Raw genomic sequence first — 115,343 nt, 5'->3', positions numbered from 1 at the left:
TTAGTGAATGCAAAAAATAAGACCCCTATATACATGTTGAACCCAGTGGTGACACAAAATACACTTATGCATAAGGAATATTGTCGCTTTTCATATAATACTATCCTAAGGGAGTTGTTTTAATGGAAAAAAAATATAGATATGTAACGCGAGCTGTTTTGGCTTCTGTTGCAGCTGTACCTGCTTTTGTTGTATCCAATGCGCAAGCTGATACAATTGGATGGAATACCAACCGTTATAGTTACACGGTTTATAGTCCAAGCTACTCTAACTGGGGCACTAGCTATAACCTTGGCCGTGTCTTGAATAACCTTGGTTTGAACTATGGTTACAATTATGGTTGGAATAACTATGGCTATAACAACTGGAACAATAACTATGGTTATGACTACGGTTATAACTATGGTTATAACAACTGGAATAACTACAACGGCTACAACAATTTAGCCAATGATGAAAACTATGTTTATTGGAACGGGAACCACTACTACCGTATGAACGATGGAACTTACCGTATCTACCGCGATGGTCAGTGGAAACCTCTAACAAACCGCAACAATAATAGTAATAACTTAGAGAATGATCCTCATTACCGTTATGAAAATGGTTACCATTACTACGTTTTAGATAACGGTGACTACTACTATTACAAAGATGGCAAATGGGTCTTTGTCAAGGATTCAACTCCGGAAGCACCGACTCCAGATCCAACTCCAACTCCGGAGCCAACGCCAACACCAGAAGAACCAAATCCAACTGATAAACCAGATCAACCGGTAACACCATCACAGCCTTCTGATCTTGATAACATTGATAGTTTGGTCTTCCCAGAGAACCCACCATTTGTAGGAGCTGATGGAGAGTTTAATCCTTTTGAACCAAGTCCAGAAAATCCAAGTGAACCAACACCAGAGGAACCTGTTCAACCTGAGGTACCAGGAAACGAAGGTTTGGTAACAACAGATGAGCCAAGTGAAAACCAAATCCCTCCATATGTGGAAACACCAGCAGAAGGTTTGGAACATCTCCCATGGGCTCCAAATGGACGTGCACCTAAGTTGGTCTACCCTCCAGGTAAGCCAGGTTCTGAAGCATTACGCCGAGATAAGAACTACTACTTTGACGGTTCTACCCACTATTACTACATTCCATCTGATACAGAAGCAACTGGTTATTCTGCTTATTGGAAATGGATTGATGGTAAATGGAAGCTTCAAGGAATGACAGATCCTAACGATCCTGTCATCGATCCAAAATTCCACGAAGATGCAAAAGATGACGAGTATGCATACAGCGATCGCGACTCAAGTGTGAAACTTTACTCTACAAACGTGGTAGAAACAGCTCAAGCTGGTAAAGCTCTTCCATTCAAGAACGTAGAAGAATTCAAGAACTATGTCATCGAAAAGATGCATCCTACTTTCATTGACAATGCTGGATGGGATGCTAAAGTAGAATGGGAAATCGAAGACCCAGAACTCTTTGAGAAATCAAAGGAAAACCCATGGGCGAAAGACTATGTCTTGATCGCTAACTTGAAGAGTGGCGTAGATGATAAAAACTACAAAGACGTTGAATTTGGTTATGTGAAATTCGTTTACCGCGTTCAAGCGACAGACGACACAAACTATGTCTACTTAGAAAAAGCCAAAGAAGCCTTTGCGAAAATCAATCAATTGAGAAAAGCACAAGGCATGAAAGAATTGACTTGGTCTGATGATGTCTACAATTCACTTAGCTTGCCAAAAGCTAACCAAATTTCACGCCAATATGATAGCACAGGCTTCGTAGCTCGTCGTGAAGAAGATGCAGCAACAGTTGCAAATAAATGGTACAACAGTGGTTTACGTGAATTGCTGCTAGATCCAAATGCGACAGAAGGTGCTGTAGCAGCAGTCGTAAATGGAGACGGTAACTATTACTGGGCTTACAATTATAAATAATCGATTGATCCAGATCATGTCCTATTCAAACTGAATAAGGAAGGGACTAAAAGAGGAGCTTATCCAACGGATAGCTCCTTTTTTTATGCACAAATCTTGGAGGGGCAGTAGTAATGCTATGGCAAGACGGAAAAGGAGGGGGACAAACTGCCCTGTGGATGATAGACTTGGTTAGTGATAGAGAAAAAATTACAATATGAACTTGACAAAAAAATAGAAAAAGAGTATTATTAACTGGTTAAACAACCGATTAAATAACCGGTTAAGAAAACAGAAAGAAGGATTCTATGAAATTTTGGAAAAAAATGGAAGGTCTAGGGCTCTTCCTGAGTCTTCTTTTCCTTCTAACAGCTTGTGGCTCCAAGGGTAATCCGACTCCTACTAGTTCGAAACAGGGGCTCAAGATTGTGACCAGTTTTTATCCTATCTATGCTCTGGTTAAAGAAATTTCTGGTGATCAGAACCAAGTGTGGATGGTCCAGTCAGGAGCGGGCATCCATGACTACGAACCTTCTGCCAAGGAGGTGGCCCAGATATATGATGCGGATGTCTTCGTCTACCATTCCCAAACCTTGGAATCCTGGGCGGGGCGGCTAGATCCGAATCTGCAAGGATCCAAGCTTCAGGTCATCGAAGCGAGTCAAGGGATGACCTTGGATAAGGTGACTGGTCTAGAAAACCTCAGTGAGGAAGAAGGAGAAGGGGCTCAGAGTTTGTATGATCCTCATAGCTGGGTGGATCCCCTTAAAATAGCAGAAGAGGGTCGCCTACTAGCCCAAAAGCTAGGAGAGATAGACCCAAATCATCGGAGCCTCTATGAGGCCAATGCCAAGAAACTAGAAAAACGCTGCCAAGATTTGGTTAGCAACTACCAGCCTCTCTTTGAGAAAGTTAAGCAAAAGACCTTTGTGACTCAACACACTGCCTTCTCTTATCTAGCCAAGCGCTTTGGCTTGAAGCAGTTGGGGATTGCAGGAATTTCTCCTGAGCAAGAACCGACGGCTCGCCAACTAGCTGAAATCCAGCAGTTCGTGAAGGACTATCAGGTGAAAACCATTTTCGTCGAGAAGCACACTTCCTCCAAGGTGGCGGATAGTATCGCTCGGGCAACGGGAGCGCGTGTCAAGGTTTTGGATCCTCTAGAAGCAGATCCTCAGAATAACAAAGATTTACTAGAAAATTTAGAAGAAAATTTGGCTGTCTTAGCCAAGGAATTAAAGGAGTAAGAAGCAAGAATGAAGAAAAAAGGAACCATTGCGATTGTCTCAGCATTAGGACTTGGGTTCTGTGCCTATGCCCTTCGTCAACCAGCACCTGTTAAAGAAGAAAAGAAGAATCAGGTTCAATACTTACAGGGAGATAAAACTAAGAAAGCCTCAAGGGCCAGTAAGAAAGAAGAAACTATTGATTCGGTTAATTCCAAGGAAAATACGCAGGCAGAACAGATCGTTGTCAAAATTACGGATGATGGTTTTGTGACCTCCCACGGGGATCACTTCCACTATTACAATGGGAAGGTCCCTTATGATGCTATTTTTAGTGAGGAGCTCATTTTACGAGACCCGTCTTATCAGCTTCAAGAAGCAGATATCGTCACCCGTGTCAAGGATGGCTATGTGATTAAACGAGCTGGGAAATACTACCTTTATCTGACAGATGCCCGCCATACAGTTAATGTGCGCTCGATTGAAGAAATTGCCGAGCAGAAAAAAGGAGGGATCGTCAAGGAGCAAGGAGAGGAAGGTTTGGGAGCGACTGGCTCCTCTCGCAAACTTACTAAACTGCGAGATTTTAGCCAACCAAGTCAAGCCTTGAAGGAAGGCAAGACTCTTGAAAGTCTCACCTCAGGAACTCGTCCTAGCAAAGGTGGCTACCAGACAGATGATGGCTATGTCTTTAGTCCTGGGGATGTGATTTCAGATACAGGTGATGGCTTTATTGTTCCACACGGAGGCCATTATCATTACATTCCAAAGAGTGCCCTATCAGCTGGAGAGTTGGCGGCTGCTCTGTCCGTCTTACATGGTCAGTCTAGGAAAAATGAAGAAAAAGTCCTAGCAACAGGCTCAACAGAAGATAAGAGAGGTGGCCAAGCTTCACAGGGACAGGCCACTCCATCCCTTGAAAAGGAAACTCCAAATCCATTCTCCCCTAGTCCTCTGACTCCAATTCCTACAGGTCCGACTACCGGGTCAACAGAGGGGCATCAGACCTCAAGCCTTGCCAGACTTCTTGCAGAGTTGCAAAAGACACCTCTGACTTCTCGTCATGTGGAGTCGGATGGTTCAGTCTTTGACCCAAGTAAGATTAGCAAATGGACAGACCAAGGGGTAGTCTATCCTCACGGAGATCATTTCCACTTTATCCCTTATCAGGAACTTTCGCCTCTAGAGCGCGAGCTAGCGCGGCACTATCAATTTCTCCGTGCCCAAGGAGGCAGTGCTGCAACTGAAGAGACACCAAATCTTCCTTCGATTCCAGAGCCAGAGGGCCATGCGCACGATCACGATCATGAGGGTGAGCATCACCATCACCATAAGCAGGAAGAGGAGCACGATCATGGCTTTCATGCGGATCAAGTCATCAGCAAGGATGATGAGGGCTATATGGTCGCTCACGGGGACCATGCCCATTATTTCTACAAGAAGAATCTCTCTTCTCAAGAAATTGCTGCAGCAGAGGCTGTTCTGGCTGGTAAGCAACAAGAAGACAAAGGAAAACCACTGACAGACGACGTGACCACTTACTCTCGTGATGCTTCTGATGAAGAAAAGATTCAGTACATTAGCCAAACCTACGGAGTTCCTCGAGAAGCAATCAAGATTTCGAACGGCTTCTTTGTCTTTAACAATCCAGACCAAGAATACGATCCGACCCATATCCATCCTTATGCCGTTCGGAAGGAACATGTCCGGATTCCGCTTGAAACGGGCAATCCGGAACTAGATTTCATTAACGAGCTCTATACGACTGCCCTTCGTTCAGGAATTTCTCCTTATAGCTTACAGATTGAGAATGGTCAGTTCGTCATCCCACACGGAGACCACAACCACTACATCAAGGTTCGCTCGGCTGGCCTAGCCGCTTACTTAGCCCACCGCCTACCTACCATCCAATCTCCTTATCAAAAAGGAGACTTGGACCAGAAGGTTGTAGAGGCCAAGGTCAACCAACTCTTAGCTGAAAGTCGCACTCTTTATGCTTCCGATCCTCTGCAACAAAGACGGATTGAGTTGATTTTGGGGCACTTCTTGGAGAATGTCAAGAGCTTCCCAAGCAACTCGACAGCAGGTTATCTGGCTAGTCTCGACCAAGTTGATCAACAGTATATCCATGCTACCCAAGCGGTTAAGCCAATAGAAGAAACGGTCTTGGATCGTCGTTACCAAGAGTTGCTAGAGCAGGTTCGTTTGTTGGATACAGAGGCCTTCCAGCTTAAGAAGGAAGAACTGGTGGCTCAACTACAAGAAGCTTATGCAACTAAGAATGGTCAGTTGCTAGAGGGGCAAGGGCAATTGCTACAGGCTATTCAGGAGATGCAAGATCGAACTGGGGTGACTTCAGTGGACTACCTCAAGTATTTCTACCAAAGCTTGAGTGATGCGCGTTTGACACCAGAATTACGCACTCGAGCTGCAGATCTGGCTTTGAAACTTTATCGTGCTCAAGCCTTTGAAGAAGCCTGGGATTCAAAAACCCACTTTATGGAACTTTACCAAACCAAGCAAGCCATTGATCAGCTCTTTTCTCAAGAGCATGCTCCAATCTACCCGATTGAAAGGACTGTTTTGGATCAAAAAGGAGGTGAAGCCCCTTCTTATAACTTAGCTGTTTACGAGTTTCTTAAAGGGGTCTATGGGGAGCTGGATAAGGCGACAGAAGCTCATCAAGAGGCCAACATGCTAACAGCTCTCTTGAACCAAATCGAGAGCCTCTTACCTCAGGTGGAAGAAGGTCAGCGAACAGGATTTGAAGAGCATTTGGCTCAGCTACGCCAAGAAGAGGAAACAGGCAAGGCTCTATTCAGCGGTCAAACCCTACTTCGGCAAGTGGGGGAAGCCATTGAGAAGCAAAAGCAAAAGAAAACAGACACCCCTCAGATTGATGATCTTGCTCTTTACCAACAGCTCTACAACCAGTTGATGGCCCTGCACAAGCAATTGCTTGAAAAAGGAGCGAGTGATGCAAGTTTTGAGCGCTTGGAAGCTCTATTTGATCAACTAGCTAATCCTAAGAGTGACAAGACAGCCTTGCTTCAGGCCATACTAGCCTTTCAAGCAGAGTTAGCCTCTCCATCAGCAAGTGCCACAGTGGAGGGCTCCTCAGCACCTCTTGCTAGCGAGACGCTAGCTTCTGATTCGGCTACTGCATCCGTTACGCAAGCAAGCAATCCAAAAGAAGAAACCAGTTCGGAAGAACTTCCGACGGTAACTGGGGAGAAAGAGAATGCTCCAGCAAGTCCTGTAGAAGGAGAGACTCAGGAATAAATCACACTGTAAGAAAAAACACCGAATCGTATGGATTCGGTGTTTTTATCGGTCATTTCCATTTTTTTCTTGGGCCAGAATTTCTTCAAATCCTTGGGATAAGGCTTCGACCTGGATGGGCTCTAGAGTAAAGGGATGAACCAAGGTGAGGCGGTGGGCATGGAGCATGAGACGGGATCCTCTTTCTGGGTTGTAGAGAGGATCTCCCATGATGGGATGCCCATGATGAGAGAGATGGACACGGATTTGATGCGTCCGGCCAGTCTGGAGTTGGCACTTGACCAAACTCGTTCGTTTGAAGACCTTTAAAATCGTCACGTGGGTTTCCGCATAGAGTCCTTTTTTAGGATCGACGATGCGCTTACGACGATCATGACGATCACGACCTAGCTTATCTTTATAAACCACCTGTTTCTGGGGGAGCTTCCCTTGGATGAGGGCCCAGTATTCTCGCTTGATTTTCCGATCCTCTAGCAAACGGTTGAGGATGGGGAGGACAAAGGGATTCTTGGCAAAAAGAAGGGCTCCACTGGTCTCCTTGTCCAAACGATGAACGACATAACAGGTCCCCCCCACGTAACTAGAGACGTGATTCAGAAGGGCGACTTCGTCTGGTTGATTGGCGTGGGTTTTCATCCCTTCTAGCTTATTGACGATGATCAGGTGCTCATCCTCGTAGAGGACCTCAACCAGACTAGGGTCACCAGCTAGGAGAGACTTTTCTTCATAGTCTTCAGGGTCAAAGGTCAGGGTGAGGTCATCTCCTGCCTGAAGAGTGCACTGCCAGTGGACTGCTTGACCATTGACTTGGACGTTTTTTTTGGTCCGCAAAAAATGGCGAATTTTTCGTGGGATGAGGAAATAGTCTTCTAGAGCTTCCTTGACCGTCATAGTTGGAAAGGCTTTTGGGATGGTAATCGTGTATTGCATAGTGCTATTGTATCAGAAAGCTAGGGGAAAGAAAAGACGAGACCAATCTTGCTCGGCAGAAGAGAAACATCCTCAGATTAGCTAAGAATTGGAACTTGGCAGAAGCTTAAAGAAATCTAAAAGAGAAGCTACCTTCGGAGGTCTTTCTTGTCTAGTCGTGGGGAAGGTGATAAAATAAAGATTATGAACAAATTAAAAGAATTGATGGAGGGAATGATTCGTCATTTCCAACGAGACAAAAAACCAACCAAGATTGCAGAGGAGGTGGAGTTGCCGACGGATGGTGAGGAGTTAGCTCCGACCTATAGCCGTTCAGACAAGAAACACAAGAAACCTCTGTCTCAGCATCCTTTTAGACGCTTTTGGCGTAAGTACCACTTGACCAAGATCTTCTTGCTCATTGGCTTGATTTTCAGTTTGGTGACAGGAGGCTATCTCTTTTATCTTGCCAAGACGACCAATGTGGCAGATTTGCAAAATGCCCTCAAGGCGACCACCATTATTTACGATAAGGATGGGAACCAGGCCGGGAGTCTGACAGGTCAAAAGGGAACTTATGTTGAGCTAGATGCCATTAGTGAAAATCTGCAAAATGCAGTGATTGCGACAGAAGACCGGACCTTCTACAAGAACAGTGGGATCAACTACGGCCGTTTCTTTCTAGCTATCCTGACAGCGGGGCGCTCTGGAGGAGGATCAACCATTACTCAGCAGCTAGCTAAGAATGCTTACCTCTCTCAAGACCAGACCATTGAGCGTAAGGCTAAAGAGTTTTTCCTGGCTCTCGAGATCAATAAAAAGTACAGCAAGAAAGAAATTCTGACCATGTATCTCAACAATGCCTACTTCGGCAATGGGGTTTGGGGGATTGAAGATGCTTCTAAGAAATATTTCGGAGTGTCGGCTAGTCAATTGACTCTCGATCAATCAGCGGTTCTTGCAGGGATGCTTAAGGGACCAGAGATTTATAATCCCCTTTATTCTGTCGAAAATGCGACCAACCGTCGGAACACTGTTTTGCAGAATATGGTGGCTGCTGGCTATATCGATCAGGCCACAGCAGACCAATCTGCTACGGTAGATATTCACGGTCAGCTCATCGATGCCTATGAAGGCAAGTCAGAAGATTATCGCTATCCTTCTTATTTCGATGCGGTGATTAATGAAGCCGTCAATCGGTATGGCCTGACGGAAGAAGACATTATTAAAAATGGCTATCGGATCTATACAGAAATGGATCAGAATTACCAGGCCAGCATGCAGGTCATCTATGACAATGTGGATCTCTTCCCCCTTGCAGAGGATGGCACCCGGGCAGAATCCGGTAGTGTGGCCTTGGATCCAAAGACAGGAGGAGTTCGTGCTATTGTCGGTCGTGTCGGAAGCGACCAAGGAGTCGGCTTTAGAAGCTACAACTACGCGACCCAGTCTGCAAGAAGTCCTGGTTCAACCATTAAACCGCTTGTGGTCTACAGTCCAGCAGTTGCCAAGGGTTGGTCGACCAACATGGAATTGGATAACACTACAACCACCTATGGAAATTACACCGTAAACAACTATGGGGGAATTCAAACTAGTCCAACGGTTCCGATGTATCAGGCCCTGGCGGAATCCCTTAACCTACCGGCAGTTGCCACAGCTAATGAATTAGGTCTTGACACAGTCTTTGATTATGGGAAGAAGTTTGGACTTAATATGGACAAGGTTCATCGTTCTCTTGGTGTGGCTCTCGGATCTGGTGTTGCGACCAATCCTCTGGAGATGGCCCAAGCTTATGGGGCTTTTGCTAATGATGGAGTCATGAACGATGCCCACCTCATTACCAAAATTGAAAATGCGAGTGGCCAGGTCGTCAAGAGTCATAGTCAGAAATCTACCCGGGTCCTCAGCACCTCTGTTAATCGAAAAATGACCAATATGATGCTAGGAACGTTCTCCAACGGGACAGGGGTCAACGCAGCTCCTTATGGCTATACCATGGCTGGGAAGACAGGGACAACAGAGACCGACTTCAACCCAGATTTATCTGGGGACCAGTGGGTAATCGGTTATACTCCAGATGTAGTCCTCAGCCAGTGGCTAGGTTTCCCTAAAACAGATGAGACCCATTACCTGACGGGGACCAGTGCGGAAACGGCCTCGATCATCTTCCGCAATGTCGCCAACAGCGTCCTGCCTTATACGGAAGGAACCAGCTTTGACGACGAGAAGAACTCCTACGCGGAAAATGGGATTGCGCCAGTCGGCCAAGAAACAGAAACTGACGCTCAGACAGATGACAAAGGCTTCTTTGATCAGGTAAAAGAGCAAGCTTCCAATATGGTAGACCAAGCCAAGAAGGCCATCGATGAAGCAGACCTTCCTGGTAAGGCCAAGAATGCTTGGGATACCTTTAAAGGTTGGTTTGGCTATTAAAAGGAAAGTCCTTCAATATGAAAGCTACCAAAAAGCCTTCAGAGTATATCTGAAGGCTTTTTGACTAGAGTGTTAGAGGTTTGCATCAGAAACACTAAAGGTATCACCGTGCTCAAAGTCTCCGTACTGGTATCCTCGCTTGAACCAGCGCATGCGTTGCTCGGAGCTTCCATGGGTGAAACTATCTGGGACAGAGTAACCATAGGCCTGCTCTTGGAGAGTATCGTCCCCTACTGCATGGGCAGCATTGAGAGCTTCTTCGATGTCACCTGTATCCATGAGACCTTGCTCCTCGATATAGCGGGCCCAAACACCAGCATAGTAGTCTGCTTGAAGCTCCAAGCGAACATTCAGGGCGTTTTTCTGTGTTTCAGATTTCCCCTGGGTGGCCCGTTGGTAACTTTGAAGGGTTCCTAATTCGTTTTGGATATGGTGGCCGACCTCATGTGCGATAACATAGGCCATGGCAAAGTCACCGCTGGCCTTGTATTTAGTGGTGAGCTCTTTGTAGAAGCTAATATCCAGATAAATTTTTTGATCGCTAGGGCAGTAGAAAGGACCTGCTGCTGCTTGCCCCACTCCACAGCCTGTTCGCGTTTGACCGGTGTAGAAGACCAAGGTCGGTTTATGATAGGTTCGACCTTCTTTTTGGAAAGCTTGGCTCCAAAAGTCTTCTGTCGTCCCCAAGACTTGGCTGACGAACTTGGTGTCTTGGTCGCTAACTTTGGTTTGCTCTTGGCGCGTGACTTGGCTGGAGTTGTAGTTCTGAGTGGCTTGCTCCGGATTAAAGATGCCACTCAGGCCAGCTCCCCCACTCAAAAGAACCAACAGTAAAATCATAATGATCTTGCTCTTGAAACTTCCTGGAGAGAGGAGGATTTGGAGGATACCCCCTCCTATATTGCCACTCGAGCGTCCAGATGAGTAAGCGCTCCCGCTCTGTCCGCGCCGGTCTTCAATATTTTTACTTTCTTTCAGATGATCGCTTTTCATAATTTCTCCTTTATCTACTATATTGTATCAAATCATGGGGAAAAGCCAAATAAAATGCGTCTCTATAAAGCAGAAGTTCTTGTCAAAAAAGTGAAAACTTGCTATAATGGTGTGAATGGAGGCGTTATGGCATTAAAAAAAGCAAGTCTAGCGTGTACGGTTTGTGGGTCACGCAACTACTCAATCAAGTTGAGTGCGACGCCAAAACCAAAACGTCTAGAAGTTAACAAGTTTTGTAAACATTGTAGTAAATATACAATTCATAAAGAAACCAGATAGGAGATTGTTGTGAAATTTATCAGAGATATTTTTGTCTTACTTAAGAACACGACTTGGCCTACTCGCAAAGAAAGATGGAAAAACTTTATCTCCGTGATTGAGTATACTGCTTTCTTCGTAGTCTTGATTTATTTCTTCGACCGCGTAGTAGCGAAAGGTATTTTACAAATTATTGATTTGTTCTAAGAAGCAAGAAAAATCGCGTCCCAAGAGGATGCTTTTTTTCTTACTGGAACAGAAAAAAACAAAGAAATTACTTTGCTTTCTCTAGTTTTATGTTATAATGGACCTAGGAAAACGAGAGCCGCTAGGCTTTTTTTAGTATCGTGATGAAGCGATGACTTCTATCAGATCAGAAAGGAAACTCAAATGGATAGTTTTGATAAAGGCTGGTTTGTCTTGCAGACTTACTCAGGCTATGAAAATAAAGTGAAGGAAAATCTTCTTCAACGGGCACAGACCTACAACATGTTGGAAAATATCTTGCGGGTAGAAATCCCTACTCAAACTGTACAAGTTGAAAAGAACGGAAAAACAAAAGAAATCGAAGAAAACCGCTTCCCTGGTTATGTCTTGGTTGAGATGGTCATGACAGATGAAGCTTGGTTTGTCGTTCGGAATACGCCAAACGTAACGGGCTTTGTTGGCTCTCACGGGAACCGTTCAAAACCGACTCCTCTCTTGGAAGATGAGATTCGCAATATCTTGATTTCTATGGGACAAACTGTACAAGACTTCAACATTGATGTCAAGGTAGGAGATACCGTTCGGATTATCGATGGAGCCTTTACTGACTACACTGGTAAGATCACTGAAATTGACAATAACAAGGTGAAAATGATTATTTCCATGTTCGGAAATGATACAGTTGCTGAAGTTAACCTCAACCAAATTGCTGAATTATAAGATAAAACTCTGGTTAAGATGAATCGTCTTAACCAGAGTTTTTATAGTAGCCTTCAATTGCTACTTCAAAAAACAAAAAAGCCCTATTTCTAGGGCTTTACGATATAAAGGAATAAACCAATATAAAGTTTTATCATCAAGGCGGTAGACGGATTTGAACCGACGATCAAGCTTTTGCAGAGCCGTGCCTTACCACTTGGCTATACCGCCATAACATATACTATTTTAACCTAAAAATCAGATTTGGTCAAGAAAAAGTTTTTCACAAACTTTACAAAAAGAGACAAGAATAAATAAGGAAAGTCCTTGTTGACAGGCTCAACATTTTTAAGGTAAAGGGGCTGAAAATATGATGATCATTAGTTGATTCATGATGGAGAAAGAGTGTGACTGAAAAAGTTTGCGAGCAGAGGAGTTTCATCGAAACGAGGACCTAGATTTTCTCTTTGCAAGTAGTGAGCAAGGAGGATTTGATTAGCCAGGAAAATCTCTCAAATGACTTGCAAAAAGCTTCTAAATCTGCTATACTTATAAAGTTGCGTAAAGCAATAAATACTCATCCTGGATCCATTGTGGCACCGTTGCCCTTGTGGTCGTGTTGCAAGCTGACGTCTGGGAGAGGAGAAAAAAACAAAAAGGAGAATTTACTCATGGCAGTAATTTCAATGAAACAACTTCTTGAGGCTGGTGTACACTTTGGTCACCAAACTCGTCGCTGGAACCCTAAGATGGCTAAGTACATCTTCACTGAGCGTAACGGAATCCACGTGATCGACTTGCAACAAACTGTAAAATACGCTGATCAAGCTTATGACTTCATGCGTGATGCTGCTGCAAACGATGCAGTTGTATTGTTTGTTGGTACTAAGAAACAAGCTGCTGAAGCTGTTGCTGAAGAAGCTGTTCGTTCTGGTCAATACTTCATCAACCACCGTTGGTTGGGTGGTACCCTTACTAACTGGGGAACAATCCAAAAACGTATCGCTCGTTTGAAAGAAATTAAACGTATGGAAGAAGAAGGAATCTTCGACGTTCTTCCTAAGAAAGAAGTTGCACTTCTTAACAAACAACGCGCTCGTCTTGAAAAATTCTTGGGCGGTATCGAAGATATGCCTCGTATCCCAGACGTAATGTACGTTGTTGACCCACATAAAGAGCAAATCGCTGTTAAAGAAGCGAAGAAATTGGGAATCCCAGTTGTAGCGATGGTCGACACAAATACTGATCCAGACGATATCGATGTTATCATTCCAGCTAACGATGATGCAATCCGCGCTGTTAAATTGATCACTGCGAAAATGGCTGACGCAATTATCGAAGGTCGTCAAGGTGAAGACGCAGTTGCAGCAGTTGAAGCTGAATTAGCAGCAACTGAAACTCAAGCAGATTCAATCGAAGAAATCGTTGAAGTTGTAGAAGGCGACAACGCTTAATTCATAATCGTAATTACCTAGGAGGGCGGGGCTTAGCCCGGCTCTCCTATTTTTAAAAAAATATAGGAGAATCAAAATGGCAGAAATTACAGCTAAACTTGTTAAAGAGTTGCGTGAAAAATCTGGTGCTGGTGTCATGGACGCTAAGAAAGCATTGGTTGAAGTTGATGGTGACATCGAAAAAGCGATCGAATTGCTTCGTGAAAAAGGGATGGCAAAAGCAGCTAAGAAAGCTGACCGTGTTGCCGCTGAAGGCTTGACTGGTGTTTATGTTGATGGAAACGTTGCAGCAGTAGTTGAAGTGAACGCTGAGACAGACTTCGTTGCGAAAAACGCTCAATTCGTTGAATTGGTAAACGAAACTGCGAAAGTGATTGCTCAAGGGAAACCAGCTAACAATGAAGAAGCTCTTGCTTTGACAATGCCTTCAGGTGAAACTCTTGAAGCAGCATACGTATCTGCAACAGCTACAATCGGAGAAAAAATCTCATTCCGTCGTTTTGCTTTGCTTGAAAAAACAGATGCACAACACTTCGGTGCATACCAACACAACGGTGGACGTATCGGTGTTATCTCTGTTGTCGAAGGTGGAGACGAAGCACTTGCTAAACAAATTTCAATGCACATCGCTGCAATGAAACCAACCGTTCTTTCTTACAAAGAATTGGATGAGCAATTCGTGAAAGATGAGTTGGCACAATTGAACCACGTGATCGACCAAGACAACGAAAGCCGTGCAATGGTTGGTAAACCAGCTCTTCCACACTTGAAGTATGGTTCTAAAGCTCAATTGACTGACGAAGTGGTCGCTCAAGCTGAAGAAGATATCAAAGCTGAATTGGCAGCTGAAGGTAAACCAGAAAAAATCTGGGATAAAATCATCCCAGGTAAAATGGATCGCTTCTTCTTGGACAACACGAAAGTTGACCAAGCTTACACACTTCTTGCACAAGTCTACATCATGGACGACAGCAAGACAGTGGAAGCTTACCTTGAATCAGTAAATGCTTCAGTTGTTGAATTTGTTCGCTTTGAAGTTGGTGAAGGTATTGAAAAAGCTTCAAATGATTTTGAAGCAGAAGTTGCAGCTACAATGGCAGCAGCTCTTAATAACTAAGATAGGCTACAAAAAGAGGTTTCAACACAGAAACCTCTTTTATGCAAGATGAAAAGGACTGAAACAACTGTTTCAGTCCTTTTGTGCTTAATGAGCGAAGGTATCCAGTCCAAGTAAAAGAGAAAGAATCCCCATGATAAGACCTGCTAGAATAACCCCTAACATAACTGCTAGAACACTGCGTTTGAAATCCCAATCTAGGATGGAAGCGGCGAGGGTTCCTGTCCAGGCTCCTGTTCCTGGGAGAGGAATCCCAACAAAGAGAAGAAGGGCCCAAAAGATTCCTTTATCTCCTGCAGCTTTTTCTAATTTTTGACCGCCCTTATGGCCCTTATTCAAACACCAGGTGAAGAAGGAACCGATGATAGGTTTATCTGCTCCCCAGGCGAGAATATGACGAGCAAAAAAGAAGATAAGAGGAATCGGAAGCATATTGCCGATAACCCCAATCGTGAGCGCCTGCCAGAGGGGAATTCCTCTTGAAATAGCAAAGGGAACAGCTCCACGGAGTTCCACGAGAGGAACCATAGAGATTAAAAATGTAAGAATGTATTTCATTAGATTTCCTTTTTAATTGATCCTTTCCATTCTACTCTATCTTCGTTAAATTCACAACCATTCAGACTAAAAATTCTGCAAATCTAAAACAGAAGCAGTAACTTCCGGCTAGTTTGTGAAAAAAGCAAGAGGAATTTTAGTGCTCTTCAAGTTTTCAGAAAATAATTTGGAAATTTACCAAAATCTATTAAATAGTTAAGCTTCATCCAAATTTTGTATTTTTCGGTAAAAAAGGACGATTTTCTTTGCTCTACAAATTATAGTTCTTTTTAATCAAACTAAAGACACTCGGATTCTTCTCTTGTTTAAGTAAGATTATTTGGTATAGTTATTAGGTGAGATTCTCTACTGTTTACCCAGTATTGAAAGCGCTTACGTTATCACATGATCCCAAGAGGAGGTTATTTATGGGAAAGTCATTTTTTGAAAAGCGCAGTGTGTTTAGTATTCGCAAGTTAGCGGTTGGAGCTTGCTCCGTGTTAATCGGTGTTTCCTTCTTTGGTGCTCCGTCTGTCTTAGCTCAGGAGGATGGAAAAGCTCTAGCAGAAGAGGAGGTGACACCATCTAGTGAACAACCGCTTGTGACAGAAGGCGCAGTTGAAAGAACTACTATAGAGGCTCCAGCTGTCATTACTCCTGAAAAGAAAGAGGAAGTGCAAGTAGTGCCAGCAGGAGAAAAACAAACTCTTGCTGAGCAGAGTGGTAGGGATCGTGCAGCGGAAGCTGCTCAAGTGAGCTCTCAAGAACAAAGCAAGGGAGCAGAGGATATGGTGCAAGATCGCGAACGAGATTTTAATAAAGATTGGTATTTTAAACTCAATGCAGGCTCTGGTGCGGAAGGGAGAAATGTCGATGTCAAGGATTGGAAGAAACTGGATCTTCCCCATGACTGGTCTATTTTCTTTAACTTTGACCACAACTCACCTGCTCAAAACGAAGGAGGCCAACTCAACGGTGGAGATGCATGGTATCGTAAAACCTTCCGTCTAGAGGATCAGGACTTAGATAAAAAAGTACGCCTCGACTTTGGTGGAGTCTATATGGATTCCAAGGTTTATGTCAACGGTCAATTTGTTGGACACTATCCAAATGGTTACAATGCTTTTTCTTATGATATCACTCCTTATTTGAATACAGACGGTAGTGAAAATAGTATTGCAGTTCATGTAGTCAACCAACAACCAAGTAGTCGTTGGTATTCAGGTAGTGGAATCTATCGGGATGTGAAACTAACAGTCACAGATAAGGTCCATCTGGCTAAGTATGGTACTACTATCACTAGTCCAAAATTAGAAGAACAAAAGAATGGGGCTGTCGATACCCTCGTTAAGAGTCGCATTGTCAATCAAGACGATCAAGCCCATGAGATCTATGCGGAGTACGAAATCCTAGACCAAAATGGTCAAGCCGTTAGTCAAAAGGTCCGTAGTGAAGCTCAATCTGTCTTAGCTGGTCAAGAAGTCCACCTATCTCATACTCTTCAAGTGGAAAAACCGACCCTCTGGGATGTGAAGACCAATAACCCAGCCCTCTATACTTTGTATACTCGTGTTTATCGAGATGCACAATTAGTGGATGTTCAAAAAGAACGCTTTGGCTACCGTTATATGAACTGGACACCAGAAGGAGGTTTCTTCCTGAATGGTGTGGCTACGAAATTCCACGGGGTATCCCTTCATCATGACCATGGGGCCCTTGGAGCTGAAGAAAATTATAAGGCGGAGTACCGTCGTCTGAAACAAATGAAGGACATGGGAGTCAATTCTATTCGGACGACCCACAACCCAGCAAGTGAGCAAACCTTGCAAATCGCAGCGGAACTGGGCTTGATGGTTCAAGAAGAAGCTTTTGATACCTGGTATGGCGGTAAAAAGCAATACGACTATGGTCGTTTCTTTGAGCAAGATGCCACTCACCCAGAAGCTCGGAAAGGGGATAAGTGGTCAGATTATGATCTGCGAACCATGGTGGAACGCGGCAAGAACAATCCAGCCATTGTTATGTGGTCAATCGGAAATGAAGTCGGCGAGGCAGATGGTTCAGACAAATCTGTTGCAACTGTTCGTCGTTTGGTCAAGACAATTAAGGAAGTCGATGCGACCCGCTATGTCACCATGGGAGCAGATAAGTTCCGTTTTGGCGATGGAACAGGTGGCCATGAAAAGGTAGCAAATGAGTTAGATGCTGTTGGTTTTAACTATTCAGAAGCCAACTATGAGAGCTTGCGTGCTAAGCATCCAACATGGCTCATCTATGGTTCAGAGACGTCCTCTGCAACACGGACACGGGGATCTTACTATCACCCTGAAAGAGAATGGGTGGGTAGCAACCAAGAAGACCGTCATTATGAGCAGTCAGACTACGGAAATGATCGAGTAGGTTGGGGAAGAACAGCCACGGATTCTTGGACTTTTGATCGCGATCATGCTGGCTATGCAGGGCAATTTATCTGGACCGGTACCGATTACATTGGCGAGCCAACTCCATGGCATAACCAAAACTCAACCCCTGTAAAAAGCTCTTACTTTGGTATCGTCGATACAGCAGGAATTCCAAAGAACGATTATTACCTCTACCAAAGCCAGTGGTTGTCAGCTGACAAACATCCGATGGCCCATCTCTTGCCACACTGGAACTGGGAAAATGAAGAACTGGCTAAGAATGTCATGGATGAAGAAGGTCGGATCCCAGTCCGCGTTTTCTCCAATGCCCACAGCGTGGAATTGGTTGTCAATGGAGAATCAAGAGGAGTTCAAACCTTTACCAAGAAGACAACAGCTGATGGTCGAACCTATCAAGAAGGGGCAAGTCCAGACCAACTCTATTTGGAATGGTTGGTGCCTTACGTGCCTGGTAAAGTAGAAGCGATTGCTCGGAATGAAGCTGGTGAGCAAATTGCTTACGATAAGATCGAAACAGCTGGGAAGCCAGCAGGGGTTCGTCTGGTCAAAGAAGAACATGCCATTGCAGCAGATGGAAAAGACCTGACCTACATTACCTACGAGGTGGTCGATGATCAGGGGCGTGTCGTGCCAACAGCTAACAATTTGGTACACTTCCACCTTCATGGACAAGGTCAAATCGTCGGAGTAGATAATGGAGAACAAGCTAGTCGCGAACGTTATAAAGCCCAGGAAGATGGGTCATGGCAACGTCGGGCCTTTAACGGCAAAGGGGTTGTCATTGTCAAGTCAACTGAGCAAGCAGGCTCCTTTACCCTATTTGCAGACTCCGATCGTTTGGATTCTGATCAAGTGAGCCTCTTTACTGGTAAAAAAGACCAAGCAGAACGCTCTGTTTTGGGAGTTGAACCGGTTCGAACTCAGGCTTACTTGGGAGAAAGTCCTATGCTTCCAAGCCGTGTATCTGTAGTGTATAGCGATGGCCAAGCCCAAGAGGAAGCCGTTGAATGGGAAGCGGCAGACTATAGTCGTGCTGGCCAAGTCCGTGTGAAAGGCCATGTCCAAGGACAAACCGTTGAAGCCCTTGTCAATGTGATTGGAGTCGATCGAGTCCTTCCTGTCATCAAACAAATCCCTCAGGGAGCGGATCTATCCACTGTGGACAAATCCGTTCAATTGGTCTTCACAGATGGCCAAACTGCCAGCTATGAAGTCGACCAATGGACCTTAGAAGCAGGCCAAGAAGCTGATCTAGAGACTCCAGGAGCCCGCTTGAAAGCAACCGGTCAGTTAGGAAATGGAGAGATTGTTGAAGCAACTCTTGTTGTCGCAGGTAGTGAAGCTTCAAAAGTGAAAAAACCAAAAGTTCATCTGGATGGCCAAGAACTTCCTAAATTTGGTAGTGGCAACCGGACTATCTTCCGTCCACTTCCCTATGGTCAGGAGCCGGGTCTGGTAACTGCGACAGCTGAAAATGGCGAAGTAACAGTGATTCAAGCCAATCGTGAAAATGGCTTGAAGGCTCAGATTTTTGTGACGGCTAAAGATACTGGAGCTGTGCAGACCTATGCTGTTCAATTCCAAGAAGAAAGTCCAAAAGTTCAAAAAGTAGAATTGCGCTTGCCAGAAGGCCAGGACTTCAAGGAAGATCAAACACTTCCTTTGGAAGTCGTAGCTCATTACCAAGACGGTAGCAAGGCTTATCTAAAAGCAGATCAAATTGATATTGCGACAGCCTCTGGTAGCCAAGGGAAGGCTGTAGTAACAAAAAATGGTCTTGAGCTGAGAGAGCCAGGTGCAGTCCGCCTTGAAGCTCACTATCAAGGACAAACAGGGCATGTAGACTTTACGATTGCTCCAAACCAAGAAGAAAAATCAGTCGTAAAAGTTCGTCCAGTACGTGTGAGCACAGATCGAGCTGTATTGCCAACTCTTCCAGAAACAGCTTTAGTGGAATATGACAAGGGATTCCCTAAAGAAAAACCAGTGACTTGGGAGCCAGTGTCAGCGGATCAAGTGGGTCGTTACCATACCTTTACCGTCAAAGGCCACATTGAAGGAATCGACCAAAAAGCTGAGGCAAAAGTAACTGTAGAAGGCATTATTGCAGTGGAAGAGGTGAGCGTGACGACGCCTGTCGGAGAGCGGCCAGCGCTTCCAGAAAGTGTTCGTGCGTATCACTCTAACGGGAAGTCCTTCGCAGCAAAAGTCGTTTGGGATCAAGTTAATCCACAACAATTTGCCCAAGAAGGGGAATTTGTTCTAGCTGGGAAAGTGGAAGGAACAGACCTGCCAACTCGTTTGCATGTTCGTGTTTCTCAAGATACCGTTCAAGGTGCAAATGTAGCAGAACAATGGACAGGTTCTGTCTTACCATTAGCCTTTGCAAGTGATTCCAATGATGCAGACCCGGTTGCTAAGGTCAATGATAAAGTGATTTCCTTTACAGATGCTCCTGCCAACCGTTGGACCAACTGGGGTCGCAACAATGCCGAAGATTCAGTCGGAATCTTGTTTGGGGATTCTGGTATCTTGACCAAGCGTGCTGTGGATAATCTCCACGTTGGTTTCCATGAAGACCATGGAGTCGGTGCTCCTAGTGAGTATGTGATTGAATACTATGTGGGTGAGCAAATCCCAGCAGTACCAAGCAATCCAAATCGCGTCAAAGACGAAACAGACCATCCATTTAACAACCCAGCTAACTGGAAAGAAGTGAGCCACTTAACCGTTGAAGAACCTGTAACAGCTGGAAAGATGAATCATTTTGCCTTTGACAAGGTAGACACTTACGCAGTTCGGATTCGTATGAAGACTCCAGAAGACAAGCGTGGAAGCTCTATTTCAGAAATGCAAATTTTTGCTAAGAAAGTAGCAGCAGAATCCAAGAGTCAATTAACCATTCGTGTCAATAACCAAGTCTTACCAGGTATCAATCCAAGTGTGACTGATTATTATATCGATGGGCGTGGTCCACAAGTGGATGCAAGCGCTAGTCAACACGGCCTCGCAACAGTGGTTCCAAGCGTCCACGAAGGTGAGCCAATCCGCGTCATCCACAAAGCAGAAGATGGCACCATCTTACAAGAATACCGCCTCCATCTCACAAGCGATGCAGAAAAACTGAAACAATCTGCTCCAGTAGCAGTGGAAGCAGGTAGCCGTTTTGTGAAGGTTGGTCAAAATCTAGTTTTACCATCTACCGTAGGCGTCTACTTCAAAGGGGCTACAGGCTATGAACGCAAGGAACTGACGGTGAACTGGCAAGCTGTACCAGCAGATGCTCTTTCTCATGAAGGGACCTTTACCTTACAAGGCAAAGTCATTGGCTATGATCTCACCGCTCAATTAACGGTTCGAGTTTCAGAGAAAACAGGGGAAAATCTATCTGTGAATCCGAACTATAATGGAGAGGATACCAGAGCATTTGCCAGTGAAACCAACGATCTCGATCCAAATCAAATCGACTATATCGATTACATCAATGATGGTGGCTACAACGAGTACTATCGTTGGACCAACTGGAAGAGAGAACCAGATCAAACAGAAGTGTTTGCCGGTCTCATCTTTAAGAAAAATGGTCAAGTAACAGAGCGCTTAGTCAATAAAGTAGCAGTCGACTTCTTTGCAGATCAGGAAACAGGTCTGCCAACCAAGACGGTTCTTGAACGCTACATTGGACCAGACTTTGATGTTCCGGATGATTATGGCAATCTAAAAAACCTTCCAGATCATCCATTTAACCAAGCCTCTAACTGGGAAGAAATTCCTTACAGCTTGGATTATGACTTTGAACCTGGTTATATCTCCAACCTTAGCTTCAATGAAACCAGAACCAAAGCCATCCGCTTAAGAATGGTTCGAAATGAGAATCTAAAAGGGATTGGAATTATTGAACTGAGTGCCTATGCACCAACGGAAGAAGCTAATGCAACGACAGATGTCTCTATCCAAGTAAATGGCAAAGACTTGGAAGGGTTCAACCCAGATGTGACGGATTATCATCTAGAGTATGAGGGAGAACGTCCAATAGTTTCAGCACAAGGTAAGAATGGGGCAGCTGTTACAGTTGTTGATGCTAAAGGTTCTGATACACCTGCTCTTGTCAAGGTTGTATCAGAAGATGGCAAGCTCGAAAAAGTATATCAAATCTCACTCATAGCAAAAGCACCAACAGGAACAGCTATTCCTGAAGATGGTGTGAAGAATCTGGTTCATACCAAACCAGAGTTGGTGATTGAGCCAGAAGAGAAGGACTTTGAGCGCCTAGAACGTCCAAATGCGGATCTTCAGAAGGGTGAGAAACGTGTGGTTCAAGAAGGTCAAAAAGGCCGCAAATTGCGCTTGGTGGAAGTCTCTCAAGAAAATGGTGTGGAAAGCCGGAAGGAACTGGATGCCTTTGTCGAGGTGGAACCAGTAGCAGAGATCACAGAAGTCGGCACCAAGGAAGTTCCAACGGAAAATCCAAGTGACAAGCCAACGCCACAGCCAGAACCACAGCCACAGCCGCAACCACTTCCGAACCCAGAAGTTCCTCATGCGCCAGTTTCAGAAAGACCAGTGCAGGCAGCTACTCCTAAGCCATCTCTTGAGGTTAAAGGGGTGCATCATGAAGAGACAAATGCAGCAGGGAAGGAAGTCGAGAAAACAGCTCAAACACCAGCAGTTTCAGCTGCTCCAGTTTCCGAAGGGACTTTACCGAATACGGGAACAGAAGAAAGCGTCGCAAGCCTCGTTGCAGGTCTCCTAGCAGCAGGACTTGCCGGTGCTATGCTGGATGATAAGAAAAAAAGAGCCGATAAGGCCAAGTAAAAAGCTGGACAAGCCAGCAACTATACGGTGAAAAGTTCACAGGTAAAAAAATGAGGATGGGGAAAGTCTCCACCCTCTTTACCTGATGACATAAAGGAATGGAATATGGGAAAAAGATTATTTGATAAGAGAAATCGATTTGGTATTCGCAAGCTCTCAGTAGGCGTCTGCTCCGTAGTGGTAGCGACTTGTTTTTTAGGAGTCACTACCAGTTATGCAGAGGAACAAGCTGAGAGGAGTGAGACTCGTGAAGAACGAGTCGAAACGAGCGATGCAGGGGATCAAGGAGAAGAACGGAAATCGGAAAATAGCGAACATCTAACAGAATCTGCTACAAGAGAAACGAATACCATTACTTCTGTTGAACCCGTTGCTGCTCAAGAATATAGTCGTTTTATAAGACGAGGAGAGTCTCTGAATTTGCCGACGACGGTTCCTGTCTATTCTCCTAAGGGAGACCAGTTTGAAGTAAAAGAGGCGGCAACGGAGTGGGAGCCAGTCAGTGAAACAGATCTGAAAGTAGCTAAAGAATTGGTTGTTAAAGGTAAGGTGGTGGGGACCCCGCATACAACGACTATGAAGGTTCGAATTTCAGATAAAAAAGCTGAAAACCTCTCACTGAATGAAGAGTACGATGAGCAAGGGAATCGTTCTTTTGCAACGGAAAGCAATGATATCACATCGAATCCAAAGGATTATGTTGATTACATCAATGATGGCTATACTGATGAGCGCTATAGATGGACGAACTGGAGTTCAAATCCGGAAGGTAAGGAAGTTTCAGTTGGAGTCATTTACCAAAAAGATGGGAACATTCTTGAAAAGACATCGGATCATGCCAAGGTCCAATTCTTTGCTGATAAGGAGACGGGAACTCCGTCTAAATTGGTTTTAGAAAAATATATTGGACCGGATTTTACGATTCCAGAATACTATTCGAATCTTCGCTACACACCGGAGCATCCTCTTTATAAGGCTGAAAATTGGGAAAAAGTTGACTATAGACTCACTTCACCTATAGTATCTGGTGCAAAAGCGATCCTCGAATATGAACCAACGTCTGCAAAGGCTATGCGTTTCCGAATGGAAAGACAGGATGATAAGAAAGGAATTGGCATTGTCGAATTAGGTTTTTATTCTCCTGAAGAAAATGCGGATAAGGATATTGAAGCAGACATTTCGGTAGGTGGTAGCCCTCTCAACAATTTCCGAATGGCGCAGCAAGACTACACTATTTCTTACAAGGATTCGTTGCCAAAGGTGACAGCTCAAGCAAAAGGACGAGCAGCAGTGACGGTGGTTCAGGCAGATGATCCACGCTTGCCTGCACTGGTGAGAGTGACTGCAGAGGATGGAAGTTTGACGCGAGAATACCGTCTTCATTTTACAAAAGATGCAGTTCCAGATGATCCAGCACCGATTGAGCGTGATGACGTGGCGCGTAGACCTTTCGTAAAAGATGAGCTTCTTGTCTATAAGGACAAGGAAACAATCCATGCAGAGGATAAAAAAGTTGATCTGAGCGCGGATCTTGAAGTGGCGAAGCAATTAAGCGAAGCAACTATTCATATCGAATATAAGGCAGATTCCCAAGCTCCAAATTTCTATAATCTATTTTCAGTATCATCGGCTAGTCATAACAATGAATATTTCACAATTGCAGTGAACAATGGTGTCCCTATTGTCGAGGGCCGAGATAGCAATGGTCATCAGTTCTACGATTCCTTTAACGAAGCGCCATTGTCTGTGAAGAAGGGTGAATGGAATTCTATTACCGTAACAGTAAAACGTCCGGATAATAACAGTCCAGAAGGAGAAATTGCCTTATATGTGAACGGTATGCTTTCTAAAGTAAGTTCTAAATCAGGTCGTTTCTTACTCGATCAGCCAGATGTGACCAATATGCAAATTGGTGCTACTCGTCGAGGATCTGAAGAGGTCTGGGGTAGTCCGCTTGAGGTTCGGAATTTAACCATTTATAACCGTCCATTTACAGCAGAAGAAGTAGCAAAACGTTCCCAACTATTCCTGCGCCAACCACTTCCAGATAAAATGCCGGAGGGCGGAGTCTTGACAGATAAGGTGGATGTCTTTACAGGAGGTAAGGATGGGCAAACCAATCCAGATGGGATTGCTAGCTATCGTATTCCTGCTTTGTTGAAGACTGACAGAGGAACCTTGATTGCTGGAGCTGATGAACGTCGATTGCACCACTATGATTGGGGTGATATCGGTATGGTTGTCAGACGAAGTGAGGACAATGGACAAACATGGGGCGATCGGATTACAGTTACGAATTTGCGAGACAATCCAAAAGCGGACGATCCAACGATTGGTTCACCAGTCAATATCGATATGGTCTTGGTGCAAGATCCGGAGACTAAACGAATTTTTTCAGTCTATGATATGTTTCCAGAGGGCAAAGGTATCTTTGGAATGTCTTCTGAGAGAGAAGTAGCTTATAAGGAAATCGATGGCAAGACCTATCAAATCCTCTATCGCGAAGGAGAAGAGGGAGCCTATACGATTCGTGAAAATGGCCTTGTCTATACACCAGATGGGCAGGCAACGAATTACCGAGTTGTTGTAGATCCTGTTAAACCATCCTATAGCGATAAAGGTGACCTTTATCAAGGTGAGCAGTTGCTAGGAAATATCTACTTTACAAGCAATAAAACTTCTCCATTTAGAATTGCTAAAGACAGCTACCTATGGATGTCTTACAGTGATGATGATGGGAAAACTTGGTCTGCACCACAAGATATTACTCCAATGGTCAAAGCTGACTGGATGAAATTCTTAGGTGTGGGACCTGGAGTGGGAATTACCCTCCAGAATGGACCTCATAAAGGTCGGATTGTCGTCCCTGTCTATACGACAAACAGAACCAACCACCTCAACGGTTCTCAATCATCTCGCATCATCTATTCAGATGACCATGGTAAGACTTGGCAGATGGGTGGCGGTGTCAATGACAACCGGACCCTTTATGATGGTAGAGTGATTGATTCCAGCACTATGAGTGACTACTATGCTCAAAATACAGAGTCCTCAGTCGTACAACTCAATAATGGCCAGTTGAAACTCTTTATGCGAGGTTTAACCGGCGACTTACAAGTAGCAACAAGTCATGATGGTGGGCTAACATGGGATAACCATGTAGACCGCTATGATGTGCCAGATGTCTATGTCCAGATGGCAGCCACTCATACTGTCCAGGATGGCAAAGAGTATATCCTTCTAGCCAATGCCAACGGTCCTGGTAGGAAGAATGGCTACATTCGCGTAGCTCGTGTCGAAGAAGATGGTCAGTTGACCTGGCTTCACCATTACTTGATCCAAGACGGAGAGTATGCCTACAATTCTCTTCAACAAATCGGACCGGATGAGTTTGGGCTCTTGTACGAACACTATGATTCTGGAGGAAATCCTTACACTCTTTCCTTTAAGAAATTCAACTGGACCTTCTTAACCGGAGCTCACCATGATACAAAAGTTCTTGCTACAAAGGTGGAAGAAACGGAAGAAGGACTGTTGGCAGTAAGCTTCAACCACGAAGTCTTGGTAACAGAGCCAACGACTCTTACCCTTTCAAATGGAAATAGCCTTTCCTTTGTAACGCAAAAAGACGCTCATACCCTCCTCTTTAAGGCTGGTAGAAATGATGCGGGTGCAAGCGTGATAGGACTTGGTTCAGGATCAATAGCCAGTCTGCATGGTCTTCCAGTAGAGGTGACTTCCCTCACATTACCAGGAAGTCCGCTTCCTACAGGCTCGGCCATTCCTGAAGAAGGGGTTAAGAATCTGGTTCATACCAAACCAGAGTTGGTGATTGAGCCAGAAGAGATGGACTTTGAACGCCTAGAACGTCCAAATGCGGATCTTCCAAAAGGTGAGAAACGTGTGGTTCAAGAAGGTCAAAAAGGCCGCAAATTGCGCTTGGTGGAAGTCTCTCAAGAAAATGGTGTGGAAAGCCGGAAGGAAGTCGATGCTTTTGTCGAGGTGGAACCAGTAGCAGAGATCACAGAAGTCGGCACCAAGGAAGTTCCAACGGAAAATCCAAGTGACAAGCCAACGCCACAGCCAGAACCACAGCCACAGCCGCAACCACTTCCGAACCCAGAACATCCTCATGCCTCAGAAAGACCAGAGCAGGTAGCGACTCCTAAGCCATCTCTTGAGGTTAAAGGGGTGCATCATGAAGAGACAAATGTAGCAGGTAAAGAAGTCGAGAAAGAGGCTCAAACTCCAGTGGTTTCAGTAACTTCAGTTTCCGAAGGTAGATTACCAAATACGGGAACGGAAGAAAGCGTCGCAAGCCTTGTAGCAGGTCTCCTAGTGGCAGGCCTTGCCAGTGCTGTGCTGGATGATAAGAAAAAAAGAGCCGATAAGGCCAAGTAAAAAAACTGGATAAACAAGTAAACATACGGTGAAAAGTTCACAGGTAACAGAAAGAGGATGGGGAGAGTCTCCACCCTCTTTACCTGATGACATAAAGGAATGGAATATGGGAAAAAGATTATTTGATAAGAGAAATCGATTTGGTATTCGTAAACTCTCAGTAGGCGTCTGCTCGGTAGTCGTAGCGACTTGTTTTTTAGGAGCTACTACCAGTTACGCAGAGGAACAAGCTGAGAATAGTGAACCGCGTGAAGAACGTGTCGAAACGAGCGATGCAGGGGATCAAGGAAAGGAGGAGAAAACTGTGAACGAGCACCAAGAAGAATCAGAACAGTCCTCATCAGCTACTAGTGAGAAAGAAAATCGCGCAGTTAGCCAAGGGACAGAAGCAAGCCAACCAGCCACTTCTCTAGATGAGGAGCCTGAGATTGCGGATTATGGACCACTTCCAAGCAAGGCTCAGATGCAATACCACCGCGAAGAACTAGCAGCTTTCATCCACTTTGGGATGAATACTTACTACGATCGTGAGTGGGGAGATGGGCAAGAAGACCCTTATTATTTCTATCCAGAGCATCTGGATACCGATCAGTGGATCAAAACCCTGAAAGACGCGGGCTTCAAACGAACCATCATGGTCGTCAAGCACCACGATGGCTTCCTCTTGTACCCATCCAAATACACCGACCATACCATTGCTAAAAGCGGTTGGAAGGAAGGGAAAGGCGATATCCTAGCCGAGGTTTCTGCTTCTGCCAGCAAGTATGACATGGATATGGGGGTCTACCTCTCCCCTTGGGATGCTCACAGCCCGCTCTACCATGTGGATACAGAGGACCAATACAACGAATACTATCTCAACCAGCTCAAAGAAATTCTTGAAAATCCAAAATATGGAAACAAGGGCAAGTTCGTGGAAGTCTGGATGGATGGAGCGCGTGGCGATGGGGCTCAAAAAGTCACCTATACCTTTGATAAGTGGTTTGATGCCATTCGTAAGGCCCAAGGAGATATTGCCATCTTCTCAGCTGAGCCAACCAATGTTCGTTGGATCGGAAATGAAAAGGGGATTGCCGGAGATCCAGTTTGGCATAAGGTCAATCCAGATAAGATTCGCAACAATCCATCCAACAGTTACCTCAATCACGGGGATCCGGAAGGGAAGCAATACTCAGTGGGAGAAGCCGATGTTTCTATTCGCTCCGGCTGGTTCTACCATGACAATCAAGAGCCTAAGTCTTTACGCGAATTGATGGACATTTACTTCAAATCGGTCGGCCGTGGAACCCCGCTTTTGCTCAATATTCCACCGAATCAAGATGGGAAATTTGCGGATGCCGATGTAGCCCGTTTGAAAGAATTCCGCCAGACCTTGGATCAACTCTACAGCGTGGACTATGCGGCGGGCGCTTTGGTAGAAGCTGACTCGACACGGCGCAATTCTCATTACTCAGCCAGCCATTTGACGGATGGAGATGAGAAGACCAGTTGGGCACCTGCTGATGATGCCAAGACCGGATCTTTTGTCCTCGATCTTGGAAAAGAGCAACATTTTGATGTGGTAGAGCTCAAAGAAACCATCGAGAAAGGCCAACGGATTTCCGGTTTCACCATCGATGTAGCGGTGAATGGGCAATGGGTTCCTTTTGGGGCTGGGTCAACCGTTGGATACCGCCGTTTGATCAAAGGGCAACCAGTTGATAGTCGCTACCTCCGGGTGTCCATCACCGATGCCCAAGCCACTCCAATCTTGAACGGCGTCTCTGTCTATAAGACGCCAGCTAGCATTGAAGAAACGGATGGCTATCCGCTTGGTTTGGCCTATCATTCTGACCGGACTGCTGACCGTGCCAATAGCCAATGGAATGAAGAGGGAGAAGGCGTTCGAGGCACCTCTATGTGGACCAAGGAAAAGGGAGCTTCTGCAACCTACCATTTTGAAGGGACCAAAGCCTATGTCGTCGCAACTGTCGACCCTGGTCATGGGGAAATGGATGTCTATGTCGATGGCCAAAAACTAGCGACGGTTAATACCCAAAGTCCAACCCGCAAACGCAGCCAAAAGGTTTATGAAACACCGGATTTGAAAGCAGGAGCCCATACTTTGACCTTGGTCAATAGCAAGGGAGATGCGATCGCAACGGAAGGGATTTATGCCCTCAATAACCAAGAAAAGGGTCTCTTTGAGTTTGCTCAGCCAACCCTAGCCGTTAAGAAAGGCGACCCAGCGCAAGTCGTCGTCAAGAGAAAAGGCGGTTCTAAAGGAAGCGCTAGTCTTAAATTAATCACAGAACCAGGAACAGGGGTTCATGGCAAGGTTTATAAAGATACCAATGTCACTCTCGAGTTTGCAGATGGAGAGACAGAAAAAACAGTCCAAGTCCCAACCCTTGATTTCGCAGGCAAGGCGACAGATGTCTATGACTTTAAGGTCAAATTGTTGCATCCGGATCAAGGAAGTCTGGTCGGCTTTATTCCAGAGCTGACAGTCCAAGTGATGAACGAGGACCTGCTTCCAGAAAATCGCAAAGAAGTGGATGACCAAGATCCAAAACTGCACTACAGCCAAGGCTGGCATCATGAGACAGATAATCAAAACTTCTCAAATGGAACAGAATCCTGGTCTAGCTTTAACCAAGTGACCGATGAGGAAGGCAAGAAACACATTGATGTGACCATCACCTTTAAGGGAACTGGTGTGGAGGTTCGAGGAGTGGTTGATCCAAGCCATGGTCTCTACAGCGTCACCCTAGACGGAAAAGAAATCGCCTTTGAAGAAGGGCGTGGTCATGATTATGAGATTGAAGGCGATCATTACTTCAGTGGCTATGGAGACCAACGCAAGCTCGATCAGAGTTTGGTCAATCTGCAAGGTCTAGCAAAAGGATACCACCAGCTACGCTTGCACCTAGATCCAGCCCTCAATGATCCTCAGTCATCTAGAGCCATCCAGGTAGACCGGTTTGTCCTATCAGGAAAAGATAGTCAGTTGCTCAGTCAAGAAGAGTTACAACAGATTATCAAAGAAGGAGTAGAAAAGATCAAGGCTACTTCTCTCGATCGCTTGAAAGCAGACCTCAAACCGACTATTCAACATCAATTGACTCAGTTGACTCAGTTGTTGAATCAAGAGCAACCAGATTTGGTTGCTGCAGCGAATCAAGTGGAAGCCCTTGAAACCATCTTAGAAAATGTTCAAAATTATGAACCATTAACACAAACACGTCCAGACGAAGGTGTTCGGGACTTGATTCTTGAAAAGCCAGAGCTTCTCATAGAAGCAGAGGAGATTCCATTCAATCTTCAAACGCGTGAGAACAAGGACTTAGCTAAGGGGGAAAGCCGGATCCTTCAAGCAGGGCAAGTAGGTCGTAAATTGAAGTTGATCGAGGTTCGACAAGAAGAAGGCAAAGAAATTCGGACAGAAGTCGATGCCTTTGTCGAAGTGGAAGCCCAGGACCAAATTACAGAAGTCGGAACAGGTGAGGTAGAAGAAAGACCTGTGACACCTGATCTGCCGACTTCAATAATCCCTGCAACTTCAAGCAAAGACTTGCAAGTGCAGGCCCCTCTTTCGCCAATAGAAGATAAAAAAGAGAAAGAAACTCCGGTTCTTCTGAAAGAGACGACTCCGGAAACAACTCCTGCTTTGACTGCCGAGCATCCAGTAGAAGAAGAGGGTGAAAGTCCTTCTCTACAAGCGGAAGGTAAACTGCCTCAAACTGGTACAAAAGAAAGTGGCATGATTGCGTGGCTAGGAGTTCTTAGTTTAGGTCTCTTAGGCGGAAGAGTGAAATTCGCTCGTCGGAAAGAGTAGTTGATTCTTCTCACAAGAGGTTGGGATATCCCAGCCTCTTTTTTGAGGCTTTTTCCCTCTTTCATTGACAATCCTCGTCTTCTCTAACAGTTCAATAGTGTAATTGCTTTATTTACCGTCATAAAAATTGTATAATAGTCAAATAAGGTCAATCTTGAGAAAATAGGTTTGTCGTCCGACTTTTCCAAGTCAAGACATCAACAGAAAGGTATTGGAGTACCAATTACAATCATCGAAAAGGGAAGGGAGAGTTATGGGAAATAAAAATACATCTGATAGTATTGAAGCCTATATCAAGGCCTTGCTATCGCAAGCAGGAATTGCAGAGATCAAGCGAAGTGAATTAGCTGATGTTTTCAAAGTTGTCCCAAGTCAAATTAATTATGTCATTAAGACCCGCTTTACTGAAAGTCGAGGCTATATTGTAGAGAGTAAACGAGGTGGCGGGGGCTATATCCGCATTGGAAAGGTTCAATTTTCAGACCAACATCAAATGCTGAAAGAACTTCGTGACAGTATTGGAGAGCACATTAGTCAGACGATTTTTTGGGATCTGTTGCAAATGCTCTATGAACAAAAACTCTTAACTCAAAGAGAGATTGAACTTCTTTTTGTGACGGCAACAGATGAAGTTCTAGGAATGGAAGCTGATCGCATTCGATCTAGCATCGTCCAAAAGATCATCCAACAAGTTGATAGAAAGGGACTATAATTTTCTGATGAACTATTCAAAAGCCCTATTAGAAAGTATTGAAGCTGCACAAGTCTTAGCAGGCCATTTTACAGGCCAGACACTCGATACTTGGCATATCTTAGTCGCTTTGGGCAATAATCCATACAGTGTAGCTGGTTCCGTCTTAAGCGACTATCCACTACAAATTGATGAGTTTCAAGATGCAGCGGAACATATTACAGGGCAACTGTATCAAGAAGAGGGGCGCTATGATGTCTTCCCTTTTTCTTTCCGTGTCGAAGAAATCATGAATCGTGCGCAAGAGATTGCTCAAGCAGTCCATGCCAAAAGTCTTGGAACGGAGCATGTCCTCTTGGCGCTCTTACTAGAGCGGGGAACCTTGGCTTCTCAAGTATTGGAGTATGTTGGCTTCCGCTATGATGATCAGGAAGAGGGCATTAAAATCGTCGAGCTTCGTAAGAGCTTGGAACAACGAGCAGGTTGGGACAAGGAAGCTGTGAAAGCTATCCGTTCGCTCTATCGTGCCCAGCAACCAAATCGTCAAACCATGGGAAATATGATGGGCATGCCAGCCTCTACCAGCGGTGGTTTGGAAGACTACACCCGAGATCTGACAGAAATGGCTCGCAATGGCAGTTTGGAACCGGTGATTGGCCGGGGTCAAGAAATCTCGCGGATGATTCAGATTTTGAGCCGCAAAACGAAAAACAACCCAGTCCTTGTCGGTGATGCCGGTGTCGGAAAGACCGCTCTAGCCTTGGGCTTGGCCCAACGGATTGCCAGCGGCGATGTTCCAACGGAACTAGCTAAAATGCGGGTCCTAGAATTGGACTTGATGAATGTTGTCGCAGGGACGCGGTTCCGTGGAGATTTTGAAGAGCGGATGAACAACATCATCAATGATATCGAAGAAGATGGTCATGTCATTCTCTTTATTGATGAGCTCCATACCATTATGGGGTCTGGCTCTGGGATTGACTCTACCTTGGATGCGGCCAATATCTTGAAGCCGGCCTTAGCTCGCGGAACTCTACGGACCGTAGGAGCCACTACGCAAGAAGAATACCAAAAACACATTGAAAAAGACGCTGCTCTTTCACGCCGCTTTGCTAAGGTCTTGATTGAGCAACCCTCTGTTACAGATAGCATCGCGATTTTGCAAGGGCTCAAGAAGACCTATGAGCGTCACCACCGCGTCCATATTACGGATGCAGCTATTGAGACAGCTGTTGTCTTTGCCAATCGTTATTTGACCAGTCGCCTCTTGCCTGATTCGGCCATTGACCTCTTGGATGAGGCGGCAGCAACCGTGCAAAACAAGGGGCCTCAAGCGGGGCTTCAGTCCGATTTGACAGCTGCTGATCAAGCCTTGCTCAAGGGGCAGTGGAAAAAAGTTGCTCAGTTGCTAAAAGAAGACGCTAGTCCGAAAGGCTACCAGCTAGAAGTCAAGGAAGAGGATATCCTGAAGACGCTCAGTCAATTGTCAGGCATTCCTGTGGAGAAACTAACCCAAACAGCGGCTAAGAAATACCTTGAATTGGAAGCAGAACTTCATAAGCGCGTGATTGGTCAGGATCAGGCTGTCTCAAGTATCAGCCGAGCGATTCGCCGCAATCAGTCGGGAATCCGGTCTCACAAACGGCCAATTGGTTCCTTCCTCTTTCTCGGTCCGACTGGGGTCGGGAAAACCGAGCTAGCCAAGGCCCTTGCAGAGGTCCTCTTTGATGATGAGTCTGCTTTGATCCGCTTTGATATGAGTGAATACATGGAGAAATTTGCGGCCAGTCGTCTCAACGGAGCTCCTCCAGGCTATGTCGGTTATGAAGAAGGGGGCGAGTTGACGGAAAAAGTCCGCAACAAACCTTACTCAGTCCTCTTGTTTGATGAGGTGGAAAAAGCCCATCCGGATATCTTTAACGTTCTCTTGCAAGTTCTGGATGATGGGGTCTTAACTGATAGCAAGGGACGCAAGGTAGATTTCTCCAATACGATTATTATCATGACCTCAAACTTGGGAGCTACCGCTTTACGAGATGATAAGACAGTTGGTTTTGGAGCCAAGGATATTCGCTTTGACCAAGCCAATATGGAAAAACGCATCTTCGAAGAATTGAAGAAGACCTATCGCCCAGAGTTTATCAACCGGATTGATGAGAAGGTTGTCTTCCATAGCTTGACCAGTGACCAAATGCATGAGATTGTCAAGATTATGGTGAAACCGCTGGTTCAATCTCTAGCAGAGAAGGGCATTGCTCTGAAATTTCAAGCGTCTGCCCTTAAATGGTTGGCAACTCACGGATATGATCCAGAGATGGGAGCACGTCCTTTGCGCCGGATCATCCAGACCCAAGTGGAAGACCATTTGGCAGAGATCCTCTTGAGAGGAGAAGTGGCTGAAGGGCAAACCCTCAAGGTAGGTGTCAAGTCTGGTCAGCTTAACTTCACGATTGACTAGGAGGATATGCAGTGCCTCTCAAACGCTTGACCCGAATCACCCTCTTAGCAGCCCTCTGTGTGGTGCTGAGACAAGCCTTTGCCTTCTTGCCCAATGTCCAACCCATTAGTGCCATTTTCTTTTTACTGGTGCTATTTGAAGACTGGCAATTTGCCTGTTTGGCGATGGCGGTCACCATGTTTACCTCGGCTTTTCTCTTGGGGATGAGCCCAGTGGTGCTCGCTCAGATACTGGCCTTTAGCCTCCTCTTGACTCTTTGGCGGGGACTTTACCGCCACTTGTCTTTGCAAGTCCAGACTCTAGTGGTCGGCATTTTATCCTTTCTTTACGGGATAGTGATTGACAGTCTTTATGCTGTCCTCTATCATATGCCCTGGTGGACCTATGCCCTGGTGAATGGCTTTAGCTTTAACCTGGCCCATGCCTTTTCCACCGCCTGTTTTTACCCTCTACTTTATGTAGTATTTAGGAGATTGTATCATGAAAAAAACACTTTATAGCTTGTTTGCTGTCCTAACGGCTCTTGTATTGGTCAGTTGCGGACAAAGCACACCATCGACCACGGAAAACTCAGCTTCTAGCTCACAAGTAGCTAAAGAAAAACAAATTACCATTACGGTCAGTATCGCCCCTGAAGGTCAAGAAGCTCAAAGCAAGACCTTAAAGGTTGCAGAAAAATCTAACCTGATGGAAGTCCTGAAAGCTAACTACAAAATTGAGGAGAAGAGTGGACTCATCACCTCGATCGATGGCGTAGCCCAGGATGAAAGCAAGGGGCTCTATTGGATGTACAAGATCAATGGAGAGATGGCACCAAAAGGGGCAGCAGAAACGACTGTCCAAGATGGAGATACCATCGAATTTTATCAAGAAGTCTATCAATAAGAAAAAGAGTGAATGATTGGAGGACTCTCCAGGAGTTCACTCTTTTTTTGAAACTAGTTTCTATTTTGGGAGATGGATAGAAAATTCACTTGACTTACTCATAGATTATTGTTACAATTATATTACAAAATGTAACAAATATTACAAACACGAGGTGTGATCATGAAAACGAAAGGAATCCTCTTTAGTCTATCAACCCTTGCTTTAACCGCTGCTCTTTTATTAAGCGCCTGTGGATCAGAAAAGAAAAAGGAAACCAGTCCATCTTCAACTAGTAAAATTGAGCAAGTGAAACAAAGCTCTACGAGTAAAAAAGAAGAGAAAAAGGCTACAGGCAAAACCACACAAAGCCAACAAAGCGCAGAAGTGGCAAAAACTCCTGCCATCGCTTCGAGTGAAACACAAGCGAGCCAAGAGACTCCGTCAACTCCGGTGACACCAAGAGTTCCAGAAGTCAGTCAAGGCCTGGCCCCAACTCCTTCCAAAGAAACACATCCAGCAGTGACCCCAGCACCTGAAAAACCAAAACTACCTAGCTTGGAGGAAGGTCGCACGACTGCAAAAGAGCAAGCCTCTAAGACAGAGAACCCACGCTATAAAGGTGTATTAACTTATGCCTCAGGGGATTATTCTGGAGCAATAGGTAGTTGGACCGACGGTCGCGATACAGGTGTAACGATCGGGCAAGGAGGCCAAGTGACCATACAAACTCCAGGTGGCGATGCAGTGGGCTATACGATTGGAAGCTATGAATACAACTTGGATCAAGGTCATTATCATGCTGGCTTGATTTCCGCCCAAGATGGATCTGCAGCTAGCTTGGATATAGTCGTTGGTCAAGATGGACAACTGGCAAGTGTTCAAGTGACAGAAAATGGCCATGTGCATGCCTTGCTTCGGGAATAATAGCTCGTCACTGAGAAAATTAAAAAAATGATTGAAATCAGAGATTCAATTCTGTATAATAACATACAGAGTTGAATCTTTTTAATTTTTGTTTTATAAAATTATATTTTTTTATAAAAAGGTATTGACAGATTGAAATTATAGTTTATAATAAAATCATAAGTAAAACATGTTTTGACATTATGATAAAGGAGCCAGTTAGATGAAAGAAAGAGTGGCAGTGGTATTTGGAACGTTTGCCCCCCTTCATCAAGGGCATATTGATTTAATTCAACGGGCAAAACGCCAATGTGACCGCGTTTGTGTGATTGTCTCTGGTTACAAAGGTGACCGAGGAGAAGAAGTTGGCCTTCCTTTGCAAAAACGTTTTCGCTATATTCGAGAAGGTTTTTCAAATGATGAACTCACTCAGATTTATAAACTCGATGAGACAGAACTTCCTCGCTATCCCTTGGGATGGGAACCTTGGTTAAAGACAGCTCTTGAAACAATCCAATATAATGAAGCCAGAGAAGAACTCATCTTCTTTGTTGGAGAAAAAACGTATCAAGAGGAGCTTGAAGCCAGAGGATTTCAAGCTCACCTACAAGAACGTCAGTTTGGCATTTCAGGGACCCTCATCAGAGAGAACCCGAGCAAGTATTGGAAATACATTGCCCAACCCTTCCGCCGTCAGTTCACGAAGAAAGTCCTCATCATGGGGAGTGCTAGCAATGGGAAAACGACCTTGGCAAAAGATTTGGCCCGCTTCTATGATGCACCAGTGAGCTTAGAATATGCTCGTGAGTACCAGATTAAAAATAATGTGAGGGATGATGAACTGACACCCAAAGATTATTATTACCTCTTGTTGGGGCAATACGATCAAACCTCTAAATTGATTGATAGTAGTGCCAATCGAGGCCTGGTCATTGCGGATACCAACTCTCTGGTAACGAAGGGCTATTACGACTACTATATGGAGGTAGAAGGCCCAGAGACCAGTATGACGGATACCTTTGACAATCTATTTGTCAGTATCTTAGCTAAGGAAAAATGGGACTTGATCTTATTTGTTCAACCGATTGGATCCTATGTCAATGATGGCTTCCGTGATATGACCATGGCAGATGACGAAATTCGTAACAGTTTTTCAAATCACCTGGATCAGCTCCGCCACCAATACCTCTCAGATATTCCAACAGCTTATCTCGGGCAAGACTACTTGGGGAATTACGAAGAAGCGAAGCGTGTCATCGATACGATTTATCAAGCTGATTAAAGGAGAAGCAGCATGAAACGACTACAAGAAAAAATTCAAACATTTGGGGAGCATTTAAAAAATGTTCATCGAGAAGCTGGCAAACTTGGCTTCGTAGGGATTATGAAACTCCTTTGGAAAGACCTATTCGCTGGTCGCACTTTGACACAATGGCTCTATTTGCTTGCTTTATCTAGCGTGCCCTTTGTCCTAGAGTTTACCAATCAGGAAGCAAGTCACGATTGGTTAGGGCTCTTTGCCTCCTGGACAGGAATCGTTTGTGTTATACTAGTAGCAGAAGGTCGGGCTAGTAACTATCTCTTTGGAGCAGTAAACTCAGCAATTTACCTCGTCCTAGCCTTGAACAAAAACTTCTATGGAGAAGTTCTGACGACTCTGTACTTCTTCGTGATGCAACCAATTGGTCTCTATGTCTGGTTGTCGAATCGGATCAATGATCAGGGGGATGCAGAAGAATCTCACTTTGAGGCCAAGAAATTAACCTTAATGGAATGGATCAAGTATCTGGTCCTAACCGCTCTCATTTGGATCGGGATGGGCTATGCCTATAAAAGCATCCACAGCGCCCGACCTTTCCGGGATAGTGTGACAGATGCGACCAATGGAGTCGGCCAACTTCTCATGACCGGTCTCTATCGCGAACAGTGGATTTTCTGGATTGCGACCAACCTCTTCAGTATCTACCTCTGGTGGGGAGAAAGCATCCATATTCAGGGAATGTATTGGGTCTATACTCTTAATAGTTTGGTTGGTTGGTACCAATGGAGCAAAGCTGTGAAAAAGGAGGTTGCTTAAATGATAGCAACAAGCATTCCGGAAGGAATGAACGAAAAGGAATACTACGAAACGATCGTCAGCGAGGAAGAATTTCTCCGCTGGTACAAGGAGCAGGATCAACCTACCTATGAAAATCCAAGTGTGACAGCAGATATGGTGGCCTACTGCTTTGTGGAGGGGCGCCTAAAACTCTTAGTGATTCGTCGGAAAACGCATCCTTGTCAGCATCGGGTGGCCTTGGTTGGAGGATTCTTGCAAAAGCATGAAGATGCTATCCAGGCTTGTATCCGTGAAGTCCAGGAAGAAGTTGGACTAGAATTGACCCCTCAAAAGGTAGAGCAACTAATGACAGTCTCTACTCCTGGTCGGGACCCTCGGGGTTGGGTCATTACCATTGCTCACTTGGTTTATTTGCCAGCTGTAGCAGTAGATATGGTCCGAGCTGGAGATGATGCCAAAGAAGTTCTCTTTCTCGATGTGGACTTCAAACATGGGGAATGTTCCCTAGACGGACGTGTCTTGACGGCTGAAGATTTTGCCTTTGACCACTATGAGATTGTCCAAGAATCCATCAAGCGGATCCAAGGGCGCTTGGCCTGGAATCCAACATTCCTCCATCTCCTAGAAGAGCCTTTCACCGTATACGAAGCAACCGAGTTGGTGAATCTGATCCATCCAGATAAAGAAATTTTGACCAATAATTTCCTTGTGACCTACGGTTCCTATGTTGAAGAGGTAGGAGTCAAGCGGGTGCCTAAGAAAAAACCACGCAAGACCTATCGCTGGAAAGAAAGCGAAGCTCAAGAGGAAGAATAATAGACAAAAAACAGCATCAAAGTTGATGCTGTCAGATGGAGTTAAGTTCTTCTAAAAACTTTCCTTAAGTGAGAACGGACGTCAGCGAACTTCTTCAAAGTTCCATGACTAATCATTGAGCCTAAGGTCTCAATAATTCCGAGTGCCTGAAACACAATTGTTTCAGGCACTTTTCTCACAGCGGAAAGTTTTAGATTTACTTAACTGACTCAAAAAATTTAAGTCAGTTTTTTGAAAAACCAGCTAGCTAGTTTATGTTAAAAATAAGTTGTATATATTTTAAACAGCATCAATGTCGATGCTGTTTTTGTCATTAAGATTTTTCAATTTGTAAGAGTTCTTCAATTTCAGCTAGGCTATTTGCTTGCGAAATGGCTCCGCGTAGTTTGGCAGCGCCAGATGTTCCACGGAGGTAGTGAGGGGCCAGTCCACGGAATTCGCGGACGGCAATGTGCTCGCCCTTGAGATCAATCAAGCGTTTCAGATGCTCATAAGCAATCTTCATCTTGTCTTCGAAGGTTAAATCAGGCAGGATCTCTCCTGTTTCAAAGTAATGATTGATTTGATTGAAGAGGTAAGGATTGCCCATAGCGGCACGGCCAATCATGACCGCGTCGGCACCGACTTCTTCGATGCGTTGTTTCGCTTCTTGAACCGTACGGATGTCTCCGTTTGCAATAAATGGAATCTTGGTCAGAGCTTGCGCAACCTTGTGAAGGGTCTCAAGATCCGCATGCCCCGTATACATTTGTTCCCGAGTCCGTCCATGCATGGCAAGGGCAGAGACACCTGCGGCTTCAGCTGCGAGGGCATTCTCAACTGCTAGAGAAGGGTCTGACCAACCTGTCCGCATTTTAACAGTGAGGGGGATATCAAGGACAGACTGAACCTTATTGATAATGGAGTAGATCTTGTCTGGGTCTTTGAGCCACATAGCACCCGCTTCATTTTTCACGATTTTATTGACTGGGCAGCCCATGTTGATATCCACGATATCGGTCTTGGTGTTTTCTTGGATGAATTCTGCCGCGCGTGCTAAGCTATCTTCATCGCTACCAAAGAGCTGGATCGATACAGGATTTTCTCCCTCATCGATATGGAGCATATGCAGGGTCTTTTCGTTGTTGTATTGGATCCCTTTGTCAGAGACCATTTCCATGACCACAAGCCCTGCTCCGAGTTCTTTCGCAATCGTCCGGAAAGCTGAGTTGGTCACTCCGGCCATAGGTGCTAGGACCGTCCGGTTTGGGATCTCGACGTTCCCAATCATAAAAGGTGTATTAAGATTTGTCACGAATGAGTTCCTCCAAGTCGTTTTCATCAAAGTGGTACGTTGTCTGACAGAATTGGCAAGTAATTTCAGCGCCATGGTCTTCGTCCTTCATTTCTTGAAGGTCTTTGACTGGTAAGCTAGCCAGGGCATCCATGAAGCGTTCCTTGCTACAGTCGCATTGGAAACGAAGTTCATCTTCAGAGAGACGTTTGTATGGCTCTTCGCCATAGATGGCAGCAAGAAGGGATTCAATATGGTCGTCAGAGGCTAAAAGAGTAGAAATGGCTGGCATTTCTTGGATCCGTTTTTCGAAGCGGACAATTTCTTCTTCCTTGGCATTTGGCAAGACCTGGACCAAGAAACCACCCGCAACCTTGACCTTGTCTTCTTCATCAAGTAGGACATTGAGTCCAACTGCAGATGGGGTTTGTTGGCTTTCAGTCAAGTAATAAGCCAGGTCTTCACCGATTTCTCCAGTGACCAGGGGCGTCATGGAGTGGTAAGGATTGCCTGTGCCATAGTCGGTAATCACTAAGAATTCCCCATTTCCGACAAATGGTCCGACCACAACTTCACCGGTCGCTGTTTTCTTGATATCCACACCAGGATTTTGCACGTAGCCTTTGACGTTTCCTTGTGTATCTGCCACAGTGATAATAGCACCCAGTGAGCTAGTACCGAGGATTTTCACCGTCATCTTGGTGTTTCCCTTTTCGTTGGCTGCCAGAATTTGACTAGCGATGAGGGTTCGACCGAGGGCCACTGTTGAGCTTGCTTGTGTTTGATGGTATTCTTGGGCTGCTCGCACGGTCTCAGTACTGTCTAGTACAAAGGCACGGAAGGAGCCACTTTCTGAGATAGTTTTAATAATTTTGTCCATAGCTTCTATTTTAGCATAAAAAAGGAAAAGAGGTGAAGGGAGTAACTTGATTTATTTAGACGGTGAAGGGATAAAATCTTTCAGGGGAGAGCTTCGCTTAGAAACTGAATAGAATAGGATCTGTTTTAGGAAGTAAAGAAGGCAAAAGACGAACAATCATTCTTTAACGTTAAAAATGACGATCAAAAGATGGATGTTCGGAAAATGAGAAGCGGATTTTAAGGGTAAAAAACCAAGCAAAGAAATAGCCAACCTTGAAAAAAACGAGGAAATTTCTTATAATAGAGTGTAAGACAAACTTGCAGGTGAGACTCCTGCCCTTAGTTTGAAGAAAGGCATAGATAGGCAACTATCTATGGTATATGAAAAAGAATTATGACATCAGTTGTTGTAGTAGGAACCCAATGGGGTGATGAAGGAAAAGGGAAGATTACAGACTTCCTATCAGCCAATGCAGAAGTCATTGCTCGCTACCAAGGTGGGGACAATGCCGGCCACACCATCGTGATCGATGGCAAAAAGTTCAAGTTGCACTTGATTCCTTCTGGTATCTTCTTCCCTGAAAAGATCTCTGTGATTGGAAATGGGGTAGTAGTCAATCCGAAATCATTGGTCAAAGAGTTGGCTTATCTTCATGAAGAAGGGGTAACAACAGATAACCTTCGAATCTCTGACCGTGCCCATGTCATCCTTCCTTACCACATCGAATTGGACCGTCTCCAAGAAGAGTCTAAAGGCGACAACAAGATTGGAACGACCATCAAAGGGATTGGACCAGCCTATATGGATAAGGCTGCACGTGTGGGAATCCGGATCGCGGATCTTTTAGATCGCGATGTTTTTGCGGAACGCCTTCGCATCAACTTGGAAGAAAAGAATCGTCAATTTACTAAACTCTATGATGCAGAGGCTCTTTCCTTTGACGATATCTTCGAAGAATACTATGAATATGGTCAACAAATCAAGCAATATGTAACCGATACTTCTGTCATCTTGAACGATGCTTTGGATAACGGCAAGCGCGTGCTCTTTGAAGGAGCCCAAGGGGTTATGTTGGATATCGACCAAGGAACCTATCCATTTGTAACCTCTTCAAACCCAGTCGCAGGTGGGGTGACTATCGGATCAGGTGTCGGCCCAAGTAAGATCGATAAGGTTGTCGGTGTATGTAAAGCCTATACCAGCCGTGTCGGTGATGGCCCATTCCCTACGGAGCTCTTCGATGAAGTGGGTGATCGGATCCGTGAAGTCGGCCATGAGTATGGGACAACAACAGGTCGTCCTCGTCGTGTTGGTTGGTTTGACTCTGTTGTCATGCGCCATAGCCGTCGTGTATCAGGAATTACCAACCTTAGCTTGAACTCCATCGACGTTTTGTCAGGCTTGGATACGGTGAAGATCTGTGTGGCCTACGACTTGGATGGAGAACGCATCGACCACTACCCAGCAAGCTTGGAGCAACTCAAACGTTGCAAACCAATCTATGAAGAATTGCCAGGTTGGTCAGAAGACATCACTGGTGTCCGCCACTTGGATGAGCTTCCAGAAAATGCCCGCAACTATGTCCGCCGGATCGGTGAATTGGTTGGTGTGCGCATTTCGACCTTCTCAGTCGGACCAGATCGTGACCAAACCAATATTTTGGAAAGTGTCTGGTCAAGTAAATAATCAAATAAAAGTTGGGAGTTCTCTCTCAACTTTTTTCTTCTTAAGATTACTTTAAGTCCTGTGGTTTATACTAGGATCATAAACAAATACCTCCTAACTTTGTTTAGAATCCAAACTTTTTTTCATAATACCTCCCTATAAGAAGTCACCCATAGGTGGCTTTTTTTGTGTCTTCATCATATAATAGAACTAGAAATGAGGAGATTGAGAGGAGACAGGGTGAGAGACTACACGATTGAGGAGAAAGAATCCTTTATGCGGGAGGCACTGAAAGAGGCAGAAATCGCCTTGGCCCATGAGGAAATTCCTATTGGCTGTGTCATTGTCAAAGACGGCGAGATCATTGGACGTGGCCACAACGCGCGAGAAGAATTGCAGCGGGCCATCATGCATGCAGAGGTGATGGCGATCGAAGAAGCTAATCAGCAGGAAGAGAGTTGGAGATTGCTGGATACGACTCTTTTTGTGACCATTGAACCCTGTGTCATGTGCAGTGGCGCCATTGGACTGGCTCGAATTCCCCAGGTGATTTATGGTGCGACCAATCAGAAGTTCGGTGGAGCAGGGAGTCTCTACGACATTTTGACAGATGAACGTCTCAATCACCGAGTCGAAGTAGAAACAGGAATCTTGGAAACAGAATGTGCAGCCATTATGCAGACCTTTTTCCGCCAAGGGCGGGAACGAAAAAAACAAGCTAAGCTCGCAGCCAAGACTGAAACACAAGAATAAAAACCAGTCCTTTGCAAATCGACTAAATTATGATATAATACCTATCGGAGCAACAGTTCTGCGTGAAGCGGGTCAGGGGAGGAATCCAGCAGCCCTAAGCGAAGTGAACTGTGTGCTCTTTTTCTATGTACCTTAGTGAATCAAGTCCAACGGACGCGGATGAACTTAGGTACATTGACGCAGTTCGAGCAAAGCGAGAACTACGTTCCGAAATATCTATAGAGTCAAGTTCAAGGGATGTAGACGAATCCTAGAGCAATGGATGGGAGTGAAACAGAACGTTTGTTCGTAGTTCCATCCCCGCAAAGCTGATTATGTTTTCTTCTGAGCTTAAAAAGCGAAAGAAGAAACAAATCAGCTACTGCGTTAAATTGCTTAACTAAAATTTATTTGGGGATGAACGATTAGTCGCCGATAAAGTACCTTAACGAAACAAGCCTGCAAGTCTTATCCGCTACCTCAAAGAAATGCTTTGAGCAAACAGCTACTGTTTTAAACTGCTTAACTGAAATTCATTAGCGGTTTCAAAGAATAATAGCGTGAAAATGGAGCTTCGGAAGAAGCTTCTTTTTTTGTCTGTTCCGCTTAAAATAAATCTGTATATGCAAACGATTGCTATTGCGTCGTTGCTTGATTTATGAAAATAAAAAAATTAGCAAATGAAAACGTTTTACAAGACGGTTTCCCTTGATTAAATCCCTGTAAAGCGATATCATAGAGGAGAAGAAATATTGGAGGAATACTATGTCACATATTAAATTTGATTATTCAAAAGTATTAGACAAATTTGTTGCCCCGCATGAAGTGGAATACATGCAAGCACAAGTAACAGCAGCAGATGAATTGATCCGTAAAGGAACTGGTGCTGGTAGCGACTTCTTGGGTTGGTTGGACCTTCCTGAAAACTACGACCGCGAAGAATTTGACCGCATCTTGAAAGCTGCTGAACAAATCAAAGCAGACAGCGATGTTTTGGTCGTGATCGGTATCGGTGGATCATACCTTGGAGCGAAAGCTGCCATTGACTTCTTGAACCACCACTTTGCAAACTTGCAAACAAAAGAAGAACGCAAAGCACCACAAATCCTTTACGCTGGGAACTCCATCTCATCTACTTACCTTGCTGACTTGGTAGAGTACGTTGCAGATAAAGACTTCTCAGTAAACGTGATTTCTAAATCAGGTACAACAACTGAACCAGCTATCGCTTTCCGTGTCTTCAAAGAACTTTTGGTGAAGAAATACGGACAAGAAGAAGCTAACAAACGGATCTACGCAACTACTGACCGCCAAAAAGGTGCTGTTAAGGTTGAAGCAGATGCTAACGGTTGGGAAACATTTGTGGTTCCAGATGACATTGGTGGACGTTTCTCAGTGTTGACCGCAGTTGGATTGCTTCCAATCGCTGCATCAGGTGCAGACATCAAAGCCCTTATGGAAGGTGCTAATGCAGCTCGCAAAGACTACACTTCAGATAAGATTGCTGAAAATGAAGCTTACCAATATGCAGCAGTTCGTAACATTCTTTACCGTAAAGGGTATGCAACTGAAATCTTGGTAAACTACGAGCCATCCCTTCAATACTTCTCAGAATGGTGGAAACAATTGGCTGGTGAGTCAGAAGGGAAAGACCAAAAAGGGATCTACCCAACTTCAGCTAACTTCTCAACAGACTTGCATTCATTGGGTCAATTTATCCAAGAAGGAACTCGTATCATGTTTGAAACAGTTGTACGTGTTGACAAACCACGTAAGAATGTGATCATCCCTACTTTGGAAGAGGACCTTGACGGACTTGGATATCTTCAAGGAAAAGACGTTGACTTCGTTAATAAAAAAGCGACTGACGGTGTTCTTCTTGCCCACACAGACGGTGACGTGCCAAACATGTACGTGACTCTTCCTGAGCAAGATGCCTTCACTCTTGGTTACACCATCTACTTCTTCGAATTGGCCATCGCCCTTTCAGGTTACTTGAATGCCATCAACCCATTTGACCAACCAGGTGTTGAAGCATACAAACGTAACATGTTCGCCCTCCTTGGTAAACCAGGATTTGAAGAATTGAGCAAAGAACTCAACGCTCGCCTTTAATCAATAGAAAAAACGATCTCACAAGAGGTCGTTTTTTTGTTTACCAAGATCTTAAAAGAGGAGGAGGTGGCGACCCTTAATGATTTATGGTATAGTAAGGAGAGATCTACTATGAATAGAGAGGTAAGAAGAGGGAGTACAGTCTCTAGGTAAGAGGAATGGATAAAACAATCGAAAAACTAAGAGTTGCTTGGGAAAAAGTAGGGGCTCTTACAGGGAAGCGGGGGTTTTATATCCTCCTTCTTGGGTTTGTTATTTTGGGATATGTCCTGGCTGGTCTGGGAAGGAAAGAGAACTGCTTGAAAGCAGACCAACAAGTTAGCTTTGCCAGTGAAGAAAAACAGCTGAGAGACCTAGTCGCTACGGATGCTACTCCAGAAATGGAGGTCCAATTAGAAGAAATTTTATTTCTGAAGCTTGTGGAGATGCCCCTTGAAAAAGCAGAGAAGGGGATGACACCGAATGAACTGGTTAAGATGCTAGGCTGGGCTAAGCAAGCACGTCTTGAAACAACACCTATTTCTCAAATCCTTCGTTTGACTTATGGGACGACAGTGGATGGGCGCGACCAATACCAATTTGAATTTACCTCCATTAATGGAACTTATCTCCTCACAGCCTTACAGGCTTATCAACCAGTATCGACGAATTATTCACAGATGCATCCACTGAAAAAAACGGCTTTTGGTAGTTTTACAGTTGGGAAAGAGAATCAAAAAACTGGAACCGGACTAGAAGAAATTTTGAAGCAAGTCGGATTGCCACAATCACTAGGCCTCAATAGAAAGGAAGGAAAGACTTTTTTGACGCTGACCTATCGGACCCAAGATGGAATGGTCTTTCTTACCTTACAGGCACAAGCAAACAAGGCGTATCAGCTCAGTAAAATGGGATAGAGGTTAGGGATGATAGATAAGAACATAAAATACATAAAAGTGGTCATTCTCTTGCTCGCATCTCTTTTCATGGGGTGGGGCCTCCAGGTTCTGACCCATGATCAGGGGAGTCCCAAAGAGCAGGCTGAAATCAATCGTTTATCGGCTTTTCAGGTAAAAGAGTTTCAAGGAGATCGTTTCTTACAAGGAACATCGACTAAGAAAACGAAATCTTGGACCTTGGATCAGCTAACTGACCTAGAAATTCTCCTTCGGGATCGCAATGGTAAGGTGAAACAAGTCGGAAATTGCTTAGAGACCATCTTAATGAAGATGGGACATCCCCAGGAAAAGATCCTGATGCAGTCTAATACTGATCCAAAAACCACTCTGTCCTTACTTTATCGTCGAGAGACAGATGGTGCTCCTTGTGCTCTTCGTTTGTTGTTTACCAAAGGAAGGGATGGTAGCTATCTACTCTCTGAAGTGGATGCCAGCCAAGCCCTAACCAAAAAGGAGAAGCAAGAGGTCTTTTCTGAAAAAGTATTTAATGGGATTGAAGTAGGAGAAGAGATGGATCTTGCCAAGCTCCTCCAGTCCTATAAAGGTCTTCAGACTCTTATCTTGCGTCAGGTTGAGACCGACCAAGCGGGTTTCCACCTAGTCTATCGGGACGAAAAGGCTCAAGAATATGTGTTAGAAATTGAAAAAGTTGACGGATCGTATGTTTTGTTGAGAAAAGGCCAAGTCGGCGTGGCACCAGCTAGCCGTTTAGGTTAATGTTTGGGAGGAGAAGAAATGGGAAAAGGAAGAAAAGTTCAACGAGAATGGTCAAAAGTCCCAGGTGGAAATAACAGCTCTTCAGAGGTCTCTCCAAAAAGTGATCTTCAGAGTGATAGGACGGAACTACCAAGCAGGGTAAAAGAAGCAAGAACAGGGACTCGAAATGGTGGAGAGAATCTTCAAAAAAGTGTGCTTAAGAAGTCCTACTTAGCTCGTTTTGCTACTTTATTCAAGCTAGCGATAGGAGGTCTCATCCTCTTGTTCCTTTTTAACCTAGTTACTCGATATGTAAAATCACCTATGAATGATTCTCACTCTGTAAAATTAAGCAAGGGAACAGAGACTCGTTTATCAGATAAGGAGTTTAAAAACCTTTTTAACGAAAACTCCCCCTATAAAGACCGAAATCATAAAATTGATATCGATATAGAGGAGGTTGTCGCTTACATTAGAAAAATTAATGATGCTAACCTTACTATGGATGATATTGTCAAGCAATTAGGAAAAGCAAAAGATGGATATGTGAGTATAGACCCTGATGGTAGTCGAGGAAGTATATTGACGTATATCCTTACCGATAATAGAGCAGTAGTGGACTTTAATTTTAGTGAAAAGGAGAATCGCCTCCTTCTACATTCGATTCAGTATTTTACCCTAGAAAGTCAGAGAAAACCAACTACAAAAACCAGTGATGAGTATAGTGCTCTTATTCCTCAGCCAGGACAAGAGGGGATGGAGTTGATGGAAGCTATAAAAGAATTGGGAGTACCAAATTGGCTCTATTCTAGTTTTTTACCTGGGACGGAGGCTCAAATTGCCATCTCCTATAAAGCAAGTGATGAGATGCGAGTCACCTTGTATTTTGATCAAGATGGAGAGGTTTTCCGTTTGGGAAATATGACGAAAATAGAGGATAAAGAAGAATAACTAAGGGGAGAAGGAGGAGTCTCGCTCAGATTTTTTTACATCCTGAGAAACGAGAATAAGAGAGAGTGAAATGAGAAAAGGTAGAAAAATTCAACGAGAGTGGTCAAAAGTGCCAGGGGGGAATAAAAAAGTACCGGAGGTGTTTTCAGAAGGTCAACCACAAGGAGAGGTATTTGAATCCAAAGATCAATTTGAGGAAGAAAAATATTCGAAATCAGATCGAGTATACGCAGCCCAAATAGGCCAGTTCAAAGAATCCTGGTTTTCTCGTCACAGTGGTCTTCTGAAGGTTGGGATAGGTCTTGTCGTCATTGTGTGTCTTTTTCGTGGGGCTCTCCACTATGTAAAATACCTTTCCCATCAAAGAGATTCCTATTCAACCACTAAAAAGACTGGGAAGGTCCCAACAGATTCATCCGTAAAAACTGAATTTACATTTTTTGGAGCGGATTCTCCTTATATTGACAAAGAACATAGAATCGAACTGTCCATAGAGGATTTCATTTCTTTAGTGAGAAAAGCGAATGAACCTAATGTAACGCCAGAGCAGATTGTCGATCAGATTGGAAAAGCGGTCTCTGGTCACCTGTCCTCTAGCTCCGACGGTAGCCAGAGAATCGGATTAGAATATGATCTCGTCGGGGATACAGGTCACCTGTCTCTTAATTTTCAGAAAGAAAAAGATCGTATGGAACTCAGTAGTGTAACCTATTATACTAGGAAAAGTCATAGGAGAGAAGTCACGAAAACAAGTAAAGACTATGAGGCCATGCAAGCTTCGTCTGAAGAAGGTCTAGAGTTGACAGAAGCTGTAAAAGAATTAGGAACTCCTGACTTTATGCATAATAATTATGCTATTGGGGGAGTCAAACGAATTACAATCGTCTATACTACAACGGATAAGATGAACGTCTTCATGTCTTTTGATGAAACTGAGGGAAAATTTCGTTTGAAAAGTATAAGGAGTGTTGAGGATAAATCATAATCAATGAAATCATCTTAGATTACCTATTTAGAGGTTGTCAAAAAAATCTAGCCTCTCTGCTTGTCTCTATTGGTCCAGAACGCTCCCCTGTGATGAAATCTTTGGATGAGAAAGAAATATCACAAATTATGCTATAATAGTAAAATCAAAGAGTTTAAAAGGAGCCTATCTTCCTAGAGGACTGACTACATAGAACAAGAGGTACTGACATGACTGCACAAAAAATGACTGCACAAGAGATTATCGCCTTTATCGGCAATGCAGAAAAGAAAACAAATGTAAAAGTAACCTTTGAAGGGGAATTGACAGGAGATCTTCCAGCATCCGTTGTAAAACTAGGCAATATCCTATTTGGAGACTGGAAAGAGATTGAGCCCCTTCTTGCCAACTTAACAGAAAATAAAGATTATATCATAGAGCAAGATGGGCGTAATTCGGCAGTGCCTTTGCTAGACAAGCGCTATTTGAATGCCCGGATTGAACCTGGTGCGATCATTCGAGACCAGGTGACCATTGAAGACAATGCGGTGATTATGATGGGAGCGGTCATCAATATCGGGGCTGAAATCGGTGCGGGGACCATGATCGATATGGGAGCTATTCTTGGTGGCCGTGCAACGGTTGGTAAAAACAGCCATATCGGAGCAGGAGCAGTCCTTGCCGGTGTGATTGAGCCAGCCTCTGCAGAACCAGTTCGTATCGGGGATAATGTCTTGGTGGGTGCCAATGCTGTCGTCATCGAAGGGGTTCAAGTTGGCAATGGCTCTGTCGTAGCGGCAGGGGCTATTGTAACGCAGGATGTGCCTGAAAATGTTGTGGTAGCAGGTGTGCCTGCGCGCGTGATCAAGACGATTGACGAACAGACGCAACAAAAAACAGCACTTGAGGATGCCTTGCGTAACCTATAATAGAGGAATAAGAAAAGGAAGCTGGGGGATACCTCGGCTTCTTCTCAAAAGAGGAAGACTGATATGACACTTGATTTAGTAAAAATTCGGCGGGACCTGCATCAAATCCCAGAAATTGGACTAGAAGAATTTAAAACACAAGCCTATCTCTTGGAGCGCATCGCAGAAATCACCGAGGGAAAAGAATTCGTCGAGCAACGGACCTGGCGGACGGGGATCCTGGTTTTTCTGAAGGGATCCAATCCCGAAAAGACCATTGGCTGGCGGACGGATATCGATGGACTGCCCATTGTTGAGCAGACTGGTCTTGACTTTGCCTCCCGCCACGAAGGTCGGATGCATGCCTGTGGCCATGATGTCCATATGACGCTGGCCTTGGGCTTGTTGGAACAACTGGTCCAAGTACAACCGAAGAACAATCTCTTATTCCTCTTTCAACCGGCCGAGGAAAATGAAGCTGGAGGCATGCTCATGTGTGAGGATGGGGCCTTTGGAGATTGGTTGCCTGATCAATTCTACGGTCTCCATGTCCGTCCAGACCTAAAGGTAGGTGAGATTGCGACCAATCGTGGGACGCTCTTTGCAGGGACCTGTGAAGTGAAGCTGACCTTTAAAGGAAAAGGTGGACACGCCGCTTTTCCCCATGAAGCCAAGGATGCCTTAGTCGCTGCCAGCTATTTTGTCACCCAGGTTCAAACCATTGTCAGCCGAAATGTCGATCCTATCGAGGGAGCGGTTGTAACCTTCGGTTCCATGCATGCGGGAACGACCAATAATGTCATTGCGGAGACGGCCTTTCTGCATGGGACGATTCGGACTCTGACCATGGAAATGAACCTCTTGACCCAGAAGCGACTCGAGACGATTGCGAGAGGGGTTGCAGCGACTTTTGATATGGATATAGACTTGGAACTCAAGCAAGGGGGCTATTTGCCGGTGGGAAACAATCCGGACTTGGCAGATGAACTGATGACCTTCTTTGATCAAGCAGAAGATGTGACTCTGATTGATATCCTGCCCGCGATGACCGGAGAGGATTTTGGTTATCTCTTGTCAAAAGTGGATGGGGTCATGTTCTGGTTGGGAGTGGACAGTCCTTATGCCCTCCACCATCCTCAGATGAGTCCCAAGGAAGAAGCTCTGCACTTTGGGGTCAAAGCCATTAGTCCTTTCTTACAAATGAAAGCCAACCAATAAAGAAAGATGGAAATGAAAGCAAGTATTCGAAAAAGTGTGTTGAAGAAGATGAAAGGCTTGGAGCCGGAAATCAAACGGGTTGCAGATCAAGCCTTAATCCAGCGGTTGCGCTCTTTGCCAGCTTACCAAGAAGCAAGCGTTATGGCGACCTATTTGTCCTTCCCGCATGAAGTGGATACGAGTTTTCTGATTGACGCAGCTCAAGCCGATGGCAAGCAGGTCGTCATTCCGAAAACCTATCCAAAAGGACGTATGGAATTTGTGGCCTATGATCCGCAGAAGTTGAAACAAACATCCTTTGGCCTCTTGGAACCAGAGGAGGGGAGTCCAGCAATAGATCAGTCGGAGATTGATTTGATCCATGTTCCTGGAGTAGCCTTTCAAAAGGATGGCTACCGCCTGGGCTATGGAGGAGGCTATTACGATCGCTATTTGGCAGATTTTGACGGAGCGACTGTCAGCACCATCTATGCTTGCCAAGAAGTAGACTTTTCACCTGCTTCCCATGATATTCCAGTACAGGAGGTTCTTGTGGATGAATCAACTATTTGATAAGAAATACCCAGTGACCAGTAGCTTGCTTCTATTAACAACCGGCGTTTTTCTATCCATGATGCTGGTTCGTGGCTTTGATTATGAATCGGTCCAAACTGTCTACGATTTTGGAGGAGTATTAGGCGCTCAAATCCAATTCAATCCCAGCCAAAGTTGGCGTTTATTTTCTGCCATCTTTGTTCATATCGGATTACAACATTTTGTTTTAAACATGGTTACCCTCTATTTTATCGGAAGAATCGCAGAAGATTTATTTGGTTCGAAGGCTTTTTTAGCCCTCTACCTCTTGTCTGGGTTAATGGGAAATCTCTTTGTGATGATTTTTTCACCTCTTGCTGTTGCAGCTGGAGCTTCTACCGCCTTATTTGGTATCTTTGGTGCCATTGCCAGTTTACGTTTTATCGCTCGGAGTCCCTACCTTCAGTACTTGAGCCAAAGCTATACTTCCTTGATTCTGATCAATATTCTCTTTAGCTTTATGCCGGGAATTAGTCTAGCAGGTCACCTAGGAGGTTTGGTAGGAGGAGGGATTCTAGCCTTTGTCTTTCCAGTATATGGGGAGCGCGACAGTGTGAAAAAGAATTGGCGACGGACTGCTTTTCTCTTCTATGTCCTCCTCGCTAGTCTCTTATATGCCTCCCCAATTCTTTTTGGAGTCACTTATTAAAACGTAGTGAAAATGTAATAATTCTGAAAACTGAGTGAAGTCTCAGTTTTTTTGTATATATTTCCAAAAACATGCAAAGGAAGTCAAAAAGTTGCTAAAAAGCTGTATAAAGATACCGTAAGAAAGCGCTTGCAAAAACGATAAAAAAGGAGTAAACTAGCAATTGTAAAAATCTTTCTTATCCTTTCATAAAAAGGATAAAATATTATATAAAAGGAGATTTGCAATGAAAAAATGGTTGGTTAAGCTATCGTTAGTATCGATGGCTCTCTTGCTTCTTCCGATTCAAGCTGTTGAGGCTTGCTGTGGTTTCATTATTGGAAGACAGTTGACCAAGGATGGCTCGACCTTGTTTGGTCGCACGGAGGATTATCCTTACTATCCAAACGGCGGAAAACACAACAAAAACTATGTTGTTGTTGATGCCAAGAATTATAAGGAAGGGGACCAAATTCAGGACGAATCCAATGGTTTCACCTATCCTCATGCTGCCAGCGAAATGAAATACACAGCTGCTTATGATTCCGCTCGTGGAGATGGTAGCAATGGTGCTTTCGGGGAACATGGCTTCAACGAAGCTGGTGTTTCAATGACTGCCACTGTTACAGCAATCCCAAATAAAAAAGTATTGGAAAAAGATCCTCTAAAAGCAGATGGTCTCCCAGAAGCTGCTATGCTCGATGTGATCTTACCTCGTGCAAAAACAGCTCGTGAAGCCATCGAATTGCTTGGTAAGGTTATTGAAGAAAAGGGGTCAGCTGAAGGAAATACAGTTGTAGTAGCAGACCAAAAAGAAACCTGGTACATGGAAATTCTATCAGGTCACCAGTATGTGGCTGTAAAAGTACCAGAAGATAAATATGCAGTCTTTGCCAATACTTATTACCTCGGTCATGTGGATTTGAATGACTCTGAAAATGTTATTGCTTCAAAAGATGTTGAAAAAGTAGCCAAAGAATCAGGAAGTTACAAGACTGATAAAGATGGCAACTTCCATATTGCTAAATCTTACGGACCTGAAAAATATGCAGAAGGCGACCGCTCTCGGACTTATGCAGGAATTACAGTACTTGATCCAAAATCTAAAGTAACTTACGAGGATGATGAATACGAACTATTCCGTTCTCCAACTGATCCAAATAAGAAATTTACTTTAGAAGATGCCTTTGCTATGCAACGGAATCGCTTTGAACACTTAAATGGTCGCTTCGTACCGGACGATCAAATTGGAGTGAAAAAACAAGGTGACAATGGCGCAAACGACACGGTTCGCAAGGATCAATACAAATATGCACTAGGTAATGAAAACGTTATCGATGCCCATGTCTATCAAATCAATCCAAAACTACCAAAATCATTTGGTGGTACAGTTTGGTTAGGAATGGGGCCATCACGGAACACTCCATATGTCCCATTCTATGGAAATGTGAAAGACACTCATGAAGTCTTTAAACCACAAACAGAAACCTATGATCCAAATTCTTGGTATTGGACTGTTTGGCACATTGACAACATGGCAATCAACAATCAAGATATATTTGGAAAAACCGTCCAAGAACACTGGAAAGCTCTTGAAAAAGGATTTATTGCTGATCAAGAGAAGAAAGATATTGAATATTATGCATTGAAAGATCAACCTGAAGCTGCAAAAGCTGCTGAAGATAAGGTAACTAAAGATGCTCTTGAATTGTCTGATCGTCTTTTCCAACACTTCAAAGATTATGAAAAATTAATGGAGAAACAATTAGAGGCAGCTGGACGGAAGTCTGATCCATATCGTGCTTCTAAACCAGATAATTACAAAGATCCTGAAGAACCTAAAAAGCCAGATACACCAACAGTTCCAGAAAAACCACAAATCCGTGAAGATGCGAACAAAGTTTACATCCCAGCTCCAAATTATGTAGCAAGCCCTTCTACACGCGATATTCCTGCTAATGCAGAAGGAAATCCAAACAATCGCTTTGGCTATGCTGCTAACAAGGATAAACAACCAGTTGTATCTCCTAAAGTAGAAACTCCTGTGAAGCCAGAAGAAAAAGTTCAAGCTCCAACTGAAGCTCCTGTAGCAGGAAATAGTGTCAATAACAATAATCGCTTCGGATCTAATTTCAACCCAGGCGAAATTGAAACTTACCCAAATACAAATTATTCTTTTACTGTTCGTTAATAAGAGAATAGTTTCCTTAAATGCTTAGAATCTTTCTGAGCAAAAGAAAAGCTTAGAATCACGTTCGTAAAAACGTAGATTCTAAGCTTTTTTAGTTATGACTAGGACAGTTATTCAAAAATCCCCAGACACAGGATTCTCTGGTTAATCCATAGAGGAGAGCTGAATAACTGGTTGGATATTAATCTGTTGAAGTTCCTTCCAATTTTTTTCCAAGATCAATGATATACTGTTTGAGATCATCTTTTACTTGCGGATGTTTCAAAGCATAGTCAATAGATGTTTTCATGAAACCAAACTTATCACCAACATCGTAGCGTCTGCCCTTAAATTCACGGGCAAAGACTCGTTGGGTCTTGTTTAAGGTATCAATCGCATCTGTTAATTGGATTTCATTTCCAGCACCTGGTTTTTGGTTTTCCAAAATTTGGAAGATTTCTGGGGTAAGCAAGTAGCGTCCGATAATGGCAAGGTCACTCGGAGCCTCCTCAGGTGCTGGTTTTTCGACAAAGGTTTCAACGCTATAAAGTCCGTTGATCCCTTCGCCTTGCGGTGCAATGACTCCGTAAGCAGAAACCTCTTCATGAGGAACTTTCATGACAGCGATAGTTGAAGCATGCGTTTCGTCATAGTCATTCATCAATTGTTTAGTGAGAGTAGTGGCTGTATCATCTGTGATATCCATGAGGTCATCTCCTAGCATCACGACGAATGGCTCATTTCCAACAAAAGCTTTAGCTTGTAATACCGCATCCCCAAGGCCACGTGGGTGAGTTTGACGAATGAAGTGGAGGCGCATTCCTGTTGTTTCATCCACTAATCTCAAAAGGTCATTTTTCCCTTTTTCCTTGAGGTTGTATTCTAGTTCGAAGTTTGAGTCGAAATGGTCTTCGATCGAACGTTTTGACTTACCTGTTACAACCAGAATATCCTCGATACCAGATTTGAGAGCTTCCTCAACGATAAATTGAATCGTTGGTTTATCTACGATTGGTAACATTTCCTTTGCAAGAGCTTTGGTCGCTGGTAGGAAACGCGTTCCAAGACCTGCTGCAGGAATGACTGCTTTTCTAACTTTTGGCATAATACTTCCTTTCTAAATGAAGTGTAATTTCTTATTAAGAGACTGGAAAAGGAGAATGGCTCCTAGTTCCATTCATTTTCTTCCTTAAATTCGTTGTTCATCATGAAGTTGATGGCTTCACGAATTTCCTTGCCCTCGTAGATGACTTGATAAATAGCTTGAGTAATAGGCATATAGACATCCAATTCTTGAGCCAGCTCATAGGCTGCCTTAGTGGTTGAAATCCCTTCGATGATCATACCCATGTTGGCTTCGATATCTTCTAGTTTTTCACCGCGACCGAGGGCATCCCCCGCTCGCCAGTTACGAGAGTGGATGGAAGTGCCTGTCACGATCAGATCCCCAACTCCGGATAGTCCACTATAGGTCAAGGGGCTAGCTCCAAGTTTCACTCCTAGACGGGTAATCTCAGCTAGTCCACGCGTGATAATAGCAGCCTTGGCATTGTCTCCGAATCCAAGTCCGTGGAGGGCCCCAGCTCCGACTGCAATGATGTTTTTAAGAGCACCAGCAGTCTCTACCCCAATCACATCTGTATTGGTATAGAGGCGGAAGTAGTGGTTACTGAAGAGCTCTTGAACGTAACGAGCTGTTTCTAAATCTTTAGAAGCTGCTGTGATCAGAGTGATGTCGCGAACAATGGTTTCTTCAGCATGACTTGGACCAGACACGACCACAATCTCGCTACGTAGAGAAGCAGGGATTTCCTCTTCTAAGATTTGAGAAATCCGTTTGTGAGTATTTGGTTCTAATCCTTTGGACGCATGCATGACCTTAACAGGATGGTCTAAGAGTTCGGCCACTTGCTTGGCAACGAGTCGTGTTACCTTGGTTGGGACGACAAAGAGGACAGCATCTGCTCCAGAAAGGGCTTCGTTCAAGTTGTGGTAAGCCTTGATCCCTGGATCTAGCAGGACATCCTTAAAGAAGCGTTTGTTGGTATGTTCGTGATTGATTTCGTCGATTTGTTCTGGGACGTTTCCCCAGATCCGCACTTCATGGCCATTATCATGGAGGACTTGAGAAAGGGCAGTTCCCCAAGAACCAGGACCGATGACCGCAACGATTTGTTTATCCATAGTATTCTCCTTCGTGAAGATTTCATTTCTATTTTACCATACTAAAAGGAAAAAAACTCACTTGACATAGGAAGATTTTAAGGGAAAACAATTATGATTTCGGTGATAAAAAATATTTATCAGGCCCTTAAAAAATACATATTAGACGCTCTTGAAGTGGGATGATAAAATAGGGAATAGAAATATCAAAGGAGGGAAGGTCATGTGTAGAACGATTGTTGGAGTCTCTGCCAATCTATGTGCAGTGGATCCAGATGGGAAAAATATCCATTCGTCTGTATCTTGTAAGTTTGCGGAAACCATTAAGCAAGTAGGTGGCCTTCCAATGGTTATCCCAGTGGGAGACCCATCTTTTGCCAAGGATTATATCGAAACAGTGGACAAGCTCATCCTCAGTGGGGGGCAAAATGTTCATCCTAGATTTTATGGAGAAGAGATCGCCATCGAGAGTGACGACTACAATCTCGAGCGCGATCAGTTTGAATTGGCCTTGTTAAAAGAAGCAGTCCGTCAAAACAAGCCGGTTCTAGCCATCTGCCGAGGGGTTCAGTTGGTTAATGTCGCCTTCGGTGGGACTCTCCATCAAGAAGTGGAAGGGCACTGGCAAGGCCTTCCTTTTGGTACTTCTCATTCGATTGAGACCAAAAAAGGCAGCGTGGTGGAGCGCCTCTTTGGACAAGCTAGCCAGATCAATTCTGTTCATCGCCAGAGCATCAAGGACTTGGCGCCTAACTTTCGAGTGACAGCCATTGACCCACGCGACCAGACCATTGAAGCTATCGAAGCAGTGGATGGTCATCGCATCATTGGCTTGCAGTGGCATCCAGAGTTCCTAGTCAAAGAAGAAAAAGGCAATCTCGAACTCTTCCGCTATCTGTTACAAGAATTGTAAAATCTTTAGGTTTTTTTAAGGAGAAAGAGGTAAACTAGTCTCATCAACAAAGACCTCCTAACTTTGTTTGATACAGTTTACTTTTTTTATATAATCTCTTGCAAAAGTCTCCTCCTTTGAGGGGGCTTTTGTGTGTTTGTCAGAAAAAATACGAATAGTAGTAGAGGGGGGACGCTAGGGCAAAGTGATGGTATAATAGAAGAGATAGAAACTATTTAGATAAAAGAGGAATGATGATGACAAAAATTCGTGGATTTGAACTTGTATCAAGCTATACCAATCAGGACTTGCTACCAAAACGGGAGACAGCACACGCAGCTGGTTACGACTTAAAGGTGGCAGAACGCACGGTGATTGCTCCTGGGGAAATCGTCCTAGTCCCAACTGGGGTCAAGGCCTATATGCAACCAACTGAGGTGCTCTATCTCTATGACCGTTCCTCTAATCCTCGCAAAAAAGGCCTGGTCTTGATCAATTCTGTTGGGGTAATTGATGGGGATTACTATGGCAATCCAGGAAATGAAGGCCATATCTTTGCTCAGATGAAAAACATCACGGACCAAGAAGTCGTCCTTGAAGTCGGGGAACGTGTGGTTCAGGCTGTCTTTGCTCCTTTCTTAATTGCAGATGGAGATGAGGCGGATGGCGTGCGGACTGGTGGATTTGGGTCGACAGGGAAATAGAGGAATAAAATGGCAGACTATTTATTAGTTGTAGACATGCAGTCAGATTATGTTGCTGTAGGAAAAGCATATCATGAAGAACTGACTACAGCTGTAAATGACAAAATTGCTACCTATCCTAGCGACCGAGTTATCTATATTCTCAATCGTTTTTTCTGGGAGAGAAAAGATAGAAAGAAGAAATTTGCGACCGACTTGCTGGTTGTATCTTCTCGTATTTTTGAAAAGCGTCGGGCTTCTTGCTTTACTAATCCAGATTTAAAAAATTTTTTAGAGGGAAACAGTGCTAAAAGTATAGAGTTTGTAGGGGTAGATGGCAATGGCTGTGTCAAGGCTTCCGTTTTGGCAGCTGTCAAGGAGAATTATCAGGTTTCTGTCGATTTGTCTGCTGTCGGAGTTGCCAACCAAAAGAAATTCTCTAAAACACTGAAGCAGTGGCAAGATTGCGGAATCAAGATTGGATAGTTTTATGGGGATCTTAATATGAAGATTATCTTTGTCCGTCATGGGGAGCCAGATTATAGTATGCTTGATAAACTTGAAAATCCGCGACTCTATAGTGGTTTTGGTCGTGATTTAGCACCATTGACAGGAAAAGGTCGCAGTCTGGCAAAAGAAGTTGCTAAAACTGCATGTTTTGGAAAGGCAGAGATTATTATTTCATCGTCTGTGACGAGGGCTTTAGAAACAGCACATTATATAGCAGTTGAAACAGGATTGGACTTGTTTGTGGAGCCGTTTTTTCATGAGTGGCGTCCAGACATAGATGGCACTAACTCTGATTTAACTAGTGTATTGGTAGCTCATGAATATTATCTAAAACATCAAGGAGCTTTATCTGAAGATTCTCCTTATCGCTATGAAACTGATCTAGAGATGCGTCATCGTTTTTTAAGAGCTTTGGAAAAATATAAAAATTATAAAACTATTATCATTGTAACTCACGGAATGCTCATGCGCCAGTTTGTGCCAAATGAGAAGATTGATTTTTGCCAAGTGATTGAGTGTGAGATAGAGATTTAGAAAGAGGTTTATCATCGCTAAGAAAAAAACGACTTTTATTTGTCAAAATTGTGCCTATAATTCACCCAAATACCTAGGGCGCTGTCCTAACTGTGGTTCTTGGTCTTCTTTTGTTGAGGAAGTTGAGGTCGCTGAGGTTAAGAATGCGCGTGTGTCCTTGACGGGTGAAAAGACCAAACCCATGAAACTGGCGGATGTGACCTCTATCAATGTCCATCGGACCAAGACGGAGATGGAGGAATTCAACCGCGTCCTTGGTGGCGGTGTGGTACCAGGAAGTCTCGTCCTCATCGGTGGGGATCCAGGGATTGGGAAATCGACCCTTCTCTTACAAGTATCAACCCAGTTATCTCAAGTGGGAACGGTTCTCTATGTCAGTGGAGAGGAGTCAGCCCAGCAGATTAAGTTACGAGCAGAGCGCTTGGGTGATATCGATAGCGAGTTTTACCTCTATGCGGAAACCAATATGCAGAGCGTGCGAGCAGAAGTAGAGCGTATCCAGCCTGATTTTCTGATCATTGACTCCATTCAGACGATTATGTCTCCTGAAATTTCAGGGGTGCAGGGATCAGTCTCTCAGGTGCGAGAGGTAACGGCTGAGCTCATGCAGTTGGCCAAGACCAATAACATCGCCATCTTTATTGTTGGCCATGTGACCAAGGAAGGAACCTTGGCAGGGCCTCGGATGTTGGAGCACATGGTGGATACAGTGCTCTACTTTGAGGGCGAGCGCCATCACACCTTCCGGATCCTGAGAGCGGTCAAGAACCGTTTTGGCTCCACCAATGAGATTGGGATCTTCGAGATGCAATCAGGTGGCTTGGTCGAGGTCCTCAATCCGAGTCAGGTCTTTCTGGAAGAACGCTTGGATGGGGCAACTGGATCGTCCATCGTGGTCACCATGGAAGGGACGCGTCCGATTCTAGCAGAAGTGCAGGCCTTGGTGACACCGACCATGTTTGGTAACGCCAAGCGGACGACAACTGGGCTTGATTTCAATCGGGCCAGTCTCATCATGGCAGTGCTAGAAAAACGCGCAGGCCTCTTGCTCCAAAATCAGGATGCCTATCTCAAGTCTGCAGGTGGCGTCAAATTGGATGAGCCGGCTATCGACCTAGCGGTTGCAGTTGCTATTGCCTCAAGCTACAAGGACAAACCAACCAACCCGCAGGAGTGTTTCGTCGGAGAGTTGGGTTTGACCGGAGAAGTTCGTCGAGTTAATCGGATCGAGCAACGAATCAATGAGGCGGCGAAACTTGGATTTACAAAAATCTATGTACCAAAGAATTCCTTGACAGGTATCAAACCAGCTAAGGAAATTCAGGTGATTGGAGTGACAACTATCGGCGAAGTCTTGAAGAAGGTTTTTGGCTAGGCGGATTGGAATCGGCTGACAATCTGGAGAAAAGATGGTAAGATAGAGGGTGAATAATTTGGGATTCAAACTATTTTACCAACCAGAAAGGAAGTTGTATGTCCTATTTTGAGAATTTTTTAAAAGCCAATCAAGCCTATGTTGATTTACACGGAGATCTCCATCTCCCTATCAAACCGAAAACGCAGGTGGCGATTGTGACCTGTATGGACTCGCGTCTCCACGTGGCACCAGCGCTGGGGCTTGCCCTGGGGGATGCACACATTTTACGGAATGCTGGAGGGCGTGTGACAGAGGATATGATTCGATCCTTAGTTATCTCTCAGCAACAGATGGGAACCCGCGAAATCGTAGTTTTACACCACACTGACTGTGGAGCGCAAACCTTTGAAAATGAAGCCTTTCGTCACCATCTAAAAGAGGAACTTGGAGTTGATGTTGGGGATCAAGATTTCCTTCCTTTTCAAGATATTGAAGAAAGTGTCCGAGAGGATGTCGCACTTTTAAAAGCCTCCCCCCTAATTCCAGACGATGTGATTATTTCAGGTGCAGTCTATGATGTGGATACAGGATTTATCTCGGAAGTTCTTTAAATAGGAAGAAAGATTAGAAGCAAATGGCAACAACTTCGGTTGAAAGCGATTTGCTTTTTTTTCTTCCTTTTAAAAAAATGTGTTCTGCAAGGAAAAAAAATGATAAGAGGTGTTAAATGGTTCGGAAAATCAAACAAAAAAGCGTATTCAAGGAGTAAAATTGTAACATTTTGACACACTGTGTTTTTATAGTCGCAACAAATTGACACACTATGTAGCATTTGTTACAATTTTGTCTGTATCATGTTATCATGAAATATAAATGAGGAGATCCACTTTAAATGAAGGATATTTATAATCGACGCCAGCGATTTTCCTTACGGAAATATAGTGTTGGTGTCTGTTCGGTATTGTTAGGGACAGCCCTCTTTGCGGCGGGAGCAACATCAGCTTCTGCGGAAGAAGTTGCATCTACATCTGAATCTGCTGAAGCGACTGCAGCAAGTGAGTCGCAAGCAGAACCGGAGTCTGCGAAGGAAGAAGAGGCAGCATCGACTGCTCCTAGTACCTATGCAGAAGGTGCACCTGTGGCACCGAAGGTTGACCTATCTAACTCATCTCTTGCTGCTGAAGTTAAGGAAGAGGTGGCACTCACACCTTTAGAAGCCCTTGCTAAAGCAGGAATTGCTGTACCATCAGAATCCACTAGCAAGAAAACAGAGGAAGAGGCAAAAGCGGCTACGAAGGCAGAGGCATCTGCTAAGTCTGAGAAAGCAGCTTCCACTACAGCAACTAGTGAGAACGCTGATCTTGCTGAAACAAGTGAAGTGGCACCGACACATACACCAGAAGTTTCTGCTACTTTGGATGCCATTCGCCTTGATGCAACAGCTAATAATGAAACAGCTGTGGCACAACCACGTGTCAATCGTGCAGCGCTTTACTCTGCAGCAACAGACACTGTAAATGCAGGTGCTTTAGCTACTAATGGTGGACGTCGTCGTAGCCGTCGTGCTGTAGACGATCATAATGTAACGCCAGTAGAAATTACTACCTATTTAAAACCAGGTGAAACTGCAAATCCAAGCATGGTTGATGCCAACGGTGCAAGTGTTCGTTCACAAACAGTACCATCAGGATATGCTGCTAAAGAAGGCGATGTCTACACCTATAGTATTGTAGACCTTACTCGTTTCAATGAACGGTATCATACAAACTACTACACACGTGCTTATAAGAGATTTGATGCTTCGACAGATACGACTGTTGAATTGATCGATAAAAACACTGGCAATGTAGTAGAAACCAGAAAGATTACTGCCTCTAGTGGTATTCAAAAATTCACTACTACTGCTACTGCATCTAGAGGAGAATTAACTTGGCAAGTTGATTTCGATAAAGGATTAGGTACAGGACCTGGAAAGACAGACCAACCATTCATCCAATTAGGGTATGAAGTTGGGGCAAGTATCCAAGCTTTAGTAGCTCCAGGACATAACCTTACTCCGGATGAGAAAAAATTATACGATGATGTTTATGCTGCTCGTACATCAACAGATATTATCAATGTTGTAGAACCAGCTTATAACGGTCGTACGATTACAGATACTAATGCCAAGATTCCAGTATCAGTTAATAAAACAACTTACTATAAAGTAGTTGATAAAAACAATCCAACATTTAACGCAAATAAAACGGATGTAACTGTTCAAGATTATAAAGAAAATGGCAATGAAGTTGATTTAGCTTCATACACTCTTAAAGCTATGGAAGGGCAAAACTTCACAGCATCTGGAGAGCGTCAATTTGATGGTTACAAATTGTATCAAGCAGCTGATGCAAATGATCAATCAGGTTATGTAAGTCGCCCTTACAAAGTTGGAACTAAATTCATGGACGCTGAGCGTGCAGGAATTAAACGGATTAAAGAAATCGTAGGGGAAGATGGAACTGTAGTCGTTCGTGTTTACTTACTAGATCCAAAACAACAAAGCAAACGTTCTGACGGTACCTTGAGCACTGATGGCTACATGTTGCTAGCAGAAACCAAGCCTATTAAACCTGGTGATTATAACAAACAAGAATTAAATGTTAAGAAATCACCTCTTAACACCATTCCTTTCACAGATAGTAAAGGTGTAAACTATCCAAACGGTAAAGAAGTTCCATTTGACTTCCAAAAAGCTGGAGGATATATACCATATAAAACTGTATTCGTACCATTCTTAGGAGACAATATTGGTCACCTTTCTCCAAATGAACAATTGGTTCGTGGAGTAAATGGTATCGGTACAAACGTTGACTTGCTTAACTCTTTGACACCGTATAAACAACCGGTTTATTACTATGTCAAACAAGAGCCAGTTGAAGTCACTCCAGAAGTTGAAAAACAATTGGGAGGACGTGTACTAGTTGATGGCGAATTCAACTTCAAGATTAAAGAAAATCAACAAAACAAATCGCTTCCTGGCTATGAAGAAACTGTCACAAACCAAAACGGTAAAGCGACCTTTAGTAAATTAACGTTCAATAAAGTCGGGACCTATACATACACTATCACCGAAAATGCAGGTTCAGACAAAAATGTTGACTACGATGAAATGACTGTTACCATGACGGTTACTGTCACAGAAAACGCTAAAGGTGATTTGCAAGCATCTGTTAAGTACAGTGCGGAAGGCGGATTCAAATCAAGTGCTGACGATAAGGTCTTCAATAACTACGTTGTCGCTCCAGTTAAGACCAAGTTTGACTTTACGAAAGCTCTTGCAGGTCGTGAGTTGAAAGAAGGCGAATTTACATTTGTATTGAAAGATTCAGATGGTAAGACTCTTCAAACTAAGACCAATACCAAAGCAGGTGTTATTGCCTTTGATGACTTGACCTTTAATAATACTCAAGTTGGTACTCACAAGTATACTGTAGAAGAAGTTCAAGGTTCTGAAGCAGGTATGCAATATGATACGATGAAGGCAGAAGTAACGATCACTGTTACTAAAGAAGGTCACGTTCTGAAAGCAACCAACACACTTCCTTCAGATACAGAGTTCAACAATACTTTCACGCCTGCTGCTACACAAGCCCAATTCAAGTTTACTAAGAAATTGGAAGGGAAAGAGCTTACTAAGGATGCTTTCACATTTGAATTGGTTGAAAATGGTAACGTCATCCAAACCAAGAAAAATGCGGCTGATGGAACTATCCAATTCGACGCGATTTCTTACGATAAAGAAGGTTCTCACACTTATACTGTACGTGAAGTAGCTGGAACAGATACAAACATCGACTACGATGATATGAATGCAGTAGTAACTGTTAACGTTACTAAAGATGCTGCATCTGGTATCTTGACTGCTAAGGTTACAATGCCTTCAGATACAGAGTTCAACAACTTTGCGGTTGCTCCAGTTAAGACTCGTTTCGACTTCAGCAAAGCTCTTGCAGGTCGTGAGTTGAAAGCCGGTGAATTTACCTTTGTTTTGAAAGATTCAGATGGTAAGACTCTTCAAACCAAGACAAATACTAAAGAAGGTGTTGTAGCCTTTGATGACTTAACCTTTGATAATACTCAGGTTGGTACTCACAAGTACACTGTAGAAGAAGTTATTCCAGAAAATAAAGAAGCTGGTATGACTTACGATACAATGAAGGCTGAAGTGAGCATCACTGTTACTAAGGAAGGACATGTCCTTAAAGCGACTAACTCGCTTCCATCTGATACAGAGTTCAACAATACCTTCACACCTGGTCCTACACAAGCTCAATTCAAGTTCACTAAAAAATTGGAAGGTAAAGAGCTTACAGCAGATGCCTTCACATTTGAGTTGGTTGAAAATGGCAATGTCATCCAAACTAAGAAAAATGCGGCTGATGGAACTATCCAATTTGACGCGATTTCTTACGATAAAGTAGGTTCTCATACGTACACTGTACGTGAAGTAGCTGGAACAGATACCAACATCGACTACGATGATATGAATGCAGTCGTAAAAGTTGATGTAACGAAAAATGCAGCTACAGGTCTTTTGAGCGCATCTGTTACAATGCCAGAAGATACTGAATTCAACAACTATGCAGTAGCTCCAGTAACCGCTCAATTTGACTTCAGCAAAGCTCTTGCAGGACGTAAACTTAAAGATGGTGAATTTAGCTTCGTATTGAAAGATGCTGAAGGAAATACCCTTCAAACTAAGACAAACGATGCTGATGGTAAAGTGAAATTCGATGCCTTGACATTTACCAATACTCAAGTGGGTGTTCATAAGTACACTGTAGAAGAAGTAGCTGGATCAGAAGCTGGTATGGAATATGACCAAATGAAGGCTGAAGTAACGATCACAGTTACTAAGTCAGGTCATGCTCTTACAGCAACAAAAGCTCTTCCAACCGATACAGAGTTCAACAATACCTTCACTCCTGCTGCAACCAATGCTCAATTCCGATTCACTAAGAAATTGGAAGGTAAAGAGCTTACTAAGGATGCCTTCACATTTGAATTGCTTGAAAACGGCAATGTCATCCAAACTAAGAAAAATGCGGCTGATGGAACCATCCAATTCGACGCGATTTCTTACGACAAAGAAGGTACTCATACATACACTGTACGTGAAGTAGCTGGAACAGATACAAACATCGACTACGATTCAATGAATGCAGTCGTTACAGTGAATGTAACTAAGAATGCAGACACAGGTATCTTGAGCGCGGCTGTTGCTATGCCAGAAGATACTGAATTCAACAACTATGTGGTCTCACCAGTTGTGACCAAGTTTGACTTCACTAAGAAGTTGGCTGGACGTAAATTGGCAGCAGGTGAATTCAGCTTCGTATTGAAAGATTCAACTGGTAGAGAAGTTGAATCTGTGCAGAATGATGCTGACGGTAATGTTACCTTCTCAGAATTGTCATTTGATAACACGAAAGTTGGTACTCATACTTATACTGTAGAAGAAGTTATCCCGGCAGACAAAGAATTTGGGATGACTTACGACCAAATGAAGGCTACAGTGACTGTTGAAGTTGCGAAGAACGGTCATTCATTGACAACTGTTACAAACGTGACATCAACTGGTGGTAAAGATGCCAATGGTAACGCTACTGATGGTACTGCAGATAAAGAATTCAACAACAAAGTTACTCCTCCAGAAACTCCAGAATTCCAACCAGAAAAATTTGTCGTTTCTAAAGAGAAATATGACATCACTGGTAACAAGTTGATGGATGACGACGATGAGTTGAGCAATGAGTACACTGAAACAAATGCGGATCCATATGTAGACAAGACAACTAACAATGAACCAGAAAACTTAAATACTAAGACAGTTAAACGTGGTTCTAAATTGGTTTACCAAGTATGGCTTGATACTACGAAATTTACTGAAGCTAACAACATCCAATACGTTGGTGTATCTGATACATACGATGCAGAAAAATTGGACGTTAACGCATCTGACATCAAAGCGTACGATTCAGTAACTGGTGCAGAAGTGACTGCTAAATTCGACATCAAAGTTGAAAATGGCACCATCACTGCAACTTCTAAGGAAGCATTTATCAAGGATAAAGTAAACGCTCCTGTTATCGATACCACTAAGTTCGAATTTGGACGTTACTATAAATTTGATATTCCAGCAACTGTGAAAGAATCTGTTAAAGCTGGTGCTGATATTGAAAATACAGCCAACCAAACAGTTCACGTTTACAACCCAGTAAGCAAGACAGTTGAAAAACCAGAAAAACCTACACAAAAACGTGTCAACAGTGTTCCAGTTCCAGTGGAAATGAACTTCACCAAACGTTTGGAAGGCCGTGAACTTCAAGAGAACGAATTCGAATTCGTATTGAAGAAAGACGGTGTTGAAGTTGAACGCGTGAAGAATGACGCAGCTGGTAAGATTGTCTTCAAGACTCTTGAGTTCGGTCGTGATGATCTTGGTAAGACATACAACTACACAGTTGAAGAAACTCCTGGTACAGATGCAACTGTCACATACGACACAATGGTTGCTACTGTTAAAGTTGTGGTATCACATGATGGTACTGCTAAAGCGATCGTTGCGAACGTAACGGATGCTGCTGATAAAGAGTTCAACAATACAGTAACACCACCAGAAGAACCTAAGTTCCAACCAGAGAAATACGTTGTTTCTAAAGAAAAATACGATATTACTGGTGACAAGCTCGTTGACGATGATAGAGAGTTGGCAGACAAGTACGCAGATACAAATGCGAACCCATATGCGGACGATGCATCAAACAACGAAGCAGAAAACTTGAATACCAAGACTGTTGAACGTGGTTCTAAATTGGTTTACCAAGTATGGTTGGATACAACTAAATTTGATGCAGCTAACAAGGACAACATCCAAACAGTAGGTATCTCAGATAACTATGATGAAGCTAAATTAAATCTTAATACAGCTGACATCAAAGCCTATGACTCTGTAACAGGCGCAGAAGTAACAGATAAATTCGATATTACTGTGAACAACGGTGTGATCACTGCTAACTTGAAAGCTGGCTTCACGAAGTCACTTGGCGATGCAGAAAACACACAAGTGATCGATACAACTAAATTCGCATTTGGACGTTACTACAAGTTCGACATTCCAACAACAGTGAAAGACGATGTAGTAGCTGGTGCAGATATCGAAAATACTGCGGCTCAAGTTGTTAACTACTACAACCCAACGACTAAGAAGGTTGAAAAACCTGAAAAACCAACTGAAAAACGTGTAAACAATGTTCCAATCTCAGTTGAATTTAACTTCACTAAGAAATTGGAAGGTCGTGAACTGAAAGCTAACGAATTCACATTCGAGTTGAAAGACAGCGAAAATGTTGTGATCGCGACTGCAACCAACGACGCAAACGGTAACTTCAAGTTCACTCCAGTTGACTATACAAACAAAGCTGGTAAAACTGTCACTGCCCTTAAATACCAGAAGGGTCAAGAAGGTACGTACACTTACACTGTAACAGAGGTTAAGGGTACAGATTCAACTGTCACTTACGATACAATGGCTGCAGTGGTAACTGTTAAAGTCAGTCATGATGGTACAGCGAAAGCCTTGATCACAAACGTGACAGAACCTGCCGATAAAGAATTCAACAACCGTGTAACTCCTCCGGAAGAACCTAAGTTCCAACCAGAGAAATACGTTGTTTCTAAAGCGAAATTCGATATCACAGGTACTAAGCTCGTTGATGACGATTCTGAATTGACAGATAAATATGGCGAAACAAATACAAACCCATATGTCGACACAACTGCCAACAACGAAGATGAAAACTTGAATACGAAACCAGTTGAACGTGGTCAAAAACTTTACTACCAAGTATGGTTGGATACAACTAAATTTGACGCAGCTAACAAAGACAATATCCAAACAGTAGGAATCACAGATAACTACGACAAGGATAAATTGACTGTTAATGCTTCAGATATCAAGGTTTACGATTCAGTTACTGGTGTAGATGTTACGACTAAATTCGATATCTCTGATAACAATGGTGTTCTGACAGCTAACCTTAAGGATGGCTTCACTAAGTCACTTGGCGACGCTGAAAACACTCAAATCATTGACACGACTAAATTCGAATTTGGACGCTACTATAAATTTGATATCCCGGCAACAGTGAAAGACGATGTTGTAGCTGGTGCAGATATCGAAAACAAAGCAGCACAAGTTGTTAACTACTACAACCCAGTAAGCAAGACTGTTGAAAAACCAAACAAACCAACTGAAAAACGTGTAAACAGTGTTCCAATCTCAGTTGAATTTAACTTCACTAAGAAATTGGAAGGTCGCGACCTTAAAGCTGGCGAATTCACATTCGAGTTGAAAGACAGCGACAATGTTGTAATTGCAACTGCAACCAACGATGCAGCTGGTAAGATCAAGTTTGCTCCAGTGGATTACACCAATAAAGCTGGTGAAACTGTCACTGCCCTTAAATACAAGAAGGGTCAAGAAGGTACCTACAACTACACAGTAGAAGAAGTTAAAGGAAGCGACGCAACTGTTACATACGATACAATGAAAGCTGTTGTTACAGTTGAAGTTCGTCATGATGGTACAGCGAAAGCCTTGATCACAAATGTGACAGATCCTGCTGATAAAGAGTTCAACAATACTGTTCGTCCTCCAGAAGAACCTAAGTTCCAACCAGAGAAATACGTTGTTTCTGAAGAGAAATTCGATATCACAGGCGACAAGCTCGTTGATGATGATAAAGAGTTGGCAGACAAGGTCGCAGATACCAATGCGAACCCATATGCGGACGATGCATCAAACAACGAAGCTCAAAACTTGAATACCAAGACTGTGAAACGTGGCGACAAGTTGGTTTACCAAGTATGGTTGGATACAACTAAATTTGACGCAAGCAACAAAGACAATATCCAATCAGTAGGAATCTCAGATGACTACGATGAAACTAAGTTGGATCTTGATTCTACTAAGATCAAAGCTTACGATTCAGTAACTGGCGATGATGTAACAGCTAAATTCGATATCGCTGTGAACAACGGTGTGATCACTGCAACCCTTAAAGATGGCTTCACTAAGTCACTTGGCGACGCAGAAAACACACAAATCATTGACACAACTAAATTCGCCTTCGGACGTTACTACAAGTTCGACATCCCAACAACAGTGAAAGCTGATGTTCCTGGTGGTGTGGATATCGAAAATACTGCGGCTCAAGTTGTAAACTACTACAACCCAACCACTAAGAAAGTTGAAAAACCAAGCAAACCAACTGAAAAACGTGTAAACAACGTACCAGTTGAAGTGGAATTCAACTTCACTAAACGCTTGGAAGGCCGTGAACTTAAAGCGAACGAATTCAGCTTCGTACTTAAAGATTCAGAAGGTACAACTCTTGAAACTGTGAAGAACGATGCATCAGGTAACGTTAAGTTCTCTAAACTTGAATTCAAGAAAGGTCAAGAAGGCGTACACAACTACACAGTAGAAGAAGTTAAAGGAAGCGACGCAACCGTTACATACGACACAATGAAAGCGAATGTAACAGTTACAGTGAAACACGACGGAACAGCTAAAGTTCTGATCGCGACTGTAGGCAACATTGCGGATAAAGAATTTAACAACCGTGTAACTCCTCCAGAAGAACCTAAGTTCCAACCAGAGAAATACGTTGTTTCTGAAGAGAAATTCGATATCACTGGCGACAAGCTCGTTGATGATGATAAAGAGTTGGCAGACAAGGTCGCAGATACCAATGCGAACCCATATGCGGACGATGCATCAAACAACGAAGCTCAAAACTTGAATACCAAGACTGTGAAACGTGGCGACAAGTTGGTTTACCAAGTATGGTTGGATACAACTAAATTTGACGCAAGCAACAAAGACAATATCCAATCAGTAGGAATCTCAGATGACTACGATGAAACTAAGTTGGATCTTGATTCTACTAAGATCAAAGCTTACGATTCAGTAACTGGCGATGATGTAACAGCTAAATTCGATATCGCTGTGAACAACGGTGTAATCACTGCAACCCTTAAAGATGGCTTCACTAAGTCACTTGGCGACACAGAAAACACACAAATCATTGACACAACTAAATTCGCCTTCGGACGTTACTACAAGTTCGACATCCCAACAACAGTGAAAGCTGATGTTCCTGGTGGTGTGGATATCGAAAATACTGCGGCTCAAGTTGTAAACTACTACAACCCAACCACTAAGAAAGTTGAAAAACCAAGCAAACCAACTGAAAAACGTGTAAACAACGTACCAGTTGAAGTGGAATTCAACTTCACTAAACGCTTGGAAGGCCGTGAACTTAAAGCGAACGAATTCAGCTTCGTACTTAAAGATTCAGAAGGTACAACTCTTGAAACTGTGAAGAACGATGCATCAGGTAACGTTAAGTTCTCTAAACTTGAATTCAAGAAAGGTCAAGAAGGCGTACACAACTACACAGTAGAAGAAGTTAAAGGAAGCGACGCAACCGTTACATACGACACAATGAAAGCGAATGTAACAGTTACAGTGAAACACGACGGAACAGCTAAAGTTCTGATCGCGACTGTAGGCAACATTGCGGATAAAGAATTTAACAACCGTGTAACTCCTCCAGAAGAACCTAAGTTCCAACCAGAGAAATACGTTGTTTCTGAAGAGAAATTCGATATCACTGGTGACAAGCTCGTTGATGATGATAAAGAGTTGGCAGACAAGGTCGCAGATACCAATGCGAACCCATATGCGGACGATGCATCAAACAACGAAGCTCAAAACTTGAATACCAAGACTGTGAAACGTGGCGACAAGTTGGTTTACCAAGTATGGTTGGATACAACTAAATTCGACGCAGCTAACAAGGACAACATCCAATCAGTAGGAATCTCAGATGACTACGATGAAACTAAGTTGGATCTTGATTCTACTAAGATCAAAGCTTACGATTCAGTAACTGGCGATGATGTAACAGCTAAATTCGATATCGCTGTGAACAACGGTGTAATCACTGCAACCCTTAAAGATGGCTTCACTAAGTCACTTGGCGACACAGAAAACACACAAGTGATCGACACAACTAAATTCGCCTTCGGCCGTTACTACAAGTTCGACATCCCAACAACAGTGAAAGCTGATGTACCTGGTGGTGTGGATATTGAAAATACTGCGGCTCAAGTAGTTAACTACTACAACCCAACCACTAAGAAAGTTGAAAAACCTGAAAAACCAACTGAAAAACGTGTAAACAACGTACCAGTTGAAGTGGAATTCAACTTCACTAAACGTTTGGAAGGCCGTGAATTGAAAGCGAACGAATTCAGCTTCGTTCTTAAAGATTCAGAAGGTACAACTCTTGAAACTGTGAAGAACGATGCATCAGGTAACGTTAAGTTCTCTAAACTTGAGTTCAAGAAAGGCCAAGAAGGCATTCACAACTACACAGTAGAAGAAGTTAAAGGAAGCGACGCAACCGTTACATACGACACAATGAAAGCGAATGTAACAGTTACAGTGAAACACGACGGAACAGCTAAAGTTCTGATCGCGACTGTAGGCAACATTGCGGATAAAGAATTTAACAACCGTGTAACTCCTCCAGAAACTCCAGAATTCAATCCAGAAAAATATGTTCTGAACGAAAAAGAATTTGATTTAACTGGAACTTCATTATTAGATGATGATAAAGAGTTGGCAGACAAGGTCGCAGATACCAATGCGAACCCATATGCGGACGATGCATCTAATAACGAAGCAGCGAATATCAATACTAAATCAGTTAAACCAGGTCAAAAACTTGTTTACCAAGTATGGTTGGATACAACTAAATTTGACGCAGCTAACAAGGACAACATCCAATCAGTAGGAATCACAGATGACTACGATGAGGCAAAAGTCGACGTTGAAGCTTCAGCTATTAAAGCATACGATGGTAAGACTGGTGCGGATGTAACAGCTAAATTCGATATCGCTGTGAACAATGGTGTGATTACTGCAACCCTTAAAGATGGCTTCACTAAGTCACTTGGCGACGCAGAAAACACTCAAATCATTGACACAACTAAATTCGAATTCGGACGTTACTACAAGTTTGATATTCCAGCAACTGTTAAAGCGGATGTTAAAGGCGGAGTAGATATCGAAAATACTGCGGCTCAAGTAGTCAACTACTACAACCCAGTAAGCAAGACTGTTGAAAAACCAAACAAACCAACTGAAAAACGTGTAAACAGCGTACCAGTACAAGTAGAATTCAACTTCACTAAACGTTTAGAAGGACGTGAATTGAAAGCGAACGAATTCAGCTTCGTATTGAAAGATTCAGAAGGTAAAGTTGTTGAAACTGTAAGCAACGATGCATCTGGTAACGTTAAGTTCTCTAAACTTGAATTCAAGAAAGAACAAGTAGGCGAACACAAGTTCACAGTTGAAGAAGTCAAAGGTACTGACGGAACGGTCACTTATGATGCGATGAAAGCAGTAGTAACTGTAGAAGTTAAACATGACGGAACAGCGAAAGCTCTCATCACTAACGTAACAGATCCAGCGGATAAAGAGTTCAACAACCGTGTAACACCTCCAGAAACTCCAGAGTTCAATCCAGAGAAATACATCTTGAACGCTGAGAAATTCGACCTTACTGGTAAGTTACTCCTTGATGATGATAAAGAGTTGGCAGACAAGGTTGTGGATACAAACACAAATCCTTACGCTGATAAAGCTGATAATAATGAAGCAGCGAACATCAACACCAAGACAGTGAACCGTGGCGATAAGGTTGTTTACCAAGTATGGTTGGATACAACGAAATTCACTGAAGCTCACAATATCCAATCAGTAGGAATCTCAGATGACTACGAAGAGGATAAGGTGGATATCAATGTTGCAAACATCAAAGCTTACGACTCTGTAACAGGCGAAGATGTAACAGCTAAGTTTGATATCAAGGTTGAAAATGGTGTGATCTCTGCAACTTCTAAAGCGGACTTGACTAAGTCACTTGGAGACGCAGAAAATACTCCAGTCATCGACACAACTAAGTTTGCCTTTGGACGTTACTACAAGTTCGACATCCCAGCAACAGTGAAAGAAACTGTTAAAGGTGGTGCGGATATTGAAAACACTGCAGCTCAAATCGTACACCAATACGATCCAACAAGCAAGTCAGTGAAGAAACCAAACAAACCAACTGAAAAACGTGTTGTGAATATCCCTGTTTCAGTTGAATTCAACTTCACTAAACGTATGGAAGGCCGTGAGCTTAAAGCTAACGAATTCAGCTTTGTTCTTAAGGATAAAGATGGTAAGACTCTTGAAACTGTGAAGAACGATGCATCTGGTAACGTTAAGTTCTCAGCTCTTGAATTCAAGAAGGGTCAAGAAGGTACTTACAACTATACTGTAGAAGAAGTTAAAGGAACTGATGCAACAGTTACTTATGACACGATGAAAGCAGTTGTAACAGTTGAGGTATCTCATGATGGAACAGCGAAAGCTCTCCTTACTAAGGTAACGGATCCAGCAGATAAAGAATTCAACAATACAGTTCGCCCACCAGAAACTCCAGAATTCAACCCAGAGAAATACATCCTGAACGAATCTAAATTCGATCTTACAGGAACTAAACTTCTCGACGATGATAGTGAGTTGAAGGATAAGGTTGCGGATACAAACGCAAATCCTTATGCGGACGGTACTGCAAACAACGAAGCTCAAAATATCAATACGAAGACACTCAAGAAGGGTGATAAAGTATACTACCAAGTATGGTTGGATACAACTAAATTCACTGAAGCACACAATATTCAATCTGTTGGTGTTACAGATAAATATGACAGTGCAAACTTGAATGTCAACGGAGCTGATATTAAGGCATACGACTCTGTAACAGGAGAAGATGTAACAGCTAAGTTTGATATCAAGGTTGAAAACGGTGTGATTACTGCAACTTCTAAAGCGGACTTGACTAAGTCACTTGGAGACGCAGAAAATACACAAGTCATCGACACAACTAAGTTGGCCTTCGGACGTTACTACAAGTTTGAAATCCCTGCAGAAATTAAACAATCTGCTCAAGAGGGTGTGGATATCGAAAATACAGCTTCACAAATCGTACACCAATACGATCCAACTAAGAAGTCTGTAGAAAAACCAGAAAAACCAACTGAAAAACGTGTAGTCAACATTCCAGTTAAGGTTCAATTCCAATTTACTAAGAAATTGGAAGGTCGTGAGTTGAAGGCTGGTGAATTCAGCTTCGTTCTTAAGGACGAAAAAGGAAATGTGATCGAAACCGTAACCAATGATGCTGCTGGTAAGATCCAATTCTCAGCACTTGAATTCAAGCGTGGTGAAGAAGGAACTCATCTCTACCATGTAGAAGAAATTCGTGGCACAGATTCTAGCGTTGAATACGATAAGATGGTTGCTACTGTGGGTATTATGATTAATAAAGACGGTAAAGTATTGACGGCTGTTACTCAGTTGCCAGAAGATACAGAGTTTAACAACACTGTTATTCCGCCAACACCACCAACAACACCGCCAAATACACCACCAACACCACCAACAACACCGCCAAATACACCACCAACACCACCAACAACACCACCAACACCGCCAACACCGCCAACACCAACAACTCCACCAGCTCCAGCACTTCCTGAAACTGGTGAGGAACAATCAGTTACTGCTGCCTTGTTAGGTGCTGCCCTTGGTATGGTTGGACTTGCAGGTCTTGCAAGACGCAAGAAAAATGAAGACTAATTTGAAAGTACTGGCGTCTTTCTAAGGGTTTCCTCAGAACAATTTAGACTTCATTAGAAAAAGACTAGAATAAAATCACATTTCTTAGATCAGAAAGCCGAATGAGAGTGTGATGAAAATGATTCGCTCTTTTTAGCAGTCGGGATTTTCCCGGCTGCTTTTTTGTATTGATGGGCGAATAGCTCCTATTTTTCAAATAATTGAAGTTTTTCTTTTGAGAAACACAGAATCCCTATTCCTTCTCTTCCTATTTAACAAACAGAAAAGGAGAACAAGCTGCTCCCCAGCTAGACGAGAGAAATGGAAAGAGGTCTGTCTTTGCCAAAATTTTCGTTCTTTCAGAATAAAGTTTTGTTTTAGAAAGAGTTTTATTTTAGATCGATAACTAGGCTTTTCTATAGGTGGAGTCAGAAAAAAACTAGAAATCACCAATTCATGATAATAAGTATTAGTAAAAAAAAGGGGATATTCTAAAAAGTATAGAGAAATGGGCAAAAGGATTGTTATAAAATACATGTTTAAAAAAGGTGAACTCAAAGTGCATAAATGAAAAAAATCACAAAAATCGTTCGTATTTTTAGCGTTTTTTTGCAAAAAAATGACGAAAAAAAGACAATATTACGACACATTTCGCGATATTTACGACACAGTGACATTTGAAGGTTTATTTTTGCTAAAATTATCTTGGAACAAAAATATTTTTTAAAAAGGAGTTTTATGGATATGAGGGATATATTCAATCGACGCCAACGATTTTCCGTAAGGAAATATAGTTTTGGCGTTTGTTCGGTTCTTTTGGGGACCGCGCTGTTTGCAGCAGGATCCCCAGTGGTTTCAGCTGATGAAGTAGCGCCTACTACAGATGCAACCTCAAATACAGTTTCTGATACACTAGACCAGGAAACTAGCAATGATCAGTCAGAATCTCGTAGTGGAGAATCTTCTGTTCCTTCCTCTTACGATGTTACTGCGGCGATTCAACCGTCTTCTTCAGTTCCAGCTGTAGAATCTACAACTACAGAAAGTAAGGAGAGTGTTGAGGACAAAGTGGAAACAGAAAAAGAAGTAGCAGATACAAATGTAGCGCCTACAGAAGCAAATAGCTCGGCAGGGACTACAGGCTTCCGTAATGGTGGAGAAGTGACTTCTCGTGTTGTATCCAACTGGAATGGATTCGTATCAGCGCTGAATGATAGTTCCATCAAGAACATTACGATTTCTGGTAATGTTGTTGCAACTGGGGACAATGGTAATGTAGATAATGGTCGGGTAAATTCAGTTGACCGTACAGTTACGATTGCTTCTCAAGGTCGGAATTTAGTTATTCAAGGACGCAATGATCAATCTAGCTTGGATCTTTTGTCCAATACCTTGAAGTTTACTGGTTCAAGTGCTTGGAATTTGGTCTTTAAAAACCTTCAATTGGCAACTGGGAACTCAAAAGGGACTGTGGATCTTTCGTCAACAAGTGGAGCCAATACCGTTACATTTGAAAACGTGAAAAGTCAAGGTTCTTCCCTTTATGGTGGTGGCGGGAATACTGACGTCATTGTAAAAGGAACAACCACTTCTACTGTTAGCGATAGCTACCGTTCTGCAAACGGTCAGACTCAGTATGTGCAACGGAATGTTGGATCTGCTGGGCACTCAGTATTGCGTCGTGAAGCAAATATTCACGATGCTAAATCTGTCACAGTTGCTGACGGAGCGAGTTTGACCTTGAATCGTTCTTCACAAGGGGACGGTATCAACCTTGCAGGTGGTTCAACTGTTCGTGTGAATGATGGAGCAAGCCTCACCATTAACATGAATACGAACAATGGAACGGAAAGTGCTCGTTACCATAATGCTGGGATCTTCATGGAACATGGTGGTACCGTTGTAACCGGCAGAGATTCAAAACTAAACTTGAATACAAGCATTGGTCAGGCGATTTCTTTAGGGATGGCCCGTCCATCTGATGGAGCGACTCACCTTGACCGTTGGGGAGGCTATGGCACAGTTAATGCCTTCCGTCGAAATGGAAAGAGTAGTCTTACCATTGGAGAACATGCTACCTTCAATTTCACAGGACGTGATGGACTAGTCTTTGGTAACAATGCGACCTTCACAACTGGAACGAATGCAAAAGTTCGGTTTGAAAACAAAGGTCGTGGGACTGCGATTGACTTTGGGGACAACTCACGTGTTGTATTTGGTAAGAAATCAACCAATACCTTCCACTCTGTAGGAAAAGGTCCGAAGAGTGGTGGAGGTCCTTCTGGTAGTTACAATGCATATAACTATATCGGTTTGAACGAAAACGGTTCTATTTTAGTAGATGACTATGCGACCTTCCGCGTTCAAATGGACAACCGTGGAGCTAATCCATGGGACGATGTAATCAACTTGGATTCAAAACATGGTTGGAAAGATCATCCATTATTCCAAGCGAATAAGGGATCTATTGTCGATATTCGTGATGATAATACGGACTATTACGCAGAGTTGATTTCTGTGCCACTCGGATCAAGTACCAATGTTGTCTTCCAATTTAACAATCCTCTCTACGTTTCCTTTATGCGTTATACCAATTCAGAAGGACGCTCAGCTGGAGAGATCACAGGTAAACTTCCGGTGGGAATTGCCCAAGGAAATAACCCGGAACATATTGGACACGGAAATATTCTATATATTGCCAACGGATCAAGACGATCAGGGAACCATATTGAGTTTAATGGACCAACTGGTACTCGTGTAAATCCAGGTGCTGGAAGATACACCGTATACTCACTCAACCAAGATGGTAGAAATGTAGTCAGCAGAAATAAAATGAGTTCTGTATGGACAGACATCCAAGGTGGTGCGATGAGCATTGCTGGTTTCCAACCGGGGTCTACTCCAGAAATCAATCCAAGAAATTCACTTTCTGTTCGGACACTTTCCTCTACAGGTGGCGTTCTTGCAACAGATAAGACATACGGAATTGACCCAGTAGTATCGAACCGCCAAAACATTTGGGTATCTAACGGAACCAGCATTAATCCACATGCAACTCATACCAATACCATCCGTTATGTTTACGAAGATGGCTCTCCTGTTTTAGATGAAAATGGAAAACCAAAAGTAGTTGTTCAATCATCTGATTGGAAACGACTCCTTGAGGTCGCAATTGATCACTGTCAATTTAGAGAAATCTTGAAAAAATCTAGTGTTGCAAATGGGGATGAATTCCTAGCAGCATATGCCAAGGCAGAATATGCCATTCAAGATATTGACGGAGATGGCGTTGCAGATACTGGATGGAAACTTGCAGGTACTAAGAACAGTAAAGCAACGTATGATACAGTTGTATCTCCTGAACTTCAGGGCTATAAAGCGGAAATTCTTTCTTCCAACGTACCTGGTTTAGCAGTTGGAACAAAAGCATCTCGTGTATCCGTAACCTTCAATCCTAGTGAAATTAAAGATGAGATTGTTGCCTCTCATGGCGGACGTCGTACGGTTTCAGAAACATACTGGCGTAACATTGTAGACAATGTTAAATTGACCAACTATGAGACCGTCGTTGTTTACAAACAAGATAAACAAAAAGCGGTTGTCAAATACGTGAATACAACTTCTAATGTCGATCTTGCTAAAGATGAGTTGGAAGGAAGTAGTGGCGCTCTTATCGACTACAGCACAGCTGATAGAATCACTACCTATAAGAAGGCTGGCTATAAGCTGATAGAAGATGGCTTTACCAATGCTGCAGATAAGCATTATGATTCAAATCCATCTGTGGATCAAGAGTTTGTCGTTTCTCTAGAAGAACGGATTGAACCAGTTACTCCACAAGATCCAAAACCAGTACCTGGCATCCCTGTAACACCAGAAGATCCAGCGAACTGGCCAGAAGAAGTCAAGGATATGAAAGAGTTGGAACGTACAGCAACTCAAACCATCCGCTTCAGAGAAGAAGAAAGTGGTAAAGAAGTCTTCAAGACCATTACACGTCAGATAACCTTTGAAAGAACAGCTTATATCAACTTAGTAACAGGTAATATTACATACTCTTCATGGAGAATTGGTAAAGTTGTAGACGTTGATACTCCGGTTCAGCCAGTCAATGGAGCAGCAGCTACTGGAGATGCAGTAGCTAACCGTCGTGTAAGAAGAAGTCTACCAGCAGAATACGAAGTTGCTTCTACTGAGGATTACGAAGATCTTCCAGTTGAGTCTCCTGCTCCTGTAGCAGAAGAGCCAAGACCAGCAGCAACAGTTGAAGCAAGTGTAGAGCGCCTACCTGAAGAGCCAGTAGCGACTCCAGTGGCCCCTCAACCAGAGGTTTCAACAGAAGTTAGCCCTCAACCAGTGGCTCCTACAACTGCGATTCGTGTTAACACGCCAAAAGCAACTGCAACTGTCACTAATCCAGTCTATACTGGAAAACGTGTCTTGACTCGTGGTCGATTCAGTCGTCGTCCACCGAAAATTTAGTAAAGTTTGGAACTAGGTAAATGGCATAGTTGTACTCTTTTTGATGGGGAGTTACAGCTATCCATTTGCCACTATAGAAATAAAAAGGAGAAAGAAATGAGTTTTGATCGAAAACAACGATTCTCAATTCGTAAATATTCTGTCGGAGTAGCCTCAGTTTTGATTGGTACTGTTTTGGCAGGAACTACGATTGCAGCTGCTGACACAGAAGTGAAAGTGGACGAAGCTTCTTCATCTTCAACATCAGTTGCCTCAGAAAGCCTAGTAGAGGAAGCTGCCCCCGTTGCGGAGACCGATAAAGTTGCTACCTATACTGCTGAACCAGCAATTCCTTCCCCAAGCTTGACTCCAGTAGAAAAGAATGAAGAAGCAGTTGCTTCTGAAAAAACTACTGAAGCACCAGCGAAAGAAGTTGCTGAGGTAGAGAAAAAAGCGAATGTAGTAGAAGCTAAAGTTGAGGAAGCTAAAAAAGAAGCTAAAGTCGACACCAAGGTAGAAGAAGCGAAAAAAGAAAGCCAGTCTGCCCCAACTGTTGAAGAGGCTGAAAGCAAAGCAGTAGTTTCAGAGAAAGCAAAAGTGGAAGCTTCTGAAGCAGTAGAAGATAAAGCAAGCGAAACAGCGGCACCTTCAGTTAAAGATAAGATTGTTGTAGATAAAAAAGTCCCAGGTTTGGACTTGGAAAATGCAACCGTCAATCCAAATGGAGGATATGATATCCAGCTTACAAAGGAAGCACAAGAAAAATTCCGTGCTTCGTTAGAAGCTTATATCGCTCGTCGTCGCAATTACAATCGCAGAGGTAGCTTCCGTGCTGCAGGGGATGCGACATCAACTGATCCTGACTATGAATTTAAGAAGGTCATGACACCAGTTCTTCCTGGTTTTTATGCAGACAAAGCTAGTATCGAAGCTCTTGTTGTTGATCCGACAAATATTGACGACTATGTCTTCAATGTCTGGTATAAAAAGCTTGGTTATGTTACTTATGTAGATGAACAAGGTAACTATATTACTCCAGCGGGTGAAGTAACTTCTAAACAGGAAGAATCTGCTAGAAAACAATACGCTAACGACCCATCTGATCCAACTCGTGCATGGTTCACAAATGTACCATCTGTACCAACAGGTTGGGAAATTAAACCAGGTCAATCCATTTATGGATATGACGAAACTCGTAAAACGGTTAATCCAAACCATAAAGATGACCTAGATGCAATTGGTCGAGATACTAAGATTGTCATCACCAAGCAAATTCAAAAAGCCATCATTAAATATGTCAATGAAAAAGGCAACACTGAATTGAGCCGTGATCTAGTTTCTGGTAAATCAGGCGAGCTAATCAACTACAGCACAAACGATAAGATTTCATCTTACCGTCGCCAAGGATATGAATTGGTCAGCGATGGCTTCTCAGATGCAGCGGACAAGAACTTCGATTCTGATACCAAAGTAGACCAAGAGTTTACAGTTACCCTTCGCGAACGCATCGAACCAATCGATCCAGACAAACCAAAACCAAATCCAGATCAACCAGTTGATCCAAAAGATCCAGATACACCAAAATGGCCAGATCCAGTTAAAGATTTGGTGAACAAAGACGATGTTACACGTACTGTGAAATACGTCTACGAAGATGGCTCTAAAGCGAAAGATGACGTGAAAGAAACCCTTCACTTCAAACGCTTCGCATACGTTAACTTGGTAACTGGTCACATCGACTACCGTGAATGGACTACAAGTGATGATACTTTCGATGCTGTGACTTCACCAGTCATCAAGGGCTACACTGCTAATAAATTGGTAGTACCAGAAGTCACAGGTGTCAAAGCTGGAGCGGCAGACGTTGAAGAAGTTGTAACATACGTGAAAGATGCTCAAAAAGCGATCATCAAGTATGTCAACGAAAAAGGTACAGCTGAATTAAGTCGTGATGAGGTCAATGGTAAATCAGGTGAAGCAATTGATTACAGCACAGCTGATAAGATCGCAGCTTACAAGCGTAAAGGTTATGAACTCGTTAGCGATGGCTTCTCAGATGCAGCCAACAAGAACTTTGACTTTGATGCCAAAGTAGACCAAGAGTTCACAGTTACCCTTCGCGAACGCATCGAACCAATCGATCCAGACAAACCAAAACCAAATCCAGATCAACCAGTTGATCCAAAAGATCCAGATACACCAAAATGGCCAGATCCAGTTAAGGATGTAGTTAACAAAGACGATGTAACACGTACTGTGAAATACGTCTACGAAGATGGCTCTAAAGCGAAAGATGATGTGAAAGAAACCCTTCACTTCAAACGTTTCGCATACGTCAACTTGGTAACTGGTCACATCGACTACCGTGAATGGACTACAAGTGATGATACTTTCGACGCTGTGAAATCACCAGTGATTTCAGGCTACACTGCTAATAAATTGGTGGTGCCAGAAGTCAAAGGTGTCAAAGCTGGAGCAGCAGACGTTGAAGAAGTTGTAACATACGTGAAAGATGCTCAAAAAGCGATTATCAAGTATGTCAATGAAAAAGGCAACACTGAATTGAGCCGTGATGAGGTCAATGGTAAATCAGGTGAAGCAATTGATTACAGCACAGCTGATAAGATCTCTGCTTACAAACGTAAAGGTTATGAACTCGTTAGCGATGGCTTTACAAGTGCAGCTAACAAGAACTTTGACTTTGATGCCAAAGTAGACCAAGAGTTTACAGTTACTCTTCGCGAACGCATCGAACCAATCGATCCAGATAAACCAAAACCAAATCCAGATCAACCAGTTGATCCAAAAGATCCAGATACACCGAAATGGCCAGATCCAGTCAAAGATGTCGTTAACAAAGATGATGTAACACGTACAATTCATTATGTTTACGAAGATGGCTCTAAAGCAAAAGATGATGTGACAGAAACTCTTCACTTCAAACGCTTTGCTTATGTCAACTTGGTAACCGGTCATGTGGATTATCGTCCTTGGACATCAGAGGATACTACTTTTGATACTGTTTTAACTCCAAAAATCCAAGGCTATACTGCTGATAAAGATGTAGTTCCAGCTGTAACAGGAGTTGAAGCGACAGCACCAGACTTTGAAGTTACAGTAACTTACGTTCGTGATGCTCAAAAAGCGATTATCAAGTATGTCAATGAAAAAGGCAACACTGAATTGAGCCGTGACCAAGTCGTAGGTAAATCCGGTGAAGCAATTGATTACAGCACAGCTGATAAGATCGCAGCATACAAACGTAAAGGTTATGAACTCGTTAGCGATGGCTTTACAAGTGCAGCTAATAAGAACTTTGACTTTGATAAAGCATTTGACCAAGAGTTCACAGTTACCCTTCGCGAACGCATCGAACCAATCGATCCAGATAAACCAAAACCAAATCCAGATCAACCAGTTGATCCAAAAGATCCAGATACACCGAAATGGCCAGATCCAGTTAAGGATGTAGTTAACAAAGACGATGTTACACGTACCGTGAAATACGTCTACGAAGATGGCTCTAAAGCGAAAGATGATGTGAAAGAAACCCTTCACTTCAAACGCTTCGCTTATGTCAATTTGGTAACAGGTCACANCCAGATCAACCAGTTGATCCAAAAGATCCAGATACACCGAAATGGCCAGATCCAGTTAAGGATGTAGTTAACAAAGACGATGTTACACGTACCGTGAAATACGTCTACGAAGATGGCTCTAAAGCGAAAGATGATGTGAAAGAAACCCTTCACTTCAAACGCTTCGCTTATGTCAATTTGGTAACAGGTCACATCGACTACCGTGAATGGACTACAAGTGATGATACTTTCGACGCTGTGAAATCTCCAGTCATTACAGGTTACACTGCTAATAAATTGGTGGTGCCAGAAGTCAAAGGTGTCAAAGCTGGTGCAGCAGACGTTGAAGAAGTCGTAACATACGTGAAAGATGCTCAAAAAGCCATCATCAAGTATGTCAACGAAAAAGGCACAGCTGAATTAGGTCGTGACCAAGTTGTAGGTAAATCAGGTGAAGCAATTGATTATAGCACAGCTGATAAGATCGCAGCTTACAAACGTAAAGGTTATGAACTTGTTAGCGATGGCTTCACAAGTGCAGCCAACAAGAACTTTGACTTTGATTCCAAAGTAGACCAAGAGTTTACAGTTACCCTTCGTGAACGCATCGAACCAATCGATCCAGACAAACCAAAACCAAACCCAGATCAGCCAGTTGATCCAAAAGATCCAGATACACCGAAATGGCCAGATCCAGTTAAGGATGTAGTTAACAAAGACGATGTTACACGTACCGTGAAATACGTCTACGAAGATGGCTCTAAAGCGAAAGATGATGTGAAAGAAACCCTTCACTTCAAACGCTTCGCTTATGTCAATTTGGTAACAGGTCACATCGACTACCGTGAATGGACTACAAGTGATGATACTTTCGACGCTGTGAAATCTCCAGTCATTACAGGTTACACTGCTAATAAATTGGTAGTGCCAGAAGTCAAAGGTGTCAAAGCAGGGGCTAAGGATGTTGTCGAAGTCGTGACTTACGTGAAAGATGCTCAAAAAGCGATTATCAAGTATGTCAACGAAAAAGGTACAGCTGAATTAAGTCGTGATGTGGTCAATGGTAAATCAGGTGAAGCAATTGATTACAGCACAGCTGATAAGATTGCAGCTTACAAGCGTAAAGGTTATGAACTTGTTAGCGATGGCTTCACAAGTGCAGCCAACAAGAACTTTGACTTTGATGCCAAGGTAGACCAAGAGTTCACAGTTACCCTTCGCGAACGCATCGAACCAATCGATCCAGATAAACCAAAACCAAATCCAGATCAACCAGTTGATCCAAAAGATCCAGATACACCAAAATGGCCAGATCCAGTTAAAGATTTGGTGAACAAAGACGATGTTACACGTACTGTGAAATACGTCTACGAAGATGGCTCTAAAGCGAAAGATGACGTGACAGAAACTCTTCACTTCAAACGCTTCGCATATGTCAACTTGGTAACAGGTCATATCGACTACCGTGAATGGACTACAAGTGACGATACCTTCGATGCAGTGAAATCACCAGTGATTTCAGGCTACACTGCTAATAAATTGGTGGTACCAGAAGTCAAAGGTGTCAAAGCTGGAGCAGAAGATATTGTCGAAATCGTAACATACGTGAAAGATGCTCAAAAAGCGATCATCAAATATGTCAACGAAAAAGGTAATGTGGAAGTAACACGTGATGTGGTCAATGGTAAGTCAGGTGAAGCAATCAATTATAGTACCTCAGCTAAAATTGATGACCTCCACCGCAAAGGTTATGAATTAGTTAGCGATGGCTTCACAAGTGCAGCTAACAAGAACTTTGACTTTGATGCCAAAGTAGACCAAGAATTCACTGTTGTGGTTCGTGAGCGTATTGTTCCAGTAGGACCAAATGATCCAAATCCTACTCCAGATACTCCTTACGATCCAACTGATCCAAAAACACCAAACTGGCCGAAGACAGTAGATAAGATTCAACCTCGTCGTATCACTGGTACACGTACAGTATACTACTACGTTGAAGACGGTGATGGAGTACCTGTACCAAAACCAGTTCGTGAACGTGTTGTATTTGAACGGATTGTTCTCGTTAACTTGGTGACTGGAGAAATGACTCCACAAGCTTGGAAATTTGTTAGTGCAACTCCAATCGAAGATGACGCAGCGAACAGACCGGCTGTTCGTACACGTCGTGCTTTGACAGATGCAATTGCTCCCCGTGGTGTAGAAGCAAGTCTTGCGAGTGATACCCCGCGATTTCGCGCACGTAGTGCACGTTTAGAGGATGAAGAAACAGAGGTAACTGCTTTGGCTACTGATGTAAGTTCAAATTCAGAAGCTGTACTCCCTCCGATTCCATCTCCGGTGGTTCCAGGACACTACACACTTGTAAAAGAAATTGAATCTACCACAATTGATCCTGATGGGACCTTGAATTACAAGTTTGATGTTTATTATAAGAAGCTTGGTCGCATTCAGTTGGTGGATAAAGATGGTAAAGTACTTTCAGAAGTGGTTTACAAGAACAATCTAACGGATGCATCAAGAGCTGATGTAACTCCGGTTCCAGAAATTCCAGCAGCTTACAAAATCAAAGACGGTCAAAAAGTTTTTGGTTATGATACAACAGCTGGAACAGTAGATCCAAATGATCCTGCAGATCCAAATGCAATTGGACGCAATACAACGATTGTAGTGGAACAGAAGTCAGTTGCCCGTCAGGAAACAAAAGTGGTTACTGAAACAATCATCTACAAGGATGCACTTACAGGAGAAGTACTAGCTCCAGAACACAAGGACCAAGTAACCTTCCATCGTGAAGTAGTGGTAAATCCTGTGACAAACGAAGTGTTGAGCACAGGCGAATGGACAGCAGTAAATGCTGATACTACTTTTGATGCAGTAACATCACCTGTCCTTGAAGGCTACACTGCAAATCCACTGGTTGTAGAAGAAGTGACTGGTTTGACAGCAGAAAGCAAAGATGTTGTAGCAACTGTTCTTTATACGAAGAAACCAGCTCCAACTCCTGAGCCAAAACCTCAACCTCAACCTCAACCTCAACCACAGCCAAGACCACAACCTCAACCGGAACCTGTAAAACCAGAACCGGAAAAACCGCAACCAGTCAAACAAGAACCAGCTAAGCCAGAAGCTCCTGTGACACCACAAGCTCCAGCGCTTCCTGAAACTGGTGAGGATCAATCTGTTTCAGCAGCCTTGTTTGGTGCGGCACTTGGTATGGTAGGACTTGCGGGTCTTGCAAAACGCAAAAAACAAGAAGATTAAACGGAAGGTAGACTACAACTTCATTCGTTGAAGAAACTGATTCGTTTCATATTCATAGATAGAATCCCTGCTTGAAAAAGCAGGGATTTTTTTAAAAAATTTCACAGTTAATGAAAAAAAATGATAAATAACTAAAATATAGCGATACAAACCTAAAAAATTAGCCTCATATGTCATTTTTTTCGTTTTATGACAAAATGATTTCAATTTGTTGACATTAGTATATCTTGAGAGGTACAATATAATGGTATCATGGAAACATGAAATGAAATTATAGGAGATTTTTGACAATGAAAGAAATGTTTAATAAACGTCAACGCTTTTCATTGAGAAAATACAGTGTCGGAGTTTGCTCCGTACTTTTGGGAACGGCACTTTTCTTGGCTGGAGCACAGACTGTTTCAGCTGCGGAGAACGAAGCCGATGCAGAAGCAGTATCAGCAAGCACCCATGTGCCGGCAACGGATGATAGTGCTACTGTCAACACAGAGAGCACAAATGCTTATGCAGCAACAGCAGCCCTTCCAACAAGTGAAGGTTTGTCTACAGAAACCCCAAGTGAACAGGGAAATGCAGAAGCAAGTCAGTCTAGCTCAGACTCAGAAACACCACGCGTCCGTTCACGTCGTGACACCTCTGCTCAGCCAGCTACAGCGGAAGCTTCAAATGAACTAACTGCCTCTATTGAAGCCGGTGATGAATATGTGACTATTCGTACAGATGCAGCATCAACTGTAACCGTTACAGTAGATGGTCAAGCAGTATCCATTAGTGGATCAAATGGTGTATATACCTTCAAACGTCCATCTTCTGGTGGAACCGTTGTAGCAACTGTTACAGATGCTTCTGGTAAGACTGTTACCAAACAATTGAATGTTTCTCCAAGTACAGTAAACGGTGTGATTAAACCAACCGATTCATCTTTGACAATTTCAAATAAATTTGACTCAACAGGGATTACAACTGATAAAGAAGCTCCTTATGTTGTGAAGAATGCCGGAGTGGAATTCAACAAGGTCAATGCTGATGGAAGCATCTCCTTGACAGGAACTTCTTGGACACGATTAGCAGGTGGATGGGCTAAAGATAAGAAGTACCCATTTGGCGCTCATATGATTATGAACTTCCAAAATCCAACCTTCTATGAAAACATCGAGAAGATTACCATCAAACCAACTTATCAAGGTGCTGCACAAGAATTTACTAAATATGAAAATGGTTCTGTTTGGTCAGTTCCAATTCAAAATAACACAGTTGCATCAGGTGGGATTGGTGCGGCTTATGACCACCCTATCACCATTACTTTGAAGAACGGGAAAACCTTGGATGATCTTGGTCTTTCTAACACTCCAATCTCCTTCTCTTCTGCTTGGGTAACTGGTAAGGATTATGGTAAAGTTATTCCAAATAAATTAGTCCGTGAAAGTATTGATAACTCATGGTTTATCGCTTCTAAAAATGATAAGAAGACTGCTTCTGACAATGGATTAAGCAACGCATTTACTGGTACACCTGGTACTGGGGTTAATACGCAGCCAACTCTTAAAGTTCTTCCTCGCTTTACTAGTGATGGAAAAGCGGATTCTATTGAAGTGGTCTACACCATGAAAGTCTCTGCAGCAATGGGGGTTGTGAACCTCAGTTCAAATACTTTCCAGTCGGTACCTTATATTGAACAAGTGATTCCAAGCAATCTCTTGCCTTACTTAGATCTCAATGAGACCTATATTTATAAATCAGATGCAGATGGTTCTGCAGTAAAAGGTGTCAATAAGATCAAATTGACAATGGATTCATCTGGAAAACTGGATACACGAAAAACAGATGAAATCAGTATTGCAACCAAGACTAATCCGAGTCAAAAAGATGTTGATAAAGTTAGAAATAACATCGACAAAAATATCTTGGGAACAGCTTCAGGACAACTTGGTTCATACACCATTTCGTACAAATTCAAAGATACAATTGATTCAGTTGAATTAGCTAAGAAATTGAATGAAGAAATCAAGAAGAACAACGGCATGCTCCTCTTTGAACAATGGATGGAGCGTGGCGTCAAACCTACCTTGAATGCGATCGAACGTTCTTGGAAAGGGAATACCGAGGGGGTTCACCGAGGATCATATGCGAATGCCTTCTTAGATACAAACCTCTTAGTGATCAATGCACCTAAGAACCAAACCTATGACGTTAGCTATGAAAAAGCAGTTGTGACTGCAGGTGAAACTACTCAACCTCAAATTCCTATCGTTCGTGATGTTGAAGGAAAAGTTGTTCCAGTTCCAGCAGGTACAAACTTCAAGGCTGGCACACTACCTACAGGTGTTGCATCAGTATCTGTGGATGAGGCTTCAGGGTCTATCACAAGTAAGATTGCGGATAATGCAACCAGTGGTTTGGTCAACGTCCCAATGGAGGTGACCTACCCAGATGGTACAACTGAAACCATCAATGTCCCAATTGAAATCAAGGCTAAACAAACAGACGCAGATAAGAACGATCCAACAGCTAAAGATCAAACTGTTAATGTTGGAGATACGCCAGACGCTAAGAACTCAATTGGCAACGTAGGAGATCTTCCAAGTGGTACTACATTTGAATACAAGACACCAGTAGATACAACAACCCCAGGTGAAAAATCATCGACAGTAGTAGTGACTTACCCAGATGGATCTAAGGATGAAGTACCAGTTAAGGTTACTGTGGTTGATCCACGTACAGACGCAGATAAGAACACGCCAACACCTAAGGACCAAACAGTCAATGTTGGTGAAACTCCAGATCCTAAGAAATCAATTGGTAACGTAGGAGATCTTCCAAGTGGTACTACATTTGAATACAAGACACCGGTAGATACAACAACCCCAGGTGATAAGAGTACAACCGTCGTAGTGACTTACCCAGATGGATCTAAGGATGAAGTTCCAGTAACTGTTAAGGTAGTAGATCCACGTACCGATGCGGATAAGAACACGCCAACACCTAAGGACCAAACAGTCAATGTTGGTGAAACTCCAGATCCTAAGAAATCAATTGGTAACGTAGATGATCTCCCAAGTGGCACTACATTTGAATACAAGACACCAGTAGACACTACAACCCCAGGTGAAAAAGACGCAACAGTTGTAGTAACTTACCCAGATGGATCTAAGGATGAAGTTCCAGTTAAGGTAACTGTTAAAGATCCACGTACCGATGCGGATAAGAACACGCCAACACCTAAGGACCAAACAGTCAATGTTGGTGAAACTCCAGATCCTAAGAAATCAATTGGTAACGTAGGTGATCTTCCAAGTGGCACTACATTCGAATTCAAGACACCAGTAGATACAACAACAGAAGGTGAAAAAGACGCCATTGTTGTGGTAACTTACCCAGATGGATCTAAGGACGAAGTACCAGTTAAGGTTAATGTAGTCGCAAATCCAACTCAAGCGGACAAGAACACGCCAACACCTAAGGACCAAACAGTCAATGTTGGTGAAACTCCAGATCCTAAGAAATCAATTGGTAACGTAGGTGANTGTTGTAGTGACTTACCCAGACGGATCTAAGGACGAAGTACCAGTTAAGGTAATCGTTAAAGATCCACGTACAGACGCAGATAAGAATACACCAGTAGCGAAAGATCAAACTGTTAAACCAGGAGATCAACCAAACGCTAAGGATTCAATCGGCAACGTAGGTGACCTTCCAGAAGGAACTAAGTTCGAATACAAGACACCGGTAGATACAACAACAGAAGGTGAAAAAGATGCCATTGTTGTGGTAACTTACCCAGATGGATCTAAGGATGAAGTACCAGTTAAGGTAATCGTTAAAGATCCACGTACAGATGCGGATAAGAATACACCAGTAGCGAAAGATCAAACTGTTAAACCAGGAGATCAACCAAACGCTAAGGATTCAATCGGCAACGTAGGTGACCTTCCAGAAGGAACTAAGTTCGAATACAAGACGCCGGTAGATACAACAACAGAAGGTGAAAAAGATGCCATTGTTGTGGTAACCTACCCAGATGGGTCTAAGGATGAAGTACCAGTTAAGGTAATCGTTAAAGATCCACGTACAGACGTTAACAGACCGAGTCAAGATCGACCATCAACACCAATCCCAACACCAAACCCAGTTCCAACTCCACTGCCAACTCCAAATGTTGTGCCAGAAGAAGGCAAGTCAGATTCATCAAGTTCAGAAAAACAACCTGTTGCTCAAACTGCAACATCAGTTGCAACTGGCGATCAGAAACAAGCATTGCCACAAACAGGTGAAGTTGCATCAACTTCTGCAACCTTGTTAGGTGCGGTACTTGGTATGGTAGGACTTGCAGGTCTTGCAAAACGCAAGAAACATGAAGACTAAAATTGTTCTAGAGTGCTATTTTAGTAGCGGAATTAGGAGATAATTCAGTCTTCCATCAAAGAGGCTTTACTCAAAAGAGTGAGGCCTCTTTGTTAGTTTCTGAAAACAATGGAAACCTATTCTTCATTGTGTTACAATAGAAGATATTTATAATAGTTAGGACAACATCATGCTTATTTCGATTATTTCTCAAGGCTTGATCTGGGCCGTTCTAGGGTTAGGAATTTTCATGACTTTCCGAATTTTGGATTTCCCAGATATGACAACGGAAGGTTCCTTTCCACTGGGCGGAGCAGTAGCCGTGACTCTTATTACCAAGGGAGTTCACCCTTTATTGGCAACCTTGGCAGCCATTGGTGCAGGTTGTTTGGCAGGGCTAGCGACCGGCCTTCTCTACACCAAGGGGAAGATTCCGACTTTATTGTCAGGGATCTTAGTGATGACCTCTTGTAACTCTGTCATCCTCTTTGTCATGCAACGAGCTAACTTAGGACTTCTGGGATATAAAAAGATTCAGGATCTGGTTCCAATTGCAAGTGGGGTTAACGAGATTATGATCGGTCTCATCTTTGTTACCGTGGTCATCGCCTCTATGCTCTTCTTTTTAGATACCAAACTGGGGCAGGCTTATATTGCAACGGGGGACAATCCAGAAATGGCGAAGAGTTTTGGCATCCATACCAGTCGGATGGAGTTGATGGGATTGGTTGTATCGAATGGGATCATCGCCTTATCCGGTGCACTAATGGCTCAACAAGAGGGGTATGCAGATGCTTCTCGGGGGATTGGAGTTATCGTCGTCGGATTGGCTAGTTTGATTATTGGAGAAGTCCTCTTTTCGAATTTGACCTTGGCGGAGCGCTTGCTTAGTATCGTGATCGGGTCTATTATCTATCAGTTTTTGATTTGGGCCGTCATTGCTATCGGGATTAACACAAGCTATATTCGTATTTTTAGCGCTATGATCCTTGCCATCTGTCTCATGATTCCAACCTTCAAAGAAAAAATGTTGAAAGGAGTCAAGCTCAGCAAATGACCGCAATTGTAGAACTAAAAAATGCCACGAAAGTGGTCAATAATGGGATGAATGAAGAAAAAGTCATCCTGGATAATGCCTCTCTCGAGATCTATGAGCATGACTTTATTACCATCCTCGGGGGAAATGGAGCCGGTAAATCCACCCTTTTTAATACCTTAGCAGGTACGCTCCCTCTCACCAGTGGTCAGGTCCTGATCCAGGGGGAGGATGTGACGCATTATGGTCCAGAAAAACGGGCTAAATATCTGTCTCGTGTCTTTCAGGATCCCAAGATGGGAACAGCTCCCCGCATGACTGTTGCTGAAAATCTCTTGATTGCAAAATTCCGTGGAGAAAAGCGAGGCTTGGTCCCTCGTCGCTTGGCCCAATACAAGGACGAATTTAAAGAGGTCTTGAGCCAAATTGGGAATGGGCTAGAAGGTCATATGGATACAGCCGTTGAATTTCTTTCAGGAGGCCAACGCCAAGCCCTCAGTCTTTTGATGGCAACCTTAAAACGTCCCGAACTCTTGCTTCTCGATGAGCACACAGCAGCGCTGGATCCAAAGACCAGTCAAGCCTTAATGGAGTTGACGGACCGTTTTGTCAAGTCTGATCAGTTGACGGCTCTTATGATCACCCACCATATGGAAGACGCTCTCAAGTACGGGAATCGCTTGATTGTCATGCAAGATGGAAAGATCATTCAAGACCTCCATCAGGAAGAAAAAGCCAAAATGACCTTGGCAGATTACTATCAATTCTTTGAGTAAATTTAGAAACTAGTTTCAGCCTGTAATCGCTTGCAATAAGAATATTAAAGGAGTATACTATAGGTAAAGATAAGGAAGAAGGGATTGATACCAATGCCTTACAGATATTTACTTTAGGTTACTTCGTTTTTGGTCCGTTTTCGCTGACACTTGTTCATACTCTTTTGAAGGGGAGTAGTAACGTTGGAAATGTTAGATCGGTTGAGCCGTCAGGTAAGCCTGCTTAGCTTATCAAGTGACATTGAAATACGTGGAAATAGTAGTGGAAGCTTTAGATGGTTTTCGAACTTCAATATGCTCAACTGAGTGCTTTGTGAAATTAACTGGAAGAGAAATTGCAAAGAAAACCACTGGTATGTGACTCATACCATGAAAATAAATGAAAATCATAACTGTTGTTTTCGTTAGCCTGCATGGTTAATCGCGCCTCGTCAGTGAAACAGACCAGACCTCTAGTCCCGTAAGACTGGAGGTCTTTTTCGTTGGTAAAATCTTAAAGGGATGATCTGGAAAGGAGGATTGTTTCCCTATCTTGCAAGATATGCCTACCTTTGTTTCTAGTAGAAAGAATCATAAAATCACGACGTTGAAGCAACTTCGTCCGATTCCCCTTATAAACTAATGAAAAGGCTCCTTCCTGTTAGCAGGGAGGAGGCCCTGTTTTTGATCTGCCTTTTGAAAAAATCGTGAAAAAATAGTATAATGTTCTAGATATGCAAGAACTTTGCAAAACTGTAATTCGACTTGGTGAGCCAAGGACCGTAAGTATGAACCATTAACAAAAAAGGAGAAAACATGAGTAACATTAAGTTGATTACTTTGGGTGGAGTCCGTGAAAACGGGAAAAATCTCTACGTAGCTGAAGTAAATGACTCAATCTTTGTTTTGGATGCCGGACTTAAGTATCCAGAAAATGAACAACTAGGGGTCGATGTCGTGATCCCCAATATGGACTACCTCTTTGAAAATAGTGATCGAATCGCAGGGGTCTTCCTAACACATGGACACGCGGATGCCATTGGAGCCCTTCCCTATCTACTAGCAGAAGCCAAGGTACCAGTTTTTGGATCTGAGTTGACCGTCGAGTTGGCTAAACTCTTTGTTAAAGGCAATGACAGTGTGAAAAAGTTCAATGATTTTCATGTCATTGATGCCAACACTGAAATCGATTTTGGAGGCACCGTCGTTTCCTTCTTCCAGACAACCCACTCCATTCCAGAAAGTTTGGGAGTTGTCATCAAAACACCTGAGGGGAATATCGTCTACACAGGAGATTTCAAATTTGACCAGACAGCGAGTGAGTTTTATGCGACAGACTTTGCTCGTTTGGCAGAGATTGGACGCGAAGGCGTGCTAGCTCTCTTGAGTGACTCTGCTAATGCTGACAGCACTGTTCAAGTGGCTAGCGAGCAAGAAGTTGGAGATGAAATCCTGGATACAATTGGGGACTGGGATGGCCGTGTCATTGTTGCTGCTGTTGCTAGTAACCTATCACGGATCCAGCAGGTCTTTGACGCAGCTGCAGAGACAGGGCGTCGGGTTGTTTTGACTGGATTTGACGTAGAAAATATTGTCCGGACAGGGATTCGTTTAAATAAGCTTTCTTTGGCCAACGAAAAATTATTGATCAAGCCAAAAGAAATGTCTCGTTTTGAGGACCATGAATTGATTATTCTTGAAACTGGACGTATGGGTGAGCCGATCAACGGACTTCGTAAGATGTCCATTGGCCGTCACCGCTATGTCGAAATCAAGGATGGTGACTTGGTCTATATCGTAACAACTCCATCTATCGCCAAAGAAGCGGTTATGGCACGTGTAGAAAACATGGTCTACCAAGCAGGAGGAGTCGTCAAACAGATTACTCAAAGCTTGCGTGTATCAGGACATGGAAATGCGCGTGATTTGCAGTTGATGATCAACCTCCTTCGTCCCAACTATCTGTTCCCAATCCAAGGGGAATACCGTGAATTGGATGCCCATGCAAGAATTGCTATGGAAGTGGGGATTTTGCCTGAAAATATCTTCATTCCGAAAAAAGGCTCCATCATGGAATATGACAATGGGGACTTCGTCCCAGCTGGTAGCGTCCCTGCAGGAGATGTTCTCATCGATGGGAATGCCATTGGGGATGTTGGGAATGTCGTTCTCCGTGACCGGAAAGTCCTTTCAGAAGATGGGATCTTTATTGTAGCAATTACGGTTAACCGCCGTGAGAAACGCATCATCTCAAAGGCAAAAGTTCACACCCGTGGCTTTGTCTACGTGAAGAAGAGTCGCGATATCTTGCGCGAAAGTGCAGAAATTGTCAACCAAAGTGTGGAAGAATACTTGGCTCAGGACAGCTTCGATTGGGGTGAGCTCAAGGGTGCTGTTCGCGATAGTTTGGCCAAGTACCTCTTTGACCAGACCAAACGTCGACCAGCTATCTTGCCAGTTGTCATGGAAGTACGCTAAGATTAACATAAGAGGAAAAGTCGATCGTCGGCTTTTTCTTGTCAAAGAAGAAAGAAATGGTGAGGAAAGATAGATGGCAGTAATGCAGATTGAATATTATTCAGAAGCGCTCGCAATGGAGTGGGGGATCAACGTCCTCTATCCAGATGCGTCTCGGGTGAAAAATCCGGATGATCAAGATATCCCGGTCCTCTATCTCCTTCATGGGATGAATGGCAATCAGTACTCCTGGTTGAAACGAACGCATGTAGAACGGATCCTACGTTCGACCAATTTGATTGTCGTTTTGCCTAATACCAATAATGGTTGGTATACAGATACAAAGTATGGTTATCCCTATTACACAGCCATCGCAGAGGAATTGCCTAAGACCTTGGCACGTTTCTTCCCAAATATGACTAAGAAGCGGGAGAAGACCTTTATTGCTGGTCTATCGATGGGGGGCTATGGCTCTTTCAAACTGGCTCTTCAAACCAATCGCTTCTCGCATGCCGCTAGCTTTTCTGGTGCTCTTAGCTTTGAGGGGCGTCAACTGGCAAACACCGACCTTGGAAGTGCAGCTTATTGGCAAGGGGTCTTTGGAAAGCTAGAAGATTGGACGACAAGTCCTTACTCCTTGGAAAGCATTGCGGAGAAGTACTCAGATAAAAAGACGGTCTTATGGGCTTGGTGCGGAGAGCAAGATGCTCTGTATGAGGCCAACAATATAGCTGTGGATCATCTGAAGGACCTCGGCTTTGATATCACCTACAGCCATGGACCAGGAAAACATGAATGGTTTTATTGGGAGCGGGAGTTGGAACATTTCTTAGCAACCCTGCCGATCAATTTTGAACTAGAAGAACGACTCGATTAGGAAGCTACTCATGCAGAGATATGCTATAATAGAGTGAAAAGTACCTGGGTCAGTTAGATAAGAAGCCCAGAATCAATGAACAATTAGGAGAAACATACGTGACTAAAGATATTCGTGTGCGTTATGCACCAAGTCCAACTGGACTACTACACATCGGAAATGCTCGTACAGCATTGTTTAACTACTTGTATGCACGCCACCATGGTGGAACCTTTATCATCCGTATCGAAGATACGGACCGCAAACGTCATGTCGAAGACGGAGAGCGTTCCCAGCTTGAAAACCTTCGTTGGTTGGGCATGGACTGGGATGAAAGTCCAGAGACACATGAAAACTACCGCCAGTCTGAACGTTTGGAATTGTATCAAACATACATCGACCAACTCTTAGCTGAAGGAAAAGCCTACAAGTCTTATGTGACAGAAGAAGAGTTGGCGGCAGAACGTGAACGCCAAGAAGCAGCAGGTGAAACACCTCGCTACATCAACGAATACCTTGGGATGAGCGAAGAAGAAAAAGCAGCTTACGTTGCAGAACGTGAAGCAGCGGGCATCATCCCTACGGTTCGTTTGGCAGTGAATGAGTCTGGTATCTACAAGTGGCATGATATGGTCAAAGGCGATATCGAATTTGAAGGTGGCAATATTGGTGGTGACTGGGTCATCCAGAAGAAAGATGGCTACCCAACTTACAACTTTGCCGTTGTCATCGATGACCACGATATGCAAATCTCTCACGTTATCCGTGGGGATGACCACATTGCCAATACACCAAAACAGCTCATGGTTTATGAAGCACTTGGTTGGGAAGCACCAGAATTTGGTCACATGACCTTGATCATCAATTCTGAAACTGGTAAGAAGTTGTCTAAACGGGACACCAACACCCTTCAGTTTATCGAAGACTACCGTAAGAAGGGATACCTTCCAGAAGCAGTCTTTAACTTTATCGCTCTGCTTGGTTGGAACCCTGGTGGGGAAGACGAGATCTTCTCTCGTGAAGAACTCATCAAGCTCTTTGATGAAAACCGCCTCAGCAAGTCTCCAGCAGCTTTCGACCAGAAGAAGCTAGACTGGATGAGCAATGACTACATCAAGAATGCAGACCTTGCGACCATCTTTGAAATGGCCAAACCATTCCTTGAAGAAGCAGGTCGTTTGACAGACAAGGCTGAAAAATTAGTGGAACTCTACAAACCACAAATGAAGTCAGTGGACGAAATCGTTCCATTGACAGACCTCTTCTTCTCAGACTTCCCAGAATTGACAGAAGCAGAACGAGAAGTCATGGCTGGTGAAACGGTTCCGACTGTACTGGAAGCCTTCAAAGCAAAACTCGAGGCCATGTCAGACGATGAGTTTGTGGTAGAAAATATCTTCCCACAAATCAAAGCAGTCCAAAAAGAAACAGGTATTAAAGGGAAGAACCTTTTCATGCCGATTCGTATCGCTGTTTCTGGAGAGATGCATGGTCCAGAATTGCCAGAGACCATCTACTTGCTTGGACGCGAAAAATCCATCCAACACATTGAAAAAATGTTGGAAGAAATTGCAAACTAAGAAATCAAACGGAACACAAAAATGTGTTCCGTTTTTTTTAATTTTTATCAAAAAATTTTCCCGGATGGTCACGAAATTACACATTGAGTCACTGAAAATTAATGAAAACGTAATATTCTAATATATTGGTAATTTTTTGTATCAAATTGCTTGAATTCGCAGAGTAAAGGTGTATAATGATAGATGGTAAATTATGAATAAAGGAGAACCAAATGTTTTTTAAGCGTTCAAACGGAGATTTCCGTGAAACCGATCGAGTGACTCGTTTCAAATTGATCAAGTCAGGTAAGAACTGGTTGCGTGCAGCTACTTCTAGCTTTGGCTTGCTCAAGGTGATTCGTGGTCAAGTCGAAGAGACTGTTGTAGCTGAAGTGCGTGAAGACGCAGTGTCAGTTAAGGAGATGACAAGCAGAGGCTTGTTAAAAGGGATTGTAGCGGCAGGGGCTGTCCTCGGGGCTGCATCTATTGCGAACACAGGACATGCTGACGAAGCAGGTAATGATGTTGCGACTGCATCAGAATTGAATGATCAAGCTCTTGCTGAAACAGATAGCTTGGTTCTTGGTTCTGTATCTACATCTGATTCAGTATCTGTATCAGAAGAAAAAGTAGAGTCTCAGAGTGAATCAACTACTGAATCAACAACAGAATCAGCAAGTCTTTCAACTTCTGCAAGTGCCTCTATCTCTGCATCAGTATCTACTTCATTGAGCGCACAAGGTTCAGCTGAACTTTCTGCAGCTCTTAGCGAATCTACTGTAGCAGCTGGCTCTGAAGCAAGTGTAGAAAGCACTACAACAGTAGCGAAAGCTGAAGATAAAGTTGTTTTGGAACAAAACACTTCAGAAGCAGCATTGTTGAACAAGATTGCAGGAGACTATTCAGCAACTATTTCAGCACCAGAGAAGAAAGCATTACTTGATGCGGCCATCGCTAAAGTTCAAACTGAATTGACAGCAAGCAACAGCTTGATCAACGCCAATGCATCAGCGCAAGCATACGCAGACCAACGCGAACGCTTGAGCAAGTCAGTAGATGACATGATGGCAACTTTGACTGCAGCAGGCTTTACTGGTAATACAACAGTGAATGGTGCTCCAGCAGTCTATGCACAGTTGGCACCGATTTCAACAAGCACTAATGGAACGACAGTTCCAGTCATTACAGATCCTAATGGCGCAAACATTGAAGATGCTGCTTTCAACAAGGCTGGTTACGCCTTGGATCCAAACGCAGATCGTTATACCTTTGGTGTATGGCAATTCCTTAAGACAGATCATGCTTCTGGCAATAAGACTTATTTTGATTACTACGCTACTCTTTCAGTAGACCGTTCAGCCATTACTGGTAACCTTTCAGCTAACCCAGATGTACATTTGCGTATTGTGAAGAAATCTGATGGTACTGAAGCTTATACACGTACCATTCGTGCTGGAGAAAGCAATATCTCTCTTCCAAGCTACATCACAAACAACAACTCTGATGTAACCAATACTTTGACTTACACAGGTGCTAACGGAACTGATCCAGGTAACGTGACCTTCTCATTGGTCAACGCTAACCTTGAGTATGAAACTCTTCAAATTCGCGACACCAACTACCCAGGTAACGAAAATGAAGACAAGCCAAACGTTCAAACTTCGGTTCCTTATGCAGTTGCTGAGCAAACAACTCACTATAAGCTTATCCAAGGTAACTCTACTCCAGGTCAACTTTACAAACCTACTGGAAGTGAAACAGATCTGGCAAGCTATACGCAAAAAGGTATTGCAGGTCAACAATTTACAGCTTCAGACAACCGCGATATCCCTGGTTACAAACATGTAGCAGCAACAACTGACTCAACTCAAAAAACATCAGGTATCCTTGGTAAGGGTGTTGTCGGTCAAAAACTGGTCGAACTTCAAGGTGGCGCAAACCACTACTATGTGAAACGTATTTCTGAAATCGTTGATACGGAAGGTTCAACTGTAACGAAATTCTACGCCCTTGATCCATCTCAAGTTAATAACTTTGCTACATCTGATATTGGTACAGAAGATGTATCGAAATACACACTCATCTACACAAGTAAAGTTAATAAGGCTGGTGAAGAGTGGAAAGCTGATGAGACAAAAGTTACAAAAGTAAACAGCAAAAATGCTGACTACTATATTGAAGTCAACGAAACAGCTGGAAGTAAATCACTCATTATCACTGGTTGGCAGTCTGCTACTGAGACAGATACTTATAAACAAATGGACGGAACTCTACACACTTATCCACGTCCATTCAAAGGTGCTCCAAGCACATCATTGACACCTGCCGGAGCTGGTAATAACAGTTACAACGTTATTGCTGGTAAAGTTCCAGAAATCCAAGCAGAAGGATCTGTTGCGAATGACCCAACAGCACCAAATGGTAAAGTATACTCTGATTTGAAGGGTTATTCATCATTCTCAAACAACTACTCAATTCCAACTGCGATTAAACCATCAACTGATGTGAACTATTACTTCGAGAAGATGAATGATTCAGAGTCTGCTTCTCAATCGCAATCCTTCTCAAACTCTGCATCACAATCTGAATCAGAAGTGGTATCTAAGTCACAATCTGTATCTCAATCACAGTCAGAAGTAGTGTCTAAGTCACAATCACAATCTGAATCAGAAGTAGTATCTAAATCACAATCAGTGTCACAATCTGAATCAGAAGTAGTATCTAAATCACAATCAGTGTCACAATCTGAATCAGAAGTGGTATCTAAGTCACAATCTGTATCTCAATCAGAGTCAGAAGTAGTGTCTAAGTCACAATCACAATCAGAATCAGAAGTGGTATCTAAGTCACAATCTGTGTCACAATCAGAATCAGAAGTAACCTCTAAGTCAGTATCAGCAAGCCAATCAGCTTCAGCATCTGAGTCAGAAGTAACATCTAAATCAGTATCGACTTCACAATCACAATCTGAATCAGAAGTAACCTCTAAGTCAGTATCAGCAAGCCAATCAGCTTCAGCGTCTGAGTCAGAAGTAACATCTAAATCAGTATCGACTTCACAATCACAATCTGAATCAGAAGTAACCTCTAAGTCAGTATCAGCAAGCCAATCAGCTTCAGCGTCTGAGTCAGAAGTAACATCTAAATCAGTATCAACTTCACAATCACAATCTGAATCAGAAGTAACCTCTAAGTCAGTATCAGCAAGCCAATCAGCTTCAGCGTCTGAGTCAGAAGTAACATCTAAATCAGTATCGACTTCACAATCACAATCTGAATCAGAAGTAACCTCTAAGTCAGTATCAGCAAGCCAATCAGCTTCAGCGTCTGAGTCAGAAGCAACTTCTAAGTCAGTATCAACTTCACAATCACAGTCTGAATCAGAAGCAACTTCTAAGTCAGTATCAACTTCACAATCACAGTCTGAATCAGTATCAGCGAGCCAATCAGCTTCAGCATCTGAATCAGTATCAGCAAGTCAATCAGCTTCAGCATCTGAATCAGTATCAGCAAGCCAATCAGCTTCAGCATCTGAATCAGTATCAGCGAGCCAATCAGCTTCAGCGTCTGAATCAGTATCAGCGAGCCAATCAGCTTCAGCGTCTGAATCAGTATCAGCAAGCCAATCAGCTTCAGCATCTGAATCAGTATCAGCAAGCCAATCAGCTTCAGCGTCTGAATCAGTATCAGCGAGCCAATCAGTTTCAGCGTCTGAATCAGTATCAGCGAGCCAATCAGTATCTGAGTCAGTAAGCACATCTATTTCACTTTCTAACTCACTTTCAACTTCGGTATCTGAGTCTTCATCAAACTCTTCATCAAATTCTGAAAGTGAAACACCTAAACAAGGTGAAGTTATTATCACTTACGTAGATACAAAAGGTAAAGTGCTTAAAGACCCTCGTCAAGATACACCAAACTCACCATATGACACACCATATAACACTACTGAGGAAGGTGAAAAACCTGACACCATCAAGACAACAGATGGTAAGACATACAAGATCGTACCACAAGGTGACTACCCAGTAGGTAAGGTCGATGGCGATGGCCACTTGGAATCATCTGATCCAATTAAAGGTAAAGTTGATAAACCTAAATCAATCATTACTTATGTATACCAAGAAGTGGGTAATGTTTTCGTTCATTATAAAGATACTGAAGGCAATACTATTAAAGATTCCGTAAAAGATGAAGAAGAACAACCAGTAGGTAAAGATTACGATACAGTAGTAGACAACCGTCCACAAGAGATCGAATTCCAAGGTAAGACTTATGAGTTGGTACCAGCAGGTAACTACCCAGTAGGTCAAGTCGACGAACAAGGTCACTGGACAGGTGATGATAATACAACAGGTAAAGTGATCGAAGGCGATAAGAATGTAACCTATATCTACAAACTTAAAGAAGAGCCAGCACAACCTAAGGGTAACGTTTATGTTCACTATAAAGATACTGAAGGAAACACTATCAAACCATCAGTAACAGATGAAAAAGCACAACCAGTAGGTAAAGATTACGATACAGTAGTAGACAACCGTCCACAAGAGATCGAATTCCAAGGTAAGACTTATGAGTTGGTACCAGCAGGTAACTACCCAGTAGGTCAAGTCGACGAACAAGGTCACTGGAAAGGTGATGACGCTACAACAGGTAAAGTGATCGAAGGCGATAAGAATGTAACCTATATCTACAAACTTAAAGAAGAGCCAGCACAACCTAAGGGTGAAGTTATCATTACTTATGTAGATGAGAACGGTAAAGAGCTTCAAAAACCACGTCAAGACACACCAAACTCACCATATGATACTCCATATGACACAACTGAGGAAGGTGAAAAACCTAACACAATCAAGACACCAGATGGTAAGACATACAAGATCGTACCAAAAGGTGACTACCCAGTAGGTAAAGTCGATGGAGATGGCCACCTTGAATCATCTGATCCGATTAAAGGTAAAGTTGAAAAACCAAAATCTGTTATCACTTATGTCTACAAAGAAGTGAAAGAAGAGCCATCTAAGCCTAAGGGTGAAGTTATCATTACTTATGTAGATGAAAACGGTAAAGAGCTTCAAAAACCACGTCAAGACACACCAAACTCACCATATGATACTCCATATGACACAACTGAGGAAGGTGAAAAACCTAACACAATCAAGACACCAGATGGTAAGACATACAAGATCGTACCAAAAGGTGACTACCCAGTAGGTAAAGTCGATGGAGATGGCCACCTTGAATCATCTGATCCGATTAAAGGTAAAGTTGAAAAACCAAAATCTGTTATCACTTATGTCTACAAAGAAGTGAAAGAAGAGCCATCTAAGCCTAAGGGTGAAGTTATCATTACTTATGTAGATGAAAATGGTAAAGAGCTTCAAAAACCACGTCAAGACACACCAAACTCACCATATGATACTCCATATGACACAACTGAGGAAGGTGAAAAACCTAACACAATCAAGACACCAGATGGTAAGACATACAAGATCGTACCAAAAGGTGACTACCCAGTAGGTAAAGTTGATGGAGATGGCCACCTTGAATCATCTGATCCGATTAAAGGTAAAGTTGAAAAACCAAAATCTGTTATCACTTATGTCTACAAAGAAGTGAAAGAAGAGCCATCTAAGCCTAAGGGTGAGGTTATTATTACTTACGTAGATGAAAATGGTAAAGAGATTCAAAAACCTCGCCAAGATACACCAAACTCACCATATGATACACCATATGATACAACTGAGGAAGGTGAAAAACCTAACACAATCAAGACACCAGATGGTAAGACATACAAGATCGTACCAAAAGGTGACTACCCAGTAGGTAAGGTCGATGGCGATGGCCACTTGGAATCATCTGATCCGATTAAAGGTAAAGTTGAAAAACCAAAATCTGTTATCACTTATGTCTACAAAGAAGTGAAAGAAGAGCCATCTACACCAACTGGTAACGTCTATGTTCACTATGTAGATGAATTTGGTAACACACTTAAGAATTCTGTAACAGACGAATATGCACAACCAGTAGGTAAATACTACGATACAGTAATCGATAACCGTCCGAATACAATCATCACACCAGATGGTAAGATCTATGTATTGGTACCAGCAGGTAACTACGCTGTAGGTAAAGTTGACGTTGATGGACATTTGACAACAACAGATTCAGCTACAGGTCAAGTCATCAAGGGTGATAAGAATGTCACTTATGTGTACAAACTTGTGAAGACTCCAACACCAAATGTACCAGTGGATCCAACTCCTGAAAAACCAGTGGATCCAACTCCAAACAAACCGGTAGATCCAACTCCAAACAAACCGGTAGATCCAACTCCTGAAAAACCAGTGGATCCAACTCCGAATAAACCAGTAGATCCAACTCCAGTTAACCCTACTCCAGAGCAACCAGCTAAACCAGCTCCAGCTCTTGAGCAACTTCCAAATACTGGTGAAGCTCAATCAGTAGCTACTGGCGTACTTGGAGCAATCGCAGGTCTTGCAGGTCTTGCAACACTTGGTCGTCGCAAAAAAGAAGATGAAAAATAATTCATCTTACTAGAGTGAATGACTAGCTTCCGTTTTGGAAAGAAGAGTCGTCGCTTTTGACAGCTATAGTAGCTTGTAAAACCTAAAAAAGAGGGAACAAATCGTTCCCTCTTTTTATTTGTATAAGGCAAAAAACTGTGAGAAGTGAAAGAAGAAGTGATCGAATAAGCTTCGGATGAGTCAATCTTCAGGATGCAAAAATTTGAAGATCTATAAGACTACCTTTAAAAAATTGATAAATTAGGATTGAAAACGACTTCGTATTTTTGGAAGAAAAAGCAATTGAAAATAGTTTAAATAAAGTAAATTATCAGAAATTTGACAAATTCAAAATATGAGTTACTTTAAGTTACATTTAAACTTAAAAAGTGTATAATAATACGTTAGTAAAAATCATAGGAGTAAATCGTTCATGTTTTTTAAACGTTCAAATGGATCATTTCGTGAAACCGATCGTGTAACCCGATATAAATTAATCAAATCCGGGAAAAATTGGCTTCGTGCAGCAACTTCCAACTTGGGTCTTTTTAAAGTAGTCCGTGGTCAAGTTGAAGAATTAGTCGTAGCAGATGTAGTTGCAGAATCCATGACAGTGAAAGAAGCCTCAAGTCGGACCTTGTTGAAGGGGATCTTAGCAACGGGGGCTATTCTTGGTGGGGCTGTCGTGACGACAGCGGCTCAAGCTGATGAAACAGGTGCTGAAACAACGACAGCATCTGAATTAGATACTGAGGCACTTGCAGAAGCAGATAGTGTGGTTCTAGGTACAACTTCTGTATCGGAATCGGTATCAGAGCAGAATGTTGAATCTACATCAGTTTCTGAGAGCACATCTGTATCATTGTCAGAGTCTGTATCAAGCTCTATCTCACTTTCATTGAGTGAACAAGGTTCTAAAGAGTTGTCCTCAGCTCTTAGTGAATCAACTGTTGCTGTAACTGAGTCAGAAGGTACGGAAGAAACCAAGCAGTCACCTGCTACGACTGATGAAAGAACTGTCTTGGCACAAAATGTTTCAGAAGCAGAAATTTTGAACAAGTTAGCTGGAAATTATTCATCGAATTTGACGATTTCAGAGCGTAAAGAAGCCCTTGAATCAGCGATTGCCAAAGTCCAAACAGAATTGACAGCTAGCAATAGCTTGATCAATGCCAATGTTTCTGCACAGGCTTATGCTGAGCAACGCGATCGTTTAGGAAAATCGATTGATGAATTGATGGTTACCTTGAATGCAGCAGGTTTTACTGGCAATACAACTGTCAATGGTGAAACGGCTATCCAGGCGACTTTGAACGTTGCAACTGGGGAAACCAAGCTGCATGTAGGATCAGGAGTAGATACCAACTATAAGATTCCAATTTACTATAAGCTAAAAGCTTTTAACGATGGAACAACAGTGACCTTTACGTATACGGTCACTTACGATAACCCTGAAACACCTGGTGTAGAGAAACCAGCAGCTTTATCCTATGGCTATTCGATCTATAATTCAGGAACCTCAACACAAACGATGTTTACCTTAGGCAAGGGCTTTGGATCTCCTTCTAATGTAACAAGTTATATTACGGATTCACAAGGGAATAAAATTAGTAATCTGAAGGCTAATACGACACCGATTGTGAAGAAAGATGATGGCTTTACTTGGGCAAATGGACACCAAATGAACGGTTATCAGGCTAAGCAAGGGTACGGCCTCACATCGACTTGGACGGTTCCAGTCACTGGAGCTGATACTTCCTTCACCTTCTCTCCTTTTGCAGGTAAAACAGATAACAATAAAATCAATTTCTTTAGTGGTAGTAAGGTTATTGAATCTGAGGTGGATACGACCAGTCAATCGATGAGCCTATCAAGTAGCCTTTCGGAGAGCACATCAGAAGTGGTATCAGAATCCATCTCTCTCTCTGAAGAAGCATCCGCTTCCTTATCGGAAGAAGCCTCATCCTCACTTTCAGAATCACAATCAACAAGTGCTTCAGAGTCAGAAGAGGCCTCTGCTTCATTAAGTGAGTCAATCTCAGAAGAAGCGTCTGCATCACTTTCAGAATCACTATCAATGAGCGCATCTGAATCAGAAGAAACATCTACCTCATTAAGCGAATCAGCGTCAGAATCTGTTTCAGAATCACAATCAGTGAGTGCATCAGAGTCAGAAGAAACATCTACCTCATTAAGTGAATCAGCGTCAGAATCCGTTTCAGAATCCCAATCAGTGAGCGCATCAGAGTCAGAAGAAGCCTCAACTTCACTAAGTGAGTCGGCATCAGAGTCAGTCTCAGAGTCACAATCAGTGAGTGCATCAGAGTCAGAAGAAACATCTACCTCATTAAGTGAATCAGCGTCAGAATCCGTTTCAGAATCACAATCAGTGAGCGCATCTGAATCAGAAGAAACATCTGCCTCATTAAGTGAATCAGCGTCAGAATCCGTATCAGAATCACAATCAGTGAGCGCATCAGAGTCAGAAGAAACATCTACCTCATTAAGTGAATCAGCGTCAGAATCCGTTTCAGAATCACAATCAGTGAGCGCGTCTGAATCAGAAGAAACATCCACATCCTTGAGCGAATCAGCGTCAGAATCCGTATCAGAATCACAATCAGTGAGCGCGTCAGAGTCAGAAGAAACATCTACCTCATTAAGTGAATCAGCGTCAGAATCCGTATCAGAATCACAATCAGTGAGCGCATCAGAGTCAGAAGAAACATCTGCCTCATTAAGCGAATCAGCGTCAGAATCTGTTTCAGAATCACAATCAGTGAGCGCGTCTGAATCAGAAGAAACATCCACATCCTTGAGCGAGTCGGCATCAGAATCTGTGTCAGAATCACAATCAGTGAGCGCATCAGAATCAGAAGAGACATCTGCCTCATTAAGTGAATCAGCGTCAGAATCCGTTTCAGAATCACAATCAGTGAGCGCATCAGAATCAGAAGAGACATCCACATCCTTGAGCGAGTCGGCATCAGAATCTGTGTCAGAATCACAATCAGTGAGCGCATCTGAATCAGAAGAGACATCTACCTCATTAAGTGAATCAGCGTCAGAATCCGTATCAGAATCACTATCAATGAGCGCATCAGAGTCAGAAGAAACATCTACCTCATTAAGTGAATCAGCGTCAGAATCCGTATCAGAATCACAATCAGTGAGCTCATCAGAGTCAGAAGAAACATCTACATCCTTGAGCGAATCAGCGTCGGAATCCGTTTCAGAATCACAATCAGTGAGCGCATCTGAATCAGAAGAGACATCTACATCCTTGAGCGAATCAGCGTCAGAATCGGTCTCAGAATCACAATCAGTGAGCGCATCAGAGTCAGAAGAGACATCTACATCCTTGAGCGAATCAGCGTCAGAATCCGTATCAGAATCACTATCAATGAGCGCATCAGAGTCAGAAGAAACATCTACCTCATTAAGTGAATCAGCGTCAGAATCCGTATCAGAATCACAATCAGTGAGCACATCAGAGTCAGAAGAAACATCCACATCCTTGAGCGAATCAGCGTCAGAATCCGTATCAGAATCACAATCAGTGAGCGCATCTGAATCAGAAGAAACATCTACTTCCTTAAGTGAGTCAGCGTCAGAATCAGTCTCAGAATCACAATCAACAAGTGCATCAGAGTCAGAAGAGACATCTACCTCATTAAGTGAATCAGCGTCAGAATTTGTTTCAGAATCACAATCAGTGAGCGCATCTGAATCAGAAGAAACATCCACATCCTTGAGCGAATCAGCGTCAGAATCCGTTTCAGAATCACAATCAGTGAGCGCATCAGAGTCAGAAGAAGCCTCAACTTCACTAAGTGAGTCTGCATCAGAATCTGTGTCAGAATCTGTGTCAGAATCCCAATCAGTGAGCGCATCAGAGTCAGAAGAAGCCTCAACTTCACTAAGTGAATCTGCATCAGAATCTGTGTCAGAGTCTCAATCAGTGAGCGCTTCAGAATCAGAAGAGACATCTACCTCATTAAGTGAATCAGCGTCAGAATCCGTTTCAGAATCCGTTTCAGAATCACAATCAGTGAGCGCATCAGAATCAGAAGAAACGTCTACCTCATTAAGTGAGTCGGCATCAGAGTCAGTCTCAGAATCACAATCAGTGAGCGCATCTGAATCAGAAGAGACATCTACCTCATTAAGTGAATCAGCATCAGAATCCGTTTCAGAATCACAATCAGTGAGCGCGTCTGAATCAGAAGAAGCCTCAACTTCACTAAGTGAATCAGCATCAGAATCTGTGTCAGAGTCTCAATCAGTGAGCGCTTCAGAGTCAGAAGAAACATCTACATCCTTAAGTGAGTCGGCATCAGAATCTGTGTTAGAATCACAATCAGTGAGTGCTTCAGAATCAGAAGAGACATCTACCTCATTAAGTGAATCTGCATCAGAATCTTTGTCAGAATCACAATCAGTGAGCGCATCAGAGTCAGAAGAAGCCTCAACTTCACTAAGTGAATCTGCATCAGAATCTGTGTCAGAGTCTCAATCAGTGAGCGCATCAGAGTCAGAAGAAGCCTCAACTTCACTAAGTGAGTCTGCATCAGAATCTGTGTCAGTATCAGCATCAGCAAGCGCGTCAGTATCAGCGTCTGAATCAATGAGTGCATCAGCATCAGCATCAGCATCAGAGTCTGCATCAGCATCAGAATCAGTATCAGAGTCTGCATCAGTTTCAGAATCAGTATCAGCATCTGAATCAGCATCAGCATCAGCAAGCGCATCAGCGTCTGAGTCAGCGAGCTCGTCAGCATCAGCATCAGCAAGCTCGTCAGCGTCAGCATCTGAGTCTGCATCAGCATCAGAGTCTGCATCAGTTTCTGAATCAGTATCAACAAGCGCATCAGCATCTGAGTCTGCATCAGCATCAGAATCAGTATCAGCATCAGCAAGCGCATCAGCATCTGAGTCAGCGAGTGCGTCAGCATCAGCATCAGAGTCTGCATCAGCATCAGTATCAGTATCAGTATCAGCGTCTGAATCAATGAGTGCATCAGCATCAGCAAGCGCGTCAGCGTCTGAGTCAGCGAGCGCGTCAGCATCAGCATCAGAGTCTGCATCAGTTTCAGAATCAGTATCAGCATCTGAATCTGCATCAGCATCAGCAAGCGCATCAGCGTCTGAGTCAGCGAGCGCGTCAGCATCAGCATCAGCAAGCTCGTCAGCGTCTGAATCAATGAGTGCGTCAGCATCAGCATCAGCGTCTGCATCAGTTTCAGAATCAGCATCAGCGTCTGAATCAATGAGTGCGTCAGCATCAGCATCAGCATCAGAATCAGAATCAGTATCAGCGTCAGCATCAGAGTCTGCATCAGTTTCAGAATCAGTATCAGCATCTGAATCTGAATCTGCATCAGCATCAGCAAGCGCATCAGAATCAGTATCAGCGTCTGAATCAATGAGTGCATCAGTATCAGCATCAGAGTCTGCATCAGCATCAGAGTCTGCATCAGCATCAGAGTCTGCATCAGCATCAGAATCAGAATCAGCGTCAGCATCAGAGTCTGCATCAGTTTCAGAATCAGTATCAGCATCTGAATCTGCATCAGCATCAGCAAGCGCATCAGCGTCTGAGTCAGCGAGCGCGTCAGCATCAGCAAGCTCGTCAGCGTCAGCATCTCAGTCTGCATCAGTTTCAGAATCAGTATCAGCATCAGAGTCTGCATCAGCATCAGAATCAGTATCAGCGTCTGAATCAATGAGTGCATCAGCATCAGCAAGCGCATCAGCATCAGTAAGCTCGTCAGCGTCAGGATCAACAACGACTTCAGTAAGTACATCAAGTTCTGAATCGACAATGACGTCAATAAGTGCGTCAACTTCTTATTCAGCTTCAATGAGTCAGTCTAGATCACAATCTGAGTCATTGTCACAATCTGAATCGTCAAGTTCTTCTCAAAAATATGAGGGGTCAGAAGTCGCTCTTCCAGAAACTGGAACAGCAACGTCAACAGATATGTTTGTAGCTGGAGCATCGGCGCTTCTTGCAGGTATTGCTGTCTTGGGTCGTCGTAAGAAAAAGGATGAGAATTAATCTATCAAAATCATTCTATTTCTGGCTACAGATGAACTTAGGATTTAAAAATAAGTGAAAGCAAGTCTCGAAAGAGATTTGCTTTTTTCTAGTGAAAATCAACTATGAAAGAATAGTCAAATATATTGAAAATGATTAATAATCCTGTATAATCAAAAGAGAATAATTTTTAGGGAGAAAATGTGTTATTTAAGAGGATGAGTAGAAAGTCCTGGAAGGGAGAGAGGATTACACGATTTAAATTGGTCAAAGCTGGGAAAATTTGGATGCGTGTTGCGTGCTCAAATATTACTTTTTTCCAACAGCTAGGGAAAGAAGGAGCTCCGACCTTGTCGTTTGTCAGATCAGGTCAAATGGCTCTCACGAGGGGATTGATTACTACAGGCGCACTGCTTGGAGCAGTATCCATTTCTCAGCCTACATTTGCGGATCAAGAAGACAAACAAAGTTTCGGCTCAGATTTGGATTCAGAAATAGGGCTAGTTGGAAAAGATAGCTTAGTTTTAGCGATTGCCGATGATTCACTAACTAGTGAAAAAATCAACTCTTTGGCAAGTGAAGAGAACCTCTCTTCATTAGCAGGAACCTCTGTTTCAGTTATTCCGTTAATGGCTAGTTCAGAAGCATCTACTTCGATAAGTTCAACCTCTTTATCAGAATCACTCTTAACGGAACCTTCTCCTATCCAATTGAATCAGCAAGAGGAAGAACTTAAGAAGTTAGCACAGGATATTTATACGTATATTGACCAAGCTAAAGCTCTAGAAGATGGAAAGGAAACAGTGTCCTTTGGGAAGCAGGCCTTGGAGGCTATTCGTTATCAATTGGCGAATCCTTCAGCTGAAGAAAGTCAAGTCGTGGAGCAAGCTAAGACTGCCCGAAATCGTCTGGTCAATCTTGTCCTGCGTGCTACTTCAGGAAGACGTGATTCTCGAAATGGGTATGCAATAGGCTCTGATCAAATGTTGCGAGCACCATTTGTTATGAGTGGGCCTGGCAATGGGCACCTCATTACGGCTTATAATTCAGATCCAGTGAGACTCCAGTATATTGTTCGGGAGCGAAATGGTGGTGTTGTCTTAACCTTTATGGGCTATGCCCCAAATAGTGAGCGGGTAGATGGTGTCTTGGTGCCGAATGCTACTTTGAAGACACCCTTTGCTCCCATGCTGATTGAGGGGAAAGTGGGAGACACAGAGGTTGTGGAACCAGGGGAAACATATACGATTACCGTTCGTTTTACCAACGCTCACAACCAGTTTATAGACCGTTCTTTCCGAATTAAAGTATTGCCTCAAAATGATGGGATTCGAAATCCTATTGTTGCTGTGAAGTCAAACACGCAAGTATCTGATCTTTCTCGTTTGACTGATACAGAAAAAGAAGAAGTGTGGCAAAAGTTTAAGGCTGTGAACCCTCGTCTCATATCTTCTAGGGATTTTAAGTCCTATTCGGTTTCAGCAACTGGAGAAGTTACCGTTGTTTTCAAAGATAATACGACAAATACTGTAATCGTTCCTTTGACAGAAGATCCTCGTGTTCGCTCTCTTTCTATGAGTGTTTCTTCGAGTCTGTCCAAGGTTGAAAGTGCATCTAGATTGGAGTCTGAGTCAAAGGAAATATTTGAGTCGAAGAGTTTGTCTGAATCTAAGTGGCTCAGTGATTCTCTGTCTAACTCGAGTGCTATCTCTGCAAGTGATAGCCGTTCTAGTTCAATATCGGAAAGCGAATCAGAAGAAAAATCAATCTCCTTATCAGAAGAGGCCTCCTCATCGCTTTCAGAATTAGAGTCTCAGTCAGAGAGTGTCTTAGAGTCAGAAGAAATCTCTACCTCTTTAAGTGAGTCTGCGTCAGACTCCGTTTCAGAATCACAATCAGTGAGTGCTTCAGAATCAGAAGGAGTGTCAACATCCCTAAGTGAGTCTGCGTCAGACTCCGTTTCAGAATCCCACTCAGTGAGTGCTTCAGAATCAGAAGAAAGGTCCAGCTCCTTGAGCGAGTCCGCTTCAGATTCCGTATCAGAATTCCAATCGATTAGTGTGTCAGAGTCAGCAGAAACATCTACTTCACTGAGTGAGTCTGCTTCAGATTCCGTGTCTGAATCTCAATCAACAAGTGCTTCTGAATCAGAAGAGACGTCCACCTCCTTGAGTGAATCAGCGTCAGAATCCGTATCAGCATCCCACTCAGTGAGCGCTTCTGAATCAGAAGAAACGTCCACATCCTTGAGAGAATCAGAGAGCGCTTCAGAGTCAGAAGAAAGGTCCAGCTCCTTGAGCGAGTCTGCCTCAGAATTAGTATCAGCATCCCAATCAGAGAGCGCTTCAGAGTCAGAAGAAAGGTCCAGCTCCTTGAGCGAGTCTGTCTCAGAATTAGTTTCAGAATCCCACTCAGTGAGCGCCTCAGAATCAGAAGAAATATCCACCTCCTTGAGCGAGTCGGCTTCAGATTCCGTCTCAGAATTCCAATCGGAGAGCGCTTCAGAGTCAGAAGAAAGGTCCAGCTCCTTGAGCGAGTCCGCTTCAGATTCCGTATCAGAATTCCAATCAGAGAGCGCTTCAGAGTCAGAAGAAAGGTCCAGCTCCTTGAGCGAGTCTGTCTCAGAATTAGTCTCAGAATCCCACTCAGTGAGCGCTTCAGAATCAGAAGAAGCGTCAATTTCACTAAGTGAGTCGGCATCAGAATCTGTGTCAGAATCCCAATCAGTGAGCTCTTCAGAATCAGAAGAAGTGTCAACTTCCCTAAGTGAATCTGTTTCAGATTCTGTATCAGCATCTCAATCAGAGAGTGCCTCAGAATCGGAAGAAATTTCTACTTCAATGAGTGAATCAGCGTCAGCGTCAGTATCAGAATCCCACTCAGTGAGCGCGTCTGAATCAGCAGAAACGTCCACATCCCTAAGTGCTTCTGCTTCAGATTCTGTCTCTGCATCCCAATCAGAGAGTGCGTCAGAGTCAGAAGAAGCGTCCACATCCCTAAGTGATTCTGCTTCAGATTCTGTATCAGAATCTCAATCAGTGAGTGCCTCAGAGTCACAAGAAACATCTACATCCTTGAGTGAATCGGCGTCAGACTCCGTTTCAGAATCCCACTCAGTGAGCGCTTCAGAATCAGAAGAAGTGTCAACATCCCTAAGTGAATCTGTTTCAGATTCTGTATCAGAATCCCAATCAGAGAGTGCGTCAGAATCAGAAGAAGCGTCAACATCCTTAAGTGAATCTGTTTCAGATTCTGTATCAGCATCCCAATCAACAAGTGCTTCTGAATCAGAAGAAACGTCCACATCCTTGAGAGAATCAGCGAGTGCGTCAGAATCAGAAGAAGTGTCAACTTCCCTAAGTGAATCTGTTTCAGATTCTGTATCAGCATCCCAATCAGTGAGCGTGTCTGAATCAGAAGAAACATCCACATCCTTGAGCGAATCAGCGTCAGAGTCCGTGTCTGAATCTCAATCAACAAGTGCTTCTGAATCAGAAGAAACGTCCACATCCTTGAGTGAGTCCGTCTCAGAATCCCAATCCCAATCAGAGAACGCTTCAGAGTCAGAAGAAAGGTCCAGCTCCTTGAGCGCCTCGGAATCAGAAGAAGTGTCAACATCCCTAAGTGAATCAGCGTCAGTCTCAGAATCCCACTCAGTGAGCGTGTCTGAATCAGCAGAAACGTCCACCTCATTAAGTGAATCAGCGTCCGTCTCAGAATCCCACTCAGTGAGCGTGTCTGAATCAGCAGAAACGTCCACCTCATTAAGTGAATCAGCGTCAGAATCTGTATCAGAATCACAATCAGTGAGTGCGTCTGAATCAGAAGAAACATCAACATCCTTAAGTGACTCTGCGTCAGAGTCCGTTTCAGACTCCCACTCAGTGAGCGCCTCAGAATCAGAAGAAACATCAACATCCTTAAGTGACTCTGCGTCAGAGTCCGTTTCAGACTCCCACTCAGTGAGCGCGTCTAAGTCAGAAGAAACATCCACATCCTTGAGCGAGTCTGCCTCGGAATCCGTTTTAGAATCACAATCAGTGAGCGAATCTGCCTCGGCATCCGTCTCCGAATCTTTATCCGAATCGGTATTGATGTCACAAATACTCCCTGTTTCCGAATCTGTTTCATCCAGTGTCTCATTGTCTGAAACTCGTTCACATTCAAGCCTATCTTCAGATTCGATCTCAGCGAGTGGATTGGCATCGACAAGTGTTTTCGTTTCTCAAAAAGAATCAAGGCATTCTTCAACTTCCTGGATCCCATCAGAGTCTATGGTCTCTTTACAAAGAAACAGTCAAGCAAAAGGAACACTTCCAGAGACTGGCATGGTCCCTTCAAAAGGTCATTTCCTTGCAGGAATAGCTGCTCTCTTTGCAGGTTTAACATCACTAGGTCATCGGAAAAAAGAAGAAAAATAGTCCTGTAATCAGACTGGAAAATGGTGCCATTCCAGATTACTAAGTACCAGCAAATCCTAAGATGGATCTGCTGGTTTTTTAATGGAGAAATTAGCTCTAGTGAGAGGATGAGAAATACGAAATTAGTTAAAGAATATGTTATAATGAATGAGGATGCACTTGTTCGGGAAATCGGTGCAAAAGTGATTAACTAGTGGTCTGAAAGTTAGTCACTTTGCAGCTCATCGAAGAATGCAAGTGCAGAAACTTTTAATAAACAAGTAGTGGAAAAAGAAGAGGCAAGAGATGAAAATCCATTTTACAAATCTATTTGGGCAATCTTCCAGAAGTGTAGCCTTAATGGCCCAGAATGATATTATGAAAATTGTCCGAGAACTTGGAGTCAATGAGCTTGGCATCTACTTTTATGATCAAACAGATGAATCATGGGGAGAGCTGAATTCTCGCATGGATGGCATCCTAGCCGGAGTTTCTTTTGGGGATATTGTATTCGTTCAATCTCCATCTTGGAATGGGATAGAATGGGACTCTCACCTAGTTCATAAGTTAGAGAGTCTTCAAGTAAAACTAGTGACCTTTATCCACGATGTGCCCCCACTCATGTTTGAAGAAAGTAACTATTATCTCATGCCGGCCTATATCGAGATGTATAATAAGAGTGACGTGGTAGTAGTGCCATCAGAGCAAATGTACCACAAGCTAGTGGCAGAAGGATTGACAGTTAAGAAATACGTTGTTCAAAAAATGTGGGATTTGACGCATCAATTAGACTTATATAGTCCACAGTTTGAGAGAAAACTGATTTTCTCTGGGAAACCTTCTCGTTTCCCTCATATCCTTGGTTGGAAGTACGATACACCTCTTCATGTCTATGCAGAAAGAGAAGATGGGGTTGACTATTCTAAAGTTCAACTGGAGGGATGGCGAACCCAACAAGAATTATTGTTGGAGCTTTCAAAGGGAGGCTTTGGCTTGGTATGGGGGAACTCTGAGAATCCTGCTGATGAGCGCGATTACTACAAGGGAAATATCTCTTACAAACTATCGACCTATTTAGCAGCGGGCTTACCAGTGGTTGTCCCTGATTATCTTTCGAATGCCGATTATATCCGCGAGAAAGGTCTTGGATTTGTAGTCTCTA

The 115,343-nt window shown here is 43.2% G+C and carries 61 protein-coding genes, 1 tRNA gene, 1 other RNA gene and 5 pseudogenes (1 of these 68 only partly in view); 56 read left to right on the top strand and 12 right to left on the bottom strand.

Features of this window, described 5'->3' with window-relative positions:
- The first annotated feature begins 122 nt into the window (after positions 1-122).
- The 3 genes from E5S68_RS07535 (at position 123) to E5S68_RS07525 (ending at position 6,430) form a co-directional block, all read left to right on the top strand.
- A complete protein-coding gene (locus E5S68_RS07535; RefSeq protein ID WP_135782975.1) occupies positions 123-1,943 on the top strand; it encodes a CAP domain-containing protein in 1,821 nt (606 codons plus the stop codon).
- A 287-nt stretch (positions 1,944-2,230) separates the two neighbouring features.
- On the top strand, positions 2,231-3,169 hold the full coding sequence (locus tag E5S68_RS07530; protein WP_135782974.1) for a metal ABC transporter solute-binding protein, Zn/Mn family: 939 nt from the start codon (positions 2,231-2,233) through the stop codon (positions 3,167-3,169).
- 9 nt (positions 3,170-3,178) lie between these two features.
- The gene (locus E5S68_RS07525; RefSeq protein WP_135782973.1) at positions 3,179-6,430 is read left to right on the top strand and encodes a pneumococcal-type histidine triad protein; all 3,252 of its coding nucleotides are present in this window, start codon (positions 3,179-3,181) and stop codon (positions 6,428-6,430) included.
- A gap of 45 nt (positions 6,431-6,475) precedes the next feature.
- Here E5S68_RS07525 and E5S68_RS07520 read toward each other — a convergent pair whose 3' ends face one another.
- Complete coding sequence (locus E5S68_RS07520; RefSeq protein ID WP_167470842.1) at positions 6,476-7,360, bottom strand: RluA family pseudouridine synthase; 885 nt, start codon at positions 7,358-7,360, stop codon at positions 6,476-6,478.
- A 183-nt stretch (positions 7,361-7,543) separates the two neighbouring features.
- Here E5S68_RS07520 and pbp2a point away from each other — a divergent pair, with 183 nt between their 5' ends.
- A complete protein-coding gene (gene pbp2a / locus E5S68_RS07515; RefSeq protein ID WP_135782972.1) occupies positions 7,544-9,775 on the top strand; it encodes a penicillin-binding protein PBP2A in 2,232 nt (743 codons plus the stop codon).
- Positions 9,776-9,847: 72 nt separating this feature from the next.
- On the opposite strand, the gene ypfJ is transcribed toward pbp2a, so the two are convergent.
- Complete coding sequence (gene ypfJ, locus E5S68_RS07510) at positions 9,848-10,768, bottom strand: KPN_02809 family neutral zinc metallopeptidase (RefSeq protein ID WP_135782971.1); 921 nt, start codon at positions 10,766-10,768, stop codon at positions 9,848-9,850.
- A 126-nt stretch (positions 10,769-10,894) separates the two neighbouring features.
- On the opposite strand from ypfJ, the gene rpmG reads away from it, so the two are divergent.
- From rpmG to nusG, 3 genes are all read left to right on the top strand, one after another.
- A complete protein-coding gene (rpmG, locus tag E5S68_RS07505) occupies positions 10,895-11,047 on the top strand; it encodes a 50S ribosomal protein L33 (RefSeq protein WP_006595433.1) in 153 nt (50 codons plus the stop codon).
- 9 nt (positions 11,048-11,056) lie between these two features.
- Entirely contained in the window at positions 11,057-11,233 is a 177-nt protein-coding gene (gene secE, locus E5S68_RS07500) for a preprotein translocase subunit SecE (protein ID WP_135782970.1), read from the top strand.
- A 183-nt stretch (positions 11,234-11,416) separates the two neighbouring features.
- Positions 11,417-11,953: a transcription termination/antitermination protein NusG gene (gene nusG, locus E5S68_RS07495; RefSeq protein ID WP_135782969.1), complete on the top strand. Its 537-nt coding sequence runs from the start codon at positions 11,417-11,419 to the stop codon at positions 11,951-11,953.
- A gap of 139 nt (positions 11,954-12,092) precedes the next feature.
- Here nusG and E5S68_RS07490 read toward each other — a convergent pair.
- Positions 12,093-12,163 (bottom strand) — tRNA-Cys (locus E5S68_RS07490).
- Positions 12,164-12,603: 440 nt separating this feature from the next.
- Here E5S68_RS07490 and rpsB point away from each other — a divergent pair.
- Together rpsB and tsf are read left to right on the top strand one after the other, a co-directional pair.
- The gene (gene rpsB, locus E5S68_RS07485) at positions 12,604-13,386 is read left to right on the top strand and encodes a 30S ribosomal protein S2 (RefSeq protein WP_135782968.1); all 783 of its coding nucleotides are present in this window, start codon (positions 12,604-12,606) and stop codon (positions 13,384-13,386) included.
- A 76-nt stretch (positions 13,387-13,462) separates the two neighbouring features.
- Positions 13,463-14,503, top strand: coding sequence for a translation elongation factor Ts (gene tsf, locus E5S68_RS07480; RefSeq protein ID WP_135782967.1), 1,041 nt, complete (start codon positions 13,463-13,465; stop codon positions 14,501-14,503).
- 87 nt (positions 14,504-14,590) lie between these two features.
- On the opposite strand, the gene E5S68_RS07475 is transcribed toward tsf, so the two are convergent.
- Positions 14,591-15,061 carry a COG2426 family protein gene (locus tag E5S68_RS07475; RefSeq protein WP_135782966.1) on the bottom strand — a complete coding sequence of 157 codons (471 nt, stop codon included), beginning with the start codon at positions 15,059-15,061 and terminating at the stop codon, positions 14,591-14,593.
- A 407-nt stretch (positions 15,062-15,468) separates the two neighbouring features.
- On the opposite strand from E5S68_RS07475, the gene E5S68_RS07470 reads away from it, so the two are divergent.
- The 11 genes from E5S68_RS07470 to E5S68_RS07410 all read left to right on the top strand — a co-directional run bounded on the left by E5S68_RS07470 (position 15,469) and on the right by E5S68_RS07410 (position 38,287).
- Positions 15,469-22,275, top strand: a complete 6,807-nt coding sequence (locus E5S68_RS07470) for an Ig-like domain-containing protein (protein ID WP_135782965.1) — start codon at positions 15,469-15,471, stop codon at positions 22,273-22,275.
- A 105-nt stretch (positions 22,276-22,380) separates the two neighbouring features.
- Complete coding sequence (locus E5S68_RS10765) at positions 22,381-26,676, top strand: sialidase domain-containing protein (RefSeq protein ID WP_234697699.1); 4,296 nt, start codon at positions 22,381-22,383, stop codon at positions 26,674-26,676.
- 106 nt (positions 26,677-26,782) lie between these two features.
- On the top strand, positions 26,783-30,493 hold the full coding sequence (locus tag E5S68_RS07450) for an alpha-L-fucosidase (RefSeq protein ID WP_135782964.1): 3,711 nt from the start codon (positions 26,783-26,785) through the stop codon (positions 30,491-30,493).
- Positions 30,494-30,746: 253 nt separating this feature from the next.
- A complete protein-coding gene (locus E5S68_RS07445) occupies positions 30,747-31,205 on the top strand; it encodes a CtsR family transcriptional regulator (protein WP_135782963.1) in 459 nt (152 codons plus the stop codon).
- A 7-nt stretch (positions 31,206-31,212) separates the two neighbouring features.
- Positions 31,213-33,642, top strand: a complete 2,430-nt coding sequence (locus E5S68_RS07440; protein WP_135782962.1) for an ATP-dependent Clp protease ATP-binding subunit — start codon at positions 31,213-31,215, stop codon at positions 33,640-33,642.
- 11 nt (positions 33,643-33,653) lie between these two features.
- On the top strand, positions 33,654-34,142 hold the full coding sequence (locus tag E5S68_RS07435; RefSeq protein WP_135782961.1) for an ECF transporter S component: 489 nt from the start codon (positions 33,654-33,656) through the stop codon (positions 34,140-34,142).
- Complete coding sequence (locus E5S68_RS07430; protein ID WP_135782960.1) at positions 34,123-34,527, top strand: DUF4430 domain-containing protein; 405 nt, start codon at positions 34,123-34,125, stop codon at positions 34,525-34,527. Before E5S68_RS07435 ends, E5S68_RS07430 begins: the two co-directional genes overlap by 20 nt.
- Positions 34,528-34,689: 162 nt before the next feature.
- Entirely contained in the window at positions 34,690-35,433 is a 744-nt protein-coding gene (locus E5S68_RS07425; protein WP_135782959.1) for a hypothetical protein, read from the top strand.
- Between the two features lie 202 nt (positions 35,434-35,635).
- Positions 35,636-36,694, top strand: a complete 1,059-nt coding sequence (locus tag E5S68_RS07420; RefSeq protein ID WP_135782958.1) for an AAA family ATPase — start codon at positions 35,636-35,638, stop codon at positions 36,692-36,694.
- A gap of 12 nt (positions 36,695-36,706) precedes the next feature.
- Complete coding sequence (gene pnuC / locus E5S68_RS07415; protein WP_135782957.1) at positions 36,707-37,489, top strand: nicotinamide riboside transporter PnuC; 783 nt, start codon at positions 36,707-36,709, stop codon at positions 37,487-37,489.
- Complete coding sequence (locus tag E5S68_RS07410) at positions 37,490-38,287, top strand: NUDIX domain-containing protein (RefSeq protein WP_135782956.1); 798 nt, start codon at positions 37,490-37,492, stop codon at positions 38,285-38,287.
- Between the two features lie 313 nt (positions 38,288-38,600).
- Here the strand turns inward: E5S68_RS07410 and dusB are convergent, their stop codons facing one another.
- Together dusB and hslO are read right to left on the bottom strand one after the other, a co-directional pair.
- Positions 38,601-39,581: a tRNA dihydrouridine synthase DusB gene (gene dusB / locus E5S68_RS07405; RefSeq protein ID WP_167470841.1), complete on the bottom strand. Its 981-nt coding sequence runs from the start codon at positions 39,579-39,581 to the stop codon at positions 38,601-38,603.
- Positions 39,568-40,440, bottom strand: a complete 873-nt coding sequence (hslO, locus tag E5S68_RS07400) for an Hsp33 family molecular chaperone HslO (RefSeq protein WP_135782955.1) — start codon at positions 40,438-40,440, stop codon at positions 39,568-39,570. The genes dusB and hslO overlap by 14 nt, the downstream gene beginning before the upstream one ends.
- Before the next feature lie 375 nt (positions 40,441-40,815).
- On the opposite strand from hslO, the gene E5S68_RS07395 reads away from it, so the two are divergent.
- From E5S68_RS07395 to E5S68_RS07335, 13 genes are all read left to right on the top strand, one after another.
- The gene (locus E5S68_RS07395; RefSeq protein ID WP_049506723.1) at positions 40,816-42,108 is read left to right on the top strand and encodes an adenylosuccinate synthase; all 1,293 of its coding nucleotides are present in this window, start codon (positions 40,816-40,818) and stop codon (positions 42,106-42,108) included.
- 219 nt (positions 42,109-42,327) lie between these two features.
- Positions 42,328-42,840: a tRNA adenosine(34) deaminase TadA gene (tadA, locus tag E5S68_RS07390; RefSeq protein ID WP_167470840.1), complete on the top strand. Its 513-nt coding sequence runs from the start codon at positions 42,328-42,330 to the stop codon at positions 42,838-42,840.
- Between the two features lie 41 nt (positions 42,841-42,881).
- An RNA gene (ffs, locus tag E5S68_RS07385) (signal recognition particle sRNA small type) lies at positions 42,882-42,967 on the top strand.
- Positions 42,968-43,584: 617 nt separating this feature from the next.
- A complete protein-coding gene (locus tag E5S68_RS07380; RefSeq protein WP_000018241.1) occupies positions 43,585-44,934 on the top strand; it encodes a glucose-6-phosphate isomerase in 1,350 nt (449 codons plus the stop codon).
- A 158-nt stretch (positions 44,935-45,092) separates the two neighbouring features.
- The gene (locus E5S68_RS07375; RefSeq protein WP_135782953.1) at positions 45,093-45,830 is read left to right on the top strand and encodes a hypothetical protein; all 738 of its coding nucleotides are present in this window, start codon (positions 45,093-45,095) and stop codon (positions 45,828-45,830) included.
- Between the two features lie 9 nt (positions 45,831-45,839).
- The gene (locus E5S68_RS07370) at positions 45,840-46,589 is read left to right on the top strand and encodes a hypothetical protein (RefSeq protein ID WP_234697698.1); all 750 of its coding nucleotides are present in this window, start codon (positions 45,840-45,842) and stop codon (positions 46,587-46,589) included.
- Between the two features lie 18 nt (positions 46,590-46,607).
- Complete coding sequence (locus E5S68_RS07365) at positions 46,608-47,519, top strand: hypothetical protein (protein ID WP_135782952.1); 912 nt, start codon at positions 46,608-46,610, stop codon at positions 47,517-47,519.
- Between the two features lie 70 nt (positions 47,520-47,589).
- The gene (locus E5S68_RS07360) at positions 47,590-48,504 is read left to right on the top strand and encodes a hypothetical protein (RefSeq protein WP_135782951.1); all 915 of its coding nucleotides are present in this window, start codon (positions 47,590-47,592) and stop codon (positions 48,502-48,504) included.
- Between the two features lie 209 nt (positions 48,505-48,713).
- Entirely contained in the window at positions 48,714-49,412 is a 699-nt protein-coding gene (gene dapD, locus E5S68_RS07355) for a 2,3,4,5-tetrahydropyridine-2,6-dicarboxylate N-acetyltransferase (RefSeq protein WP_135782950.1), read from the top strand.
- 63 nt (positions 49,413-49,475) lie between these two features.
- The gene (locus E5S68_RS07350; protein ID WP_135782949.1) at positions 49,476-50,609 is read left to right on the top strand and encodes an N-acetyldiaminopimelate deacetylase; all 1,134 of its coding nucleotides are present in this window, start codon (positions 49,476-49,478) and stop codon (positions 50,607-50,609) included.
- Positions 50,610-50,621: 12 nt separating this feature from the next.
- On the top strand, positions 50,622-51,161 hold the full coding sequence (locus E5S68_RS07345; RefSeq protein WP_135782948.1) for a 5-formyltetrahydrofolate cyclo-ligase: 540 nt from the start codon (positions 50,622-50,624) through the stop codon (positions 51,159-51,161).
- Positions 51,145-51,831, top strand: coding sequence for a rhomboid family intramembrane serine protease (locus E5S68_RS07340; RefSeq protein WP_135782947.1), 687 nt, complete (start codon positions 51,145-51,147; stop codon positions 51,829-51,831). The genes E5S68_RS07345 and E5S68_RS07340 overlap by 17 nt, the downstream gene beginning before the upstream one ends.
- A gap of 226 nt (positions 51,832-52,057) precedes the next feature.
- Positions 52,058-54,001 carry a C69 family dipeptidase gene (locus E5S68_RS07335; RefSeq protein ID WP_135782946.1) on the top strand — a complete coding sequence of 648 codons (1,944 nt, stop codon included), beginning with the start codon at positions 52,058-52,060 and terminating at the stop codon, positions 53,999-54,001.
- A gap of 181 nt (positions 54,002-54,182) precedes the next feature.
- Here E5S68_RS07335 and galU read toward each other — a convergent pair whose 3' ends face one another.
- Positions 54,183-55,085 (bottom strand): UTP--glucose-1-phosphate uridylyltransferase GalU, encoded by a 903-nt coding sequence (gene galU, locus E5S68_RS07330; protein WP_135782945.1) that lies wholly within the window; start codon positions 55,083-55,085, stop codon positions 54,183-54,185.
- 62 nt (positions 55,086-55,147) lie between these two features.
- Positions 55,148-56,164, bottom strand: a complete 1,017-nt coding sequence (locus E5S68_RS07325; RefSeq protein WP_135782944.1) for an NAD(P)H-dependent glycerol-3-phosphate dehydrogenase — start codon at positions 56,162-56,164, stop codon at positions 55,148-55,150.
- 202 nt (positions 56,165-56,366) lie between these two features.
- Here E5S68_RS07325 and E5S68_RS07320 point away from each other — a divergent pair, with 202 nt between their 5' ends.
- The 22 genes and pseudogenes from E5S68_RS07320 to E5S68_RS10850 all read left to right on the top strand — a co-directional run.
- Positions 56,367-57,056, top strand: coding sequence for a gamma-glutamyl-gamma-aminobutyrate hydrolase family protein (locus E5S68_RS07320; RefSeq protein ID WP_006597303.1), 690 nt, complete (start codon positions 56,367-56,369; stop codon positions 57,054-57,056).
- 236 nt (positions 57,057-57,292) lie between these two features.
- Complete coding sequence (locus E5S68_RS07315; protein WP_049522906.1) at positions 57,293-57,739, top strand: dUTP diphosphatase; 447 nt, start codon at positions 57,293-57,295, stop codon at positions 57,737-57,739.
- A 9-nt stretch (positions 57,740-57,748) separates the two neighbouring features.
- Positions 57,749-58,204 carry an isochorismatase family protein gene (locus tag E5S68_RS07310; RefSeq protein ID WP_135782943.1) on the top strand — a complete coding sequence of 152 codons (456 nt, stop codon included), beginning with the start codon at positions 57,749-57,751 and terminating at the stop codon, positions 58,202-58,204.
- 18 nt (positions 58,205-58,222) lie between these two features.
- On the top strand, positions 58,223-58,762 hold the full coding sequence (locus E5S68_RS07305; RefSeq protein ID WP_135782942.1) for a histidine phosphatase family protein: 540 nt from the start codon (positions 58,223-58,225) through the stop codon (positions 58,760-58,762).
- A 13-nt stretch (positions 58,763-58,775) separates the two neighbouring features.
- Entirely contained in the window at positions 58,776-60,137 is a 1,362-nt protein-coding gene (gene radA, locus E5S68_RS07300; RefSeq protein ID WP_135782941.1) for a DNA repair protein RadA, read from the top strand.
- Positions 60,138-60,235: 98 nt separating this feature from the next.
- A complete protein-coding gene (locus tag E5S68_RS07295) occupies positions 60,236-60,730 on the top strand; it encodes a beta-class carbonic anhydrase (protein WP_135782940.1) in 495 nt (164 codons plus the stop codon).
- A 281-nt stretch (positions 60,731-61,011) separates the two neighbouring features.
- Entirely contained in the window at positions 61,012-74,928 is a 13,917-nt protein-coding gene (locus E5S68_RS07290) for a streptococcal pilin isopeptide linkage domain-containing protein (RefSeq protein WP_135782939.1), read from the top strand.
- 723 nt (positions 74,929-75,651) lie between these two features.
- Complete coding sequence (locus tag E5S68_RS07285) at positions 75,652-79,389, top strand: mucin-binding protein (protein ID WP_234697696.1); 3,738 nt, start codon at positions 75,652-75,654, stop codon at positions 79,387-79,389.
- 96 nt (positions 79,390-79,485) lie between these two features.
- Positions 79,486-82,966 (top strand): annotated as a pseudogene (locus E5S68_RS07280) (mucin-binding protein); the annotation flags it as partial.
- 1 nt (position 82,967) lies between these two features.
- Positions 82,968-86,210 (top strand): mucin-binding protein (locus E5S68_RS07275; RefSeq protein WP_135783115.1); only part of this gene is annotated, 3,243 nt, incomplete at its 5' end.
- Between the two features lie 290 nt (positions 86,211-86,500).
- A pseudogene (locus E5S68_RS10910) lies at positions 86,501-86,614 on the top strand (YSIRK-type signal peptide-containing protein); the annotation flags it as partial.
- 708 nt (positions 86,615-87,322) lie between these two features.
- Positions 87,323-89,733: pseudogene (locus E5S68_RS10890) on the top strand (Rib/alpha-like domain-containing protein); the annotation flags it as partial.
- Position 89,734: 1 nt separating this feature from the next.
- A pseudogene (locus E5S68_RS10745) lies at positions 89,735-90,293 on the top strand (Rib/alpha-like domain-containing protein); the annotation flags it as partial.
- Between the two features lie 75 nt (positions 90,294-90,368).
- Complete coding sequence (locus E5S68_RS10925) at positions 90,369-90,572, top strand: LPXTG cell wall anchor domain-containing protein (protein ID WP_483025169.1); 204 nt, start codon at positions 90,369-90,371, stop codon at positions 90,570-90,572.
- 169 nt (positions 90,573-90,741) lie between these two features.
- On the top strand, positions 90,742-91,608 hold the full coding sequence (locus E5S68_RS07260; RefSeq protein WP_135782937.1) for an ABC transporter permease: 867 nt from the start codon (positions 90,742-90,744) through the stop codon (positions 91,606-91,608).
- Positions 91,605-92,363 (top strand): ABC transporter ATP-binding protein, encoded by a 759-nt coding sequence (locus E5S68_RS07255; RefSeq protein WP_135782936.1) that lies wholly within the window; start codon positions 91,605-91,607, stop codon positions 92,361-92,363. The genes E5S68_RS07260 and E5S68_RS07255 overlap by 4 nt, the downstream gene beginning before the upstream one ends.
- Positions 92,364-93,158: 795 nt before the next feature.
- Positions 93,159-94,820 (top strand): ribonuclease J, encoded by a 1,662-nt coding sequence (locus E5S68_RS07250; RefSeq protein WP_135782935.1) that lies wholly within the window; start codon positions 93,159-93,161, stop codon positions 94,818-94,820.
- Between the two features lie 73 nt (positions 94,821-94,893).
- Complete coding sequence (locus E5S68_RS07245; RefSeq protein WP_135782934.1) at positions 94,894-95,676, top strand: alpha/beta hydrolase; 783 nt, start codon at positions 94,894-94,896, stop codon at positions 95,674-95,676.
- Positions 95,677-95,774: 98 nt separating this feature from the next.
- Positions 95,775-97,235, top strand: coding sequence for a glutamate--tRNA ligase (gene gltX, locus E5S68_RS07240; RefSeq protein ID WP_135782933.1), 1,461 nt, complete (start codon positions 95,775-95,777; stop codon positions 97,233-97,235).
- 212 nt (positions 97,236-97,447) lie between these two features.
- Entirely contained in the window at positions 97,448-103,762 is a 6,315-nt protein-coding gene (locus tag E5S68_RS10545) for an accessory Sec-dependent serine-rich glycoprotein adhesin (RefSeq protein ID WP_167470839.1), read from the top strand.
- Positions 103,763-104,174: 412 nt separating this feature from the next.
- Complete coding sequence (locus E5S68_RS10905; protein WP_135783113.1) at positions 104,175-109,802, top strand: accessory Sec-dependent serine-rich glycoprotein adhesin; 5,628 nt, start codon at positions 104,175-104,177, stop codon at positions 109,800-109,802.
- A gap of 197 nt (positions 109,803-109,999) precedes the next feature.
- Positions 110,000-111,301, top strand: a pseudogene (locus tag E5S68_RS10850) (LPXTG cell wall anchor domain-containing protein); the annotation flags it as partial.
- A 605-nt stretch (positions 111,302-111,906) separates the two neighbouring features.
- Here the strand turns inward: E5S68_RS10850 and E5S68_RS10540 are convergent.
- The 4 genes from E5S68_RS10540 to E5S68_RS10525 form a co-directional block, all read right to left on the bottom strand.
- Complete coding sequence (locus E5S68_RS10540) at positions 111,907-112,227, bottom strand: hypothetical protein (protein ID WP_167470838.1); 321 nt, start codon at positions 112,225-112,227, stop codon at positions 111,907-111,909.
- 351 nt (positions 112,228-112,578) lie between these two features.
- Positions 112,579-112,773, bottom strand: coding sequence for a hypothetical protein (locus tag E5S68_RS10535; protein WP_167470837.1), 195 nt, complete (start codon positions 112,771-112,773; stop codon positions 112,579-112,581).
- A gap of 39 nt (positions 112,774-112,812) precedes the next feature.
- On the bottom strand, positions 112,813-113,211 hold the full coding sequence (locus E5S68_RS10530; RefSeq protein WP_167470836.1) for a hypothetical protein: 399 nt from the start codon (positions 113,209-113,211) through the stop codon (positions 112,813-112,815).
- Positions 113,212-113,250: 39 nt separating this feature from the next.
- Complete coding sequence (locus tag E5S68_RS10525; RefSeq protein WP_167470835.1) at positions 113,251-113,775, bottom strand: hypothetical protein; 525 nt, start codon at positions 113,773-113,775, stop codon at positions 113,251-113,253.
- 712 nt (positions 113,776-114,487) lie between these two features.
- On the opposite strand from E5S68_RS10525, the gene E5S68_RS07200 reads away from it, so the two are divergent.
- Positions 114,488-115,343 carry the 5' portion of a sugar transferase gene (locus tag E5S68_RS07200; RefSeq protein WP_135782932.1) on the top strand. The gene runs 152 nt beyond the window's last position, so 856 of the gene's 1,008 nt are visible here — the first part of the coding sequence; its start codon is at positions 114,488-114,490; the stop codon falls past the right edge of the window.

It is taken from the genome of Streptococcus rubneri (genome assembly GCF_004785935.1).
Classification (GTDB): Bacteria; Bacillota; Bacilli; order Lactobacillales; family Streptococcaceae; genus Streptococcus; species Streptococcus rubneri.
The sequence above is the reverse complement of the archived record's forward strand: the minus strand, read 5'-3'. Positions and strand labels throughout refer to the sequence as shown.

Bases quoted from the DNA above. Each gene is read 5' to 3' on its own strand.
- E5S68_RS07310 (WP_135782943.1), top strand. From the start codon at position 57,749: ATGGCAGACTATTTATTAGTTGTAGACATGCAGTCAGATTATGTTGCT.
- E5S68_RS07450 (WP_135782964.1), top strand. From the start codon at position 26,783: ATGGGAAAAAGATTATTTGATAAGAGAAATCGATTTGGTATTCGTAAA.
- E5S68_RS07375 (WP_135782953.1), top strand. From the start codon at position 45,093: ATGGATAAAACAATCGAAAAACTAAGAGTTGCTTGGGAAAAAGTAGGG.
- E5S68_RS07475 (WP_135782966.1), bottom strand. From the start codon at position 15,061: ATGAAATACATTCTTACATTTTTAATCTCTATGGTTCCTCTCGTGGAA.
- E5S68_RS07340 (WP_135782947.1), top strand. From the start codon at position 51,145: ATGAATCAACTATTTGATAAGAAATACCCAGTGACCAGTAGCTTGCTT.
- E5S68_RS07410 (WP_135782956.1), top strand. From the start codon at position 37,490: ATGATAGCAACAAGCATTCCGGAAGGAATGAACGAAAAGGAATACTAC.
- E5S68_RS10765 (WP_234697699.1), top strand. From the start codon at position 22,381: ATGGGAAAAAGATTATTTGATAAGAGAAATCGATTTGGTATTCGCAAG.
- E5S68_RS10545 (WP_167470839.1), top strand. From the start codon at position 97,448: ATGTTTTTTAAGCGTTCAAACGGAGATTTCCGTGAAACCGATCGAGTG.
- E5S68_RS07445 (WP_135782963.1), top strand. From the start codon at position 30,747: ATGGGAAATAAAAATACATCTGATAGTATTGAAGCCTATATCAAGGCC.
- E5S68_RS07345 (WP_135782948.1), top strand. From the start codon at position 50,622: ATGAAAGCAAGTATTCGAAAAAGTGTGTTGAAGAAGATGAAAGGCTTG.
- E5S68_RS07325 (WP_135782944.1), bottom strand. From the start codon at position 56,164: ATGGATAAACAAATCGTTGCGGTCATCGGTCCTGGTTCTTGGGGAACT.
- E5S68_RS07420 (WP_135782958.1), top strand. From the start codon at position 35,636: ATGAAAGAAAGAGTGGCAGTGGTATTTGGAACGTTTGCCCCCCTTCAT.
- E5S68_RS07430 (WP_135782960.1), top strand. From the start codon at position 34,123: ATGAAAAAAACACTTTATAGCTTGTTTGCTGTCCTAACGGCTCTTGTA.
- ypfJ (WP_135782971.1), bottom strand. From the start codon at position 10,768: ATGAAAAGCGATCATCTGAAAGAAAGTAAAAATATTGAAGACCGGCGC.
- pbp2a (WP_135782972.1), top strand. From the start codon at position 7,544: ATGAACAAATTAAAAGAATTGATGGAGGGAATGATTCGTCATTTCCAA.
- E5S68_RS07320 (WP_006597303.1), top strand. From the start codon at position 56,367: ATGTGTAGAACGATTGTTGGAGTCTCTGCCAATCTATGTGCAGTGGAT.
- E5S68_RS07315 (WP_049522906.1), top strand. From the start codon at position 57,293: ATGACAAAAATTCGTGGATTTGAACTTGTATCAAGCTATACCAATCAG.
- E5S68_RS07530 (WP_135782974.1), top strand. From the start codon at position 2,231: ATGAAATTTTGGAAAAAAATGGAAGGTCTAGGGCTCTTCCTGAGTCTT.
- E5S68_RS07380 (WP_000018241.1), top strand. From the start codon at position 43,585: ATGTCACATATTAAATTTGATTATTCAAAAGTATTAGACAAATTTGTT.
- dapD (WP_135782950.1), top strand. From the start codon at position 48,714: ATGACTGCACAAAAAATGACTGCACAAGAGATTATCGCCTTTATCGGC.
- E5S68_RS07470 (WP_135782965.1), top strand. From the start codon at position 15,469: ATGGGAAAGTCATTTTTTGAAAAGCGCAGTGTGTTTAGTATTCGCAAG.
- E5S68_RS07360 (WP_135782951.1), top strand. From the start codon at position 47,590: ATGAGAAAAGGTAGAAAAATTCAACGAGAGTGGTCAAAAGTGCCAGGG.
- E5S68_RS07520 (WP_167470842.1), bottom strand. From the start codon at position 7,360: ATGCAATACACGATTACCATCCCAAAAGCCTTTCCAACTATGACGGTC.
- rpmG (WP_006595433.1), top strand. From the start codon at position 10,895: ATGGCATTAAAAAAAGCAAGTCTAGCGTGTACGGTTTGTGGGTCACGC.
- E5S68_RS07525 (WP_135782973.1), top strand. From the start codon at position 3,179: ATGAAGAAAAAAGGAACCATTGCGATTGTCTCAGCATTAGGACTTGGG.
- E5S68_RS07295 (WP_135782940.1), top strand. From the start codon at position 60,236: ATGTCCTATTTTGAGAATTTTTTAAAAGCCAATCAAGCCTATGTTGAT.
- E5S68_RS07535 (WP_135782975.1), top strand. From the start codon at position 123: ATGGAAAAAAAATATAGATATGTAACGCGAGCTGTTTTGGCTTCTGTT.
- E5S68_RS07290 (WP_135782939.1), top strand. From the start codon at position 61,012: ATGAAGGATATTTATAATCGACGCCAGCGATTTTCCTTACGGAAATAT.
- E5S68_RS07395 (WP_049506723.1), top strand. From the start codon at position 40,816: ATGACATCAGTTGTTGTAGTAGGAACCCAATGGGGTGATGAAGGAAAA.
- E5S68_RS07260 (WP_135782937.1), top strand. From the start codon at position 90,742: ATGCTTATTTCGATTATTTCTCAAGGCTTGATCTGGGCCGTTCTAGGG.
- E5S68_RS07370 (WP_234697698.1), top strand. From the start codon at position 45,840: ATGATAGATAAGAACATAAAATACATAAAAGTGGTCATTCTCTTGCTC.
- hslO (WP_135782955.1), bottom strand. From the start codon at position 40,440: ATGGACAAAATTATTAAAACTATCTCAGAAAGTGGCTCCTTCCGTGCC.
- tsf (WP_135782967.1), top strand. From the start codon at position 13,463: ATGGCAGAAATTACAGCTAAACTTGTTAAAGAGTTGCGTGAAAAATCT.
- nusG (WP_135782969.1), top strand. From the start codon at position 11,417: ATGGATAGTTTTGATAAAGGCTGGTTTGTCTTGCAGACTTACTCAGGC.
- E5S68_RS07245 (WP_135782934.1), top strand. From the start codon at position 94,894: ATGGCAGTAATGCAGATTGAATATTATTCAGAAGCGCTCGCAATGGAG.
- galU (WP_135782945.1), bottom strand. From the start codon at position 55,085: ATGCCAAAAGTTAGAAAAGCAGTCATTCCTGCAGCAGGTCTTGGAACG.
- E5S68_RS07285 (WP_234697696.1), top strand. From the start codon at position 75,652: ATGAGGGATATATTCAATCGACGCCAACGATTTTCCGTAAGGAAATAT.
- E5S68_RS07335 (WP_135782946.1), top strand. From the start codon at position 52,058: ATGAAAAAATGGTTGGTTAAGCTATCGTTAGTATCGATGGCTCTCTTG.
- E5S68_RS07255 (WP_135782936.1), top strand. From the start codon at position 91,605: ATGACCGCAATTGTAGAACTAAAAAATGCCACGAAAGTGGTCAATAAT.
- rpsB (WP_135782968.1), top strand. From the start codon at position 12,604: ATGGCAGTAATTTCAATGAAACAACTTCTTGAGGCTGGTGTACACTTT.
- E5S68_RS07250 (WP_135782935.1), top strand. From the start codon at position 93,159: ATGAGTAACATTAAGTTGATTACTTTGGGTGGAGTCCGTGAAAACGGG.
- E5S68_RS10905 (WP_135783113.1), top strand. From the start codon at position 104,175: ATGTTTTTTAAACGTTCAAATGGATCATTTCGTGAAACCGATCGTGTA.
- E5S68_RS07365 (WP_135782952.1), top strand. From the start codon at position 46,608: ATGGGAAAAGGAAGAAAAGTTCAACGAGAATGGTCAAAAGTCCCAGGT.
- E5S68_RS07440 (WP_135782962.1), top strand. From the start codon at position 31,213: ATGAACTATTCAAAAGCCCTATTAGAAAGTATTGAAGCTGCACAAGTC.
- E5S68_RS07350 (WP_135782949.1), top strand. From the start codon at position 49,476: ATGACACTTGATTTAGTAAAAATTCGGCGGGACCTGCATCAAATCCCA.
- E5S68_RS07305 (WP_135782942.1), top strand. From the start codon at position 58,223: ATGAAGATTATCTTTGTCCGTCATGGGGAGCCAGATTATAGTATGCTT.
- E5S68_RS07425 (WP_135782959.1), top strand. From the start codon at position 34,690: ATGAAAACGAAAGGAATCCTCTTTAGTCTATCAACCCTTGCTTTAACC.
- pnuC (WP_135782957.1), top strand. From the start codon at position 36,707: ATGAAACGACTACAAGAAAAAATTCAAACATTTGGGGAGCATTTAAAA.